At 70.1% G+C, this 115,343-nt stretch carries 91 protein-coding genes and 9 pseudogenes (1 of these 100 cut by a window edge); 44 read left to right on the top strand and 56 right to left on the bottom strand.

The genetic code is table 11. The features are described from left to right. Positions 1–264: 264 nt before the first annotated feature. The 3 genes from ACH4SP_RS05265 to ACH4SP_RS05255 all read right to left on the bottom strand — a co-directional run bounded on the left by ACH4SP_RS05265 (position 265) and on the right by ACH4SP_RS05255 (position 2,796). Positions 265–1,014, bottom strand: a complete 750-nt coding sequence (locus ACH4SP_RS05265; RefSeq protein ID WP_398409399.1) for a class I SAM-dependent DNA methyltransferase — start codon at positions 1,012–1,014, stop codon at positions 265–267. 115 nt (positions 1,015–1,129) lie between these two features. Continuing rightward, positions 1,130–2,041 (bottom strand): DMT family transporter, encoded by a 912-nt coding sequence (locus tag ACH4SP_RS05260; RefSeq protein ID WP_398409397.1) that lies wholly within the window; start codon positions 2,039–2,041, stop codon positions 1,130–1,132. Further along, on the bottom strand, positions 2,038–2,796 hold the full coding sequence (locus ACH4SP_RS05255) for a DUF998 domain-containing protein (RefSeq protein WP_398409549.1): 759 nt from the start codon (positions 2,794–2,796) through the stop codon (positions 2,038–2,040). The genes ACH4SP_RS05260 and ACH4SP_RS05255 overlap by 4 nt, the downstream gene beginning before the upstream one ends. A gap of 1,564 nt (positions 2,797–4,360) precedes the next feature. Between ACH4SP_RS05255 and ACH4SP_RS05250 the strand changes: the two genes are divergently transcribed. Then, positions 4,361–5,845 carry an aminotransferase class I/II-fold pyridoxal phosphate-dependent enzyme gene (locus ACH4SP_RS05250; RefSeq protein ID WP_398409395.1) on the top strand — a complete coding sequence of 495 codons (1,485 nt, stop codon included), beginning with the start codon at positions 4,361–4,363 and terminating at the stop codon, positions 5,843–5,845. An 893-nt stretch (positions 5,846–6,738) separates the two neighbouring features. Here the strand turns inward: ACH4SP_RS05250 and ACH4SP_RS05245 are convergent. Beyond that, the gene (locus ACH4SP_RS05245; RefSeq protein WP_398409393.1) at positions 6,739–7,104 is read right to left on the bottom strand and encodes a nuclear transport factor 2 family protein; all 366 of its coding nucleotides are present in this window, start codon (positions 7,102–7,104) and stop codon (positions 6,739–6,741) included. A 253-nt stretch (positions 7,105–7,357) separates the two neighbouring features. On the opposite strand from ACH4SP_RS05245, the pseudogene ACH4SP_RS05240 reads away from it, so the two are divergent. The 5 genes and pseudogenes from ACH4SP_RS05240 to mgtA all read left to right on the top strand — a co-directional run. Continuing rightward, positions 7,358–8,587: pseudogene (locus tag ACH4SP_RS05240) on the top strand (DPP IV N-terminal domain-containing protein); the annotation flags it as partial. Between the two features lie 285 nt (positions 8,588–8,872). Next, positions 8,873–9,520, top strand: coding sequence for an alpha/beta hydrolase family protein (locus tag ACH4SP_RS05235; RefSeq protein WP_398409548.1), 648 nt, complete (start codon positions 8,873–8,875; stop codon positions 9,518–9,520). Positions 9,521–9,612: 92 nt separating this feature from the next. After that, positions 9,613–10,533, top strand: a complete 921-nt coding sequence (locus tag ACH4SP_RS05230; RefSeq protein ID WP_398409391.1) for a LysR family transcriptional regulator — start codon at positions 9,613–9,615, stop codon at positions 10,531–10,533. Positions 10,534–10,837: 304 nt separating this feature from the next. Further along, positions 10,838–11,212 (top strand): ArsR/SmtB family transcription factor, encoded by a 375-nt coding sequence (locus ACH4SP_RS05225; protein ID WP_398409389.1) that lies wholly within the window; start codon positions 10,838–10,840, stop codon positions 11,210–11,212. Beyond that, a complete protein-coding gene (gene mgtA / locus ACH4SP_RS05220) occupies positions 11,205–13,898 on the top strand; it encodes a magnesium-translocating P-type ATPase (protein WP_398409387.1) in 2,694 nt (897 codons plus the stop codon). Before ACH4SP_RS05225 ends, mgtA begins: the two co-directional genes overlap by 8 nt. Positions 13,899–13,953: 55 nt before the next feature. Here the strand turns inward: mgtA and ACH4SP_RS05215 are convergent, their stop codons facing one another. After that, positions 13,954–15,507: an LCP family protein gene (locus ACH4SP_RS05215; RefSeq protein WP_398409385.1), complete on the bottom strand. Its 1,554-nt coding sequence runs from the start codon at positions 15,505–15,507 to the stop codon at positions 13,954–13,956. Between the two features lie 166 nt (positions 15,508–15,673). On the opposite strand from ACH4SP_RS05215, the gene tatA reads away from it, so the two are divergent. The 3 genes from tatA to ACH4SP_RS05200 all read left to right on the top strand — a co-directional run bounded on the left by tatA (position 15,674) and on the right by ACH4SP_RS05200 (position 18,399). Next, positions 15,674–15,955, top strand: coding sequence for a Sec-independent protein translocase subunit TatA (tatA, locus tag ACH4SP_RS05210; RefSeq protein ID WP_398409546.1), 282 nt, complete (start codon positions 15,674–15,676; stop codon positions 15,953–15,955). A 661-nt stretch (positions 15,956–16,616) separates the two neighbouring features. After that, the gene (locus tag ACH4SP_RS05205; RefSeq protein WP_398409383.1) at positions 16,617–17,711 is read left to right on the top strand and encodes a DUF4037 domain-containing protein; all 1,095 of its coding nucleotides are present in this window, start codon (positions 16,617–16,619) and stop codon (positions 17,709–17,711) included. 73 nt (positions 17,712–17,784) lie between these two features. Further along, positions 17,785–18,399 carry a hypothetical protein gene (locus ACH4SP_RS05200; protein WP_398409381.1) on the top strand — a complete coding sequence of 205 codons (615 nt, stop codon included), beginning with the start codon at positions 17,785–17,787 and terminating at the stop codon, positions 18,397–18,399. Positions 18,400–18,430: 31 nt separating this feature from the next. Here ACH4SP_RS05200 and ACH4SP_RS05195 read toward each other — a convergent pair whose 3' ends face one another. The 4 genes from ACH4SP_RS05195 to ACH4SP_RS05180 all read right to left on the bottom strand — a co-directional run bounded on the left by ACH4SP_RS05195 (position 18,431) and on the right by ACH4SP_RS05180 (position 22,551). Next, the gene (locus ACH4SP_RS05195) at positions 18,431–18,793 is read right to left on the bottom strand and encodes a transposase (RefSeq protein ID WP_398409379.1); all 363 of its coding nucleotides are present in this window, start codon (positions 18,791–18,793) and stop codon (positions 18,431–18,433) included. Between the two features lie 326 nt (positions 18,794–19,119). Further along, the gene (locus ACH4SP_RS05190; protein WP_398409377.1) at positions 19,120–20,469 is read right to left on the bottom strand and encodes an erythromycin esterase family protein; all 1,350 of its coding nucleotides are present in this window, start codon (positions 20,467–20,469) and stop codon (positions 19,120–19,122) included. 1,126 nt (positions 20,470–21,595) lie between these two features. Continuing rightward, the gene (locus tag ACH4SP_RS05185; protein WP_398409375.1) at positions 21,596–22,330 is read right to left on the bottom strand and encodes an SDR family oxidoreductase; all 735 of its coding nucleotides are present in this window, start codon (positions 22,328–22,330) and stop codon (positions 21,596–21,598) included. Then, positions 22,327–22,551 (bottom strand): Atu4866 domain-containing protein, encoded by a 225-nt coding sequence (locus ACH4SP_RS05180; protein ID WP_398409544.1) that lies wholly within the window; start codon positions 22,549–22,551, stop codon positions 22,327–22,329. Before ACH4SP_RS05180 ends, ACH4SP_RS05185 begins: the two co-directional genes overlap by 4 nt. A gap of 214 nt (positions 22,552–22,765) precedes the next feature. Here ACH4SP_RS05180 and ACH4SP_RS05175 point away from each other — a divergent pair, with 214 nt between their 5' ends. Further along, on the top strand, positions 22,766–23,599 hold the full coding sequence (locus ACH4SP_RS05175) for a helix-turn-helix transcriptional regulator (protein ID WP_398409373.1): 834 nt from the start codon (positions 22,766–22,768) through the stop codon (positions 23,597–23,599). A 472-nt stretch (positions 23,600–24,071) separates the two neighbouring features. Here ACH4SP_RS05175 and ACH4SP_RS05170 read toward each other — a convergent pair. Together ACH4SP_RS05170 and ACH4SP_RS05165 are read right to left on the bottom strand one after the other, a co-directional pair. Next, positions 24,072–24,332, bottom strand: a pseudogene (locus ACH4SP_RS05170) (ATP-dependent DNA ligase); the annotation flags it as partial. A 173-nt stretch (positions 24,333–24,505) separates the two neighbouring features. Next, the gene (locus tag ACH4SP_RS05165) at positions 24,506–25,054 is read right to left on the bottom strand and encodes a hypothetical protein (RefSeq protein ID WP_398409371.1); all 549 of its coding nucleotides are present in this window, start codon (positions 25,052–25,054) and stop codon (positions 24,506–24,508) included. Positions 25,055–25,685: 631 nt separating this feature from the next. Here ACH4SP_RS05165 and ACH4SP_RS05160 point away from each other — a divergent pair. From ACH4SP_RS05160 to ACH4SP_RS05110, 11 genes and pseudogenes are all read left to right on the top strand, one after another. Further along, positions 25,686–27,035 carry a cytochrome P450 gene (locus ACH4SP_RS05160; RefSeq protein ID WP_398409369.1) on the top strand — a complete coding sequence of 450 codons (1,350 nt, stop codon included), beginning with the start codon at positions 25,686–25,688 and terminating at the stop codon, positions 27,033–27,035. 690 nt (positions 27,036–27,725) lie between these two features. After that, on the top strand, positions 27,726–28,058 hold the full coding sequence (locus ACH4SP_RS05155; RefSeq protein ID WP_398409367.1) for a hypothetical protein: 333 nt from the start codon (positions 27,726–27,728) through the stop codon (positions 28,056–28,058). Between the two features lie 265 nt (positions 28,059–28,323). After that, a complete protein-coding gene (locus ACH4SP_RS05150) occupies positions 28,324–29,097 on the top strand; it encodes an AfsA-related hotdog domain-containing protein (RefSeq protein ID WP_398409365.1) in 774 nt (257 codons plus the stop codon). Beyond that, positions 29,094–29,804, top strand: coding sequence for an HAD family hydrolase (locus ACH4SP_RS05145; protein WP_398409363.1), 711 nt, complete (start codon positions 29,094–29,096; stop codon positions 29,802–29,804). The genes ACH4SP_RS05150 and ACH4SP_RS05145 overlap by 4 nt, the downstream gene beginning before the upstream one ends. Positions 29,805–29,867: 63 nt before the next feature. Further along, positions 29,868–30,965 (top strand): 3-oxoacyl-ACP synthase III family protein, encoded by a 1,098-nt coding sequence (locus tag ACH4SP_RS05140; RefSeq protein ID WP_398409361.1) that lies wholly within the window; start codon positions 29,868–29,870, stop codon positions 30,963–30,965. A gap of 77 nt (positions 30,966–31,042) precedes the next feature. Continuing rightward, entirely contained in the window at positions 31,043–32,674 is a 1,632-nt protein-coding gene (locus ACH4SP_RS05135; RefSeq protein WP_398409359.1) for an FAD-dependent monooxygenase, read from the top strand. Positions 32,675–32,676: 2 nt separating this feature from the next. Then, positions 32,677–33,705, top strand: a complete 1,029-nt coding sequence (locus ACH4SP_RS05130) for a ketoacyl-ACP synthase III family protein (protein ID WP_398409357.1) — start codon at positions 32,677–32,679, stop codon at positions 33,703–33,705. 218 nt (positions 33,706–33,923) lie between these two features. Then, positions 33,924–34,844: a zinc-binding dehydrogenase gene (locus tag ACH4SP_RS05125; RefSeq protein WP_398409355.1), complete on the top strand. Its 921-nt coding sequence runs from the start codon at positions 33,924–33,926 to the stop codon at positions 34,842–34,844. A gap of 392 nt (positions 34,845–35,236) precedes the next feature. Further along, on the top strand, positions 35,237–35,587 hold the full coding sequence (locus tag ACH4SP_RS05120) for a helix-turn-helix domain-containing protein (protein ID WP_398409353.1): 351 nt from the start codon (positions 35,237–35,239) through the stop codon (positions 35,585–35,587). Continuing rightward, positions 35,578–36,024 (top strand): hypothetical protein, encoded by a 447-nt coding sequence (locus tag ACH4SP_RS05115; protein ID WP_398409351.1) that lies wholly within the window; start codon positions 35,578–35,580, stop codon positions 36,022–36,024. Before ACH4SP_RS05120 ends, ACH4SP_RS05115 begins: the two co-directional genes overlap by 10 nt. Positions 36,025–36,036: 12 nt before the next feature. After that, positions 36,037–36,261, top strand: a pseudogene (locus ACH4SP_RS05110) (BlaI/MecI/CopY family transcriptional regulator); the annotation flags it as partial. A 45-nt stretch (positions 36,262–36,306) separates the two neighbouring features. On the opposite strand, the gene ACH4SP_RS05105 reads toward ACH4SP_RS05110, so the two are convergent. After that, entirely contained in the window at positions 36,307–39,012 is a 2,706-nt protein-coding gene (locus tag ACH4SP_RS05105) for a M12 family metallopeptidase (protein ID WP_398409349.1), read from the bottom strand. 555 nt (positions 39,013–39,567) lie between these two features. On the opposite strand from ACH4SP_RS05105, the gene ACH4SP_RS05100 reads away from it, so the two are divergent. Continuing rightward, the gene (locus tag ACH4SP_RS05100; RefSeq protein WP_398409347.1) at positions 39,568–40,881 is read left to right on the top strand and encodes a M20 family metallopeptidase; all 1,314 of its coding nucleotides are present in this window, start codon (positions 39,568–39,570) and stop codon (positions 40,879–40,881) included. A gap of 894 nt (positions 40,882–41,775) precedes the next feature. Then, a complete protein-coding gene (locus ACH4SP_RS05095) occupies positions 41,776–42,582 on the top strand; it encodes a transposase family protein (protein WP_398409345.1) in 807 nt (268 codons plus the stop codon). Between the two features lie 14 nt (positions 42,583–42,596). On the opposite strand, the gene ACH4SP_RS05090 is transcribed toward ACH4SP_RS05095, so the two are convergent. Beyond that, complete coding sequence (locus ACH4SP_RS05090) at positions 42,597–42,863, bottom strand: hypothetical protein (protein ID WP_398409343.1); 267 nt, start codon at positions 42,861–42,863, stop codon at positions 42,597–42,599. Positions 42,864–43,052: 189 nt separating this feature from the next. On the opposite strand from ACH4SP_RS05090, the pseudogene ACH4SP_RS05085 reads away from it, so the two are divergent. Both ACH4SP_RS05085 and ACH4SP_RS05080 read left to right on the top strand, forming a co-directional pair. Then, a pseudogene (locus ACH4SP_RS05085) lies at positions 43,053–43,398 on the top strand (transposase); the annotation flags it as partial. Beyond that, a pseudogene (locus tag ACH4SP_RS05080) lies at positions 43,368–43,661 on the top strand (HAD hydrolase-like protein); the annotation flags it as partial. The pseudogenes ACH4SP_RS05085 and ACH4SP_RS05080, both read left to right, overlap by 31 nt. 200 nt (positions 43,662–43,861) lie before the next feature. Here the strand turns inward: ACH4SP_RS05080 and ACH4SP_RS05075 are convergent. The 4 genes and pseudogenes from ACH4SP_RS05075 to ACH4SP_RS05060 form a co-directional block, all read right to left on the bottom strand. Further along, positions 43,862–44,407: a hypothetical protein gene (locus ACH4SP_RS05075; RefSeq protein ID WP_398409341.1), complete on the bottom strand. Its 546-nt coding sequence runs from the start codon at positions 44,405–44,407 to the stop codon at positions 43,862–43,864. 4 nt (positions 44,408–44,411) lie between these two features. Next, positions 44,412–44,771, bottom strand: coding sequence for a hypothetical protein (locus tag ACH4SP_RS05070; protein ID WP_398409339.1), 360 nt, complete (start codon positions 44,769–44,771; stop codon positions 44,412–44,414). A gap of 132 nt (positions 44,772–44,903) precedes the next feature. Continuing rightward, positions 44,904–45,179 (bottom strand): annotated as a pseudogene (locus tag ACH4SP_RS05065) (transposase); the annotation flags it as partial. Between the two features lie 403 nt (positions 45,180–45,582). Beyond that, a complete protein-coding gene (locus ACH4SP_RS05060) occupies positions 45,583–46,326 on the bottom strand; it encodes a S1 family peptidase (protein ID WP_398409337.1) in 744 nt (247 codons plus the stop codon). Positions 46,327–46,533: 207 nt separating this feature from the next. On the opposite strand from ACH4SP_RS05060, the gene ACH4SP_RS05055 reads away from it, so the two are divergent. Then, positions 46,534–47,376 (top strand): alpha/beta fold hydrolase, encoded by an 843-nt coding sequence (locus ACH4SP_RS05055; protein ID WP_398409335.1) that lies wholly within the window; start codon positions 46,534–46,536, stop codon positions 47,374–47,376. 651 nt (positions 47,377–48,027) lie between these two features. Here ACH4SP_RS05055 and ACH4SP_RS05050 read toward each other — a convergent pair. From ACH4SP_RS05050 to ACH4SP_RS05030, 5 genes are all read right to left on the bottom strand, one after another. Next, entirely contained in the window at positions 48,028–48,528 is a 501-nt protein-coding gene (locus ACH4SP_RS05050) for an NUDIX hydrolase (protein ID WP_398409333.1), read from the bottom strand. A 635-nt stretch (positions 48,529–49,163) separates the two neighbouring features. After that, positions 49,164–49,613, bottom strand: a complete 450-nt coding sequence (locus tag ACH4SP_RS05045; protein WP_398409331.1) for a hypothetical protein — start codon at positions 49,611–49,613, stop codon at positions 49,164–49,166. Between the two features lie 712 nt (positions 49,614–50,325). Continuing rightward, on the bottom strand, positions 50,326–51,279 hold the full coding sequence (locus tag ACH4SP_RS05040; RefSeq protein WP_398409329.1) for a bacteriocin fulvocin C-related protein: 954 nt from the start codon (positions 51,277–51,279) through the stop codon (positions 50,326–50,328). A 491-nt stretch (positions 51,280–51,770) separates the two neighbouring features. Then, positions 51,771–52,391 carry a hypothetical protein gene (locus ACH4SP_RS05035; RefSeq protein ID WP_398409327.1) on the bottom strand — a complete coding sequence of 207 codons (621 nt, stop codon included), beginning with the start codon at positions 52,389–52,391 and terminating at the stop codon, positions 51,771–51,773. Between the two features lie 240 nt (positions 52,392–52,631). Beyond that, positions 52,632–53,636, bottom strand: coding sequence for a helix-turn-helix transcriptional regulator (locus ACH4SP_RS05030; protein WP_398409325.1), 1,005 nt, complete (start codon positions 53,634–53,636; stop codon positions 52,632–52,634). Positions 53,637–53,692: 56 nt separating this feature from the next. On the opposite strand from ACH4SP_RS05030, the gene ACH4SP_RS05025 reads away from it, so the two are divergent. The 3 genes from ACH4SP_RS05025 (at position 53,693) to ACH4SP_RS05015 (ending at position 55,419) form a co-directional block, all read left to right on the top strand. Beyond that, a complete protein-coding gene (locus ACH4SP_RS05025; protein WP_398409323.1) occupies positions 53,693–54,160 on the top strand; it encodes a hypothetical protein in 468 nt (155 codons plus the stop codon). After that, a complete protein-coding gene (locus ACH4SP_RS05020; protein ID WP_398409321.1) occupies positions 54,157–54,705 on the top strand; it encodes an NIPSNAP family protein in 549 nt (182 codons plus the stop codon). Before ACH4SP_RS05025 ends, ACH4SP_RS05020 begins: the two co-directional genes overlap by 4 nt. 111 nt (positions 54,706–54,816) lie before the next feature. After that, positions 54,817–55,419 carry a hypothetical protein gene (locus tag ACH4SP_RS05015; protein WP_398409319.1) on the top strand — a complete coding sequence of 201 codons (603 nt, stop codon included), beginning with the start codon at positions 54,817–54,819 and terminating at the stop codon, positions 55,417–55,419. Positions 55,420–55,922: 503 nt separating this feature from the next. Here ACH4SP_RS05015 and ACH4SP_RS05010 read toward each other — a convergent pair. The 5 genes from ACH4SP_RS05010 to ACH4SP_RS04990 all read right to left on the bottom strand — a co-directional run bounded on the left by ACH4SP_RS05010 (position 55,923) and on the right by ACH4SP_RS04990 (position 59,752). Then, entirely contained in the window at positions 55,923–56,189 is a 267-nt protein-coding gene (locus ACH4SP_RS05010; protein WP_398409317.1) for a hypothetical protein, read from the bottom strand. Continuing rightward, positions 56,186–56,473, bottom strand: coding sequence for a hypothetical protein (locus ACH4SP_RS05005; RefSeq protein WP_398409315.1), 288 nt, complete (start codon positions 56,471–56,473; stop codon positions 56,186–56,188). Before ACH4SP_RS05005 ends, ACH4SP_RS05010 begins: the two co-directional genes overlap by 4 nt. 476 nt (positions 56,474–56,949) lie before the next feature. Next, a complete protein-coding gene (locus ACH4SP_RS05000; RefSeq protein ID WP_398409312.1) occupies positions 56,950–58,173 on the bottom strand; it encodes an FAD-dependent monooxygenase in 1,224 nt (407 codons plus the stop codon). After that, positions 58,170–59,567, bottom strand: coding sequence for an MFS transporter (locus ACH4SP_RS04995; RefSeq protein ID WP_398409310.1), 1,398 nt, complete (start codon positions 59,565–59,567; stop codon positions 58,170–58,172). Before ACH4SP_RS04995 ends, ACH4SP_RS05000 begins: the two co-directional genes overlap by 4 nt. Positions 59,568–59,581: 14 nt before the next feature. Continuing rightward, the gene (locus ACH4SP_RS04990; RefSeq protein WP_398409307.1) at positions 59,582–59,752 is read right to left on the bottom strand and encodes a hypothetical protein; all 171 of its coding nucleotides are present in this window, start codon (positions 59,750–59,752) and stop codon (positions 59,582–59,584) included. 96 nt (positions 59,753–59,848) lie between these two features. Here ACH4SP_RS04990 and ACH4SP_RS04985 point away from each other — a divergent pair, with 96 nt between their 5' ends. After that, a complete protein-coding gene (locus tag ACH4SP_RS04985; RefSeq protein ID WP_398409305.1) occupies positions 59,849–60,514 on the top strand; it encodes a TetR/AcrR family transcriptional regulator in 666 nt (221 codons plus the stop codon). A gap of 59 nt (positions 60,515–60,573) precedes the next feature. Here the strand turns inward: ACH4SP_RS04985 and ACH4SP_RS04980 are convergent, their stop codons facing one another. Beyond that, positions 60,574–60,849 carry a DciA family protein gene (locus ACH4SP_RS04980; RefSeq protein WP_398409302.1) on the bottom strand — a complete coding sequence of 92 codons (276 nt, stop codon included), beginning with the start codon at positions 60,847–60,849 and terminating at the stop codon, positions 60,574–60,576. A 125-nt stretch (positions 60,850–60,974) separates the two neighbouring features. Between ACH4SP_RS04980 and ACH4SP_RS04975 the strand changes: the two are divergent. Beyond that, positions 60,975–61,253: pseudogene (locus tag ACH4SP_RS04975) on the top strand (isochorismatase family protein); the annotation flags it as partial. A gap of 150 nt (positions 61,254–61,403) precedes the next feature. Here ACH4SP_RS04975 and ACH4SP_RS04970 read toward each other — a convergent pair. After that, positions 61,404–62,267 carry a LysR family transcriptional regulator gene (locus ACH4SP_RS04970; RefSeq protein ID WP_398409300.1) on the bottom strand — a complete coding sequence of 288 codons (864 nt, stop codon included), beginning with the start codon at positions 62,265–62,267 and terminating at the stop codon, positions 61,404–61,406. Between the two features lie 165 nt (positions 62,268–62,432). Between ACH4SP_RS04970 and ACH4SP_RS04965 the strand changes: the two genes are divergently transcribed. The 3 genes from ACH4SP_RS04965 to ACH4SP_RS04955 all read left to right on the top strand — a co-directional run bounded on the left by ACH4SP_RS04965 (position 62,433) and on the right by ACH4SP_RS04955 (position 66,040). Then, positions 62,433–63,035, top strand: coding sequence for a short chain dehydrogenase (locus ACH4SP_RS04965; RefSeq protein ID WP_398409297.1), 603 nt, complete (start codon positions 62,433–62,435; stop codon positions 63,033–63,035). A gap of 1,029 nt (positions 63,036–64,064) precedes the next feature. Continuing rightward, a complete protein-coding gene (locus ACH4SP_RS04960) occupies positions 64,065–64,457 on the top strand; it encodes a hypothetical protein (protein ID WP_398409295.1) in 393 nt (130 codons plus the stop codon). A 59-nt stretch (positions 64,458–64,516) separates the two neighbouring features. Continuing rightward, positions 64,517–66,040 (top strand): M48 family metalloprotease, encoded by a 1,524-nt coding sequence (locus ACH4SP_RS04955; protein ID WP_398409293.1) that lies wholly within the window; start codon positions 64,517–64,519, stop codon positions 66,038–66,040. 354 nt (positions 66,041–66,394) lie between these two features. On the opposite strand, the pseudogene ACH4SP_RS04950 reads toward ACH4SP_RS04955, so the two are convergent. Further along, positions 66,395–67,326: pseudogene (locus ACH4SP_RS04950) on the bottom strand (IS5 family transposase). Positions 67,327–67,878: 552 nt separating this feature from the next. Here ACH4SP_RS04950 and ACH4SP_RS04945 point away from each other — a divergent pair. Continuing rightward, positions 67,879–69,063 carry a serine hydrolase domain-containing protein gene (locus ACH4SP_RS04945; protein ID WP_398409291.1) on the top strand — a complete coding sequence of 395 codons (1,185 nt, stop codon included), beginning with the start codon at positions 67,879–67,881 and terminating at the stop codon, positions 69,061–69,063. Between the two features lie 459 nt (positions 69,064–69,522). Here the strand turns inward: ACH4SP_RS04945 and ACH4SP_RS04940 are convergent, their stop codons facing one another. From ACH4SP_RS04940 to ACH4SP_RS04905, 8 genes and pseudogenes are all read right to left on the bottom strand, one after another. Further along, positions 69,523–70,686, bottom strand: a complete 1,164-nt coding sequence (locus ACH4SP_RS04940) for a CynX/NimT family MFS transporter (protein ID WP_398409289.1) — start codon at positions 70,684–70,686, stop codon at positions 69,523–69,525. Positions 70,687–70,811: 125 nt separating this feature from the next. Beyond that, positions 70,812–71,522 carry a FadR/GntR family transcriptional regulator gene (locus ACH4SP_RS04935; RefSeq protein WP_398409287.1) on the bottom strand — a complete coding sequence of 237 codons (711 nt, stop codon included), beginning with the start codon at positions 71,520–71,522 and terminating at the stop codon, positions 70,812–70,814. A 163-nt stretch (positions 71,523–71,685) separates the two neighbouring features. Then, entirely contained in the window at positions 71,686–71,982 is a 297-nt protein-coding gene (locus ACH4SP_RS04930; RefSeq protein WP_398409284.1) for a hypothetical protein, read from the bottom strand. A gap of 670 nt (positions 71,983–72,652) precedes the next feature. Continuing rightward, positions 72,653–72,934: a hypothetical protein gene (locus ACH4SP_RS04925; RefSeq protein ID WP_398409281.1), complete on the bottom strand. Its 282-nt coding sequence runs from the start codon at positions 72,932–72,934 to the stop codon at positions 72,653–72,655. A gap of 256 nt (positions 72,935–73,190) precedes the next feature. Further along, the gene (locus tag ACH4SP_RS04920) at positions 73,191–73,568 is read right to left on the bottom strand and encodes a MerR family transcriptional regulator (protein ID WP_398409278.1); all 378 of its coding nucleotides are present in this window, start codon (positions 73,566–73,568) and stop codon (positions 73,191–73,193) included. A 22-nt stretch (positions 73,569–73,590) separates the two neighbouring features. Then, positions 73,591–74,610, bottom strand: coding sequence for an MDR family NADP-dependent oxidoreductase (locus ACH4SP_RS04915; RefSeq protein ID WP_398409275.1), 1,020 nt, complete (start codon positions 74,608–74,610; stop codon positions 73,591–73,593). 246 nt (positions 74,611–74,856) lie between these two features. Next, positions 74,857–75,111: pseudogene (locus ACH4SP_RS04910) on the bottom strand (transposase); the annotation flags it as partial. A gap of 220 nt (positions 75,112–75,331) precedes the next feature. Further along, a complete protein-coding gene (locus ACH4SP_RS04905) occupies positions 75,332–75,763 on the bottom strand; it encodes a hypothetical protein (protein ID WP_398409272.1) in 432 nt (143 codons plus the stop codon). Between the two features lie 875 nt (positions 75,764–76,638). On the opposite strand from ACH4SP_RS04905, the gene ACH4SP_RS04900 reads away from it, so the two are divergent. The 3 genes from ACH4SP_RS04900 to ACH4SP_RS04890 all read left to right on the top strand — a co-directional run bounded on the left by ACH4SP_RS04900 (position 76,639) and on the right by ACH4SP_RS04890 (position 78,744). After that, the gene (locus ACH4SP_RS04900; RefSeq protein ID WP_398409269.1) at positions 76,639–77,178 is read left to right on the top strand and encodes a hypothetical protein; all 540 of its coding nucleotides are present in this window, start codon (positions 76,639–76,641) and stop codon (positions 77,176–77,178) included. 214 nt (positions 77,179–77,392) lie between these two features. Beyond that, entirely contained in the window at positions 77,393–78,340 is a 948-nt protein-coding gene (locus ACH4SP_RS04895) for a hypothetical protein (protein ID WP_398409266.1), read from the top strand. A gap of 116 nt (positions 78,341–78,456) precedes the next feature. Further along, complete coding sequence (locus tag ACH4SP_RS04890) at positions 78,457–78,744, top strand: WhiB family transcriptional regulator (protein WP_398409542.1); 288 nt, start codon at positions 78,457–78,459, stop codon at positions 78,742–78,744. 159 nt (positions 78,745–78,903) lie between these two features. On the opposite strand, the gene ACH4SP_RS04885 is transcribed toward ACH4SP_RS04890, so the two are convergent. After that, positions 78,904–79,209, bottom strand: a complete 306-nt coding sequence (locus ACH4SP_RS04885; RefSeq protein ID WP_398409263.1) for a hypothetical protein — start codon at positions 79,207–79,209, stop codon at positions 78,904–78,906. Positions 79,210–79,968: 759 nt separating this feature from the next. On the opposite strand from ACH4SP_RS04885, the gene ACH4SP_RS04880 reads away from it, so the two are divergent. From ACH4SP_RS04880 to ACH4SP_RS04865, 4 genes are all read left to right on the top strand, one after another. Beyond that, complete coding sequence (locus ACH4SP_RS04880; RefSeq protein WP_398409261.1) at positions 79,969–80,337, top strand: peptidase inhibitor family I36 protein; 369 nt, start codon at positions 79,969–79,971, stop codon at positions 80,335–80,337. Positions 80,338–80,682: 345 nt separating this feature from the next. Further along, a complete protein-coding gene (locus ACH4SP_RS04875) occupies positions 80,683–81,126 on the top strand; it encodes a hypothetical protein (protein WP_398409259.1) in 444 nt (147 codons plus the stop codon). A gap of 302 nt (positions 81,127–81,428) precedes the next feature. After that, entirely contained in the window at positions 81,429–82,730 is a 1,302-nt protein-coding gene (locus ACH4SP_RS04870; RefSeq protein WP_398409257.1) for a PucR family transcriptional regulator, read from the top strand. Between the two features lie 208 nt (positions 82,731–82,938). Continuing rightward, positions 82,939–83,505, top strand: a complete 567-nt coding sequence (locus ACH4SP_RS04865; RefSeq protein ID WP_398409256.1) for a DUF4291 domain-containing protein — start codon at positions 82,939–82,941, stop codon at positions 83,503–83,505. Between the two features lie 240 nt (positions 83,506–83,745). Here ACH4SP_RS04865 and ACH4SP_RS04860 read toward each other — a convergent pair whose 3' ends face one another. After that, a complete protein-coding gene (locus ACH4SP_RS04860; protein WP_398409253.1) occupies positions 83,746–84,069 on the bottom strand; it encodes a hypothetical protein in 324 nt (107 codons plus the stop codon). Positions 84,070–84,602: 533 nt separating this feature from the next. Further along, positions 84,603–85,523, bottom strand: coding sequence for an LLM class flavin-dependent oxidoreductase (locus tag ACH4SP_RS04855; protein WP_398409250.1), 921 nt, complete (start codon positions 85,521–85,523; stop codon positions 84,603–84,605). Between the two features lie 120 nt (positions 85,524–85,643). On the opposite strand from ACH4SP_RS04855, the gene ACH4SP_RS04850 reads away from it, so the two are divergent. Further along, positions 85,644–86,063: a MerR family transcriptional regulator gene (locus ACH4SP_RS04850; protein ID WP_398409247.1), complete on the top strand. Its 420-nt coding sequence runs from the start codon at positions 85,644–85,646 to the stop codon at positions 86,061–86,063. A gap of 196 nt (positions 86,064–86,259) precedes the next feature. On the opposite strand, the gene ACH4SP_RS04845 is transcribed toward ACH4SP_RS04850, so the two are convergent. The 6 genes from ACH4SP_RS04845 to ACH4SP_RS04820 form a co-directional block, all read right to left on the bottom strand. Then, positions 86,260–86,862, bottom strand: coding sequence for a hypothetical protein (locus ACH4SP_RS04845; protein WP_398409245.1), 603 nt, complete (start codon positions 86,860–86,862; stop codon positions 86,260–86,262). Positions 86,863–87,470: 608 nt separating this feature from the next. Then, a complete protein-coding gene (locus tag ACH4SP_RS04840) occupies positions 87,471–87,812 on the bottom strand; it encodes a hypothetical protein (RefSeq protein WP_398409242.1) in 342 nt (113 codons plus the stop codon). Positions 87,813–87,828: 16 nt separating this feature from the next. Continuing rightward, on the bottom strand, positions 87,829–89,196 hold the full coding sequence (locus tag ACH4SP_RS04835; protein WP_398409240.1) for a hypothetical protein: 1,368 nt from the start codon (positions 89,194–89,196) through the stop codon (positions 87,829–87,831). Then, complete coding sequence (locus tag ACH4SP_RS04830; RefSeq protein WP_398409238.1) at positions 89,193–91,019, bottom strand: peroxidase family protein; 1,827 nt, start codon at positions 91,017–91,019, stop codon at positions 89,193–89,195. The genes ACH4SP_RS04835 and ACH4SP_RS04830 overlap by 4 nt, the downstream gene beginning before the upstream one ends. 213 nt (positions 91,020–91,232) lie before the next feature. After that, complete coding sequence (locus ACH4SP_RS04825) at positions 91,233–92,174, bottom strand: acyl-CoA desaturase (RefSeq protein ID WP_398409237.1); 942 nt, start codon at positions 92,172–92,174, stop codon at positions 91,233–91,235. Next, positions 92,171–93,229, bottom strand: a complete 1,059-nt coding sequence (locus tag ACH4SP_RS04820) for a fatty acid desaturase family protein (RefSeq protein WP_398409235.1) — start codon at positions 93,227–93,229, stop codon at positions 92,171–92,173. The genes ACH4SP_RS04825 and ACH4SP_RS04820 overlap by 4 nt, the downstream gene beginning before the upstream one ends. 52 nt (positions 93,230–93,281) lie before the next feature. On the opposite strand from ACH4SP_RS04820, the gene ACH4SP_RS04815 reads away from it, so the two are divergent. After that, positions 93,282–94,079 (top strand): universal stress protein, encoded by a 798-nt coding sequence (locus ACH4SP_RS04815; protein WP_398409233.1) that lies wholly within the window; start codon positions 93,282–93,284, stop codon positions 94,077–94,079. 62 nt (positions 94,080–94,141) lie between these two features. Here the strand turns inward: ACH4SP_RS04815 and ACH4SP_RS04810 are convergent, their stop codons facing one another. From ACH4SP_RS04810 to ACH4SP_RS04770, 9 genes are all read right to left on the bottom strand, one after another. Next, positions 94,142–94,939: a DUF4389 domain-containing protein gene (locus tag ACH4SP_RS04810; protein ID WP_398409231.1), complete on the bottom strand. Its 798-nt coding sequence runs from the start codon at positions 94,937–94,939 to the stop codon at positions 94,142–94,144. Between the two features lie 188 nt (positions 94,940–95,127). Further along, on the bottom strand, positions 95,128–95,388 hold the full coding sequence (locus tag ACH4SP_RS04805) for a hypothetical protein (RefSeq protein ID WP_398409228.1): 261 nt from the start codon (positions 95,386–95,388) through the stop codon (positions 95,128–95,130). An 11-nt stretch (positions 95,389–95,399) separates the two neighbouring features. After that, on the bottom strand, positions 95,400–95,675 hold the full coding sequence (locus ACH4SP_RS04800) for a hypothetical protein (RefSeq protein ID WP_398409226.1): 276 nt from the start codon (positions 95,673–95,675) through the stop codon (positions 95,400–95,402). A 74-nt stretch (positions 95,676–95,749) separates the two neighbouring features. Further along, positions 95,750–97,576 carry a hypothetical protein gene (locus tag ACH4SP_RS04795; RefSeq protein ID WP_398409223.1) on the bottom strand — a complete coding sequence of 609 codons (1,827 nt, stop codon included), beginning with the start codon at positions 97,574–97,576 and terminating at the stop codon, positions 95,750–95,752. After that, a complete protein-coding gene (locus tag ACH4SP_RS04790; protein WP_398409221.1) occupies positions 97,569–103,073 on the bottom strand; it encodes a hypothetical protein in 5,505 nt (1,834 codons plus the stop codon). The genes ACH4SP_RS04795 and ACH4SP_RS04790 overlap by 8 nt, the downstream gene beginning before the upstream one ends. Before the next feature lie 407 nt (positions 103,074–103,480). Further along, the gene (locus ACH4SP_RS04785; protein WP_398409219.1) at positions 103,481–106,768 is read right to left on the bottom strand and encodes a hypothetical protein; all 3,288 of its coding nucleotides are present in this window, start codon (positions 106,766–106,768) and stop codon (positions 103,481–103,483) included. A 67-nt stretch (positions 106,769–106,835) separates the two neighbouring features. Beyond that, positions 106,836–108,005: a Kelch repeat-containing protein gene (locus tag ACH4SP_RS04780; protein ID WP_398409218.1), complete on the bottom strand. Its 1,170-nt coding sequence runs from the start codon at positions 108,003–108,005 to the stop codon at positions 106,836–106,838. 52 nt (positions 108,006–108,057) lie between these two features. Continuing rightward, positions 108,058–112,887, bottom strand: coding sequence for a DUF6603 domain-containing protein (locus tag ACH4SP_RS04775; RefSeq protein ID WP_398409216.1), 4,830 nt, complete (start codon positions 112,885–112,887; stop codon positions 108,058–108,060). 1 nt (position 112,888) lies between these two features. After that, positions 112,889–115,343: the 3' portion of a hypothetical protein gene (locus ACH4SP_RS04770; protein ID WP_398409214.1), read on the bottom strand. It continues 182 nt past the right edge of the window; 2,455 of the gene's 2,637 nt are visible here — the last part of the coding sequence; its start codon lies beyond the right edge, outside the window — the gene reads right to left on this strand; the stop codon is at positions 112,889–112,891.

Raw genomic sequence — 115,343 nt, 5'->3', positions numbered from 1 at the left:
GAGCGGCTGTCGTCCGTCCGCTCCCGTTTCGCCCTGAGCGCGCAGCACACCGACTACCCGCCCTACGGGACGGAGGACGGCCGGGGCGCTGCGCGAGGCCGCGGTCTCGGTGCTGAGGCGACCGGGGCGAGGACGCCCCGGCTTGGTCTCACATTCGCTTCGTCGCGCCCGGTGGATACACCGTGCGCGACGGCTCAAGCCCCACCCGGCCTTGGAGAAGTCTCGGACAGACGGCTGCGCGAGCGTCCCGAGGAGCGGCTTCCCTCACCGGGTGGCTTCCAGCAGCAGCATCGGGGGCATGTCGGTGAAAGGCTTCCAGTAGGCGGCGCCGTACTGGGCCACGCCCTCGTCAGTGATCTGCCAGGGGTGCCACGCCACGGTAGAGAAGCCGGCGTCGGTCAGGGCGCGTTCGTAGGTGGAGGGCTTCCACAAGAAGCACTGCAGGCTGAGCTGCCGGCCGCCCAGCCTGATGCTGAGCGGTATCGCGGCGCCTTCGGTGCGCGGGGTGGGTACCTCCACGTGGATCCCGTACGGCTCGTAGTAGGCGGGGCCCTGGCCCATGTCCCAGTTGGCACAAGTCGCCACCAGCCGACCGCCGGGGCGCAGCGCGTGGGCGGCGGTGGCACACATGCCGGCCAGCTCTTCGGGGGTGGAGCTGTAGTGCAGGACGTTGATGCCGGTCACGACATCGAACTGGCCCGTCCACTCCGCGCGGCCGCCCGACGCGGCATCCGCGACGTGGTAGCGGATGCCCAGGGGTTCGGCGTCCTCCTTCTCCTGGGCCACGGCGACCATGGCCGCGGAGATCTCCAGTCCTTCGACCCGGTCGGCACCGGACTGCTTGATCCGCCGGGTCCAGATCCCTGTGCCCGCACCGAGGTCGAGCACGCTGCGTCCCGTCACGTCACCGATGACGGAGCGGTAGGTGGGGTCCTCCGCGTGCCGTGCGTAGGTCAGGACGTTCAGGCTGTCGTCGTACACGGTCGCGCTCTGGTCGTACTGCTTGCTGGACATGGAAATCCCCCGTTCCCAAGGCTGGCGTTGCACAGTGCAGCGCGCTGTGCCTGGTGTACCACCACCACCATCGCTTCGCATCGAGTCGGCGGGACAACCGCCGGGCGGGCACGGGCTAGGGTCCGGGATCCTCACGTGACCGGCCCTCCGTCTCCCGGGCCTTCTCGGGTTGCGCACGGGTGAGCAGCAGGACGCCGTACACCGTCAGTGCCGCTCCGACGCTTTGAGGTCCCAGCCACCATCCCGTACGGACCTGGTCGCCGTAGAGCACGGCACCGAGCAGGAGACTGGCGGCCGCTTCGCCAAGGGTGAGAGCGGGCTGTGAGACGAACAGCGGCCCCGACCCCATGGCGTTGGTGAGCAGGAAGAGGGCGGCCGCGCCCGCAGCAACACAGCCGTATGTCTGCCAGGTGGTGGCAAGCCCCGGTACGCCGCCCTGTTCGAGGTGCTCCATGGCGCTCTTCATCAGCGCCGCCGTCAGCCCGTAGGCGATCGCACTGCCCAGCCCGAACAGCACAGCCCGTGCTTTGCCGTACGGCCGCCGCGAGGCCCAGCCCGCGCACAGGACCACCGAGGCCGCGGTGACAGCGAGAACCATGACCCACCGGCCGTCGTCGACCGGCCGGTGGCCCTCTGCAGGCGCGGCAGCGCCCAGCGCCAGAGCGAGCCCGCAGGAAGTGAGCAGGCACGCCGTCCAGCCTCCCGGCGGCATGGGAGTACGGGTGAACACGTAAGCGAAGAGGAGGGCAAGGGGCAACTCGGCGACCAGAATCGGCTGGACGAGGGTCAGCGAGCCCCACGCCAGCGCGGCGGCCTGGACCACAGCCGCGAAGACGATCACGGCGATACCCGCGAACCACGCCCGGTTGCGCATCAGATGACCCACGAGCCGGATGCTGAAGGCGTCGTTCTCGGGCACCGAGCGGGCTGCGACTCGTTGGAGCACGGTGCCCGCGGCGTTCGCCGCCGCGGTCAGCACGGCGAACACCACACCGAGCGCCGGGCCTCCCCCGTCCGTGAAGCTCACCCCGGCCCGCCGGACGAGGGCATCGTGCCCGATCCGCCGCGTGCGGCCCGGCTTCCACCCCGCGTCAGAAGGGCTGTGGCAGCCCGCCTCCGGTGTGGGGTCGGGACACTCGCCGCGTCCTTCGTGCTTCCGGGGACCTCCGTCGCCGCAGTGACCGGGCGGGCGCTCCCTCCTGCCCGAACGCCGCACGCCAACATCAGCAGCCACGTACCGACCAGCACGACGTGCAGCCGCTGCGGGATCCCGTGCCAGCCCGGATGCCCCAGCAGAGGGCCTACGGTCGCAACGGCCGACAGCATCGCCGCGCCCATCAGCGGCGGGCCCCAGCGACCCACCGTGCCCCACCCGCCCAGCCCCGGGTTCCGTCTCGCCCACCACGCCAGTGACACCATCGAAGCGAAGAGGAAGAAGTGCGCAAGGGCGCTCGTCACCGTGTGCAGTGGATGAACCGCACTGCAGCCGGGCTCCAGGGACGGGGCGCAGTCCAGAGGGGACAGCACGTCGGCGACGGAACTTGCACCGAACCCGATCAGCGCCCACCAGCCCGGGCCCCCACCCTCCCGCCGCCACGCCACAGCCCCCACCACGATGAGTACCGCGCTGCTCAGCTCCAGGGCTGAGAACAGGAGGCGCGATCCCTGGTCGGCGGCGTACAGCTCACTGACATAGGAGTGCCGGGGATCCAGCAGGGTCGGGACAGCGGACTCGATGAGCCAGGCGTTGTACAGCAGAGCCGCACCGACGAGGCTCCACATCACCAGACGACTTCGGCGATGCCCGTGTGTCCCGCCCCGCTGTGCCGCTGACGAGTCACTGCCCATGGCCAGTCCCCTCCGCACATCCGAGGCGGGCAGTCACGTACAAGTCACGTCCCGAGGTGCCGTGCGATTCTGAGCCCTGTCCCCAGAGGCAGGGCGGCAAACGCCGTAAGGGTCCTGCAGTTCCGAGGCACTCCGCACGGAACGACAATCCTGAACCGGTGGGGAGAAGCGTGAGCAACAAGCTCCGTCCCCCTCCGAAGACCGGACAAGGACCGTCCGCATCCACCGCCGGGATTTCGTCCGGCGAGGGGCCCGTCTCGTTCAACAGGCCAAAGACGTCGGTGCGCTGGTCGACCGGCCACGACAGCGCCCAGCCGGAAAGATCCTGGCCGAAGGTCCGCGGGCCGGGGTCCGCGCCGACGACGTCGGGGTGGTGAGGGGCGCGGTCGAACGTGCTCGGGGCGGCGTTCGCGTCCTGCAGGAGACCCGGGCGCCACAGCGGGCGACCTGTCGGGAGAGTCTCGTCCTCGGCCGTCCGCGGTTCCGTTTGCCGACTCCGACCGACCGCAGGCTTCACCACGGCATCCTCCACCGCCTTCACACGCGCGACGGTGCCACCGTCCGGCCAACCACCGGCGCCACCGGGAGCACGTCGCCGCCGAGCAGCCGGCAGCGGGCAGCGGGCCGGGCCGGACCGCCAGTGCTCGCGCACGGCGTGCACGCCGTAGCGGGTGGAGCCGCCGGCCACGCAGATCAGCCCGGGTGCGTGACGCAGGGCCCCCAACGGGCCGTCCCGCGATCGCCCTTGGGGCGTGCCGGTCCGAGGGTTCGGCGCGCTGGTGGTTCAGCAGGCGCAGGTAGGCCCGTTACTCGTACCGGTACTTCAGCGAGTCCGCTTCCGCCTGCTCGATGTCGGCGAGCCTGGCGCGTGAAGATCAAACAGGTTCGCGCGGCCATGTCCCGTCCTGCCTTCTGCGGGCGACAGCTGTACGGAGCTCAACAGGCAGGGGATGTGGTGGGTGGCGGGGACGGCCAGGACGGCGGCGTTGCCGTACGCGGGCGGCCAGGTTGACGGCGTTGCGTACGCGGGCGGCCAGCGGCTGGGTGGGCGACACCTGGGTTCGCCGCTTGCCGGCCTTCCCGAAGGTACGCCTGAGCCCCTCAACCACCGTACCGAAGTGCAACAAGCAGCTCGATGTGCGGACTTCCGTCACAGCTGCGGTCCCAGCGAAGGCCCGCGATCCGGCGGTTGAGCCCGTGGCAGCCCAGCCCCGCCACTCTTGCCCGGCGCGTCTCGGGCAAGGGCGGCGCACACGGCGTCACCGCCCACCCTGAGCGCACGTCCAAGCTGCCCCGGTAGGCGTGGCCCTGCGGGTCGTCTTCCCGGGTGCGGCCTCTCGGCCCGGCGGAGTGCCTGGGGCATCAGTCGTCCCGCTCTGGCTGCGCCCACAACCGCCGCCGCACCACGTGGCCGGTTCGCGTCCTGTTCATCCTCCGTGATCCTCCCGAAAGATGGTGTCTTGCCAGGAAAGCGCACCTGCCGAGTGAGGAATCCGCGATGCCCAGGAACACGAATGGCACCACGACACCACAGCAGGGGTCCGGGGACCGGAGCCCCGAGGAGATCACGGCGCTGCTCGCCGGAGCCGCCGACCCGGAACAGCGGCTGGCCGTCCACCAGGAGCTCTACCCGGACGTGACCAACCTTGCCACGGCGGAGAACGTGCTGGTCTATCCATCGCTGCGGGACAACGTCTTCGACGGACTCGGCGTCCTTGAGCAGAAGGACACCAAGTACGCCCCTTCGTACGGCAGCCCGGAGATCCGCCACAACATCGCGGAAATGCTCCGCCCGACGCTCTCCCCGGACCTGCAGAGCGAAGACATCTTCGGCACAGCAGGTGTGTCGGCCGCCCTGGAGTGCCTGGCGTTCGCGCTCAAGGGCGGCGGGATCCTGCAGAGCGGCGACCGGGTGCTGCTGCCCGCACCCTACTGGCAGGGCTTCAACTGGTCTTTCGAGCAGCGGCCCGAACTGGTCACCGTTCCCGTTCATCTCCGGGAGAGGGGCAAGGAGAACTTCGAGCTCACCCTGGCAGATCTGCAACACACCTACCGGACCCAGCCGGAGCCGCCGAAGCTGCTCGTCCTCACCAACCCCAACAACCCGCTGGGCGACAACTACGGCAAGGATCTACTGGAGAGCATCTACCGGTGGGTGCTCAACGAGACGGGCATGCACATCATCTCCGACGAGATCTACGCCCACTCCCAACTCACGGGGGCCCAGCCGGAGTTCGTCAGCGCTCTGGCACTGGATGCCTACCGGAACAACCCGGAGGCGCAGAACCGGGTCCACGCCGTATGGGGATTCGCCAAGGACCTCGGGATGTCGGGCTTCAAGGCCGGAGTCGTGATTTCCAGGTCGCCGGTGGTCCATCGGGCCATGCAGGGCATCAAGGACAAGCAGAACTCCCTCTCCTGGTTCAGCCCCTTCGACTCACTCAAGCACTTCGTCATCGGGAAGATGCTGAAGACCACCAGCAACGGCAAGAGCTATCCGATCGAGCTGATGAAGCAGTACCGGGGCTGGCTGACGGACGCGTTCCAGGAAACCCGCCGTGCTCTCGACGACGGCGGGATCCCGTACCGCCACCGCGAAGGGCAGAACGCGGCGCAGTTCTTCTGGCTCGACCTGCGCGCCTGTCTGCCGCCGGCGGGCGCGGTGATCCCGCCGGAGATCGGGCCGCACTTCCCGCAACTCGACCGCGTACCGGAGCGGTTCGCCGAGAAGAGCGCACAGGCCGAGAAGAAGGGGACGCTCGCCCTGCCGATCCTCTTCCCGGACATCTCCAGCGAGGAGGAGTGGCTGCGCTGGTACGTCGCCACGTACGCCCAGGTACAGCTGCTTCCGGGGCAACTCCTGTCGTGCGCCGAGCCGGGCTACTTCCGGCTGTGTTACACAGCCGTCGACACCGCCGAAGTCATCGCGTCGGTACGGAGGATCGCTGACCTCCTGGCTCCATGGGGGAACGGCGGCCGCTGACGCGCCCGGGGCTGGAAGTCTCCGGACAACGGGGGAATCAGCGGCACTTCTGACAAGGGTCCGAACGCCGCCCTCGACAGCACCAACGTCGTGGGGGTCCGCTTTGGGGCCGTCCAAAGCTCCGTGCCGGCTCTCGGGCAGGCCGCCCTGAGCAATTCCGCTCGGATTCGTCTCAACGAGGAACAGCTCGACAAGGTCGTCCACATAGTCCGCAGCCACGGCTACGGTGTCACGGGCCCCCAGGGCGTTCTTCGCCGCTCGGCTGGGTTCTGATGGCTCTGGGCCTTGTCTCCACGAAAGCGGTCCGGGCGGATGCGTGGACACCCTGGTCCGCCCCGCGAGCGCCCCAACGCCTCACGCCCATCGGCATCCACACACGTACCGCCTCCTTTTACGGGCAGTCCCGGTCGCTGACAAGATCACTCCGCCCGCCGGGCTTCCCGGTCAAGAACCTGAACCAGCCGGCCGGATCCTTCTGCCCTCCCGCCGCCCTTGACGAGTCCTGCCGCCCGTACCAGGCACGGCGGATCCGTGCGGCGCTCGCTGCTCTGGCCGACTCCTCGCAGCGTGGGCACCGATTCCCGCCGTCCGCATGCACGGACGGTCCACAGCACATTTCGGAGGTTCCGACCATGGCTGCACCGACCGTCCCGGTGCCGCTCAGTGAGGTCGAGACCGGCGCTTCCAACTCCGCGACGAGGGTGGGCAGGACAGAGCCGCCGTGCTCGATCGTCGGACTGACGCCCACTCGTGGCAGCGGCCATCCACGAACGATCAGGCGGCCCGCCGGTCGGTAGCTTCCCCGCCGATGAATGGTCGGGAGCGGTTGCGGTTGGACTGGGGTCGCTGTTCGGAGCGGCGGTCGGTCAGCCGCTCCGAACAGCGAGGTGTGATCAGGCTCCGGGCACCTTGTCGAGGAATCCGTGCACGGTGCGGATCTGCTGGGCGTCGTCGGTGAGTACGGCTACGTCGAAGCCGACCGCCAGTGCCTCGCCGGCATGCGGGCCCAGGTCCCAGCTGAAGCGGGCGAGGTGGTGGGCGTCCACCTCGCCGGAGAGCGTGAAGAGCAGTCCGGGGAACTGCTCCTGCACACCCTGGACGGCTGCGTCGATCGCCGGCCTGCCCTCGGCGGCCACCAGCGGATCGACATAGACCGCGTCCTCGGTCCACACTTCCTCGATCGCCGCCCGCCGGGCGACCGGGTCGGTCTCGTTCCAGATTTCCAAGTAACGCTCGATCAGCTTGCGGGTGTCACTCATCACTAATCCTTCTTCCCGTCGAATTTCTCGCGGCAAATCCCTGGCCGCACTCCCTCAGCTTTCGCCATTGCCCGAGCGAGAACAACGGTCCATCGAGAACGGAAAGTTAACCTGCCGATTAATGAAGGTCGACCCGGCCTTCTTCATTAACCCGCACGTTAACAGTCGTTGCGTGCTTCGCCGTTGAACCTCCACCTGATCAGGGTGAACGCTGGTCAGGTCAGATGTCTCAGTGTTGCGGAGGGATGTATCGATGACCATGATGGATGCCAAGCCGGATGGTCCGGAAAGCGTTTCTGCCGCCGCATATCAGGCGGCGGAGAAGCTCCTGCGGCATAACCGTTCCGCGTTGGTGCGCGGCGGCCGGATCCGGCCGAACTGGATCGACGGCGGTCCCCGTTTCTGGTACTCGGTGGATACGGCCGAGGGATGCCGGTTCTTTCTGGTCGACCCGGCAGCGGGAGTCCGGCAGGAGATGGACCCGGCAGACCTGCCGGGCACCGCGGCCGGCGTGGCGGCGGCCGCCTCCCCGGGCTTTCTTGAGGTGCCGTCGCCAGACGGCAGTCAGGTGGTGTTCCGGCGCGCCCACGATCTGTGGGTGCGGTCACTCGCCGACGGCCGCGAGTGGCCGCTGACCCAGGACGGGGAGCCGGACCTCGCCTACGGGGCGGCCCCGTTCGCCCCTTCGGTGCTGCCGAACAAGCTAGGACTCGATTCCCACTTGCCGCCCGCCGTGGCATGGTCACCCGACTCCACCCGGGTGCTCACCCACCTGACCGATCAGCGCCGGGTGCGCCGCACTCATCTGGTGGAGACCGCCCCGGCCGACGGCGGCGTCCCTGGGGTGATCACTCAGCGATACGCCTATCCCGGCGACCTCGCCGTGCCGCAGGGCACCTACGTCATCCTCGACGCCGGCACCGGGCAGGCCGTGCAGGCACGCTCCGGGGCGGAGCTGATGCCGCTGCAGTCGCCCATCGCCGCCGGTTGGGCCTGGTGGGCGGATGACGGTTCGGCCGTGTACTACCTCAGCCAACCCCGCGACCTGCGCACGCTGCGACTGAACCGCCTCGACCCCGCCACGGGCGAAGTGCAGGAGATCCTCACCGAGAGCGGCCCGACCCGCATCGAGCCGCACCCGGCAGCGCAACGGCCCCTCGTCAGGGTGCTGCTGCGAAGTGCTCTGGTATTCCCAGCGTGACGGCTGGGGCATCTGTATCTCCACCACGCGGGCTCCGACCGGCCCCTCGTGCAGGTCACCTCGGGGCAGTGGGCGGTACAGGAGATCCTGCACGTCGATGAGAACGAGCGGACGGTCTGCTTCACCGCGGACGGTCTGGTCGCCGCCGATCCCTACCGCCGGTCGGTGTGCCGTGCAGACCTGGACGGCACCGGCTTCGCGATCCTCACCCGCGACGACCTCGACCACGTCGTCACCCTCGCCCCGGACAGGAGTTGCTTCCTCGACGCGGCCTCCGCCGTCGACACCCCGCCCACCACCACCGTCCGCGGCCTGGACGGAAAGGTCCTCGTCGGCCTGGAGCGCGCCGACATCGGCCCGCTGCTGGCGGCCGGCTGGACCCCGCCCGAACGCTTCCGGGTCAAGGCCGCCGACGGCGTCACCGACGTCCATGGGGTGCTCTACCGCCCGCACCACTTCCACTTCGACCGCAACTACCCGGTCCTCGACAGCCTCTACCCCGGACCACAGAGCACCCGGGTGTCACCCGCGTTCGACCCCGGGATCCTCGGCTGCGACGCCGAAGCGATGGCCGCGCTCGGTTTCGTGATCGTCGCCATGGACGGGCGCGGCACACCGGGGCGGGACAAGCTCTTCCACGACGCGTCCTACGGAAACTACGCAGCGGCCGGCGCGCTGGACGACCATGTCGCGGCACTGCGCCAACTGGCCGCCAAGCGGCCCTGGATGGACCTCGACCGAGTGGGGGCCTTCGGCCATTCCGGCGGCGGCTTCGCGACCGTACGCGCCCTGCTCGACCATCCCGACGTCTACCGGGTGGGCGTCGCCGAATCGGGGAACCACGACAACCGCCTCTTCCACCTGCAAGTCGCCGAGGCGTACGACGGTCTTGACCCCGCCGCCTGGGCCCGCTCCTCGAACGTGGAGCGCGCTGCCGAGCTACAGGGCAAGCTGCTCCTGATCCACGGTGCGGTGGACGATGTCGTCCACGTCCACCACACAATGCGGCTGGCCGAACGCCTGATCATTGCGGACAAGGACTTCGAGCTCCTCGTCGTCCCCGGCGCCGAGCACTTCTTCATCGGCTACGAGCACCACGTCAACCGCCGTAAATGGGATTTCCTGCTCCGCAATCTCATGGGCGTCGAGCCGCCGGAACACTCCCTGACCCCCGTAACTCCCTCTCTGGAGCTCATCAGCAGGCTCTTCGACTGAGGCCGATGACCTGCTGGGTAATCGACGCATGCCACCTGGTGCCGAGATGATGTCCGATCGTTAGCATGAAGCCTCTTGGGGGGGAGGGTGAGGTGGAGCTTCGGGACATCGAGATCTTCCTGACGCTGGTCGAGGAACTGCACTTCGGCCGGACCGCGGAGCGGCTGCACGTATCGCCGGCGCGGGTGAGTCAGGCGATCAAGAAGCAGGAGCGGCGCATCGGCGGCGACCTGTTCGAGCGCGACAGCCGCAATGTGCGCCTCACCCCCCTCGGTGAGCAACTGCGAGACGACCTCGGCGCCGGCTACCGGCAGATCATCGACGGGATCAAGGCCGCGACGGCCACCGCGGCCTCGGGTTTCGGGCGGCTCGTCCTGGGCCTGTTCGGCCCGCATGCCCACGAACTGGCCCCGGCCATCGCGCTCTTCCGGGACCGGTACCCGGCATGCGACCTCACCTTTCGTGAGATCCATTTCAGCGATCCGTTCGGGCCGCTGCGCAGCGGCGACATCGATCTGCAGACGTGCTGGCTGCCGGTGCGGGAACCGGATCTGACCGTCGGCCCGGTGGTGCTGACCGAGCCGGTGGTACTGATGACCGCGGCATCGCACCCGCTGGCCGGACGCGAATCCGTCAGCCTTGAGGACCTCGGCGACTGGGCGGTGCCCGAAGCCCTGCCACCGGTCCCCGAATACTGGGAGGGGGCACTCAACCCGTTCCACACGCCCAGCGGCCGACCCGTCCCGCGTGGTCCCAAGGTGACCACCTTCCAGGAGACCCTGGCCGTCGTCGCCGCCGAGCAGGCGGTGTGCGTGGTGCACGGTGAGACAGTGCGCTACTACGAGCGACCAGGGATCAGCTTCGTGCCGGTGCGTGACGCGCCGCCCGGAAAGTGGGGCCTGATCTGGCGGTCGGCTCGCCAGGACCCTCTCGTACGCGGCTTCGCACGGGCCGCCCAGGACACCGGCGCGCCTCACCTCAACTCCGGTACAGGGTCAGCGGCGTCACTGTAGGAGTGTGGCGCCGAGCGCGATGCGGGTGGATGTGGTGAGAGGCGTGATCTCCACCGCCGGGCCGATGAGATCTGGCGGAGGCCTCAAGGCGGGTCACGCGGGGCGCGGCAGTCAGTGGCAGCAGTACCGTGGGGCGCGGGTCGGGAGCACGGTGACAGTGACGGTCGCACGCCACGGTGCACACCGGAAGGCGCAGGACGCGGGCAATCCCGTACGGAGACACCTGCCGCGGCCCGCCTAGACTGGGAGCACGGATTTCGGCAGATCACCGGCAGCGGGCCGGCGGGTACGGGGAGAAGCGACGGTGACGGCAGGTTCAGGTGGTTCCGGCAGGTTCGAGGATCCCGCCCCAGAAGTCCTGGTCCAGGTTGCCGAAGCCTTCGCACTGCTCGCCGCGCCCGCCCGTCTGCACCTCGTTTGGGCGCTCGCGCACGGCGAGAGCGACGTGACCGGTCTCGCGGAGAGGGTCGGCGGCGCGCTGCCCGCCGTCAGCCAGCACCTGTCCAAGCTCAAGCTCGCCGGGCTCGTGCGGGCTCGGCGCGAGGGCCGCAGACAGGTGTACTACGTCGACGACAGCGATGTGGTCGAGGTGGTCCGGCTGATGGTCGAGCGCCTCGCGGAGCGTGACGGCCGCCGGTCCCACGCCCCGGTACGTCGCCTGCGGTCGGCCGGTGACTGATCGCACCGCAGCGTCCCGCACCACCACCGCAGGACCCCACGCCCCGGTCGACCGCACAGCCGCCCCGACCACGTTCGCGACGCTGCGCGCCCTCGACAGCAGCCCCCGGGGGCTGACCGAGGAGGCGGCCGCCGCGCGGCTGGTACGGCACGGCCCGAACACTCCGCCCGCGCGGCGGGCCGGCTCCTGGCCGAGGCGGCTGGCCCGCAGTCTGCGCGACCCCTTCACCATGGTGCTGTTCTTCCTGGGTCTGGTCTCGGCAACGGTCGCGTCCTGGGGCACGGCCTGTGTGATCCTCGTCCTGGTGGCGGTGAGCTGCGTGCTGCGGTCACTGGGTGAGCACCGCGCCGACCGGGCCCTGGACCTGCTGCGCGGCCGCACCGCCGACACCGTCAGCACCCGGCGGCGCGACGACGAGGCGTGCGAGGGGCGAGTACGGGAGGTGCCCGTCGACGACCTCGTTCCCGGCGACGTGATCCTGCTGGGCCCCGGCGACCTGGTCCCCGCCGACGTACGGCTGCTGCGCAGCCAGGGGCTGAGCGTGCACCAGGCCGCTCTGACCGGCGAGAGCGCCCCGGTCGACAAGTCGGCCAACGACCTCCCTACCTCGGGCGACAACCTCCCGGCCTCGGGCAACGGGCTCCCCGCCCGGGCCGACGGCCTTCCCGCTGCACCCGGCACCGGCGTGTTCGTGCAGCCTCGGTTGTGCTTCCAGGGCAGCGGTGTCGCCTCGGGCAGCGGCACGGCCGTCGTGCTCGCCACCGGCGCCGACACCCACTTCGCCGCCGTGCACCGCGCGACCGGACGCCCGTCGACGAGTGCCTTCGACCGTTCCGTGCACGGGCTCTCCTGGACCCTGATCCGCTTCCTGCTGATCACCCCGCCACTGGTGCTGCTGGCGAACGCGGCACTGTACGGGCGCGGTCTGGAGACGCTCCCCTTCGCGGTGGCGGTCGCGGTCGGGCTGACCCCGGAGATGCTTCCCGTCGTCGTCACGAACTGTCTGGCCAGGGGCGCCGCCCGCCTCGCCCGTACGCACGGCGTCATCGTCAAGCGGCTTCCCGCGCTGCACGACCTCGGCGCGGCCGACGTCCTGTGCCTGGACAAGACCGGCACCCTCACCCAGGACCGCCCGGTGCTCGCCCGAGCCCTGGACGCCTGCGGCCGGGAGGACCCCGGGGTCCTGCACTGGGCCGCCGTCAACTCCTGGTGGACCCTCCAGCTCGCCGAAATACCCGCGCCGGACGCCCTCGACGAAGCACTCCTGGACGTCGCCGACCCCGACGAACTGATGGCGTACGACGGTGTGTCCGCCCTGCCCCGCGACCCCGGGCGCCGCCTGTCCACCGCCGTCCTGCGCACGCCCGGCGCCCTCGGCTCGCACACCCTCGTCGTCAAGGGCGCCCCCGAAGCGGTTCTGGAACGCTGTGCCCTGCCCGCCGGGCAGCGCGCTGCGCTGCTGGCCGACGCCGCCCGCGAGGCCGCGTCCGGGTTGCGCGTGCTCGCCGTCGCCACCGCCGAACGCCGGGCCGGTGCCCGGCCCGTGGCCCCCGCCGACGAACGCGGCCTGACCTTCCGGGGCTTCGTCACCTTCACCGACGCCGTCCAGCCCAGCGCGGGCCCGGCACTGGCCCGGCTCGCCGAACGCGGCGTCACCTTCAAGGTCCTCACCGGCGACCACCCGGGAACGGCCGTCCGGGCCTGCCGCGACCTCGGCGTCGAGCCCGGCGTTGTACGCACCGGGGCGGAGATCGATGCCACGGCCGACGACGCGGAACTGGCCGCGCTCGCCCGCGACACCATCGTCTTCGCCCGCTGCACTCCCCTGCACAAGGCGCGGGTCGTCACCGCGCTGCGCTCCGCCGGGCACACCACGGGATTCCTCGGCGACGGCGTCAACGACCTGCCGGCCCTGTACGCCGCAGACGTCGGCTGCTGCCCCCAGGGCGCCGCGGACGTGGCCCGCGAGAGCGCCGACGTGGTGCTCGCGACAAAGGATCTGGCCTCCCTGGAGCATGCCGTCACGGCCGGCCGGGCGAGCAGCGCCAACATCGCCTCCTACCTGCGCGTCACGCTTTCATCGAACCTCGGCAACGTGATCGCGATGCTGGTCGCGGGCCTGCTGCTGCCCTTCCTGCCGATGCTTCCCGCTCAGGTCCTCGTGCAGAACCTGTGCTTCGACGCGGCCCAGCTCTCCTTCGCCCACGACCACCCCGACCCGGCCGCCCTGCGCCGGCCCGCCGTGCTGCGCCCGCGCGCGCTCCTTCGGTTCGTCACCGGCTTCGGCCTCCTGGGCGCGGTGGCCGACTTCGCGACGTTCGCCGTGCTCGCCGTGTGCCTGCCCGGCTCGTTCGGCCTCGGCGACGAGGTCACGTTCCACTCGGGCTGGTTCACGGAGAACCTCCTCACTCAGGCACTGGTGATGGTGATGCTGCGCACCGGGAGGCGGGCGGTGGAGAGCCGCACACCCGGTGTGGTGCCCTGGGCCGCCACGGCGCTGGCGGCGACGGGGGTGCTGCTCCCCCTGTCACCGGTGGGGCCGCTGCTGGGAATGAGCGGGATGCCTGCCGTGTACTACCCGCTCGTCGGCGCCGTCCTCGTGGGGTATGCGGCGGCTCTCTTCGCCCTGCGCGGGCTCGTACGGCGGCGCGCCGACCTTCCCGACGCCGCAGCCGCCCGTGGCTGAGAGCCGGAGCCACCCGTGGCTGAGAGCCGGGATCACCCGTAGCTGAGAGCCGGGATCACCCGTAGCTGAGATCGGAGCAGACGTCCTCGTCGGCGGCCCTGGCCTCCCGCGCGGCCCGCGACGGAGCGGCCTGCGGCTCCGGTGCCTCCTTGGCCTTCGCCTCCGACTCCGCGAAGTCCGCCCCGAGGACGACGTCGACACCCTGCTCCGACACTGCGGCCTTCGTGGCCCCCGGCAGGAGTCGTACGAGCTTGTCGGCATCGGCCTCGCGCCCCGGGCCGTAGCGAACAGTGGTCGTGGCGGAGTTGCGGAAGGTGGCGTTCGCGGTACGGGAGACGGTGAAGCCGTGCCCGGAGAGCAGCCCGGCGGCGCGTGCGGCCAGGCCGTCGGCGGTGGTGCCGTTGAGCACGGAGACCGCGGCACCCGCTCCGGAGACGGGTGCGGGAGTGGGGCTGGGGGCCGGTGTCGGTTCGTCCTCGCTCTTCTTCCCGGTGGCCCGGCCGTCGAGGGTGCGGTCGTCGCGGAGCGCGGCCCACAGGGCGGACGCGTCGGGTTCGACGAGGGCGACGCGGTTGCCCTGGTACCGCCAGGGCACGGTGACGAACTTGGTGTCGCCGAGGTCGATGTCCTTCAAGGACATGGCGAACGAGAGCAGTTTGTCGGCGGAGCCCAACCCGGGGTCCACGGTCAGCGACTTGGTGGCGGCGTCGGCGAGCGGCAGCAGCCTGGTGGGGGTGAACCCTTCTTCCTTCACTTTCTTCAACAGACTCGACACGAAGGCCTGCTGGCGCTTGATGCGGCCGATGTCGGACCCGTCGCCGATGCCGTGCCGCAGGCGTACGTAGTCGAGCGCCTGCTGCCCCTTCACCTCCTGCACGCCCTTGCCGAAGACCCGGTTCCCGCGCGTGGGACGGTGGGGGTTCAGGTCGCGCTCGTACACGTCGTTCGGCATGCACACCCGCACCCCGCCGACGACGTCGGTCAGGGCCGCGAAGCCCTGGAAGTCGACGACGACCGTGTGGTCGACGCGCAGTCCGCTCAGCTCCTCCACCGTGTTCTGGGCACAGGCGGGATTGCCCTCGGGGGTCTGCCCGACGGAGTAGGCGCTGTTGAACATCACGCCCCGCTTCTCCTTGGTCCACGTGCCGTCGGGGAGTCGGCACGACGGCACGGTGACGAGGGTGTCGCGCGGGATGGAGACGGCGACGGCATGCCGGTGGTCGGCGTAGACGTGCAGGAGGAAGGCAGTGTCGGAGCGGCCGATGTCGTCCTTGTCGCCGCCGCCCAGCGCGCTGTTGCTGCCCGTGCGCGCGTCAGAACCGATGACCAGGACGTTCTTGCTCCCGGACGAGGCGGCGTCGGGCCTCTCCCGGGCGATGCCGTCCGGGCCGAAGGTGTCGATGTTGCCGTTCAGCCTGAGGTACAGCCAGGCCGCACCGGCCGTGCCGAGGACGATCACGGACAGCACCAGGGCCAGCAGGAGCCGTATCCGGCCGCGCCCGCGCCGCCTGCGCCCGCCCTTGGTGCGGCTCCTGCCCGCCCGGCGTTCTGCGGGATGTTTCGCCCGGCGCGCATCGCGTCCGCGCGTCGCGTGCTGGCTGCTGGTCATCTCGGCACCTTCACCCTCGTGGCCGCGCACCCCTGCCCGGGGTACGTGGCCACTCACTGAACAGTTGCTACAGTTGCGCAATGTAGCAACTATTTTGACCGCAGAGACATTCGAGGCGAAACGGCCTCCTGCGGCCTTCACGGCGATCACGAAGGGCGGCGGCGACATGCTCCGTAACGCACTGGAGCCCTGGCACCTGCTGGTACTGGCAGGGGCGTTCATCCTCATCTTCGGGTCCAAGAAGCTGCCCGACACCGCCCGTGCGCTGGGCAAGTCGCTGCGCATCCTGAAGAGCGAGACGAAAGCCTTGAAGGAGGAGAGCCAGCAGGACCGGGCCACCAACCCGGCTCCGGACCAGCAGGACCGGGCCACCAACCCGGCTCCGGACCAGCAGGAGCCGGCCACCTCCCCCACTCCGCTGGACCGCACCACTGCCCCCACACCTTGACCCTGCGCGCCCCGCACGGTCGGCACCCGAGGAGGCCGCGCACAGAACCGGCCCGTGACAGGCATGGGCGTCGCAGGCCGGTCGACAAGGAGCCGGCAGAGCCGGCCGCAGAGATTGGGGCAGGAGTTCCACCGGGTTCAGTTCCGGTGCGCAGGCGGCAGTCGTTCCAGGGTCTGCCAGTGCTGCTCGTTCGGCCCCTGCCACGCATCGTGCGGCTCCGGTGAGCAGACAGGCCGTCCCAGACCAGTACCACCCGGTCACCGCCGTAGCACTTCTTGACCTGCTCAAGGACCTTCGGTCAGGTCAAGTGGTGTCGTAGCTGCCGGACTTGAGGTGGAATCACAGACGGGGCCACGATGGGGGTCGGGTCGGTAGTGTGAAAGCCGAGGGCCACGGCCGTCGAGGCGCGTTTCCGGTTCAGCCGGTGCCGCAGGAGCGGGGGCGACAGAGACCAGAAATCTTTCAAGATCCGATGACTGCGGACAGCTCTTGGATGCGCTGACGGGTGTTGTCCGGCCGCCTACGGCCGGCCGATGACTGGCGGCGGCCGACCACGGACGCAGGCGGCGGGTCGGACCGGCCGTAACCGCAGTCAGGCGTAACCTGCCGGACGGCGAAATACCTTCGACCGGTCAGGGGTCGATCCGGCACTCTCTCCAGCATGACCACGCCGTCCTTCATCCCCGGACTGGAACTCTCCCACCACTTCTACTGCGAAGCCGTACGGCCTTTGCTGGACGAAGCCGCCCCCGGGGTTACGCACTCCGCCGCACGCCTCGGCAGCGGCTCGGAAGTCCTCGGATTCGACACCGCCCGCTCCGCCGACCACGAGTGGGGACCCCGCCTGCAGATCTTCCTGCACCCGAAGGACGTCACCCGCCACGGTGCGAGGATCACGGCACTGCTCTCCGAACGCCTGCCGAAGACCTTCCGCGGCTACCCGACGCACTTCGCCCCCACCGGTGAGGCGGACATCCGGGTCATGCGGACCACTGAAGGGCCAGTCCACCACCGGGTCGAAGTCACGGACCCAGAGGCCTGGTTCCCCGCGCAACTGGGCTTCGACCCGCGTACCGGCATCACCCTGCCGGACTGGCTGGCCACCCCCACTCAGCTCCTCGCCGAGGTCACCGCCGGTGCCGTCTTTCACGACGGACTCGGCCAACTCGCACCAATCCGCGCCAACCTCGACTGGTACCCCCACGACCTCTGGCTCCACCTGCTCGCCTGCCAGTGGCAGCGCGTCTCCCAGGAGGAAGCCTTCATCGGCCGCTGCGGCGAAGTGGGCGACGAACTCGGCTCCGCCGTCGTCGCCGCCCGCCTGGTACGCGATCTGATGCGGCTCTGCCTGCTCATGGAGCGCCGCTACCCGCCCTACAGCAAATGGCTCGGCAGCGCCTTCGCCCGCACCGCCCAGGCACCCGCCCTCACCCCGATCCTCACCGCCGCCCTCGCCGCCACCGACTGGCACACCCGCGAGCACCACCTGGCCCACGCCTACAAGGCCGTCGCGGCCGCACACAACCAGCTCGGCCTCACCGACCCTGTCGACCCCACCACGCGGCCCTACCACACCAGACCCTTCCAAGTCCTGCACGCTGAACGCTTCACCGCGGCGCTGAGAGCCCGCATCACCGACCCGAACATCAGCTCCCTGCCCACCATCGGCACCGTCGACCAGTTCATCGACAGCACGGACGTCCTCAGCCGCCCGGAGCTGACCCACGCCACCACCAACGGTCTGCTCGTCCCCTGAGCCCCTGTCTCAAGTCCGGGCCCGGACGAGGGCGCGCGCTCCCGCGGGCTGTACGGGATGCGGGGCGCTGAGTGTGTGGGTCCACAGCCGTTACGAGCGGCAGCTCGCGGACGCTGCCGTGGGTGGCCGAGAGGTCCGGACCGACCTGAGCGTGCGGCGTCTGTACTGCGAGAATCCGGCCTGCCCGAAGCAGACGTCCGCCGAGCAGGTTCCGGGTCTGACGGTCCGCTACCAGCGGCGCACACCGTTGCTCCAGCAGGTGGTCGAGGCGGTCGACTTCGCGCTCTACGGCGATACCTACGGCACCCTCCTGGTCGAGGCCACCCCCCGTCTCCCGCTCACGCTCTGGGAAACGCCGGGACGCCGACCAGCTCGGCCGATGGCTGCGCGGGCATCCCGGCGTCGAGGTCGTCTGCCGCAACGGATCCCTCGCCTACCGGCAGGGCATCGCCTCCGTGCACCTGACGCCCTGCAAAGGGACTGTCCCGTCAGGTCCAGAAGGTCGCCTCCGCCCACCACAGCTGCCTGCCCGCCGCACTCCCGGATCCGGAACCGGTGTTCGCCGGGGTGCCAACGGCACCCGCAGAAACAGAGGCTCCTGCCGACCGGCACGCACGGCGGTTGTTCGAGGCCGTGCACGCCCTCGCCGACACGGGCCGCTCCGTCAGCAGCATGTCCCGCGAACTAGTTGGACGTTGTCAGGTGGTGTCGTAGGGCTGCTAGGGGGCGAGTTGGCGGCAGGTCGGGCAGCGGCCCGTCCAGATGGCCAGCAGGTGCTGGAGGAGGTCGAGAGCCTGGTAGACGGTCAAGCCCCCGGCAGGGCCCTTGGGGTCGGTGCACTGTTCGGTCAGGAACAAGTGGGCGACGGTCACGAGGGTGACGTGCCGGTGCCAGCCGTCCCAGGAACGGCCCTCGAAGTGGTCCGGGCCGAGCGCGGTCTCCAGTTCGCGGCACTCGTGCTCGATGCGCCAGCGGGCCTTGGCGAGGCGGACCAGGACCCGGGGCGGGAGATCGGCGGGCAGGGTCGACCGTGCCGAAGACGGCGGCCGCCTCCTCGGCGGCCACCTCCTCGACGTCCACATCGTCGATCCCGTCGAACACCAGCAAGTCCCGCAACGATGAGTCGGCTGCACAACCAGCACCGTCACCGGGCACAGCCGACAACCACGGACCTCGGCCGTGACCTGATGGAGCGTTACTACCGCTGTCCGGCGGCGCGGCGTGCGCGGCCTCACGAAAGACCGTCCCCACGCAATCGAACACCGTGGTGTCCCGTCGTGACTGATCCGGCTCCGAGCCGGGTCCCACGTTGACGGTGTCCAGCTTCATCAGCTGGTACCCGTCCACCGCCCGCACAACGGCGTCACGTGCAGCCGGCGTGCTGTCGCCGGCCGGGGCGGCCGGGGCGCTACAGCTTGCCCGCCTCCCGAACGGTGTGGAGGTGGACCAGGACGTCGTAGCTCCTGCCGATGGCGATCTCAGGCGTCTTGTCGTTCGGGTACTGCGTGCCGACGCTGTATGTCGGGCGTGAGATGTCCAGCCAATTGCGGGCGGCGGCAGGGGCCTTGCGCAGGTCGGCGTAGTAGTCGCGGTACCGGACCTGATCGAGCGTGTTCTCGTTCGTGCCGGGCCCGGCCGGGCCGACGGTGAACTTCTTCCACTCGCCGCCGAGCGCATCGTCCTTGGAGAGGAAGGAGCCCTGGTCGAAGGTGGTGCCGACGGCGAGGTAGTCCGTACCCAGGGTGTCGCGGAGGAACGAGCCCTGGGTCTTCGGGTACGTCGTGGGATCGGACGCCGCGTAGCCTGCGTGGCCGTTGTGGGCCGACAGCAGGATCCTGCCGCCGGTGCGTCGCTGCCACCATGCCGTGGTCTCGGCCATCACCTGGTCGCGGTAGCGCTGCATGGCGGTCGACGATGCCTGGTCGCCTGGGTTGAGGGTCAAGAAGGTGTAGGTCTGGGCGATGTTGCGGGCGTTCTGCAGAGCGAACTCGAAGTCCTCGCCGCCCCCCGACCCCTGACGTTGTACAAATTCCAGCATGTGCTGCGCCTTGGCCGCATTCTGCCGCCGCTCCGCGAGCGGCCGCTTCAGGTAGCCGATGGCGTCGTCGAGCGGGCGCAGTCCTGTAAGGAGCTCGTTCAGGCGCGGCAGGGACTCCGGATGGATCCGGCGGACGTAGTCAGTGACGCTGTCGAAGACCCGCTCGTCGAGCCTGGGCGCGCCGATGTCGTCGCCCAAGAAGTGGACCGGGCGGTCGGGGTGCTGGCGGTTGTAGTCGCGCATCCACCGGACGAGGTTCACGAACTCCTCGCGGTCCCAGGGGGATCCGGCCATCACCTCGTGCACGACCTGCCGCGCGTCGCGGTCGCCGTCGCCGTCGCCGCGCTGGAGGTAGTCGTCGATCTTCAGGCCCGCCGACCAGCTGATCTCCAGGGCGAAGGTGGTGAATCCCTTCTGCTCGACGAGGTAACGGAAGATCCGGTCCTTCAGGGCGAAGAACTCGTGCGAGCCGTGAGTGGCCTCGCCCACGCCGACCACCTTGGCGTCACCGACCATCACCCCCAGGGCGTGCAGATCGGCCGTGCCGGTGCCCGGCTCCATCGACCGCAGCGGATGGGCGATCCGGTCCAGCGCGCGGACGGGGGCCGGCACGCCGGCCGACGCGGTCGTCCCCGGTGCTGCGTACGCGGCCGCCGCGGGGGCCAGCGTCGCGGCCAGGGCGAGAGCCGCTGCCGCGAACCACTTCCCGTTGCCGATCATGTGTGATCACTCCTCAACATACTTGGTGTCAAGTGCTGCTGAGAAGATCGTCACGCGCACGGCGGCCCGGGCGCGCTGGGGCCTGCCCTACACCTTCCCGGGGGACAACCCCATGCCCCGGGTTCAGTAGGACTCTGTTGGGTGGCTGGTCACAGCTCGGTTCTGGTAGTTCGCTTGGGATATGACTCCGGAGGAGCCTGCCGGGTGCCGTGACCGGCTGGAGGACTTCGCGGCGGAAGTGTTCGTACCGCCGGCTCGGATCGAAATCCAGGGCCATGGCCGCGTCCCGCTCGACCCACGATTCGTACCCGACCTGGGAACACGAGGTGGCAGCCCAGTAGTCACCCGTGAAGTTCTTCTGCCCCTTGAACGCGAGGAACTGCCTTACGGGAAAGGCCAGTTCAAAGGACTCACCCCAATGCCGACCCAGCGAGCCCAGACGTCCAATGCCGTCCGCGTCGACGAACTCCCCTCGACATCCGACGCGAAGTCCCAGACGGAAGCCGACGCCGCTGCCTTGCTCACGAGCACCTCCGCCAGCCCGACCCGGCCCTGTACGTACGAGCCTGGAGCATTCCGTACAGCCCTACAGCCCGGACCCCGGCGACGCCACCCAAAAGAGCGACACACCACCCCGAACAAGCGGGCGGACCAGATCGTCTGAGACGACGAGCGAATCGGACCCGTTCAACTGAGACAGGGACCAGATCGGCAGAGACGGGACACACCGGTTCAGCGGCCGACCTGAGCTTCAGTGGCTCGGTGGTCACGCTGCTTGTCACCAGATGGTCGGCCTTGTTGTCACCTGCCTCGACTTTTCGGCCCGGTTGTCGCCCAAGCAAACGGTGATTCCACTGTCCGGAGAGGTTGTGCCGGACGGTCAACTCCAGCTGCAGAGGCCGCCACCCGTGCTCACCGCAGACGCCGCGAGCCGGGCCACCCCCGGCAGGGCCGTCAGCAGATATTCGTCGGCCGTATCGTCCCCGTCGGCAGACCCGGGCCTCGTGGTCCAGCGACCTGCCGGCTCGCCTGGAGACCGGTGGCGTCGGCGGTCACCAGCCGGGCGGGTCGGCCACCTGATCAGGGGGCAAGCGGGGTACTGCGACCGACGGGAAGCCGTGGGCGGTCACTGGGCGCTCGCCGCGGGCCGGACGACGAGCTCGTTGACGTCGACCTGCCGGGGCTGGGACACGGCGTAGGCGATGGCCTCCGCGACGGCGGAGGCGGGCAGTGCCACTGCGCGGTACGCCCTCATGGCCTCCCTCGCGGTGGGGTCGGAGATGCCTTCGGCGAGTTCGGACTCGGTCACACCGGGAGAGACGAGGGTGACCCGGATGTCTCCGGTGGACTCCTGGCGCAGCCCTTCGGAGATCGCGCGGACGGCGAACTTGGTGGCGCAGTAGACGGCGGCGGTGGGAGAGACCTCGTACGCGCCGACGGACGCGATGTTCACGACGTGCCCGCCGCCCTGGGCCCGCATCACGGGCAGCGCGGCGGCTATGCCGTGCAGGACTCCCCGCAGGTTCACGTCGATCATGCGGTCCCACTCGTCCGTCCGCAGGGCCTCCAGCGGCGAGAGTGGCATCACTCCGGCGTTGTTGACCAGGACGTCGACCCGGCCGTAGCGCTCACAGGCGGCGGACACGAAGGCCTGGACGTCGGCGGCGTCCGTGACGTCGAGGCGCCGGAACGCCGCGGTGCCGCCTGCGTCGGTGAGCTCACCGGTGAGCGCGTCGAGGCGGTCGGTGCGCCGAGCCCCGAGGAACAGGCGGTGGCCGTCGGCGGCGAGCCGGCGGGCGGTGGCCTCCCCGATCCCGCTGCTCGCTCCGGTGACCAGTACGACCTTGGATGTCTGCGTCATGCCTGCTTCTCCTCTCGGTGGAGCACGAGGTGTTCGTGGAACAGGACCCCGTCCCGGATGTCGCCCGTGGCGGTGAACCCGGTGTCATCGACGTAGTCGATGTGACTGCCCGTCACCGTGTAGCGGCCTGTGAAGGCGCTGCGGCGGGTGCCGCGGGCCTCGTCGTACCGTCCGTCCGCCTGCAGCTCCTGGCGGATGTGACCGTCCGCCGTCACCCACATGCCGACCACATCGGCACGGCCCTTCTCGGCACGGCCCTTCTCGGCATTGCCCTTCTCGGCATTGCCCGTCAAGGACGGACTCCCTTCGTCGATGGATGCGGATCAGTTCCGCCCGACCGAGTCTGGGCGGGACGCGGGTGACCGACCAGGACGTGCCTTGCCTGGGTGCGGTGCACCCAGGCAGGGCTCCGCCGGCGCGGCCTAGGGTGAGGGCGTGACCGACAACCACCTGGGAGAGTTCCTGCGCGCACGCCGTGCGGCCCTGCTGCCGCAGGACGCCGGCGTGGCGAGCCACGGGGTACGCAGGGTCGCCGGACTGCGCCGGGAGGAGGTCGCCGTCCTGGCCGGAGTGAGCGCGGACTACTACACCCGCCTGGAACAGGGGCGAGAACGCCACCCATCGGCCCAGGTCCTCGACGCGCTCGGCCGCGCCCTGCGGCTTGACCCGAACGGGCACGCGCACCTGCACCAGCTGGCGGGGACGGTGCCGAGCAGCCGGTTCGCCCACACCACGGACCGGGTCGGCCCCGCCCTGCGCCAGTTGCTGGACGGCTACCCGGCCGCCCCTGCGTTCGTCATCAACCGGACTTTGGACGTCCTGGCGGTCAACGCCCTGGCCGAGGCCCTGCACTCACCCTTCGAGCGGATGGACAACCTCGCCCGGATGGCCTTCCTCGACCCGGCGGGCCGACAGTTCTACGAACGGTGGGGCCACACGGCCCAGGCCGTCGTGGGCCACCTGCGGCAGGCGGCCGGGCTCGACCCGGACAGCCCCCGGCTGCGGGAGCTCGTCCGCACCCTCACCGGCCACAGCACGGACTTCACCCGCCTGTGGAACGCCCACGCGGTACGCGGCAAGACCCAGGAGGCCAAGCACCTCCTCCACCCGGACGTCGGCCGGCTGACCCTCACCTACCAGGCCTTCGACGTGTGCGACGCTCCCGGCCAGCAGCTGGTCATCTACCAGGCGGGGCCCGGAAGTTCCAGCGCGCAGGCCCTCAACCTGCTCGGGTCCCTGCGCGCCACCTTGAACCGGGGCGCTGGGTGAGCCGGAAGCCGGCGACCGACTCTTCCGCACCTACCGGGCCCTGCTCCCCCGCACCCGGAGGCGCGGGGTCGCGACACCCGGCCTCGCCGGGACCGTCGCGATCCTCGAACACTCAGAATGACGAGGCCTTGTGAATCGGCCTGATCAAGTCTGCGGTTCAAGTCTGGACGTTCATTCTCTTCCTCAACGCCGCAGCCACGACGGAGCCGGCCTGTGCCCGCGGCGCCTGCGTCCAGCCCGAGAGTTGCCACCGGCGGCGACTTGCCACGCTCGCCGGAACCGGTCTGGTCGACGTTCGCTGGGTCCGAGTTGGGCCGGAAGAGCCCGTCCGGGGTCGACCTCGCCGGGGACTTGACGGTGGTTCCACGCCCCGTGGCCAGGTCCCAACCACCGTGTCCCGGCTCGATGATGGCAGCCGCCGAACTGGCTCCGGTGACAGACATCGTGACCAGGTGACATCTATCTCGACCAGTCACGTGTTCTCGGGTGCCAGGTCGGGGCGCAGTCGATGGAAGGAGGGATGGCGCAGGAGCCCGGCCCTGGTGCGGGTGACGTAGCGGACTTCGGCGACCAGGCGGGGCAGGACCCAGGGGGCGCCGGACACGGCCGGGGCAGCGGTGAAGGGGCAGTCGGCGACGGCGGCCGCCGCCCAGAGACGGGCGAGGTCGCTGCGGTCGCGGTCGGAGAAGCCGGTACCGACACTGCCGACGTAGCGCAGACCGCCGTGCTCCTGGAGCTCACCGTGCCCGTGCGCCGGTCGCGGCCACTGCCGACACCGCGAACGCGCAGGTCGACCCCTTGCCGCCGCGATTCCCCGGCGAGCTTGTCAAGGCGGGCGGCGACCGCGTCACCGCCTGTGGTGCCGGGCGCGCCGAACAGACCGAAGCTGATGCTCTTCTCAGGCGTCTACTCCCCCTCCTGCGCTGGCGGCGTGTGCCGGGCGAAGCGCTCATGGGCCGACTGCCGGGTGCACCCCAGAGCCGCCCCGATCCCCTCCCACGACACCATGGCCGCGCGCGCCGTACGCACCGTGTCGACCGCCAACACGGGCTCCAGGGTCTGGACGCGGGCAACCGCGCGCAGGGCGGTGAGCGGCCGCGTCCGTGACAGCTCGGCAATCCGGTCTTCGAGGGCGGTGAGCATCTGCTCGACGTCGCGGGGAATCACGCCCTCGACGGTGAGGACGTGGTACTCCCAGTCGGCAAACGGCCCGGTCTTGGCTCCATGACCTTCGGTCGCTTCCGGATCACCCCAGATCACCGGGTGCGTAGTCGCACCCCGCCACCCGCAGTCGCACGCACCCCGCACACCAACAGCCCGTTCGGACACCGCGCCGTCGCTGTCCCACCAAGCGGTACTCCCGCCCAGCGCCTCCACCGGAGGAGCTTCCTGCCCGTCCGACAGCACCGCGACCACAGTGCCCTCGTGCCGGCCGGTCTCATCAACCCAGCCCATGTTCCACACTCCTCACCCACGTCAGGGAGTCCTGACACGATGGTGTCAGGAACCCCTGACACACGAGAGGTGTTTGAGCGGACTGCACCTCAGCCTCGGGCCCAGTGCCCGGACTCGGGAGTACCGAGCCACCGGGGGTGTTCACGGGAGGCGCTGAACTGCCCGCACGCAGGTGCCTCGGTGATCGTTCCCCGCGGCCTTGATGATCGTTCCCCGGGCCTCGGAGCTGGGGCAGTCCCACCAGAACTCCCCGTGGGCATGAAGTGAACCGGTGTCTCTCCGTCCCCGCTCTGGTGGGCACGTTCCGCTCTCGACTGCGGGGGGGCGCGTGCTGGTAATCCCCGGGGTACGGCCGCGATGTGGGTACGCGACCGGCTGGACGGTCTGTGGCACGACGAAGGCTTCGATTCCTGGTATCCACGGGACGGGCGGCCCGGCCCGGCCTGTCCTCGGCCCAGCTCGCCACGGATCGCGAACCAAGCGATCGCGAACTGACCGATCGCGAACTGACCGAATTCCGCATAGACGATGTTGATACGCATCGTATGAGCTGGAACCGGTCAGTTCAGACGGGTTCAGAGGTTCTCATGTGAACCCGTGTGAGCTCGTGCGAACTCGTGAGAGGTGCGCTGTGAGCGACGTCGCCGCATACCCGTCCTATCCCCAGAACCGTTCCTGCCCCTATCACCCTCCCGCCGCCTACCAACCCCTGCGCGAGCAACGCCCCCTGGCCCGGGTCACGTTCTACGACGGGAGCACGGTGTGGGCAGTGACGGGCCACGCCGAGGCCCGCCGACTACTCGCCGACCCCCGCCTCTCCTCCGACTCCCGCCACCCGTCCTTCCCCATACCGACCGCCCGCTTCGAGAAGTTCCGGAACATCGTCACGCCCCTGCTCGGCGTCGACAACCCCCAGCACCACCGCCAGCGCCGCATGCTGATCCCCAGCTTCAGTGTGCGGCGCATCGCGGCGCTGCGGCAGCCCGTCCAGGCCATCGTGGACCGGCAGTTGAACACCGTCCTCCAGCAGGGCCCACCGGCCGATCTCGTCTCGTCCTACGCCCTGTCCATACCGTCCAGGGTCATCTGCGCACTGCTGGGGGTTCCGTACGAGGACCACGCGTACTTCGAGGAGAACTCGCGCCTCATGCTGCGCGGGTGTACGCCCGACAAGGCGGCGACCGCCCGGAGCAACCTGGAGTCCTATCTGGCCGACCTCATCGCTCGCAAGCAGTCCCGTCAGGCCCGTCGGTCCCGCATGGCGCGCGCAGCCACATCCGTATCCAACGAATCCCATGAATGCAGCGCATCCAGGTCCGCATCCAGGTCCGCTTCCAGACCTGCCTCCGAAACCGGTCACATCGACGGGTTGTTGGACCAGTTGCTCGTCCGACACATCAGAGCCGACGACGACGTGAGCGGGCCGCACCGCCCCGCCGTCGAAGTCATCGATCCCGACGAACTGGTGCCCCTTGCCATGGTCCTGCTGGTCGCCGGTCACGAGACCACCGCGAACCTGATCTCGCTCGGGATCTACACGCTCCTGGAACACCCCGACCGGCTCGCCGCCCTGCGCGCCGCCCCCTCCCGCTACCCCTCCGCCGTCGAGGAGTTGCTGCGGTTCCTGACCGTCGTGGACGGCATCTACCGCGTGGCCGTCGAGGACATCGACATAGCGGGCCGCACCATCCGCGCCGGGGACCCTGTGGTGCTCGCCTCGTCCCTGATCAACCGCGACCCCACCGTCTACTCCTCCCCCGACGCCCTGGATCTGGACCGTCCCGCCCGCCACCACCTCGCCTTCGGCTACGGCATCCACCAGTGTCTGGGCAAGAGCCTCGCCCGCGCCGAGGCCGAGATCGCCCTGCGGTCCCTCTTCACCCGCATCCCGGGCCTGCGCCTAGCCGTCCCGCCCGACGAGATCCCGTTCAAGCCCGGCGACTCCTTCCAGGGCGCCATCGAACTCCCCGTCACCTGGTAGGTCACCTGGCAGCCGCGGCCCACCGCCGTCCACCGCCATCCACCGCCCCGAACAACCTCGAACAGTCCTCAGAAATGTCCTGTGTTACTGAAGGTCGAGCGCGTGCCATCAAACCTTGAGTGCCGTCGGCTCGATCAGCCGCGTTTCCGCCATCGGCGTACTAGGCGACGCAGGTTCATGCCTGCTCGGCGGGGTCCAGCCGCAGAGGGCCGCCGGTTTCTCGCGCTTGCTGTCCCCTCGTGTTGGCCGCGCGACCAGTGGCCGTCCGGCGACAACACGGCGGACTGGCGTTCCGCCTGCGCCTTGATCTCCCAGTGAGCCTCGTGAGCGGTCACGCGATACGCCTCCTCCCACGAGGCCAGCGCCGCGCCGACTGCCGCGCCTGCTGTGCCGCGGCGACGAACGTGGCGCGCAAGCCACGCGAGGGCAGCAAGGACTGTGGCCAAGCCGCCAAAGATCACTATCAGCGGTAGGAAATCACCCATGGCACTGAGGGTAGGTGTGCCCGACCGCCCGGGTCGCTCAATGTACGAATCGAGCGACGGGCTGACGGGCTGACGGGCTGACGGGCTGACGGGCTGACGGGCTGACGGGCTGACGGGCGAGCCAACCGGCCAGGATAATGGAGACGACGGTGCAGGTGGCCGTGTCGGAGTCGTTGGCCGCGTTGTTGTCGGTGGGCGCGGAGGCGTGCGTACGCCGGTGACCGTCAGGTGGCAGATCGACAGCAGGTGCGGCGGGACGCGGAAGGATGTCGCGCTGTCGACGCCGCTGGCGATGCTGCCGTACGCGCAGATCACGCTGCCGCTGCCGGTGGTGCAGCCGGACGACAGGTTCGTGGCACTCGTGCCCGCGGGCCACGCCGTGATGCGCCTGGCCCGGGTGCTGCGCGACCTTCCCGTCGAGCTGATCGGGCAGCTGTCGGCCAGGCCGAAGCGCTGCTGTCCGTGGCCCCTTTTCGGCTCTCTTTTGCTTCCGTGTGAAGTCCGCATGAAGGGGGATCCACGACATCTTCGGGCGTAGCACCCGCTTCCCTACGGTCATTGCCTCAGGCAACTCTGTATACATCGCAGGGGAGTTGGGATTCGAGTGAGAATTCCAACCATGGTCGAATCGGCGAGTCGAAACCCCTGTCGGCCAATCAGGGTTGAGTGTCACTCCTTGCCCTCACGGAAAGGTCCGGACTAAGTTCGGCACCCTGATCGCGGACGGGAGGTTCTTTGAACTCCCTTCCTGGGCTGCTTAGTTCGTGATAGTCGTGAGGATGGTTACAGTGACAGATGCAGGCATGGAGATTCTCTATCTGGTCGGGGACCGCTTCGCCTCCCTGGCTGCGAACGAGGGCGTGATGACGGCCGGCGGTTTCCTCGCGGAACTGCGCACGGGTCGCTACAGCGCCCCGGAATGCCGCTTGGTTCTCCTCAACGGCCAGGGCATGGGCGTGTACGAATGGGCACACATATCCCGGCAGATCGCGCTGCTGGACGCCGCGGACCGAATATCCGTACCCGATCAACTCCCCACACCCGCCCAGCGGGGCGAGGCGCACAAGCATCGCGAGGAGAACGTCCTGGTGGCGGGCGTGCGGCAGGTCGACTCGCTGCACTATCGGGCAGATTTGCGGCTGCACGACAACAACGAGCTGCTCCTGGACCACACCACGGGACAGCACGTTCAGGGCATGGTGATCATTGAGGCCTGTCGGCAGATGTTTCTGGCCGTCACTGAGCGGTTCTACGCATCGGCGTGGCCGCAGAGGCGCTACTACTACGTCATCAAAAGCTTCGACACACAGTTCGAGAACTTCCTTTTCCCGCTGGACGCCGTGATCGATTACGAAATCACCGGCTCCCATACCGAAGACCCCGGGAAGCTCGCTTTCAGCACGGACATCCGGGTGAGCCAGGCGGGTCGGCAAGCCGCCCTGTGCCGGGTCGAATTCACCGCCTTCGAGCACCAATTGATCGCAGAGAAGGAGGGAAGACGCGCCTCGCGCACGGTCCGGGAACTCCTTGCTTCCAGTACCGCCGAGCCCCGGTCTCTGGCAGGTGTCGGCCGGTGAATTCCGAACCCTTCCGCGCGGAGCGGAGCCCGGCCCGGTCCGCCGCCTTCTTCGACGTCGACGAGACGCTGATCACGACCAAGAGCATGTTCGACTTCCTGGAGTTCCACTGCGCGCTGCGGGGAATGCCCGAGGCGTACGGACAAGCCATGGACAGCCTGCGAAACTTCGCCGCGGCGGGCGGCCCGCGCGAGGAAGTGAACCGCCGCTACTACCGCCACTACGCGGGTGTGGCCGCAGCCGAACTGGCCGATCAGGGCGTCCTCTGGTTCCGCCGGCGCCTCCGGGAGGCCGGTCTGTTCCACCCCCCGGTGCTCAGCGCGTTCCGCCGCCACGCGCAGGAAGGGCTGGACACCGTCCTGGTCTCCGGTTCCTTCTTCGCCTGTCTGGATCCGGTCGCCGCCCACATCGGGGCCACCACAGTGCTGGCCACTCGTCCGGTGGTGGCGGACGGGATTCTCACCGGCGAGGTGGAACGGCCGATGATCGGCGGAGCCAAGGCGGAAGCCGCCCGCGCGCTGGCCGGAGACCTGGGGTACGACCTTGCGGCGAGCCACGCCTACGGGGACCACGCCACCGATCTGGGCCTGCTCGAACTCGTAGGCCGTCCCACGGCAGTGGGGGACGACCCGGTGCTTGCCGAGCGCGTGCGAGAGCGCGGCTGGTCCCGGCTGCCGGGCATTTCCGGGCCCGTACCCCTGATCTGAAGCGGTTCCGTTCCTGCGGATTCCCGCCCGGACAGTTCACCTCCAGCAGAAAGCACTCCAGTCATGTCGCTCTCGCAGCCCACGAGCCGCTTCCAAGGCCCGACCGCCGACTCAGCAGAACCGGGCACCGGTCTGTGGTACACCCTGGGCGGGCTTCTGGAGCCCCCCGAGCCGGCCGCCCCGAGCGCCGTCGGAATCCTGGGCACCGGTTCCTACCTGCCCGCGCGAGTCGTGAGCAATGACGAGGTCGCCGCTCCCGCAGGCGTCGACGACGCGTGGATCGTGCGCAAGACCGGCATCCGTTCCCGCCGCTACGCCGCACCGGACGAGGCGACATCGGACCTGGCAGCGCATGCCGCACGCGCCGCTCTCACGAACGCCGGAATAGGCCCCGGTGACCTCGACTTCATCGTCGTGGCGACCTCCACGCCCGACCATCCGCAGCCCGCGACCGCCGCCATCGTCCAGCATGCGATCGGCTCCGAAAACGCCGCGTCCTTCGACCTCAACGCCGTGTGCAGCAGCTTCCTCTTCGCCCTGAACGCCACGGCCGGACTGCTGCCGGAAGGAGGCCACGGCCTCGTCATCGGCGCCGACGTCTACTCGCGCATCATCAACCCCGCCGACCGGCGTTCGGCACCGCTGTTCGGCGACGGCGCGGGAGCCGTGGTCCTGGGGCCGGTGCCCGCGGAATACGGCCTGGGCGCGTCCGTCATGGAGACCTTCGGCGACCTGCACCGCACCATCCGGGTTCCGGCAGGCGGCAGCCGGTTGCCCGCGCGCCGGCTGTCCGACGAGGACGCCGCGCACTTCTTCGCGATGGAAGGCCGGGCCGTACGCGACTTCGTCACCGCCAGGCTGCCCCTGTCCACCAGAGAAGTGCTGCGCAGGAGCGGTCTCCCGCCCGAGACGATCGACCACTTCATCCCCCACCAGGCGAACGGGCAGATGCTGCAGGACATCCTGCCTTCCCTGGACCTGCCGCGGGCCCGCGTCCACCTCACGGTCGCCGACTACGCCAACACCGGCGCCGCGTCCGTGCCCGTCACCCTCGACGCCGCGCACCGCTCCGGCGCCCTGGCAGAGGGCGACCGTCTGCTGCTGTCCGCCTTCGGCGGCGGCATGTCCATCGCCAGCACGGTGCTGCGCTGGGGCCGCTGACGCCGCGCCACCGCACCCCGTACTCCCTTCTTCTCTTCCCTTCCCGAAGAACCCTTCCGCTGAGGCAAAGAACTTTCATGACACGTGCCACCGCCATTCCATTCCGCGATCCCCGTCCCGTCCTCGTGGTCGGAGCCGGGCCGGTGGGCCTGACCAGTGCCGCCGAGTTGCGACGCCGCGGCGTCGACACGCACATCATCGACCACGCCCCCGCCCCCTCCCCGCTCACCAAGGCCCTCCAGGTGTGGCCGCGCACTCTTGAGGTGCTGCGCCGCAACGCCGATCCCGAGGACGTGACCCGCCGCAGCCGCCCCATCGACACCTTCCACTACTACTCCGACGGTCGGCAGATCGCCCGGACCGGCTTCACCGCACGCACCCAGCCGGTCATCCTGACCCAGCCGGACGTCGAAGAGCTCCTGGACGACGGCCTCGGCCGGCTCGGCGGCAAGGTCGAGCGAGGCACCTCGCTGGTCCGTTTCGAACAGTACGAGGACCACGTGGCCGCCGTCCTGCGCGATCCGGAGGGCAACGAGCGCAGCGAGGAGTACGCCTACGTGCTGGGCTGCGACGGCGCCAGCAGCACGGTGCGCGGAACGCTGGGCCGCACCTTTGAGGGAACCACCTACCCGCACACCTTCATGCTCGTCGACGCCTACGTGGACGGACCGCTCAAGCACGACGCGTACCACTTCTTCATGGCCCCCGACGGCATCGTGGTCATCACGGGCCTGCCCGGCGGACGCTCCCGGGTCTTCGCCTCGGCGCCGCTCGGTGTCAAACCGGAGGACGTGCGGGGCGACCGGGCCGCGGTCGACCTGATGCAGCGGCTGGTCGACGAGCGCGGCAGCGGCGGCCTGAAACTGCGCGACGCGGACTGGACCAGCGTTTTCGCCGTGCACTCCCGGCACGTCGACCGGTACCGGACGGGGCGGGTCTTCCTCCTCGGCGACGCCGCCCACATCCACAGCCCGGCGGGCGGCCAGGCGTTGAACACCGGAGTCACCGACGCCCACAACCTGGCCTGGAAGCTCGCCATGGTCTGGCACGGCGAGGCCAGGGACACGCTGCTGGACACCTACGAGGAGGAGCGCACCCAGGTCGCACGGGCCGTGGTCCGCCAGGCCGACCTGCAGACCTCCGGCTGGATGCTGCGCGACGCGAAGCACAAGGCGGCCCGCAACCTCACCGGCCGGCTGGCCTCGCGGCTGAACCTCTTCAACCACGACTTCATCCCCTGGCTGGCCGGCCTGCGCAACGTCTACGGCGACGGCCGGGAGATCCGCAGGAGCAGCTGGCGCTTCTGGCGGAGCCGTTACGTGACGGGCGCGCTCGCCCCCGACACGTCCGTATGGGACGTGCGAAGCGCCTCCCGGCTGCCGTTGCGCACCGCCTTGTCCGACCTGCGGCACACCCTGCTGGTCCAGGTGCCGGGCACCGCTGTGCCGACCCAAGTGGCGGACACCGTCACCAGGATCGTGCGCGACCACCCGGAGCAGGTCGACGTACGGGTCCTGGACGCAGGAGGCAGCCTCCACGAAGGGCTGGACACGCTGCCGTCCGGTCCGCGTCCCGACCGGGAGGCGCAGGGCACCCGCCTGGCCCTCGTCCGGCCCGACCAGTACGTCTGGGCACACGGCGGCCTGGACGCGGCGAGCCGTCTCAAGGACGTGCTCGACCGGACGCTGTACCCCGGTCGGGAGGCCTGAGCATGCGCTACAGCCCGGCGCCCTACGTCCGGGCCGCGACGACCTGGCTGCCGCCCGGGGCGGACACGGCGGAGAACGCCGTCGCCGAGAGCCGTGCCGATGCCCGGCGCGCCGCTGCGGACGGCTATGCGCAACTGCCCGTCAGCCAGGACCTGTCCGGCCCTGAAATGGCCGTACTGGCCGCGGAGAAGGCGCTGGCGGATGCGGGGCTCGACGGAGCGGAGGTCGGCGTGGCCTTGCACGCCTGGATCTACCACCAGGGCCACGACTTCTGGTCCCCGGCGCACTACGTGGCCCAGCGGGCGGGCGCCGACAACGCCCTCCCGCTGGGTATCCAGCAGATGTGCAACGGCGGAGCGGCCGCGATCGACACGGCGGCCGTCCGGTTCGCCGCCGACCCCGGGCTGCGGTCCGCGCTGGTCACGACCGGCGACCGGTTCGCCTCTCCCGGGTTCGACCGCTGGAGCGGCGACTTCGGGGTCGCCTACGGCGACGGCGCCACGGCCTGGATCCTGGACCGCTCCTCCGGCCCCTACCGCCTGAGAGCCCTGCACACGGTCCCGGCGCCGGCACTGGAGGCGATGCACCGCGGGCACGACGCCTTCTCCCCTGCCCCGCGCGCCCACGGGAGCCGCGTCGACGTCCGCCGCACCAAGAAGGCGTTCCTGGCGGACGGTGGAGGGACGGTCTTCGAGACCGTCGCGGCGGACAGCGTGCGACGGGCTCTGCTCGGAGCCCTCGACGACGCACGGCTCGGCGCCGACGACCCGCGGATCAGTCACCTCGTGCTGCCCAGGCTGGGCCGCACCGTGCTGGACCGGGCCTATCTGCCCGGCGTCGCCGCGACCGGGCTGGCGCACCTCGATGTCCTGACCCCGGGCAGCCGGACCGGCCATCTGGGAGCCGGTGATGCGGCGGCGTCGCTGGCCGAACTGCACGAAGACCGGCGACTGGAGCCGGGGCGCGTCGCCCTTCTGCTCAGCGCGGGCGCCGGGTTCACCTGGAGCGTCCTGGTGATCGAGGCGGTCTGAACATCCCTCGCCACAGCACCGCACACCCGCGGACCTCCCGGGGGCCGCCCGGGGACCGCCCGGGGACCGCCCGGGGACCGCCCGGGGACCGCCCGGGGACCTCCCGGGGACCTCCCGGGGACCTCCCGCGGGCCCCCACCGGGCCGCAACGTCCGAGTCCACCGAACGCCGATTTCGCCACCACCGTTGTCAAAGACCACGCCCCAGAAAGAGAACCGATGAAAGCGCTGATCCCCTCCGGCCGTACCGACATCCCCGTGACCTTCGACGAGGTCGACCCTCCCCAGCCTCAGCCCCACGAGGCGCTGGTCGAAGTCCAGGCCATCTCGGTGAACCGGGGCGAGACCTTCCAGCTCGAAGCTCCCCAGCCCGGCTGGCGGCCGGGCAAGGACGTCGCCGGCGTGGTCGTCCGGGCAGCCGCCGACGGTTCCGGGCCGAGTGCCGGAACCCGTGTCGTGGGCCACCCGCTGTCCGCCGGCTGGGCGCAGCACGTGGCCGTTCCGACCGACGCCCTGGCCGAACTCCCCGACACCGTCTCGGCCGTGACCGCCGCCGCCCTTCCGCTCGCGGGCCTGACCGCCCTGAGGCTGCTGAGGGCCGCCGGCCCCGTCATCGGCACCCGCATCCTGCTCACCGGCGCCTCCGGCGGAGTCGGGCACTACCTCACCGAGCTGCTCACCGCGTCCGGTGCCGAGGTGACCGCGGTCACCGCCTCCCCGGAACGCGGCGCCCGGCTGGCCGAGTTGGGCGCGGCCCAGGTCGTCCACGAGGCGGCGGCGGCCACGGGACCGTACGACATCGTCCTGGAGTCCACGGGCGGCACCGAACTGCCCGTCGCGCTCGCCAGACTGGCCCGGCGCGGCCGGCTGATCTGGTTCGGACAGGCCAGCCGCACCCCGGTGACCCTGAACTTCTTCGACTTCTTCGCGGGTCCCGAGTCCGCCACCCTGCGGCACTTCCACTACATGGACGACGACACGCCCTACGGCACCGACCTGGCCGTCCTGGTCCGGCTCGTCGCCGAAGGCCGCCTGCACCCCGAGATCGGCAGGGTCGCCGACTGGGCCGAGGCCGCTCGTACCCTCACCGACCTGCGTGATCGCCGCATCCGCGGCAAGGCCGTCCTCACCGTGGCGTAAGAAGAGTGGCCCTGGCCAACGGAACCCCCTGGTCAGGGCCGCAGCGGCTGCGAATGCAGCTGTGGCTGTGCTGCAGGGCCGTCAACCGACCGTCCGACAGGCCCTGCACCGTACCCGGTACCGCACGCGCCACCTCGCGTGGTGCCGGGCACAGCCACCTCGGCGAAGCCGGAGGCCAGATGCCTCGCCATGCGCGTGGTGCCCCGTACGACAGGGTGCGCGCACTCCGCGACTGGCCTCGGCATCCGCGAATCCGCACCGAGAAGTAGGGGGGTGCCTCACGTGGTGACCAAGCGGTCTTGGTACCCACCGAGCGGATGCGGCTGGACTGTGTGCGGCTCGCGGCCCAGGGCCGCACCGCGCCCGAGATCGCGTCGATCCTCGACTGACACGTGGTCACGGTGCGCAAAGCCCTGCACCGTTTCCTCGACGGAGGGTTCGAGGCTCTGGCGGACGCCGCGCGGCCGGGGCGTCCGCCGCGCTGGGGGCGCGAGGACCTTGACGCCCCGGAGGACATGCTGGATGGGGCCGCGGCGCGAGGTGAGATCTGGACGCTGCCGACACTGGCCGAGTGGTTGCACCGCGAACGCGGTGTCGTCCTCGACTCGTCGTGGCTGTCGGTGCTGCTGCACCAGGACGGCTTCCGCTGGAAACGTACCCGCGACAGCATCCGGCACCAGGCCGACCCGTCCCTCCAGGCCGCCGCATGGGCACGACTGGAGGGTCTGCGGCTGTGCGGCTGAGGTCCGAGGTCGGCGTCGAGGACCTGTACTGCCTCGACGAATTCGGATTCTCCCCGACCCTGCCGACCGGTTGCACCTCGGCCCGCACCGGAACACGAGTCGTGGGCAAACGCGAGGACACCAAGAACCGCCGGGTCGACGTGCTCGGCGCGCTCAACGGCACCGGCCCCGGGCCTGAACTGCTGTGGACCACGGTCGAGCACCGGATCGACGCGGCGATGGCGCTCGACTTCGTCTGCACCCACATCGCCCGCCTGCCCGGCGGCGCGGACCGACTCAGTGAGCCGCCGCCCGGCTTCAAGCGCCCTCGGCCCTGCACCATCGTGCTGGACAACGCGCACCTGTCAGCGTCCACCGGTCGACGCGGCCCTGGAGAACTGGAAGTCCACGTACTGGCGGCCGTGTGCTCTGTTCCTGGCCCCGTGACGGCGGCTTGATGGCGTCAGCAGGTGGGTGGTGCGCTCGCCCGCACCACCGTGATGACGGCCCTGACCCGGCTGCGCGCCAAGTGCGTGGTGACCCGGGAGCGGACAGGCCGGGTGGTCCGCTGGACGGCGACAACGGGCGCGGCGGGACTCGCCGCGCACCGTATGCGCCGGATGCTGGACCGCGAGGCCGACCGCCAAGCGGTCCTGGCGAGCTTCGTGTCCAACCTGCCTGCCCCGGACGAGGAACTGCTGCGCCAGGTTCCTTTCTGCGCTCGTGACAGCGGGGGTGGTTCAGACGGGTGCCGGGCCCTGCCAGCCGTCGGTGCCCACCACCCAGGCCACGTTGAGGCGGCCCGCGCCGTCCACCGTCGCCGCGGTGAGCACGTCGGCGGTCTGCCGTGTCAGCGCCACTCCGGCCGGTGGCACCCCCACTGCGCCGCCGAACGCCGTCGGGCCCTGCCAGCCGCCGGTGCCCGCCACCCAGGCCACCCGCATCCGCCGGTCGGCGCCGACGAAGACAGCGGTGAGCAGGTCGTCGGTCTGCTTGGCCAGGGCGATGCCGCCGCCGGGCGAGCCGGCCGACTCGCCGCCGATGGGTACCGGGCCCTGCCAGCCGCCGGTGCCCACTACCCAGGCGACGTGAACGGCGCCGCTCGTGCCGATGAACGCAGTGGTCAATTGGTTGTCCGACTGCTTGGCCAGCGCGATGGGTGCTCCCGCGGGGGCTAGTTGGGCCGGTGAGACCGGCTCCGGGCGGTGCCAGGAGCCGGTTCCGACCACCCAGGTCACATACAGTTTCTGGTCGGCGCCGATGAAGACCGCCGTGAGCTGATCGTCGGTCTGCTTGGCCAGCGCGATCGAACCACCCGGCTGGCCCAGGGCCGGCATGTCGATGGCCACCGGGGCCGACCACTGGTCGCGCCCGGTCACCCAGGCGACATGGATACGCTGGTCCAGGCCGATGAACGCGGCGGTGAGCTGATTGGGAGTCTGCTGTGCCAGAGCGACCGGTGCCCCGGCGGGGGCGCTGACCTCGCCGATGGGGACCGGTGGGGCCCAGCTCCCCTTGCCTTCCACCCAACTGACGTGGAAACGCTGGTCGTTGCCGATGAACGCGGCGACCAGCAGTGGTAGGGACGTAGAGCTGTAGTTCTGCTGGGCCAGGGCCAATTGCCCGCCGGGCGGGGCGACCGGGCCGCTGACCGGGATGGGCGGATTCCAGCGGCCGCTGCCCACCACCCAACCGATGCACAGCGCTCCCTGGGCGTCGAACATCGCGGCGTCCAGTTGCTCGCCCGGAATCTGCTGCGCCAGTGCGACGCCCGCACCGCCCGGTGTCGGGCTGCCCTGGTAGAGCAGCCGAATGGCGGCGAGATCGCCGACGGAAAGGCCCTGCCGCTGTCCCATGTTCGGACAGGGGTGACCTGGTTTTGGGGTGATCGTGTCGATCTGGGGGTTGATGGCGAAGCCGGACGGCCCGTAGTGCATGATCGATTGGCAGTCGTAGGCGCCGAGCGTCAATTCGCCCTTGACGATGTCGAAGTTGACCGCCTTCGCGGCCGGCTGGATGTTGCCCTCGTTGACCGTGACATGGCTGTCCCGGTCGGGGCGCTGGTGCTCGTGGAAGAGCCCGACCGAGTGGCCGAGTTCGTGGATGATGCTGCCGGCGCCGAAGTCCCCGCCGATCTGGTCGGGCCCTTTCCAGGTCCCCTGGTTGACGACGGAGGCCACGGACAGCGCACCCACGGTGTCCAGGAAGAGGGCGGTCGTGACCCACCTGCCGGGCAGCGGGCTGGTGGTGGCCGCGGTCACCCCGCCGCCGGACCTGCCCTGGTGGCTGCCGATATCGCCGCCCGGATTCCACTGCCCGGTGCCCAGCACCCAGGAGGCGTGCAGTCGGCCGTTCGGGCCGGTGTACAGGGCGGTGAGCTGCCCGGGGTACTGGGGGGTCAGGGCAATCGCGCCGCCCGGCGCCACCTGGGTTCCCTGGACGGGAACCGGGTCGTGCCACGTCCCGCGCCCCACGACCCAGGCCACGTTGAGGGCCGAGTCCGCGCCCGCGAAGGCGGCGGTGATGATGTTCCCGGTCTGGCGCTGCAGTGCCACATGCGCCCCGGCCGGTGCCATCGCGGTCCCGCCGACCCGGACCGTGCCCTGCCAGCCGCCCGTGCCCTCGACCCAGGCGACCCGTAACGCGCCGTTCGTGTCGACGTAGACCGTGGTCAGCAGGTTCCTGTCCTGGCGGCACAGAGCCACCTGGGCCCCGGGGGCGGCCCCCGAGGGCAGCGCGGCCACCGCCGGGTGCCATGCCTGCGTGCCTTCCACCCAGGCCACGCTCAACGCGCCGTCGTCACCGATGAAGAGCGCGGTGAGCTGGTTGCCGGTCTGCTTCTCCAGGGCGACCCCGGCCCCCGGCGGGGCGGTGACCCCACCGACGGAGACCGGCTCGTGCCACGGGCCGGTCCCCTCCACCCAAGCCACATGCAGGGTCCGGTCCCTGCCGATGAACACCGCGGTCAGGAGGTTGTCGGTCTGATGGCGCAGCACCACTGGCGAGCCGGGCTGAGCCACTGGCCTGCCCACCGAGGCAGGCGGATGCCAGCGGCCGTCCGAACCGGCCCAGGAGACGCAGAAGACACCGCGGTTGTCGATGAACGCGCCCGCGACCAACTGCGGCGTCTGGAACGCAACGGCGATGTGCCCGCCGGCAACGCCGGTCGCGTCGATGGGCAACGCGCACACGATCTGCTGCCGGCCGCCCTTCCGGCCGATCTGTGAGGCGCACTGGCCCACGGCCGCCTCGAACTCCACGAAATCCTGGTCACCTTCGGCGCGCGGCACACACGAGATCACCCCGGTGGCGTTCCACGCCTGGAGCGCGGTGTTGATCGCGGTACGAGCGGCGGAGCCGTTGGGGAACGCCTCGCTGTCGACCGTGTACGGTAATCGGCCGCCGGGCCACAGATAGCGGGCCCTGTCGAATCGCCCTAACCCCATGTCGCCTTCTCCTCTCAGGCCGGAACTTTCACTGTGGCGCTGACCGAGGCGGGCGTATACCCCCGAAACCGGTGACGCTGCAAGGAGCCACTGGCAGGCTTTGGCCAGAACTTGCCGGATGATGCCGCAGGGACTGCTGAGCGATCTCGCCTGTGTGGGCTGTGGCTGGCGTCATCGCGGCAGCGCGCCGGGTGAGTGCCTGGTCGACGGTGGCGTGAAGCCCCTTCCCAACTGCCGGGGCACCCGCCCAATCCGCACCACAGATCACCAGGGCCGCTTAGACGGTGCTCAGTGGGCTTGATCTGTCGCGTCGGTCGGTTCCGGACGAACTGTGGGCGCTTACGGCTCCGTTGTAGAACAGCTCCGGGCCGACGTGGGGCGCGTCGCCGATGCGATCGCCGCTGCTACCGGCGGGGCGATACGGAGTGCTATCCCTCAGTTCCCTTTACGGCGGGGGCAGTTGGGCTCAGAGAAGCGCCTCTTGATTGACTACGGCGAGCTTCACGTGGGCCGGTGATTCAGCTGCGCCCTCGGACCACTGCCCTGGGGGGAAGAATGACCCGTCCGAACAAGCCCGTCCTCAGCCGCCGCACCCTGCTCGGCGGTACCGCCGCAGCCGGTGTCGGTGTCGTCGTGCCCGCCGGGACCGCCGCCGCAGAGGGCGTGGGCCAACAGCGCGGGCCCCTTGACCAGGGTGCGATCGACGCCGTCGTCCGGCGCGTCGAGGGCAGCCTCGTTGAACTGCGGCGCGATCTGCACGCCTATCCGGAGACGGCGAAGAGCGAGACCTCCGAGGGCGAGGTCGCCACGTCCCGGATCGTCGCGCATCTGCTGCGCGCCGCCGGGCTCGAAGTGACCACCGGGGTCGGCGGATTCGGCGTCGTCGGCGTACTGAAGGGCGCACGGCCCGGGCGTACCGTCGCCTACCGCGCCGACATGGACGCCGTACCGAAGGAGGGGATCTTCCCCGAGGCCACCCGGCCCGCCCATGCCTGTGGGCATGACATCCACACCGCCGTCGGTGTCGGCGTCGCGCAGACCCTCGCGCAGTTGCGGCACCGCCTCAGCGGCACCGTCGTCTTCTTCTTCCAGCCGGGAGAGGAGGCCCTCCAGGGGGCTCGCGCGATGATCGATGCCGGTGTGCTGCGAGATTACGCGCCCGAGGAGATCCACGCCCTGCACTGCGGGCCCTTCCCCGTGGGGCAGTTCGCCGTGACCCCCGGCAGTGGGCTGCCCGGCCAGGACGGGACCGTCATCAAGGTGAACGGAGCCGACGCGCTCGCTCGGGCCGAGCGGCTCGCCGCCGAGATCACGGGGCTCAGCACCGTCGCACCCCCGGAGACGTCCGCCGGTCTGGAGAAGATGGTCGCTGACGTACAGATCAAGGACGGGCCGCTGGCCAGGTTCGTCACCGTCTCGGCCGGGGCGGCGAAGGCCAAGGACACGGGGCAGGTCACGGTCTCCGTGTGGTTCCGCTGCTGGCCCGAGGAGCGTTACGTCGAGGTGCGCGAGGCCGTTCGGGGGTTGGCCAAGAAGTACGAGGGTGCCGTGGTCGACTTCGACCGGGCCCCCTTCCCCGCCATGGTCTGCCCGGAGCGCGACGCACTCGCTCTGGGGCGGCACCTGCGCCGTGTCCTCGGCCCGGACGGCGTGACCGTCATGCACGCCGCGTTCCCGTTCAACGGCGAGGACTACGCGCTGTTCCTGGACCGGATCCCGGGCACGTACTCCTTCCTCGGCGTACGGCGGCCGGGGGCCGACATCACCGAGGGGGTCCCGCACTACGGTGCCTTCGACCCCGACACCAAGGCCATCGGCATCGGTGTCCGTGCGATGGCGGGGTGGCTCGCCACGCGGGCGAAGGCCTGAACGTCGGGGCGCACTCCGCGTCCGTACGCGTCCACGTCTCCTGCGTACCGAGCGGCACGAGCGCGCGGGCAAGCCCCTGGGGTACGAGCAGGCCCGTACCTCAGGGGCTTGCCGTGGCTTCAACGTGCGCGCAGTTGGACGGAAGCGCACGGGCAGCTGCTGCCGCCGGTGACGGCGGTCCGGGAAGGAAGGCCGCTGGGTAGCTGGTTGAAGAACATGCGGAAGGCCGCCAAGATCGCGGACACGATCGCAGAGCGCCGTGAGGCGGGCCTTCCCGTCTCGGGGAAGCTGCCCGCCAACGTCTCCCGCTTCAGTTGCAGCGCATCACCCGGCGCAGCTGCCAGCCGCTTGCCCGCTGTGCGAGACAGTGCCGGAACTGCGCTTGAGCAGATACGGCGCGAGAGGGCGGCGCAAGCCGTCCGCGCCCGGCGCGCTCACTGCGCGCTTCCCCTCCCACCGACGAGGTCAGCCGTTCCAGGCGAACGGCCACCTCCGAGCCACTGAGAACGAAGTCCACATCCCCCGGCGGGGTATCCACGTGCATGAGGCACAGCGGGATACGAATCTCGCCGGTCCTGCCGTCGCACAGCACCTCCGCATCTCGACGCGGGGACGCATATCAGCCCTGTATTGCCACCGTTGCAGCCTCCTCGGCTCGGTTCAATGGGGCCAGAGAGTAGGGCTGTTCAAATGACCGATCCCGCCCGCGCCACCCATCTCCTGCGCGCCCTGCTCATTCTGACGCACCTCGAAATCAACCGATGAGGTCAGTGAGGTTTTCTCAGCAAGCGAGTGAAGTGGTTCGGTTGGGTGGCCTGTACGCCCCTGAACAGCACGTGAAGCCCTGGTAGGACGGGACTTGCGACAGACCCTGCCCGTCTCAGGAGGCTTCACGTGGTCTCTCATCGTGCCATGCCCGACTTCCCGCGTCCCGTGGTCGAGTACCTTGCGCGTCTGCTCGCAGGGCACCGACGGATGATCGGCACCCGTGGCGGAACGCGAGCACTGGGTCCGTTCCGGCAGGCGGTGCTCGTGCTGCGCTGGTTCCGCGACCATGCATGTGTCCACTGCCTGGCCCGGGACGCGGACATCTCCCAGGCCACCGGCTACCGGTACCTTCACGAAGGCATCGATGTCCTGGCGGCGCAGGCACCGGAACTGACGCAAGTCCTCGAACGGTGCCGACAAGAGGGCCTGCCCTTCGTGGTCCTGGACGGCACCCTCGTCCGATGCGATCGCACAGCGGGAGAAACCGAACGCGGCACCGATCTCCGGTACGCGATCCGGATCAAACACTTCGCCGGCAACGTGCAGTTCCTGGCCGCACCCGACGGAACACCCCTGTGGGTCTCCGAGGTCGAGCCCGGCAACACCCACGACCTGGCGGCGGCCCGCATTCATGCACTGCCCGACCTCTACCGGGCGGCCCGCGACGGCCTGCCCACACTGGCCGACATCGGCTACCTCGGCGCGGGCGGCGGCATCCACGTACCCTTCCGCAAGCACCCCGACCTGCCCGGAGACATCGGCCTCGGCAACCAGACCTACAACAAACTCCTCCGCGGACTGCGCTTCCCCGGCGAACGCGCCATGGCCGTACTCAAACAACGCTGGCGCACCCTCCAGCACGTCACCCTCAGCCCCAGCCGGATCGGCGCCATCACCCAAGCCGCCCTCGTCCTCAACAATGCCTGGCGATGATCCCTGAGAAAACCTCAGTAAGTGTGCATGTACCAGATCGCGCCGCCGAGGAGAACCGGAAGGGTGAACGCCATCTGCAGCATCCAGGGAACACCTGGCCCCTCGTCATCAGGCTTGCCCGGGTTCTCCGCACGCCACGTCATGAAGCCGCGCATCGCCTTCCAGTGGCCCACGACCCCCAGGGCGATGCCCAGGATTACCCCACAGTAGGCGGGAATCATCTCGCGCAGAGACCAGTCACGGTTGGCGCTGAAAGCCATGATCGCGAGGAATCCTGCCACCGGACCGCATGACACCCAGATCTGCGTTTCTGGGCGGTCTCGGTGGACGGTACGGCCCAGCGCTCGGACCCCTGAGGAGCAGGTATCAGGCCCCGGCTCACTTGACGTTGTCCCTGGTGCACAGATCCGAGAACGTCTCATGAGACAGCGACAAGATCACATGCGACGGGACGCCAGGGGTGAGTCGGGGTGAGTCTGGTGCATCACGATGCCCGGCAGGAAGCGTTCGCGGAAGCGTCGCGCTTGCGGGGAGAGTTCTGTGAGTGCCTGGCTGCCCGACGGGATGAGTTGTTCGAGCTGACCGACGCGGTGTTGTGTGTCGACGGTCCGGTCACCTCGCCGGTGGAGTTGACGCTGGTACCCGAACACCGTTGTGGTCACGGCGCGTTGTACGAGCCCTCAACCGCGGCCGGATCGACGTCGTCAGGTTGCGGACCCTGCGGCCGGCATGCCCCTGCCGCGCTTCGAGGGCGGGCGCCTGATGCTCGCGGTCGACGCGTCACCGTGGCTGCGCTCGGACGCGCCGTGCTCGTCTTCGGGCTCGACACCCATATCCGCTTCCCGCTGGGCGGATACGGCGAGGACCACGATGACCGGCCCGTCCTCGTACGCACCGCACTGTCCCGCACCAGCCAGGCCCTGCACACCGCGGTCCGGCCCGAGGACGTGCTGCTGATCGGCGACACACCCGCCGACGTCGCGGCCGGCCTGGCCAACAACGTCTACGTTCTGGCCATGGCCTCGGGGCGCACGAACACCGCGGACCTTGCCCGGGCCGGGGCACACACGGTGATCAACGACCTCACCGATCCCCGGCTGTTGGATCACTTCTCCCGCATGACCTGCCCTCCAGAGGCCTCGCTCCGTCACGTCCGGCCGTACGGCTCCGTGCGGTCTTCGTCACTCCGGCCCTCACCGAACTTGCGCCCTCTTTCGACGCCACTGGTCAGGAGACTCTTCCGTGACGGGCGGAAATCAAGTGGGTGCTACGTCGGTGTTCAGTACAGAATCTTCAGGTCTGCGGGGAGGCCGGGAAAGACTCTACGAGCACTGTCGTCGATGCACTTCAGTACGGGCAGCGGCTCTTTCTGCGACCTGGCAACAAGTTCCGTGGCGTTGCGCTCCGTGCCGGTCGCACGAATGCCCTTGCTCGCAAGGCACTTCTGTACGGCCGTGCGCAGTGCGGGATCCAGTACGTGCTTGTGGGACTCCACGTACTGCTGCTCGATGTGCGACAGATGGGTCTCGCTGCACCTCTCCACCGCTCTGTTCCAGTCCTCGACGTTGACCGGACTCCTGCCCGGGAGGAGGTCGAACAGGAGCGTGCGCCCGTCGATGGGACTCTGCTTCCGCTGGCTCACCTGGAAGCCCGCGTCGGTGAAGCACTTGGCGAAGCGGTCCACCGCACGGTGGTACTCCGCTTGTGTCACCTCTCCGTCCCCCAGCGCCCACTTCTGGCTGGACGCCGGGGAACCGGAGGTTTCCTCCGCCGCGCAACCGGTCGCCAGGACGAGCAGGCAGACCAGGGGAGGCAGCCGTCTCATGCGATCAGGACTTCGTCACGTTGCAGTTGTCGCAGCCCCAGTGCAGCCCATGGCTGACCTTTCCGAAGGAGGGGCTGATCGCGCGGTACGCGGAGTGCGAGGTGTAGTACGTGCGTGTCATCCAACGCCCGTCGCTCATCTCGAAGTTGAGACTGAAGCGGCCCGAACAGTTCCCGCTTGCCCGCACGGTCTGGGCCCAGTAGTCGGTGCCGTCGAACCCGCTGGAGATGTAGTTGGAGCCGCAACTGCGCTGCACGGTGCGGTTGTTGCCCAGCGCCGCGGCAGAGCTGGCAGGCAGTAGGACCGACACGAGCCCCACGATCGCGGCGACCACGCCCATGTACATGGAAGTTCTACGCTGCAAGATATACCCCCTGTAATCGAGAAGTGACACACCGTAGGCTAGCGACGCGGAAATGGACACACAAGGGGCCGTACCTGACGGGCGATCCGGCCCGGGACGGGTACCTGCCCGCATACGAACCGGTGACCGGGCGGAGACATCGACCGCCAGGACCAGCACCCGTCGGCGGCCTTCGACTGCGGCAGCACCGCCTTGCGCAGCCTGTCCGCGTCGATGCGGCCAGCCCTGGGCGAGCGCGTCGTGCAACGCGCCGTGCCCACACCGGTGTTCAGCCAACAGCGTCAGGGCGACCGGCGAGGTCACCGGCCCGTACTCGCAGAGCATCGCGTCCGTGACTTCGAACAACGTGTCACCGCGCCGGGTCAGGCACCCGTAGGAGTCCTCCCGAAAGTGGACGTGAAGCCGAATGCCACGGGCCGGGCATCGTGGTGCAGCGGACTCACCCCCTGCGGCCTTCGTACGAGTGCGGTTCTGTGACGGAACGCATGCTCATACGGGGGCTGTCCGCCTGTCCGGCGAATGCCCGGGTGAGTGAGCCTGTGCGGCGCACTGTTCGACGCGCTGTTCGACGCCGGAGGATAAAGGGCAAGCTGGCTGAGTGTTTGGTGCTGTTTCACGGCAATCCATGGTGCTTTAGCACCCTCGGCTCGTGGTGATGAGAGGCGCCGTCGGGCGGGCCGGTGAGGATGCGGCGCCAGGGGTCTGATTCCGTCCGGCACCTCCCATCACGCAGTGCCGGGAATGCCAGTACACGATGTATCGCCGTGATACTGCCCCACACACTCAGTAGGAGTCTGTGTCCGAACCCCGGTCAGACGCCCGCGATCGACCGGATCCAGGAGCGGTACGCGGTTACGTTCGTGTAGGCCGTGGTGGTCTGCCGGTCGCTGGTGGAGGCGACACCGACCTGGACGCCGCCCGCCGTCATCGGGCCACCGGAGTCACCGCCCGCGGTGATGCCGTTGCCGCGCCGGGCGCAGATCGCCGAGCCGCCGTACGCGTCGGAGCAGCCGCCCGTCACCGTCACATTGGCCACCTTGAGATAGCGCGACTGGCAGTTGATCTCGGAGCCGCACTGCGAGGTGGCGCCCCAGCCGAAGACCTGGACGCTCTGCCCGACCTGCACCGAGCCGGGCTGGCCGAGCGGGGAATAGGTGCCCTGCACCGACCGGTCGAGGCGGACCAGCGCCAGGTCGGAGCTGTGGGTGTACGTCTGGACGCCGTTGGCCAGAGTGCCGCCGCTGTGCTGGTCGAGGCTGCCGATCCGGAAGGAGAGACCGCCGCCCGATACGCAGTGCTTGGCGGTGAGGATCCAGGTCGGGGCGATGATCGTCGCCGAACAGGTCTCTCTGCCGTTGGAGAGGAGGCGGGCGGCCCAGGGGGCGTTGGTGGCGTAACCCCCGCCGATGATGGGCTGGTTGTCCTGTGCGGACTGGGTGGTGGTGGGCGAAGGGGCGGGCGTGGCGGCGGCGGCTGCTGCTGCGGTCGGGAAGAGCAGGGCCACTACGGTCGCGGCGGTGGCGAGGAAGGCGGGGGCCGGTCTGGATATGCGCATGGGTCCTCGTTTCGTGGGGGCACGCCGAGAGGCGTGAGCCGGGTGGTACGGGGTGTCGGCCCCAGGGTCCCGAAGAGCGGAGGATCCGGGTACTAGTGAATGGTCATAACGCGGGCTTGTGACCTGGCCGTTCGGCATGGGGAAGATCGGCATGGGGATGGGGAAGATCGGCATACGGAAGGGGAAGGTCGGCATAGGGTCGGCGGCATGAATGCCATGGACCTGCGCGGTGCCACGATCCACTACGACGACCTCGGCCCCTCGACCGGACTGCCGGTCCTGCTCATCCACGGCCACCCCTTCAACCGCACCCTGTGGGAGCCCCAGGCCGCCGCACTGACCGGGGCCGGGTACCGGGTGATCACCCCCGACCTGCGCGGATACGGGGCCAGCAGCGTCACCCCTGGCAAGGTCCACCTCTCCGACTTCGCCGACGACCTCGTCGCTCTCCTCGACCACCTGGGCATCGAGGGGGCGGTGGTCGGCGGAGTCTCCATGGGCGGCCAGATCGCCATGGAACTCCAGCGCAGCCACCCCGGCCGGGTGCGTGCCCTGGTCCTGTCCGACTCCTCGTTCCCCGCCGAGACCGACGAGGGCAAGGCGTTCCGCAACGGCCTGGCCGACCGGGTCCTGGCCGATGGCATGGACGGCTACGCGGGCGAAGTGATCGACAAGATGCTCGCCGACTACAACGTCACCGCCCTGCCGGAGGTGGCCGCGAAGGTGCTGGGCATGATGCGGGCCACCGACCCCGAAGGTGCCGCCGCCGCACTGCGCGGGCGGGCCGAACGCCCCGACTACGGTGACACCTTGGCCGCCGTATGCAAGCCGGTACTGATCGTCGTCGGCCGGGACGACGTCTACACCCCCGTCGCCGCAGCCGAGGCGATCCACCGCCTCGTGCCCCACGCGACCCTGACCGTCATCGAGAAGGCGGGCCACCTGCCCGGCGCCGAACAGCCCGAACGCTTCAACACCGCCCTCCTGGACTTCCTCACCGCCCGAGTGGCGGGTGGCGCCGCGCCGGATTCTTCCGTGCCGCCACGATGACAAGCACCCCGGCGACGACCCCGACGAAGAACGGGGACGGTACGAGCAGGACCCCTCCCACCGTGCACCACTCCCACCGTGCGCCACGCGGCGAACACCCAGCCGACCGCAGCGGGCACCGGCACCCCGCGGCCCGCCGCTTGCCTGATCATGACGCCCAGCAGGATCTGGGGCACGGAGAAGCTGCCCACACCTCCCCAGAGCCCGGCGCCGAGCACGAACATGATCGTGCTCGCCCAGCGGGGCAGCCGTCGCGCGGAGGGCTCAGAGGTGTCCGGCAGCCAGGTGGCGTACTCGTCGAGGTCCACCTTCTCGACCGCCTCGGTAAAGGTCAGGCCTTGTCCGTACGCGGCGTCCGCCTGCTCCACCACGTGTGTGAGATAGCCCCGGACCGCGCGGATTCCGTCGGGGTCGGTGACCGGGCCGTGGCCGGGGACGACGGTGGCCGCACCGGTGGCGAGCGTCCGGTCGCAGGCGCTGATCCAACCCCGCTGCGGTCCTCACCCGTACCCTCTCCGGCACCTCGGCATCGACATCACCGTCGCCGTCACTGTCGCCGTCAAGTGGCAGCGAACCACCGCCGGAGACCGGGGTGCCTACGCAGCCGAGACCAGCCGAAGGTACGGAAGGCTCCTGAGATGCGCCTTACGGTCAGCTCTCGCCGACCGCCCCGTTGCGGACATGGCCAAAGTCGATGGGCGTCGCCGGGGCACCGTCTCTCCGCACGTCGGCGAGCAGCGCGGGCAACTGCGGCGGCCACAACGGCTCGGAGTCACCGGACAGGTCCTCGGGCGACCACCACCTCCATCGGAGGATCTTGTCTGCGGCGTGCGAAGCAGCCAGATCGCCGACCGGATCTCGGCGGGGACCATGCGCGAGGAAGATCTGCTCGTGCTGACGAACCGGCACCCCGGCCCTGGTGAAGTCGTGTTCCCACAGGCACAGCACGGTGCCGTCGACCTCGATGTCGGTCCACCCGGTCTCCTCGCGCAGCTCGCGCACAGCCGCCTGCAGCGGTGGCTCTCCCGGATCCAGCCCACCGCCGGGCATCGCCCAGTGGACGCCGACTTCCTCGTTGTCGTACCGGAACATGAAGATCGACCCTGCTGGGTCCAGGACCGCGACTCTGGCTGCTTGTCTGGGTATCCGCATCGCACCAGCCTGCCAGCGCCGAACAACGCTGTCGATCATGTAAGCGGCCGGGCATTCGGGCAGTTCCCCTACCCGACTCCACCGTGAGGGACGGCGCACCTGGCGTCCGGTCCAGTTGCAGCGAGCCTGCGGCAAGTCGCCGGAACCCTGCGGGTGTTGCTGTCCTGGGTCGGGGCTGCGGCTCCGATCGACGAACGGGACATCGCACCCTCACCCGACGCGCGGAGTGCGCCTGCGGCGCACGCACGGCCGCCTTCCTCGTCGCGTGCAGCCTGCTCATTCCACGCCCTGCCCCCGTAGTCGGTCCGCACGAAGCCGCTGTCCGACGTTTGGCCGGCGAGGCCCCGATGCCTTCCGGACGCAGGACCGCCACGTTGCCCTGCGACGCCTGTTCGGGGCTCTGCTCCAGGAACGGCTCATCCTCCGTGATCCGACGCGCGGTATCAGCCTGCCCGGCCCCGAGGAAGTTCGTGCGGACCACGCGGCCGGGACCCTCTCCCAGTGGCCGGCCATCTGCCGCGCAGCGCGGGAGACCGGGGAATTCAAGGGCTGCTCAATGCAACCGCCCTCGCTGCCGCGGGCGGGCTGCGCGTCCGGTTCCGTACACGCAGCCTGCTCATGGTGACGGACGTTCGTCAGCAGGTGACCGGAACGTCCAGAGTCACCGGGCTGGAGGGATAGCCGAAGGCGGAAGGGGTGAACTCGGCGTGGACGGTCGAGCCGCAGGTGACGGTGGCGCCGACGCCATGGACCTGGGTGGTCGTGGCTTGAAAACGGACCGGCTGCACCAGGTGGCCGAGGGAGGTGCCGCCGATGACGTTGCCCGTGAGGGTCGTGGTCAGGTCCTTGACCGGGAGCGTGGAGCCCGGGCTGGGCGGGCCCGCCAGGCTCAACTGGCCGTACAACTGCACACTGTTGCCGGTGACTTCGGCGCACACCTTCGTCGACAAGCCCACCCGGAGAGCGGACGGACCGCATGTCACGGTGGTGGCAGTAGTGGTGGGGGCGTGTGCGGCGGTGGCCGGGGCCGCGCCGAATAAGGCCAGGCCCACGGCCGCGGTGGCGAGCAGAGCAATACGGGACATGAGGGTAGTTCTCCCTGTTCAGAAGCGTCGTTCATAGGCATCGCTGACGCACTCAGGATGCAGTTGCAATGTGACATTGCACTGAACATCAGTATGTGTGGATGCAACGTGAAGGTCAACTCCCATATCTCCATGGTGACTTCGCACGATCACCTTCACCGCGTCCCGCCAAGTTACGGGTACGGCCACACCGAGCATGCCGCTCCCGGGACGGGCATCCCGGACAGCGCCCCCGGCCGGGCACTCACCCGCAGACCACCATGCCGGCGGTCCTCTTCACCTTGGTCCACGACTTCGAACGGACCCCCGGTTCGTACGGTGCCGCCGGGCAGGGCATCGAAGATGCACCAGGCGCACCGGAGCCGTCGCAACGGGCCGAGCCGCTTTCGCCGGGGAGGCGCCCATCCGCGGCTGAAGCCGCTCGAACTCGGGGCCGCCTTCCTCGTCGAGGGCGACGATCTCCCCGTCGAGCACGGCCGGCACCCCGGCGAGAACGTCGGCCGGGGCGTGGAGCCCGGGGTACACCGCCGCCACCGGAACATCAGCACCCCGAAGAGGTTCCCGGTGGCCGCAGCTGCCCGCTGCCCCGGACATGCGTCTGCTGTGGAACGGCGACGATCAGACGTCACTGGTCACTGAGGTCAGTGGGTCACGGGTGACGGGTCACTCATCACTCGTCACCCCTCACCCGTCACCCGTCACCCGTCACCCGTCACTTGGTACAGGTTCCGTTGCACTGGTACATGCCCAGGAAGCCGCAGCCCGAGGTCGTGGCGCAGAAGCAGCACTGACAGCGGGGGCCTTCCCACACGGTGCACCACTGGGAGGTCGTACTGCAGTTGCAGGTGGCCTGCGGGCCCGCCGCCGCTTTGCCTCGGGCTGCCGAAGCGGTGTCGGCGGGCCCGAGGGTCACCAGCAGCGCGGCGCTGTCGGCCATGCCGAACGCCTCCTTCGCCGCCAATTCCACGGCGGAGACGCGGCGTTGCAGCTGCGATCCCGGCTTCGGCTCGCCACCCGCGAAGGTGGCCTCGGAGTTCGCCAGAGCCAGTGCCTCCTGCACCACTCGGTCCTGCTGCGCGGTCAGCGTCCGGTGCGCGGCCCGGAACTGCGTCAGGTGCTCGGTCCACACCCGGCTGCGCTCGGCGGGGGCGAGCTCCACCAGTACCGCCTGACGGACAGCCGAAGGCAGCGGCGCGATCGAGGCGTAGGTGCGCGGCAACGCGTTGCGGTGTGCGGCCACCCAGGACCGGGCGTCCGTCTGCGCGGAGCGCGCGAAGGCCGGAGTCTGCCCCGCGATCGTCATCCCGACCGCCGTGCTCACGCCGCCCGCCAGCAGCAGGAAGCGCTTGCGGCTTACGCCTGAGCGCTCCTGTTCCGCAGTGTCCGCTGCGGTGGTCAGTGGCTGTCCGGTACGGGCCGAACGACGCAGCTCACCCAGGGCCACGAGTACGCGACCGGTCGCCCGCGGTCCGAGTTGCCGCACCAGCGGAGGGGTCATACGAGGCCCTGTCCAGGCGCGCGCCACACCGTCGGCCACTCGCAACAAGGTAGGCGCCCACACGGGATCGACCCCCATGGCCTCCTCGCGCCACCGCTGTACGTCCGCGTCGGTCAGCGGCAGCACTTCGAGCTTGCCTCCGCTGGCCCGGGCAACAGTGGATGACACCGTCGTACAGGTTCCGCAGGATGAGTCGAACGCCAGGATCCAACGTGTCGTGTCTTCCATTCCCTGTCCTCTTCCTGTCCTTCGTTGGCTGCGTCTAGGGCAGTTGCCGCCACGAGGGGACCAGGATGCCGCGCGGATGCCGACCATGCCGGTGGACACGCGGTCTCAGCAGCAGGGGCACTCGGCGGGAATGGTCATGCTGAGTCGGGCAGCAGCCACAAATCGGGCAATGGCTACTGTGTCGTACCTCCTCACCGTCAGGAAAGGGGGAATTCCAGTCATTCTTCCCTTGCTTTCCTCGGCTTGGCCGCCGCCCTGACCTGCTCTTGGAGTGGTGCTCGGATACGCGAGAGCCTTGCTGCGGTCCGCTGGCCCGCGCCCCGGAACGGGCCGTGCGGGACGGTGCTGGGCCGCTCGCCGTACGTGCGGCTGCTCAAGGACGGGGGTGAGGCGCCGGGTCCTTAGCGGCAGGGGTGAAGATCCTGCAGAGGTCAGTAGAGCTTGTTCACGGCCGTGACAGTGGTCGCCTTGAAGGCATCGACCGGCGGGTTGCCCCAGTTGCTCTCCCAGCTGACGACCGTCACGGTGTTGCCGTCGCGACCGACCGAGACGAGCTGGTTCTGGTAGCTCCAACCGCCCTGGAACCCAATGCCGTAGACGTGGGCGCCCTCTTCGACATTGAGCTGACCGTGGTCCCAGAAGGTGACGGGCCGGTTCGGCTGGTCCTGCTCCATGCGGGCCTCGCAGCCCGCGACGGCGGCTTCGACCTGCGCGCCGAAGGCGATGGCCTCGGCCTCGGTCAGCAGCACAACGGACACCTGCGAGCCCGCGGCCGTCTCCGGAGTGCTGTAGGTGGCGTTCCAGATGTTGTCCTGGGGCAGGGGGACCGTTTCCGCACAGAGCGGTGAGTACGGTCCGTCAGAGGGCCCGGACGACCCGTACCACGCGGAGAAGGGGTCCGGCGGCATGTCCGACGGCTCCAGGAAGCCCGGCATCTGGGCGGCGGCGCTCGGAACGCTCACCGCCCCAGCGGGTGTCGCTCCCAGTACCGCCGTGGCGACGGCGACGGCCCCCATCACGGCCGCTCCGGCCGGACGACGTCCACGTCTCATCGTGCTTCCCCCTGTACGTCGAATGTACGTCGAAGCGGCGCCCGCCGATCGGGCGCCACCGAATACCGGGAGCATCTGACGGCGCACCCGACAAGCTCTCCCCTCCGTACACGAAATGGCTTGATGTCCACGCAAGTTGAGCCGAATGTCACTGCTTCGCGTGCTTCATGAGAGTCGCGAAGTATCCCCCCACCTTCACGGGAACCCCGCACTTCCCCTGATGCAACGGCCCGCCGCCGCTCAGCTCCTTCCGGCGCCGGTCTTGCGCATGTCCAGGGCGACGGTGTCCCGGTCGGGAGCAGCCTCTGCCCGGGGCCACCCTTCGTATCGGGTGGCAAGGGTCCGTACCGTCTCGGCGATGCGGTTGCGGAGTTCGACCGGTGCCATGACCTCGACGTCGGTGCCCAGCCGCAGGAACTCGCCGTGGGCGTGATCGATCGACTCGATGGGCACCCGGGCCTCCATCCATCCCTCACCGGTGGATGTGACGCCGAGGCGGCGGGCGCCCTCCGGGGTGAGCCGTACCAGTGCCTCCCCGGCGTGCAGGCGCGCGCGGAAGTCGGCCAGATAGCTGTTCCAGTGCCTGGTCAGGTCGAACTCGTCCGGGACGGCGAACTCGTCTTCCAGCGGCTGGAGTTCGAGGATCTGGTCGACCCGGTAGGTGCGGATCCCGGATGGCCCGTCGGCGACCAGGTACCAGCGGCCGGCCTTGAGCACGAGCCCGTACGGCTCCACCCGCCGGCCGATCTCCTCCGGCGCCCGCCAGCGCCGGTACCGCAGTACCACCGCCCGCCGTGCCCACACCGCGGCGGCCGCCGCGGGCAGGTGAGGCGTACGGTCGGCGCCGCCGTACCAGCCGGGGGCGTCGAGCAGGAAGCGCTCCTGGATCCGCTCGGCGTGCTCGCGCAGCTCCGCCGGAAGGGCGGCCCGCAGCTTGAGCTGGGCGGTGGCGAGCGCCTCGCCGAGGCCGAGCTCGGCGGCGGCGCCGGGGAGTGCGGCAAGGAACGCGGCCTGCGCCTCGTCCGCGGTCAATCCGGTGAGCCGGGTCCGGTAGCCGTCGACCAGCCGGTAGCCGCCCCCGTGCCCGGCGTCACCGTACAGCGGGATCCCGGCGGCGCCGAGCGCCTCGACGTCCCGGTAGACGGTCCGGACGGAGACCTCCAACTCCTCGGCCAGCTGACGGGCCGTCATCCGGCCCCGGTTCTGGAGCAGCAGAAGCAGGGAGACCAGCCGACTCGCACGCATGGCGCTCAGTATCCACTGACAGGGGATGTCAGCAGATCGGCCCTAACCTGCGGCGCATGGACGACTTCGACTTCCTGCACGGCTCCTGGGACGTGGCCAACCGCCGTCTCACCGCACCACTCGACTCGGGTCCCGGCACCTGGGTGGAGTTTCCCGGTCACGCGGTGGTCCGGCCGCTTTTCGGGGGTGCCGGCAACATTGACGAGATCACCTTTCCCACCCTCGGCCGCCAGGGCGTGACCCTGCGGCTGTTCGACCGGGAGACGGAGCGCTGGTCGATCCACTGGTCCGACAGCCGGACGGGCCGACTGGATCCGCCGGTGGTCGGAGCCTTCACCGGTGACCGCGGCGATTTCCACGGAGAGGACACCTACAACGGCCGGCCGATCCGAGTGCACTTCGCCTGGTACCGCCTCGGCCCGGACACTGCCCGCTGGGAGCAGGAGTTCTCCGCCGACGACGGCCGCACCTGGGAGCTCAACTGGACCATGGACCTCACCCCCGCCGGGCGGGCCGGCGCATGAGCGTCGTCGAACTCCGGCAGTACACCCTGCATCCCGGAGCCCGGGAGACGCTGATCGAGCTGTTCGAGCGCGAGTTGGTGGTCGGGCAGCAGGCGGCCGGCATCACCGTGGGAGGCCGTTTCCGCGACCTGGACGACCCGGACCGCTTCGTCTGGCTGCGCGCGTTCCCCGACATGGCGCACCGCCGGCACGCGCTGGAGGCGTTCTACACCGGCCCGGTCTGGCGGCAGCACTGCGACGCGGCCAACGCCACCATGGTCGACAGCGACAACGTCCTGCTGCTGCGCGGCCCGGGCTTCACGCCTCCGCCCGGCGCAGGTGAGGTGTCCGCGTCCGTCTGCCGCCCCACGGACCCTGCCGCCTTCGATGCGTACGCCGCCCGGCACCTGGGTCAGGGCCATGCGCTGCACCGCACCGAGCACGCCGAGAACGATTTTCCCCGGCTGCCTGTCCGCACCGGGGAGGACTTCCGGGTCTGGTTCGGCCCGGCCGAGCCACCGCCCTGGCCGACCCGGCGGCTGCGGCTGGAACCCGTGACGTCTTAGCCTCGCGCTCACCGTCCGACAGGTGATCAGCTAAGCGAGAAGATGTGACCCTTGGCGGTTGCGGGTCACGTACGCCTTGCCATCGGGTGGGCTGAGCTCCAGCATCACAGAATGGCGATGACGGAAGCGATACTTGCGATGGCCAGTGGGCTGGGAGGCGCCGGAATCGGAGCCGGAGGGGCCTTATGGGTCCAACGGGCGAAGAGACGCGATGACGCCGCATCGGCTGCCGCGGCCCGAGCCGACACCGCTCTGGCCGTCGAGGTCGTTGCCACGACCCGCGCTGCGGCACGCGCCTGGTGGACCAACGTCCAGCGCGTCCTCGTAAGTCTGGAAGCAGAGCGCGCCGTGGATGCGCAGCAGTACGAGGAACAGGTCCGCGCAGAGCTGAGAGAGTTCACGACAGCGCTCTACCGGATCCCTGGGATCGCCCACCCCCACGACGGTGTTCCCGTCCTGCTCCAGCGTCCATGGGCGGACCTCATGACGCACGTTTCCCTCCGCCTCGTCGAGGCAGCTCATGGCCAGACCACCGGCATCGTGGAAACCGCCCGCCTGGGGGAACTGCGCGAGGAGGGGCAGGCGGTCCACAGCGCGATTGCTGCCTACCTGGTGAAGTGCACGGAAAGGCTCGGGCAGAACTCCGTGCCGGCCGTGCCGTACGGTCTGCCGTACGGGTATCCCGTGCCTGCGAACGACGGACGAAGCTCGTAGAAGGGGCTCTTCACCGACGTCGCCAGCAACAGCTGAACCAGCCCGCCGACAAGGCCACCCTGTCCAGCCAGTCGCCTACCGCCCGCCGCCCGCCGCCCGACGAGAGGCGGCTACCGCGTCGGCGGCCGGGCGCAGCCGGGGTAGATCGTACGGGCGCTCCGCTCCCCCGGCCGCCGTGCTCTGCCCTTCACGCCCCGACCGGGGAGCACATGTGGGATGTGCACCTCGACCCAACGACGTCCTCATGGAAACCTTCGCCGAGATCTTCGGCGAGCGCCCCGGCAACTGGCCGACCGGCGTCCTGCTGTCCGTCCCGTACTTCAGCATCGTCCCTGCAGTGCCTGGAGGACGAAGACTCGCTGGATCTGCCGCCTGTCACCCCGCACGAGCCCCACTCTTCGGCCCAACTCATCGAGCCATCACGGGCGTTGGATCCACCACAGTCCCGCACCATCGGACGCCCCGCTGCGAACTGCGCCACCGCGGCCACGTCGGCGCGAGGGTCAGGGGCCGGCGATCAGCCAGAGGATCAGAACGGCGTCGAGTTCCTCGCTGTGCCGGTAGACCACGGAGATCCCACGCCCGCCGGTCGCCTCGGGCAGCAGTTCGACGACGTACGACGCGGAGTCCGGCCCGGCATCGGGCAGCCGGCGCCCCTGAGCGGGGTCAACTTCCAGGGAGGCTCGAACCGTCTCGACAGCAGCCCGCTCACCGCGGGTCAGTTCGGTCCTGATCTTCTCGGCAGCGTCGGCGTAGAAGGCGTGCGTCACCGGGTGCCCATCTTGCGGTGCAGCTCGGCCAGTACATCGTCGGCAGGACGGGCCAACGCGGCCGCCGCCTGCGGGTCACAACGGAGCAGCACCCGGTGCCGGTACGCCTGGGTCAGCTCGCGGAACTGCGCAAGGTTGTCCAGGTCGGCCGCGTCCAGCTCCCCCTCGAAGGCCGCGAGGTCACCGGGGAATCCCCAGCTCGCGAGCGCGCTCCGGAGATCGGCCAGGGTCTTCATGGGCGGGATGCCGACAGGACAGTGATCGTGGTGGGGCTGTGCCGTCACGGAGTCCTCCATGGATCGATACCTCCGACGCTACCGGGAAAGCGGCCCGAGCCGCACCCGCTCGCAGCGAACCGCCGCTGCTGGCAACGGTGTTGACAACAGCGGCCCGCTGGACAGGGAGAAGCACCCGCGCGGCCTGACCACAGGTGGCGGGCCTTCTGAGCGCTCGTCAATCCTGCCCACGGACACGGCTGGTCCGGCACCTGACCCTATGCAATCGTCGGAGACCCCTGAACATGAGTACTCAGCGGCCGCAGTCGGCCGGGCCTCAGCACTGACCAACGACTGCCACAGCGATTCTCCCTGCGCAGAGGACCAGCGCCCGAACCCGCAGGCCCTGTCCCCCGGTGGCCCCGCGGACGCGCAGTCGACGGCTCGCCGGTCCATCAGCGCGCGCCCTTCTGCCTGTGGAACGATCGCACGGAAGGCCGAGGCCGCCGCCGAATGCTACGAAGTGCTGCATCTGTCCGCACACGTCATGGCGACACGGGCGTGGATTCGGGCAGGGTGAGGGCCGAATGGGCCGGTCTGCCCTCCGCGGCGGGCAGGGAAGTGAGCTTGCGCAGCATGTCGTTGCGCTGTTCCAGGGCTTGGGCGGTGCTCGGGAAGAGTGCGGCGTCGCCCTTGCCGACCTGGTCCTGATTCAGGGTCACGAACGCACGGGTGTGGTGTTCGTACGCGGCGAAGCCCGCGGCGTGGTCCTGTTCGGCCAGGGAGTGGGCGAGCATGTACGCGCCGACGAGCGCGAGGCTGGACCCCTGTCCGGTGAGGAACGAGGGTGCGTACGCGGCGTCGCCCACCAGCGCGCCCCTTCCGCTCGACCAGCGGGGCATGCGGATCTGGCTGACCACGTCGAAGAACAGGTCGTCCGCTTCGCGCATGGCGGCGAGCATGCCGGGGACCTCCCATCCCGCGTCGGCGAAGACCGAGGAGACCAGGTCCCGTTGGGCTTCCGGGTTCCGGAACGCGTGGAACGGCGGATCCGGGCGGGCGAAGTTCAAGAAGGCGTGCACTTCGTCGTTGTTCCCCACGGCGTAGAGGGCCGCGGCCCTGCCCGGGGTGTTCCACAGCACGACCTCGTGGGAGAGGCCGAAGGTGTTGCGCATGGTGAACCCGGCGAAGCAGTGGCCGAGGTAGTGGTGGAACCGCTCCTCGGGGCCGAACAGGAACTCCCGGGTGCGTGAGTGCAGCCCGTCCGCGCCGACGACCAGGTCGAACGTACGCCTGCTGCCCCCGCGGAAGGTGACGTCGACCCCGTGGCCGGACTGGTCGAGGGTTTCGACGCAGTCGCCGAACAAGAACTCCACGTCGTCACGGACCGCCGTGTAGAGAGCGTCGGTCAGATCCCCGCGCCGCACCTCCAGGTCCCGTCCCGCGACTCCGCCGGTGACGGCATGCGGGTTGAGCGAGGCGACCTCGCTGCCGTCCCCGTCGAGGAAGGTCAGCCGGTGCAGGTCGATGTGCGCGTCCCGCAGCCGCGGCAGGATTCCCATCCGCCGGACGACCTCAAGTGCGGTGCCGCGTACGTCGATGGGGTATCCGCCGCGACGGAGCGTGCCTGCCTTCTCGACCACCGTGACCTCGAATCCGTAGCGGTTCAGCCAGAACGCGAGGGCGGGCCCCGCGATGCTGGCCCCGGATATCAGGACCGTGCGCCCGCGGGTGGCGGGGGCGTCCGTCAGCAGATCGGTGCGGGTCATTCCTTGACTCCTTTGCTCAGGGTGCGCACGACAAGAAGGGACAGCGCCGTGACGGCGCCGGCGATGGCGAATCCGGTGATGAAGGCCGATTCGGCCGGGACGTCCGACCCGGCAGGGGTCCATGCGGTGAGCAGGGCGCCGCTGAGCTGCACGCCCACGGCGAAGCCGATCACGCGGGTCACCAGGACCAGGCTGGTGGCGATGCCGGTGTCGCTTCGATCGACGGACGTGGCGGTGCTGGTCACCATCGCGGTGACGCAGAGGCCGTTGGCGAGCGCGATCAGCAACTTGCCGACGACGAGGTGCCAGACCTCGGAGTGCACGGCCGCCAGGGCGAACAGAGCGGCGGCCATGAGGACGACTCCGGTGGTGACCACGGCGCGCGAGCCGAACCGCCGCGCCCCGATCCCGCTGATCGGCCCGGCCAGCGACGCGGCCACGGCGCCCGGCAGCAGGAAGAAGCCGATCTGGGTGGCACTGGCCCCGAATCCGTACCCCTCGGCGGAGAGTGCGAACAGCTGCGGGAGGAGGTGGATCGTCACAGCGGTACCGACGCAGATCATGAAGGTCAGCACGCACGACTTCCACACCGCGGGCCGGGCCAGCATGCGCAGATCGACCATCGGAGAGGCCGCACGGCGCTCCACGGCGATCCATCCGGACACGAAGGCGGCCAGCAGTACGAGGAGGGCGCCGAGTACGAGTGGCCGCGCGCCGAGGGCGGGCGCCAGCTTCAGTACGAGCATCAGCGTGATCAGCGTCCCGCTCAGGAGAACCAGGCCGGGCCAGTCGACCCCGGCGCCGTCCGACCGGCCCGGCGGATCCTGTGGCATCAGCCTGTTCACCAGCAGGGTGGCCCCGATGACCGCGATCGTCGGCAGCGCGAACATCCAGTGCCGGGACAGCCCTTCGGCCACGGGCCCGGCCGCCAGCGTGCCCGCCATCCCGCCCCCGACGAACAACCCGCTGACCACCCCGATGGCCACCTTCGACTCTCCTGCGGGGAGGTGGTTGCGCACCAGGATGAACGACAGGGGCAGCGCGCCCACCATCGCCCCCTGCAGTACCTGACCGAGCAGCAGGACCGGCAGGTTCGGCGCCAGGGCGGAAACCAGGCCACCGGCCGAGACCACCGCCATCAGCCGGACCAGGACCCGTTTCCCGCCGTACCGGTCGCCGAACCTGCCTGCCACCGGTGTGACGAGCGCGCCGGTGATGAGGAGCACGATGCTGAGTAACGCCCCTTCGGCGGGACTCATGTTCAGCTCGCGCTGCAGGAGCGGGAGCGTCGGCGTCACCACCGACTCCAGGGCGCCGGTGGCGACCGCCAGCATGCCGAGGGCCCCGACAGCGGCCTTTCCGATGCGGATGGGGGGAGCCAGAGTTGCGGTCATGGACGTCCTTTCCGTCAGTGCCGGGCGGGCAAGGGGTCGGTCGTACGCATGGCGCTGCCGCCTTGCCGGGCCCGGCGCGGACTCGGCGGCCGGTCGTGCGGGGCGAGGTGTGCACGGTGCTGGGGTACGGGTCCGAGGTCGTCCGCCGGGGTGAACCCGGGGAAGCGGTACCCGAGTTGGTGCATGCACGGCTCCGCCGGGCGGAGCGGGTGTACGAGTGCTCCGCGCACCGAGCCAGTATTACACTACACCGTGCAGTGTAGGAAGGTTACGATGTGCCCATGCCGACCACGAAGACACTGCGCGAGGGATCCACGCGGAAGCGGGCCGCCATCCTCTCTGCGGCCCGGGAACTCTTCCTCTCCGACGGCTTCGACCGGACCAGCGTCGACGCGATCGCTGCCCGGGCCGAAGTGTCCAAGCGGACGGTCTACGACTACTTCGGCGACAAGCAGACGCTGCTGCGCGCGGTCGTCGACGGCGTCGGCGAGTCACTGATCACCACGATCCGGCGCACTCTCGACGACACCCTCGCCGAACCCACTGGGTCCGCCGGACCCACCGGACCCACCGGACCCGTCGAGGCCGGTGACCTGGAGGACGCCCTGGTCGCATTCTCGATGCGCATCGCGACCGACATGCTCGACTCGGCGGAGTACGCGACGCTGCAACGACTGGTCAGGGCGCAGTCCGGCTACCCGCGTCCAGGCGAGAACCCCCTCGCCGACACCCCCGAGGAGGCGCTCGCCGAACGGTTGGCGGCCTTCGCCGCGGCCGGGCTGCTCGATGTCCCCGACGCACGGCTCGCGGCCGACCAGTTCCTCGCGCTGGCCTTCGGCGTCGCACTCAACAGGCTCGGTTCCGCGAACGCCGCGGAGGACGCCCGCGTCCGGCCACTCGTCGTCGAGGGAGTACGGACCTTCCTCCGGGCGTACCGAACCCGGTAGAGCCGGGTCCACGGGCATACCGAACCGAGCAGCGCCCGGCGGCCTCCGGGTCCTGCCCCTCACGAACTCCGGTGGAGGCGCTCTACGGACCTGCCCGGTGTCAGGACGCGAATCGTGCGCACGGCGTCAGCGCCCAGACGTGCGTTCAGGGAGCGCACCAGAGTGTCGAGCAGGGAACTGAGCTGCGTTGCCCGTGCTCCGGAACCGGCACGGACCACGAGGGTCCGGGCGGCGGCCTTCTCTTTCGGCTCGGGCTTGCGGCCTTGTCTTTCGGCCTGGGCTTGTTGTTCGGCCTGGGCTCGGGCCGAAGACGGCCCGGCGAGTCCTCCTGGCATGAGCCGACCTACAGCTCGTACGGCCGTGCCACTGTCAGTGGCCGGGCCTACTGTGTGGGCGACACAGGATCCGTGACGACAGACAGGAGTTCCCCTTGACGACCCTGCCCGATCGGCCGAATACCGCGCTGCTCGCCGAGCGCGGGGTGGGCCAGCTCGCCGTGACGGGCGCCCAGAGCGACGGGTGCGTCCGCTCGACTCTTCACGGGGCCTTCGTCCGCGGGTACGACGTGACGCTGGTCAGCGACGCACATACGACGCAGGACCTCAGCGAGTACGGCGCGCCAGCCCCGAACCAGGTGATCGCGCACACCAACCTCTACTGGCAGTGGCACGGCGCACCCGGACGCCGTGCAAGGACCACCGATACAACAGAGGTGACGTTCACGGCGGACGCTGACTGACCCGTACCTGATCAGAGCCTGGTGTGCACGCCGGTTCCTGGGCGAGCTTCCTCAGTTGTCACTCGGCGTACACCCTCCGGTCGAACTCCACGACGATCAGGGCCGCGGCGATGCCGAGGAGGCCGCCTCAAGGGCCTGCCAGGCAAGTCCCTACGTACTGACCACCTTCCGCACCGCGGCGAGGAACTCTTCCGTGTGCGGGTGCGTGGGGTGGGCCGGGTGGGCGAGGTAGACCGTGGCGGCCGGCGCGTCGTCGACCGGGACGAACCGTACCCCCGGGTGGTTGTGGCTCTCCGCCGTGCCCGCGGCGCCGACTCCGAACGCGTCGCCCGTGGCAATGAGGTTCAGCCACTCGTCGACGTTGCGCACCTCGATCGTTCGGTCCGGGCGTTGTGCCGGGGGCCAGAGGTTCACCGAGGCGGTGCCGGTGTCCGGCCAAAGGGCCAGTGGGAGCGCCCGGCTGGAGGTGAGCTCTGCCAGGCGCACCCGGACGCGGGCCGCGAGCGGGTGGTCGTCGGGCAGAGCGGCGACCCGGTCCTCGGTGTAGAGGGCCTCGGTGCGGATGCGCGGGTCGGCGGGGACGGTGCGCAGCACCGCCACGTCGGTGTCGCCGGTGGCCAGGCCCGCGGTGCTGTTGTCCTGCCGGATGACTTCGAGCGGCGCGTGCGGCTGTCCCCGTCGCCATGAGCGCAGCAGCGGTACGGTCTGCTGCCCGAGGACTGCGCACGTGTAGCCGAGCCGCAGCGGTCGATCGACGGCCCGGGTATCGGCGAGTGCCGCGTCGAGGTGGGAGAGGATGGCGCGCCCGTGCCCGAGGAGGGTCGCCCCGGCCTGGGTGAGGTCCAGGTGCCGGGAGGAGCGGTTGACCAGTCGGACCCCCACCCGCGCCTCCAGCTGGGCGAGCGTCCGGGACAGTGCGGGCTGTGTCATGTGCAGCCGGGCGGCGGCCGCCGTGACGGTGCCTGCCTCGGCGATGGCAGCCAGGGCCTTGAGGTGACGCAATTCCACATCCATGTGCGGGAAGCATAGTTGCTGCCCAGGTGGCATTTCCGGATGCGCAGCGGGATCCGTAGCGTCGGATGTGCCGGGTGGTTCGCCCGGTTTCTCTCTCCTGGGGTACTTCCAGGGATCGCCCGGTGCTGGCCGGGCGTTCGCATATCAGGCATGGAACGGTGGGCTATGAGGATTCTTCTGGTCGGCGCGGGCGGCACGCTGGGTTCCGCAGTGCGCAAGGCGTTTACGGAGCGCGGCCATGAGGTGGTCGGTGTGGGGCGTACGGGCGGGGACCTGATCTGTGACGTCACCGATACGGCGGCCGTGGCTCGGATGTACGCGCAGGTCGGCCCGTTGGACGCGGTGACCGTCGCGGCGGGTGACGCCGTGTTCAGGCCACTGGCCGACATGGCCGCGGACGACTTCGTAGCGACGTTCCGCGGCAAGGCCCTCGGGCAGCTGGAGCTGGTCCGCCAAGGTGTCCGGCACGTGGCCGCGACCGGCTCGTTCACACTCGTCAGCGGGATCCTGACGGAGGAGCCGATCGTGGCCGGGTCCGCCGCGTCCGCGGCCAACGGCGCGGTCGAGGCGTTCGTGCGGGCGGCCGCGATCGAGCTCCCGCCGCAGCGGATCAACGCGGTGAGCCCGACGGTGCTGGAGGAGTCCTTGCCGGCCTACGGGCCGTTCTTCACGGGCATGCAGTCCGTCCCGGCGGCACGCGCCGCCACCGCGTATGTCCGCTCGGTCGAAGGGGCGCAGACGGGGCAGGTGTACCAAGTCCACTGCTGAGGCGTTCAGTTCGGGGTGACCGGCTGCTCTCGATCGAGGTGGCTCGGGAGCGGTTGAGGGAATGAGAGCAGGCGGTCGGAGACCGTTGCTCGGGGCCGGCAGTGCATGCCGGGGGCGCCGGGCCGAGAGGCCGGGCTGGGAGGCCGGGCCGGGGATGGAGGGCGGGCGTTTCGGGCTGGCCGGCCGGGGGTGGCCGGTGTGGGCGTGCACCGGCCAGCCCCAGACCCGAGCCGTGGATGCCGACCGCGCTTCCCACAGGCTCTCTTACGGTGGCACGGCGCCTGCTCACGGACGAACAGATGATGCCGCGCAGTTGCCGGGCGGTCCGCCGCCCGTCCGGCGAACTCGCCCTTCCCCCTGCGCCCTTCGCTCGACGCTGTTGGTGACACACGTGTGAGAGCTGACGAGCCCCCGTCGGCCGGTGCCGACGGGGGTTCTCCGCGTGGCAACGGTTTCGATGCGGGGCGCTCGATGCGGTCTGGCGGGTTCCGGGGCGTCTACGTCGCTTCTGTTGATGGGCGGGCGGTGACGACGCTGCGGTGCGTTCAGGTTCAGTGAGGGTCCTACCTGGACCGGTCCCAGGGCTGCGGCATGAGGATGGATCGTGTGATCGGCCCGGCCCGGGGGGGGAGAGAGACGGGCCGGCACTTTCCCGCTCTCCGGCTCCGCGGTGTCCACCTCGTCACTGCTTGCCGTCCATGTACGCACTCACCAGCACCCTGACAAGGCCCGCACGGGTCACGGGTTCATCCTGTAATCCTCGACAGGACCAAAGAGGGATCTCGCTGAGCACTCCAGCTATTGGTGTCATGTGGATGACTAGAAGGAGCTGCACCCATACCATTCTCGGGAACGGGATCGTTTCCGATTGTGAAATCTCGTTCCCATGAGGTGCGCGGGGCCGGAAAAGGATCGAGAAATGTGGATCGGCCCGAGGGGAGAAAGTGAATGTCTGTGAGTGTAGGGCCGTTGTCGGCAAAGGAACTTGCCCAGCAGGTGGTTCATCGAATAGCTCCAGAGGAGGAGGCCATGTTCGAGGTCATCGCGGCACCATACTTGGAGCGCCCGAAGGAGGCCGAACGCCAATTCTTACGAGCGAAGGACGACGCGCTTGGCTTTGGCGCTGCAGGAGTGGTGGAACTGCTCACGCCCGTTGCGGCGTTGGTCTGCAGTGGTGTTGTGGGAGCCTTGGCGCAGGAGCTGTCTTCTGTGGCGGTCGGCCGGATGCGCGCCAGACTCCCCTGGCGACGTCGGAATATCGCAACTCCTCCACTTTCTTGGGACTCGCAGCGTCTGACCGCCATCCGTGCCACCGCGTGCGTACAGGCAGAGCGGCTCGGCAGAACACCGAGCCAGGCAGAAGAACTCGCCGATGCGGTCATCAGCACCCTGACCCGTGGAGAAGAAGTGCCACCCCGGTGACCACCCGGAATGCAACGCCATCTCCCTTCCCGTCACCGCTTTTCCCCTTGCTGGGACTTATGGCAGCTGCCATCACCTTGAACGCCGTGTTCTTCGCAGCCTTCATGAGTCGCGTCGAGGCACAGGACTGCACCGGCCTTCCAGGTTGCGACAATACGTCCGCTCTGTTCGTAGCAGCCGTTCGTAACCTCACCTGGCCTCTGCTCGCGGGAGTCGCTGTATACGGAGGAGTTGCTCGATGGCGGCGACGGCGGACCCGGAAATTATGGGGTACGCCATTCGCTGAACTGGACGGCGTGATCACCAGAATTGCTTTTCAGGTTCGGGTACCAAGGATCCCCGCGATACGCCTGGGCCCCAGGCTGGGCCCCAGGGCTTACGTAGTGGGTCCCCCGAAAGACCCTCAACTGGTGCTGGGGCCGGAGATTCTCGCACTGCACCACAAGGGCGAGGAGGCGCGGAGAGCATTCGCGGCCGTTATGCGTCACGAGCTCGCACATGTGAAGGCCAATGACCTGTGGTCGCACTACATCATGATGGTTCTGCGGGCACAGAACGTGGCCATCGGCGCCTTCTTCCTGGTCGCCCTGGCGGTGTCCGACAGTTCTGCCCACGAGTCGATGGTCGTCACGATCCGCATGGTCGCCCTGGTCCTGATCGCCGAACTCGTGAGTCGTGCGTTCCTGCGAGCCCGCGAACATGCGGCGGACGCCCGTTCAACGGCCTACGACGCAGCGGCAATGGGCGCCGCGCTCCGGGACGGCCCATGCACGCCCGGCCCCCCTGGCCGACACATGAAATGGCTTCTGCGTCACCCGTCGTCGAGCGAGCGTCGCGCAGCTCTGCTCGACCCCGATGTGTTGCTCAGCTCTTCGGCCGGACACGTGCTGCTGGCAGGAGCCCTCGCCGGGATCGCCCTCAGCACAATTCAGGATCTGCTGCTTCGCTGGGCAGACCCCCAAAGTTCGCCGGACACCCCGATTGCCGCCGGCCTGATCTTCGGCGTACCGCTGTCATTGTTCATGGCGTTTCAGGTCTGGCCGCTGAGCAAGCAGGGTGGGTGGTTCCCCCGGCGGCTGCTTCAGGTAGGTACTGCCCTCTTTACCGGTCTGGTCGGTGGCAGTTACGCGGCAGCGTCTACCCGGTTGGGTGGGGTCGAGGCCACCGGGATTCCCCTACGTGCCAGCACGCTGCTCGCCACGGCGGCAAGCGCCGTCCTGTTGTGCGGGTGGCTGCTGGTGGTGGCTGCTTCCTGGCGACGTTGGCACCCTGTGAGCGGAAACTTGCGTCCGGCGCTGTGGCTTGGGGCGCCCGCCGCTTGCATCGTCGGGTCCTGGTTGGTCGCCTTGTCATGGACCTGGGCCATGCGGCTGCGTGCGGTCGACTTGGGGTGCGTGGGTGACGCGGCGCGTGAGCATCCGGTGTGCCTGTCCTCCACCCCAGAGCTCGACGTGACTCGGTCCGTCGGTGAAACCTTCGGCCCAGGCCCGGCCCTCGTCATCGTGATCGTCGCGGCGGCCCTGCCCCTGTTGCTGGCTGCCACCGTGGCCGTGTTGCCGGCGCGAGCCCGTGTGCGGAAATGAGACGGAGTCCGGCCCGGCGCCAGGGACACCGCCATCAGCGCCAGGTAGTGCGCCTCGGGTGTCACCGAATCGATCGCAGTCGAACTGGGTTCCGGGGCGGGTGATCGCGACGGTGCCGATGTATGAAGGAAGGGCCCCTCGGTAGCTCGGAGTCGCGAAGCTCAAGCACCGAAGAGGCTCCGTTGCCACAGTCTTGCGTGACCGTACCTGTCGGGTTCAACTCCCTTACGTGGCAGCGTGATTGCCTCGCGCACCGGTTCGGCAACGCGGCGGACCGGCCGGACCGGACCCCGCGCTCCGGGACCGACATGAGCGAGGCGGAGTGGTGGGTCGTCCTAGGCACTGTTTCTCGGATCATGTTCTGAGCCAGATGACGAGGGCTGCGAGCATGACGGTTCCGAGGTAGATGTAAGCGCGCTTCTCGTAGCGGGTAGCGACGGCCCGGAAGCCCTTGAGGCGGTTGATGGTGCGTTCGACAGTGTTGCGTTTCTTGTAGCGCTCACTGTCGAAGCCGGTGGGCCGGCCGCCTCGGGAACCTCGGTTCCTGCGGTGTCTTTGCTGGTCGAGACGTTCGGGGATCGTGTGCGGGATGCCGCGTCGTCGCAGGTAACGGCGGTTCCTGCGGGACGTGCAGGTCTTGTCCGCCAGGACGCGGTCGGGCCGGGTGCGAGGCCGGCCGACTCCGGTCCGGGGCACCGATACCTGCTCCAGGACCCGCTCGAGCTGGGGTCCGTCGCCGTAGTGTCCGGGTGTCAGGACGAGGCCGAGGGGCCGGCATCGCCCGTCGGCCACGAGGTGGATCTTGGTGGTGAATCCGCCGCGGGAACGTCCCAGGCATTCGCCGATCTGACCACCTCCTCCAGACGGGCGGCCAGTTTCCGCAGTGCCGGATCGACCTGGTTCGTCCCCCGCCCGGCCCCCTTTTGAGGAACGGCGGCCGGGGACACCTTCCTCGCGCCGGCGGCGTGCTGGTGGGCTCGTACTGCTGTCGAGTCCACCGACACGTCCCAGTCGATCCCGCCTGCCGCGTCCGCGGCTGCCTGGATGCGGGACAGCAGCATCTGCCACGTTCCATCCGCCGACCAGCGACGATGCCGTTTGTAGACCGTCTCCCACGGCCCGAACCGCTCGGGCAGATCCCGCCACTGCACGCCGGTCCGCACCCGGTAGAGAACCCCGTTGATCACCCGACGGTGGTCACTCCACCGACCACCACGTGCACCACCAGAAGGTAAGAACGACTTCAGCCGATCCCACTCCGCATTCGTCAGATCCCCACGACCCATGAAGCCAGCCTGGCCCCAACATCCCACCCACGTCAGGAGATCCGAGAAACAGTGCCTAGAGGCCATGCCGGTTCCGGCCTGGTTTCAGGGCCGGGGCGACCGGCCGGAGGGCTCCGCCCAATTGCCGGAGGGATCCGCCCAAGTACCCGCCTGCGGCGGCCCACTGGCACCGCCGTCGCCCCGCTTCACGACCGGCACTCCACCGACCGGCACTCCACCGACGGGCTCAGTACGCCTTCTGGGCATCGGCGCGTACGGCCACGTGGAGCTCGCGGACGGCCACGGCGGATTCTGGGCCACCAGCTCAACGGGTGCATCGGGCACGGCGGCAATGCCCTGATGGCCCATCACAGGTACCTGGGCCGGATGCCCGGCGGCTGCGACTGACAGCGGACACCGACAGCACCGCCTCACAGCGTCCCCTCAGGGATTCCTCGGGGTTGGGGTCAGGGATTTCCCGGTTTCCCCGATGATCTTTACTGGGGACACTCGACGGCAGTTGCAGATGTTCCCGATGCTCCTGATGCCCGTTCGTTCCTGACTGGAGACCTCATGCGCCGTTCCTCGCCCCTGGCCCTGGCCGCTCTGACGACCGTCGCCGTGACCTTCGCGGTGGTCGCTCCGGCACAAGCGGCGAACGAGCCCGTGGGCCTGGACCGAACGGCACTGCGCGAGGCGATAGCGCTGCGCCCAGGCGATGACGTGGCCGGGGTCGTGGCCCGGGTGACCAAGTCCGGGCAGGCATGGCGTGGAGCATCCGGGGACCTCGTCACCGGCAAACGGGTCAAGGACCAGGCCCACTTCCGGATCGGCAGCATCGCCAAGCCGATGGAAGCGGTCGTGCTGTTGCAGCTCTCCGCCGAAGGCCGGGTGGACCTCGACGAGACGGTGCAGCACTACCTGCCGGGACTGCTGCCGGACACGTTCCAGCCCATCACCGTACGGCAGTTGCTCAACCACACCAGCGGGCTGCCCCAGGACTTCGAGGGCGCGCCCGCACCGTCGCAGGACGCGGTGATCGACAACCGCTTCGACTACTACACCTTCGACCAGGTGATCCAGCAGACGCTCCGGCCCGAGGGCAGGCCCTGGCCCGGCCCGCGGTTCGCACCGGGCGCCAAGCAGGAGTACAACTCCTTCGCCTACCGCGTCGCAGGCAAGCTCATCGAAGAGCTCACCGACCACTCCCTCCCGCACGAGATCACCACCCGCATCCTGGCCCCGCTCAGGATGAAGGACACCTCCGCTCCGGGCCGCAACACGCGAGTGCCCCGCCCCTACCTGCCGGGATACGTGCCGAACAGCAAGGGACAGTTGGTCGACGTCAACGAGCAGGGCGGCAACCCCTCCAGCATGATCTCCACTGCCGCCGACCTCGACCGCTTCATCACCGGCCTGTTCAACGGCCGCCTGCTGCGCCCCGCCCAGGCCGCCGAGCTGCGGACCCTGCCGCGCGGCGCCGACGGCAAGCCGCTCCCCTACTCGGACGGCTCGAACTGCAACACAGGGCCCGGCAAGGGGTCCGCCTGCTTCAGCATCGGCCTGATGTCCTTTCCCCTGCCAGACGGCTCGGTGATGTGGGGCAAGACCGGCAGCGACCTCGGATACAAGAGCGGGGTATTCGCCTCCCCCGACCTCAATTTGCGCGCTGTCTACGCGGTGGGCACGGCCTCGGCCGAGAACCACGCCGCCACCGCCATAGCCAACCGCCTGGCCCAGGCCGCGTTGAGCGGCTGAACCGTGCCAACCTGCCAGGGGCAAACTCCGTGTTATGCCTCGGACATGACGGAGACGGAATGGCAGGCAGTCCACGCTGCGCTGCCGGTGCCGGTGCCGGTGCCGGTGCCGGTCCCGGCCTGGCCGCAGGGCCGGGGCGGGCGGGCGGCCCGAAGGTGACTGGATGCGGTCCGCTGTGTCGTCGACAACGGGGTGAAGTGGGTCAACCTGTCGGCGGACTTCCCGCCGTTGCGGCCGGGTGCACGCCTTCGCCCGCCGCCGGCAGGCCACCGGACTGCTGGCCGAGTTCCATGACCGGCTGCGCGACCGCGACCGCGTGCGCGTGAAGGAGGGCCGCTCGGATCGCTTCGTACAGTCCGGTGGTGCTGGGGGTGGTCTCCAGGGGAGCAACCCGGCCTTGTTGCGGGCGTGTGCGGATCTGCCGTGTTTGCTGCGGCGGGCCAGGAAGTCGGTGCTGGTTCAACGCTCGGAGAAGCGCACGTGGCGGTTCTGGCCCGCTCCGTGTCCGGCAGCGGCCATGGCGAGGCTGAGGACGGCCAGAACTCCGAGGGGCAGCATCCAACTGTGCGTGGTGTCGCGCAGGATGCCCAGCAGGAGCGGGCCCGCAGCTGCCACGAGGTAGCCGACGGACTGCGCCATGCCTGCCAGCGCGGCGGCCTCGCCCGAGCTTCCCGCGCGTTCGCTCTGGAAGCTCAGCGCGAGGACGAGGCACACCCCGCCGCCCAGTCCCAGCAGGGTGCAGGCCGCGACGGCGGGCACGGACGGGAACACCAGCAGGGCGAAGCCGCCTGCCACGACGGCCGAGGCCCCTGCCGCAGTCCAACGCTGGTCGTGGCGGCCGCGCGTGAGCAGGGGCAGGACGCTGCCGGCCGCCAGGGCGATCACTTGGTAGGTGAAGAGCATCCAGCCGGCTGTCGTGCTGGTCATGCCACGGTTCAGCAGAATGCTGGGCAGCCATGCCACGACGGTGTAGAAGGCCAGGGACTGCAGGCCCATGAACATGCTGATCTGCCAGGCCAGCCGTGACCGCCAGGGAGCGGGGGCGCGTGACTCGCCGGTGGCGGCCTGGGGCTTGTCGCCGCGCAGTCGGGGCAGCCAGGCCAGGAGTGCTGCGACGGTGAGGGCGACTCCCCAGGCCAGGGCGGTGTGCCAGGAACCCGGCACGGAGTGGGAGAGCGGTGCCGAGATGCCGGAGGAGACGGCTGCCGTGAGGCCCATGACCGTCACGTACAGCGCGCTGATGCCCTGGATACGGTGTGCGGGCACGCTCCGTCTGATCAGAGCGGGCAGCAGGACGTTGCCGAACGCGATGGCGGCGGAGAGAATCACGGTCCCGGCGAACAGGCAGGCCACCGAGGGCAGCGAGCGGATCAGGGTGCCGACGGCCAGCGTGCCGAGGGCGGCCACCAGCAGGCGGGCGCTGCCGAAACGGTGGGAGGCCCGCGCCACCAGGGGCGACGTCGCGGCGAACGTCAGCAGCGGCAGGGTGCTCAGCAGCCCGCCCCAGCTCGACGTCAGACCGCTCCCCCGCTCTATCGCCGGCAGCAGTGTGCCGACGCCGGTGAGACTGGTGCGCAGGTTCGCCGCTACGAGACAGATCGCGATGACAAGCCCGAGCGACACGGCGGGCCCGGTACTGCCGAGGGCCGGCACTGCGGAGGCGGACGGTCCGGAGGATGCGGACGGCCTGGAGGATGCGGACGGCCTGGAGGATATGGAAGATAACGGCGTTGGCTTCGGGTTCACGCTCACTGTCCCCCCTCCGAACGCGGCGCCCGGGCCTCGTGGGCACCGGTGAGCCGGACGATCGCCGCCGCCGCTTCGCGCGCGCCGTGCTCGTCCCGGTCCTCGATCGCGTCGACGAGTTGTCTGTGCAGGTCGGCATGTTCGTCGGCGACGGCCGCGTCCCAGGTCAGGCCGCCCGAGGAGGAGGTGAGTGCCGTACCGAGGTAGTCGTACACCTCGACCAGCAGGTCGTTCTTGCTCGCCCGCACGACGGCCCGGTGGAACAGCGCGTCGACGCTCCCGAGCAGCGACGTGTCCTCACCGGCAGCAGCCGCATCGGCGTCGGCCAGCAACTCCCGCAGCTGGTGCAGCTGTTCGTCGTCACGGCGCAGGGCCGCGGCTCCCGAGGCGTACTCCTCAAGAACGGTACGCAGCTCCAGTACGTTCTCCCGCTGCGTGGAGTTCGCCCGGCGCACCAGGACCGACTGGAGCTCGCTCGACGAGCGGACGTAGGTACCGTCGCCAACCCTGGCTTCCAGCAGTCCCAGGTGCACGAGCGCCCCGAGCGCCTCCCGCAGGGTGCTGCGACCCACCCCGAGTTCCTCGATGAGGGCCTGCTCCGACGGGATGCGCGTTCCTACCGGCCATCCGCCCGCCTCGATGTGCGAACGGAGGCTGTCCACGAGCTGCGCGGAGAGGCTGGCCGCCCTGCGCGGTGTACTGATCCTTTTCATGAGAGCACCGTATACAAACATCAGACATTTGAATAGCAGAGGGTTTTGAGGGTTCGTCAAAGCCGTCCTGCAGCCGGAGGATTCCACTCGCTGCAGCTTCGATCGCCGCCCACCGGCACGGCGCACTCACCGCCGGGCCCGGCCGCCTCCACCGCCAGGGCCCTCACCCCGGGCGCAGCTTGGAAGCGCTCCTGAAGTGGAGCGACGACTCCCGCTTCCACAGCAGCACCGCAGCCGCCAGCCCGCTCACGCACGGCAGCACGCCTGCCACCGTGATCAGGGGCGGGTGCGGCTGGCTGAAGCTGCAGACGGCCGCAACGCTGCCGAGCACGACGACGGCAGTACCCGCGCCACGCACCCATGCTCGACCTCGCAGGCCGGCCCTCGCCATCCGTACGAACAGGGCAGCGCCGATCGCTGCGAGCGTGAACAGGTACGTGAGAAGCCTCGATTCGGCCATCCCGACCTCACTGGTGCTGCGCTGCGGACACACCTGGTGGAGCTCCTGCGCAAGGCCGCTGCCTGCGGTCCATCGCCCTGCACGCAACGCTCCTCGGCCTGGCCGACGGCACGTTGCGCAGCGAGGTCCAGGCCGGCTTCGGGGAGTTGGCCACCTGTCCGAGCGCGACCACGCGCGGCTTCGTACTCACGGCGCTGTCCCGCCCGGACCTTGCCGAACGCGATGTCAGGCAGGGAGCTTTCGGCGCCGCCCACGCGGCCGAATGGTCGCAACCGGCTCTGGGGATCGCCGCTGCCGCCCTGGCGTTCCTCGAACCTGACCCGCAAGTGTAGTGGTCCGAGGGGCGCCTTGCGCAGATGGCACGGGCGTTGGAGTCCTGACCCCACAGCTCTCCCCGCGGCCGGACGTGCGACCAAGATCATTCACCCAGTGCGGCATTTGCCCTGGCCTGCGGGTGTGTCGGGGTCGAGGTCATCGAGGTGATCGAGGTGATCGAGCATCCGCCGCTGCCCGAACGCTGGGGGCGGTGTCTACACCTCGCCTGGGCGTGCGCCGTTGACGGGAGGGAGGGTGTGAAAAGCCCCGACCGGCGAGGGTGCTGCCGGTCGGGGGCTCGTTCATCTCCGGGGCCCTCTGCGGGACCGCCCCGAAGTGGTCAAGCGGTCGAGCCTCAGCCGCCGATCGGGCCGGGGTCGTTGGTGTCGGCGTCCTGGCACCGCTCGATCCGCTTCTGGAGCGCCCGCGCCTTCTCGCGCTCCTTCTCGGCCGACTTGTGCTGGCCGAGCTTGTCCAGCTTGGCGGCCTTGGACTTCAGGCTGTCGACCTGCTGCCGCATCTTGGGGATGTTGCAGGTGATCGGGCCACGGGCCGACACACTGCCCTGGTCGGCAGCGGGGGCGGCCTGCGCGGGAACGGCCGAGAACAGGACGCCGCCCGCTATGGCTGCGGACACGGCGAGTGTGGTGAAGCGTCGAGGCAAGGGTCTCCCTCTCCAAATGACGGGTCGCACAGACCCGTTGGGGTGTCGATAGCAGTCGATCACTGTATAGGAAGAGAGATCCACTTTCCCGCCAGCACCGCGACCGCCTCCACTACGCGGTCCAGGCCGTCGCCCCACATGTGCCTGCCCGGAGGCGTCCTCGCGCAGGCTGGGCACATCCGCGATCAAGTCCTGCCGCCCTGAAGGCGTCCCGCCGCTGAGTCGAACTTCAAACGAAGCCGAAGCGGTCGGCGATCCGGGACGCCAGTTTCTCGCGGAGACGTGTCAGCCGCTCGATGCGTTCGTCGAGTTCCGCGAGCCGCCGCATGCTCACCTCCCCGATCTCGCAGTGCTCCGCTTCACCTTCATCCTCATGACCGTCGGTGGAGAGCGCCCCCTCCAGCACGTGGGCGAGGCTTCTGACGTCCGCGATGGTGAGGCCCGCCTCCAGCAGTTCGCGTACGGTTCGCAGCCGGCGGACGTCCTGGGACTCGTACTCCCGGTGCCCGGACGGCGCGCGCCCGGGCATGAGCAGGCCCTGCTGCTCGTAGTAGCGCAGCGCCCTCGGTGTGAGGCCCGCCGCCGCTGCCGCATCGCCGATCCGCATACGCAGCCCTCCTGATCCGAGGTCAGAGCTCGACAAGGACAGCACCGATGTGCCGGCCTTCGAGAAGCTCGCAGAGTGCCTGTGGGGCCCGGTCGATGCCCCGTAGGCGTGCGTGCGGGACGGTCAGGGTGCCGTCCCGGAGCCCTCGGCCGAACTCATCCTGCCACTGCGGGAGCGCGTCCAGATGGTCGGCCCCCGCGATCCCCCGCAGAGTGATCCCCCGCGAGACCAGGTCGAACGTGTCGATCTCGATGAGGGTTCCGGCTCCCCCGGCCACCTGCCCCGACAGGCCCCCCACCAGGGCGATCCTCGCCTCCCTGCGGGCCAGCGCCACCGAGGCGCGCAGCTGCTCGCCGCCCACGTTGTCGAAGACCGCGTCGAGGCCGTCCGGCGCCGCTTCGCGCAGTTGCTCCTCCATGGTGCCTTCGCCTTCCGTGCGCAACACGACGGCGTCGTAACCCAGCTCCTCCCTCAGGTACGCGCCCTTGCGCCGCGTACTCGTACTGCCGATGAGCCGCCCTGCGCCGCGCAGTCGGGCGAACTGGCCCGCCAGCGAGCCGACACCGCCCGCCGCGCCGCTCACGAATACCGTGTCTCCCGGCCGTACCTGAGCCGCGCGCACCACTCCGAGCCAGGCGGTGAACCCCTGGGAGAGATACGCGGCAGGGTCGGGCAGCACGTCCAGGTCCAGGAGTTGTGCGTCCTCCGGGGGCAGGGCGGCGTACTCTCGCCAGCCCAGTCGGTGTTCGACGAGGTCGCCAGGGTGCAGGCCGGAGCCCGGCGGCGCGGTGACCACCTCGGCGACGGCCGGGCCCCACAGGACCGCGCCCGGCACGTATCCGGGCATCGGCAGCTCGACGTCGCTCCGCATGAGGGTGCGCATCACGGCGGTGACGCTCATGAGGCGGTTGCGTACGAGCAGTTGGCCAGGGGCGGGGGTGGGGACCGGTACCTCGACCACCTCGAAGTGATCGCGGGTGAGGGGTCCTTGCGGGCAGACGGACAGGCGTACTTCGCGATGGGTGGCGCTGCTGTGACTCATGCTGCGCACCGTAAAACTTGACGTGCACGTCAAGTGCAAGCGGCGCTGTGCGGGGGGGGGACACGGAGAACGGCCGGGGTGCCTTCGAGGCATTTCACTCCCGGTTCAGTTCCTGCCGCCGGCGCTGCCAGGGCGCGGACACCTCGCCCGTGACCGGGACAGGTTCCGGCATCAGCGGCCGGGCCACCGCCCATGCCTCCGCGCTGCGGGATGATCAGGTCCTCGTCGCCGATCTCAACTGCGGGGCGCAGCCGCCGTCGTGGCCACCGAACGTGCGAACGTGCGGTGGCCGCGACACTGGGCGGGCAGCCGGGTCGTGTGGCCATGACCCAACGCCCTCAGAACCGGGCATGCCTGTTTCCAGGCCTGGTCGGGCAAGTCCTGCCAGGGTGAGTCGGTGCGGTACTTCCAGTCGATGGCCTCAAGCGTGCTGCGGTGATCGGCCCACCGCCTGCCGCGGACCGGATCGGCCAGCATCAGCGGCTCGATCCGGTCCCGCATCGCATCAGCGATCAGTGGTCAGTTGATCGGACAGACACTCCGATCACTGACCGCCCCATCAAGGAGACAGGCGCGAGGAGTCGTCCCCTTGAACTGACAGGGTCGTCACCGGCGACAACACCCGGGCTCCTCGGTGAAAGCCTCGATGAACCGGTCAGCGTGGGTGGGTGGGCACGGCGGGCGGGCAGAATCCGCTCACCGTCGCCGGCAGGCAACGAGATTACGCGTGCGCACTGGTAGTGCCCCCGCAGGTGATGATGCGCAGATCGTCCCAGTCACCGGTGCAGATCTCCCACTCGACGAAGTCGCCTTCGGGGAGGTTCTTGTTCTGGTAGCGGCTCGTGCCCTTCCCGGACGAGTTCCAGATGGTGCCCTGACGGTGCAGGGCGTTGGTCCTGGGGTCGAAGCTCTTCCAGCGGACCAGGACGGAGTGCTTGTCGGCCTTGAAGTCGGACACGGCGAACCAGTCACCGTCGGGGCGGAAGCAGCCGCCTCCCTCGGGGATGGTGCTGCACTGGAAGCCGTTGAGGCCCGGCCCGGAGGTAGCGGTGGCGTGGTCGACCTCCCAACTGACAGCGGAGGACGGGGTGATGGCGAGGAGGGTCGAGGCGATCGCGCCGACGAGGACGGTGCCCAGTCTGGATATGCGCATAGCACATTCTTTCCATAGCTCCATGGCCATGCCAACCATTCGGGTGCGACGTGGGCACTGCGGAGAGCGCTGTGCCCTGGACGTGTGTATCGCCTGGGAGGTCGTGGTTCCCGGTGCACGGGAGATCACGCAGCCCGGCGAGTGCCCTGTCCACCCTGCCCGGCCCCAAGTACGCGACCGAAGATCCCTGCTGTCTCCTGCGGTTGCCGTCGCAAACCGCTCAAGGCTGGGCATCGCTCGGGCCGCGATCGCCTCAATGACCGCCAACCCGCTGCCCTTGAAAGGGGTGTACGGCGGCGGCACCCGAGGATGCAGCATTCCAAGAAGCCGGCTGAGGACACGAAGGACGGCTGTACGGGACCCCGGACAGGCCGCCGCGGCGGCTCCTCATCTGCCCATTTCTGAGGTTGGCGTACGGCCCGGCTGACGGTCTTCCGCCTCCCTCCGTGCTCGCCGGATCTCAGCCCGGCGGAGGGCACGGGGCCCACACCCTGCTCGGGCGCATGCAGTACCGCCCCGGCCTGCTCGACGGGTTCATCGCCGGGACCGGGCTCACCCCGGCCCCGCCGTCACGTCGCCCCGGGCCGAGAACCTCAGGTGCGGTCTCCCGACAGGTGCGGTATCCCGACCAGGTGCGGTATCCCGACAGAGGCAGTCCACCGTGAAGCAGCGGGCTCAGGAGCGGACCGGGCTCGTCCCGCTGCCCTGACGTCGTCCCGAACCGACGGTCTCCAGCAGTCGGGGCGCCCGGTCCTGGGGATGAGGGTGGCTCCGCCGCGCGGCGGAGCGAGCGGCGAGGTTCTCCTTCCAGTGGGCGTCCGGGGCCGCCGTTCAGGCTGACGGAACGGGCCGGGGGCCGCCCGATGATGAATCTCATGAGCATGCACACGGCATTCCCCGTCACTTCCGTTGCACCGCCGCCCCGTTGGGCGGTCCGGGCCGCGCACCTGACCGCGCTGGTGGTCCTGCCGAGCGGACTCCTGCGCCTTGTCTGGGTGCTCGGGTTCCCGGCCGGCTACACGCAGGCGGGCTTCGTGGAGTTCGAGACTCCCTCTGCCAAGGTGTGGATGCTGACGCTCAGCGTGGTCTCGGAACTGGTCGCCGTCCTGACGATCGGCCTGGTACGACCCTGGGGCGACGTCGTACCGCACTGGATACCGCTTCTCGGCGGGAAACGGGTCCGTCCCCTGGCCGCCGTCGTCCCCGCCCTCCTCGGCTCGGCGGCCCTGACGGTGCTCTGGGGCACCATGCCCCTGTGGTGGACACACCCGCACAGTGACATGACTCCCACCGGAAGCATCCTCATCGGGATCATCTACCAGCCACTGGTCATCTGGGGCCCGCTCACCGCGGCCGTCACCCTCTCCTACCACCACCGCCACCGTGCCGCACGGCGTCCGGCAACGGCCGGTTGAGGACCCGGCCCCGCCCCACCGGGAAACACCCACCACTGGGAAACACCCACCGTTGGGACACCCACCAAGATCACCACCACCCCGAACCGAAGACCTCAGTAGTGAGAATGAGGCTGCGTGACACCGGCGACGCAGCGGTACCTGGCCCTGGACACCTCTTGAGCGGAGCACGGATCCTGGTGTCCCGCCGGAAGCCGTGAAGGACGTACCGCGCATGGATCCGATTTCCCATCCGCACCTTCTGCATATTGCCGTCGCCGGAGCCAAGTTCGGCCGACTCAGCGGGCTGCTTGCCGCCGCTCGGCGGCAGAACCGCGAGGACCTGGCCGCTCAAGTCGTCGCGCTGGGGGAAGAACATCCCCCGCTGCACCGCACCACAGGTCTCCCCGGCGGCTGGACCGATCCCGTAATGAGGGAGTTCAACCGCCTTGCGACCAGATATCAGAGGGTGCCCTGTCACGCTGTCTACTGCTCGGATCCGGACGATGCGTACAGCCGGGACGTCCCCTTCCTGGGCTACGCCTTTCGTGCCCTGGACCGATACAGCGGCGACACGCTCGACATCCACTTCCGTTCCGGCGAGTTGCGGCCCTTCTCTCGACGCAACGGTGGTGCCTGGTCACTGCACCAACTCCTCGGCCTGGACCTCGGGATCGGCGAGAGGGCGGAAGGTGATGCGCTGTATGTCTGGAAGCGGCCGAGCACGGTCACCAGCGCGCCTCGGGCCGTTCCACTGCGCTTGGGCAACCTCCACTCGGAGGCACGGATCGGCGCCGTGGCTCGCCTGGCTGCGGAACTGGCCGCCGGATGTGAACTACCTGTGGCCGTCCGACGTGCTGAGCGGCAGCCGGCCCGCCTGGATCCAGAAGAGATCAAACAACTGCTACCCGGTTCCACTCGGCGAGAACGCAAGGCGATCAAGCAGTGGACCGAGGGCTACCGAGTGAGGCACGGAGCAAACCCCGACGCCGATATTGCGGCGCAGATCGTCGCAGGACTCGGCTCGCCCAATTCCCTTGAGCGCAAGACCGCCCGCGCCATGATCACCGCGGTCCTCACGGTGTCCGGAGTGCTCGGTGCACCCCATGTGCTGGTCAACGACATCCCGGATACCTTCGAGAGGATCCAGCAGATCTACGAGCAGCTAGTCGACGACGGCTAAAGGCCGGCCCGTCAACTGGCGTATGTTCTTGGGCACTTGTCGCGCGCATGGAGTGGGCGGGGCAGGCCGGATCGGGGAGGTACAGCGCTGTGTCGGAAACTTTGGGTGAGCAGTGGATGGTGGGGGCGAAGTGCCGGACCACTGATCCGGACGTGCTCTTCGTCGAGGGCGCCGCCCAGAATCAGGCGAAGGCACTCTGTACCGGCTGCCACGTGCGCACGGTGTGCCTCGCTCACGCGTTGGACAACCGGGTCGAGCACGGTATCTGGGGTGGCATGACAGAGCGCGAGAGACGGGCACTTCTGCGCCGTCGTCCCCAGGTGACGTCCTGGCGGCGCCTGCTCGAAACCGCACAGGCCGAGTACGAGCGAAGCACCGACGACGGACAGGCCGAGGCCGGCTGACCGCGCCAACTCGCGTGATGCCGGGACGGTGGGCCCCGGGCTCCCTCTGCGCCCGCCCTCGGGGCCGAACCGGGAGCTCGGGAGGCTGTCTCTGCTCTCGGCGTACGAAGTCGCCCTGTACGCGGACCCTGCCGGACGGGGGCACGGCCCGTTGTGCGGTCAGGTGGTTGTGGCGGTGTCGAGGAGAGTGAGGCCCGGGAGGGTTGTGGTGTGGAGGACGGTCTTGTGGTGGCGGGTGAGGGCGGTGAGGCCCGCGTTGCGGAGGATCGTGGCGTGTTCGCTTGCGCTGGCGAGGGAGATGCGGGCGTGGTGGGCGAGCTGGGTGGTGGTGCAGTGAGGGTGGTCGGCGATGACACACAGATCCCCGCCCAGACCTGGCACGGAGTCCGCGACCCGGTAGGCCACCACCTCGTCCCGCACCAGTTCCGTGACCGCCTCGGTCTTCTCCTCCACCGTCACCGGCACCGACGCCTTCCACCCACCGCCCGTTTCGCCGCACGCCCGGCTCACTGGTGACGCCGAGAACGACAGCATCACGGGTCCCCACGGCGGAACAGTGAGCATCGACCTCACGAGCGACGTCGACGGCGGGACCGGCGCCGGCACCTGCCGCACCGACCCGCCCGAGCACAACACCAACTGCGAGAATCACTGACCCCGTCAACCCGGCCCCCACCCGCAACCGCAGCCCGGGCCGGACGGTGCCGCGATGCCCTGGCCCGGGAGAACGTGGTCGCCACCCCGGTCAGCAGCCGGAGTCCGTGGTCGGGGCTCCGAGCGAGAGCGGTGCATCGAGCGCAATCAACGTGGAGCGGGTCAGCGCGCAGACGCCAGTCAGCCCCGGGCTCCACCCCAACAACCGACCTCCTTCCAGAAGTTCCCGGACAAGCAACGCATACTGCGGCCCCGCAGATGGCGCGCTACCGGCTGACCCCGCCATCAAGTTCCGTACAGAGTCAGCTCGCTACGGTGCCGAACCGCCCGGTGCGGCCGGAGGCCGCGTCTGCCGACGGCTGTGACCAGCGACATTCCGGTTCGCTCTGCCGCGCCTTGTCCGGAGTTGTTTGTCCGGCCGCAGCGTGCCGACACCGAACAACCTCATCGGGCTAGACAACTCTCAGGGCCGGACGGCGAAGGCGACACGGAGAAGGGAGGACGGCAGCGCGGCCACCGGCGACGGCCGTTGCTCGTGCTTGATCGCACACATCGAGAAAGGCTTTCTGAATGCTGAGAATCAAGAACACGGTGGCAGCGGTAGTCGCCACAGCGGGACTCTCCCTCACCGGTCTGCTTGCCACCGCCAGCTCTGCCAGCGCCGCCGTCGAGGACAACGGATACGGCCGATGCCCTTCCGGTCGTGCCTGCTTCTTCTCGGACTGGAACGGTACGGGTTCCTTCGGCTACGCCCCAGGTTGCGGCACGTACTACCTCGGGCAGTGGGCGGGCACCGTGTCGTCGATCAAGACGCACGGCAATGCCATCCGGCTCCTGGACAGCAAGCAGAACTCCGTGGGCTACGTCCCCGCGTGGACCTCTACCAACCTCTCCGCAGCCGAGAACGACAAAGCTCATTGGATCTGGGTGATCTGTTGAGGACGGGCAGGGGGACGGGCCTCCTCGACGATCCCTGACCTACCCTCCCCCGGTGCCCACCGCGCCGTTGGGCACTCCGCAGGACACCACGCACCTCGCGGACCGGCCGCTGATGAGCAACGGTCGCCCGGCATGGGCGCCGACGGCTGGCCGGCCCGGCGGCTCCCGCTGGGTCTCCTGCCGGGTCTCCTGCTTCGGTAGGAGCCGGAGCTGTCGTGTCCTCCTCAGGACTCAGTCCGGGGCCCGCCCTCCAGAGAGTGCCCACACGATCCGTCAGTGGATGTTCAGTACCCGGAAGCAGCCACCACTCATGGTGCGCGCTTCCCTTCACCAAGGAGTGACGTTATGGCACAGACAGTTATGGCACAGACGAAGGAACGACACAGCATCAGGGCAGTAGCAGTCATCCTGGGAGCACTGACGCTTGCGGGAACGGCGGTGGTGCCGGCGCAGGCGACGGAGCAGGCAGGCGGTCCCTCGGTCCGAACGGTCACTCGCTGCTCGGACTTCGGCGGCATGGGCGACATGAAGGTGTGCGTCAGCACTGGGCCCCGTGAGCCCACGATCGCCTGGTTCGACAATATGAGCGGCGTCACCCACTTCGGGGCCATCCTCCAGATCACCAACACCAGCGGGAGTTACCGTTCGCAAGACCCTCCCTACACCGCACATGCGCACAGCATCAAGGGTATGCAGCGTTTCGGCCTGGCGAACGACTGCTACTACGGCTCCGTGAGCCTGAACGGCGGACACGGCTTCTACCGGACCCGCGAAGCGGCGTGCGTCTGAGAAGCCGCGCATGAGACCCGCACGACAGGGGCGACTGGCCGTTCTGCACGGGCCAGCGCCCCTATGCGCGTCAGACTCATGTCTCCATGGTCACAGCGGTACTGACGCGGCGTACCCCGGACGGCAAGCCAGCCGTCCGGGGTGGTGCTGGGCGACTCTCTGTGTGAGCAGGAACGGCTTCGGCTCCGCGATGACCCGCCCCTACGACACCGTCCGGAACGACCCGGCCGCCAACCCCTGGGCCGGACAAGGGAATCGGCATTGTGCGCTGGCCGTACCCCGTGCTGCCGTAGGCTCTGGCCGTGCCCGAGGATGCCGCGAACGCCACCATCGCCGACCTTGCCAAGGCCCTGAACGCCAGGCTGGACGGCATCGTCGCCGGCATGGCCGAACTGGTCGTCAGGGAGATCGAGTTCTACCGCAGCACGGTGGTGAGCCCGAAGGAACTGCAGGAGGCCCTGCGCCGCAGCGTCGACTTCCTCCTCACCCATCTCGCCGACCCCGGACTGGCGTCGGTGGATGTGTCCGCACCCCACGCCAACGGCCGCAAGCGGGCCCTGCAGGGTGCGCCACTGCCTGAGGTGCTCCGTGTCTACCGGTTGAGCTTCGCCTACTTCTGGAGTCAACTCCTCGCCGAGGCACAGGATTTCGGGGAGAGCGCGACGCGCGCGCTGCTCATGTCGGCGACCCGGGTCTGGGCCCTGTCGGACATCTACTCCTCGGCACTCACGGACTCCTACCGAGAAGCCGTTGCCGAACGGATGGTCGAGACCGACCGCAGGCGCTCGGCCCTTGTCGCCGCACTGCTCGACGGGCAGGCCGCCGGCGGCGACACCGGCTGGGAACTCGCCCGTACACTCGGCTTCCCCTATCAGGGCCGCTTCGTCGTCCTGATGGCCGAGGCCGCCGTGGCAGCCGAGTCGCCCCTGCCCGGCCTGGAGGCAAGGCTGCGGGCGCTCGACGTCGCATCGGCCTGGCGGGCGCAGTCAGGACACGAGATCGCGGTCCTCTCCCTGGCCCGCAAGCAGCCCCCGGCCACGGTCGTCGCCGCTGTTCGCGACTGCGCAACCGGACGCGTCGGAGTGAGCCCCGTCTACCACCAGCTCGACCACACGGAGAGCGCCCTGCGGTACGCCCAGGTCGCACTGGAGTCGTTGACCCCAGGGGTGGCCGAGGTGCGGCAGCTGGACGACACTCCGTTGACAGAGCTGGTGATGAGCAACCTGGACACCACTCGCCGGGCCGTCAACCGCGTGCTCGGCGGGTTGCTGTCCCTGCCCGAAGGCGAACGCACCACGCTCCTGGCCACGGCGCGGGCCTGGCTCAAGGCACATGGCTCCGCAGCCGAGGCGGCCCAAGTCCTGTACTGCCACGAGAACACGGTGCGCTATCGCATCCGCCGCCTGGAGGAGTACCTGCGCGGCCCGCTGGACGACCCGACGATCATCGCGGAGCTGGCCCTGGCGCTCAACGCCGTCGGTACGTTCCCCACGCTCCTGGAGCAACGCTCCCTCAGGCAGCCCGCCGGGCCTCGTCCGGTGGTCCAGCAGGTCCAAGCACCGGGAACCCGGGGCGCTGCCGCCGTCCGGACCGAGGGCGTCTGAACCGCTGGCCGAGGTCCGTGTTCCGTGTCGTTGGGCCGGGCAGGCCGTGCCCACGCGCTACGGCAAGCCCGCGGTCCGCTACGGGGCGACCGCCCTTGTCGCGGCCGTCAACGACCGGCTCTGAGCAGCGCATTCGAACCGTCCCCCGGGGGGCGGCAGGGCAAAATCGCTCGCCCCGCCACCGGACCAGATGGCAGGGTACGGGCGCATGACGCCCCCTTATCAGATTCGTGCCGACTACGACGCCCGCACGATCGTGGTCTACCAGGCGTACTCGCCTGCCATCGCTGACGCGGCACTGCGGGCGGGCCGCTTCGTTGCGCCGTTCTCGTTCCGCCGGATGACGTGGATCAAGCCGTCGTTCACGTGGCTGATGCACCGCAGCAACTGGGCCCGCAAACCCGGCCAGGAACGTGTACTCGCTGTACGGATTACCCGGGAAGGCTGGGAGGAGGCCCTGTCCCAGGCCGTGCTGACGACCGCCGACCCGGCAGCGGTGGCCCAGGCAGCCGTACATGTCCAGTGGGACCCGGAGCGCTCGCCGCGCGGAGCGGCCCTGAACCACTACAGCATCCAGGTAGGCATCAGCCGCCACTTGATCCACACGTTCACCGACGAATGGATCGTCAGTCTCACCGACCTCACCCCCCAGATCCGCAAAGCCTCAACACTCATACAGACCGGACACGCCACCAAAGCACAGCGGCTGTTCCCCACGGAACGCACCTACCCCATGCCCCGGACTCTGGAGGACATCATTTCCCCAAGCAGATGACCACGACTCGTAAGGATCAGCCACCGCACTACGAACACTTCTGACACACGCCCTGGAAGGCCCGACCTCCGAGAGCGGCGTGCGGGGAGGACTCGGAGTACGGCAGGACAAGCGGCAAATCCCGGGGATCACTTTCCCTGAACGCAGAAGGCACCCTGGGCCGGATTGGCTCAGGGTGCCGCTCATCACAAGTTTCCGCCAGGGAGGATTCCCATTCAGCGGGTCACTCGAAGAACTCCGCTACCTCGGGCTGATGTAGCCGTGCAGGGCAGGCGAGATGTTGCTGTCCTTGCCCTTGGCGCCATTGCGCGTCATGGCTTGGAACCGCACGTAGTTGTTCTTTCCCTCGCGGAAGTTGTAATTGCACACCGTCGCCCCGTTACTGGCTCCGTCCGAGTCGTGGCATTCACCGGAGCGCCCCGATCCGTCGAAAGCCGTCCAGCGCACCACCAGCCTCTCGCCGTCCGCTCGATTGTCGCTGAGGATGAACTTGTCACCATCCGCGTCGAAACAGGCGGTACCCAGCGGGAAAGTGAAGTACGGGACGCAGGTCTGCGTCTCCACACTGGCCTGAGCGGGAACGCTCGCCAGTGCGGAACAAGCCAGAGTAACTCCGGCCACCACCAATGATCTTGTACGAAGTCCCATATCGTTTACCCCCTTATATTGGCAGGCCGCTTTCATGAGGACGTCATGAGCTCGGGCCCGCCTCTCTCGCCCGAGCCTCTCACTTCGCGCCCGCCTCTCGCAATAGATCAAGTCCCAGTGACAGGCCCGTTACAAGCCTTGCCGCACTAGTGACGCGCTATGTCCTTGTGAGGTACCGGGCGAATTATTCACAACAGCAGAACATTGCCCTCATTGTCACCGGTGGGGAATTTCACGCGCCTTGTCCGACGAAATCCTCGAAGGCCTGTTGCCGACGGCACACCAGCGGGCCTTCGACGGGGACGACGAGGCGACCGGCCTTCCCTCTTGGTGCGGGGCGGAGCAGCGACTCCTGGCGGTGGCCCGGCCGGCCGGGCCCCGCGCATGCTGGAAGACGTGCGCGCCGAGCCAACGGTCCCGTGTCAGCCGGTGCGGCATCGAGATCAGCCTCAGCCGAGCAGTAGCTCCCGGGAACGAGCGAGCAGGTCGTACTGCCGACGCAGGTTGTTGCCCGACAGGTTGATCACGAATGTCTGTGCGCCCGCGCGACGGTACTGGTCAAGTCGTTCGGCCAGCTTCTCGGGAGGTCCGCTGACCACCAGGCGGGTAGCCTGCCACTCGGACAGCCCCTGTTCGCCGGTCAGCGAGCGCAGAAAGCGAACCAGGCGTGGGTGACTCCGGCGGTTCTCCTCGGGATCGGTACTCAGCGCGGCGAACACCGTGGTGCCGACCTCCGGTGTCCGCGTGCCCGCCTCGGCTGCCATCGCCGTCAGTTTGGCGGCCCGCTCCCCCAGTTGCGCGGGGTCGAGCAACGAGGCGAGCCATCCGACGCCGTGATCGAGGACGCGTCGCAACGCACGGTCAGACATGCCACCCACCCACACCGGTGGCGCGGGAACAGCGGGCTCAAGCGTCATCACCGGCTCACCCGGCACCGTCAGCAAGTACGTCGGCCGGCCCGCGAACAGATCGGGCAACGCCCGCAGCATCACATCGGTCCGGCTGCCCCGCCCGGCGAACGCGACCCCGCCGACCGGCCAGTCCTGCGGGTGGATGCCCGCGCCGACCCCCAGGACCACACGGTTGCCGGACAGGTACTGCAACGACGACAGCTGCTTTGCCGCCCAGGCCTGCTGCCGCAGCGCCAGCAGCATGACCCCGAAGCCGATCCGTACCCGCTCGGTGACCGCGGCGGCCGCGCTGAGCGCGACCACGCTCTCCACGAACGGGACACGCGCGCACAGATGGTCACCCGCCCACACCATGTCCAGGCCGACCTGCTCGATGTGCCGGGCCAACGAGGGGATCTCTCTCATTCCCCCATCGCCACGCTCGAAGGTCGGAAGACAGACACCAAGATTCACCGGCATGGCGGTCCTTTCCCCTGGGGGCGGCCGCACTTTCCAGCGCCCTGCGTGGGCGCGGCGGCCTGAGACGGTTCGGTGAGGCCGACCTTGCACGCTCAACCGGGGTTGAGTTCAACTGGCCCGATGGACGATCTGGCTTCGATCAGGCGCGTTGCCGACCACTTCCATCTGCCCGTCTCGACGCTCCACTACTGGGAGCGCCGCGGACTCGTCTCGCCCCACCGACGCTTCGGCCATCGCTACTACAACACCGATCAGATCTACCGGATCGCGCTGATCCGTCTGTGGCGGACCACCGGACAGATGTCCCTCAACGAGATCGCCGCGGTCCTTGCCGAGCCCGCGGACACTCCCGACTGGCGCGACACCGTCACCGCTCGAATCGCCGCCATCGACGCTCAGCTGACGCAGCTGGACAGCGCCCGCAACTACCTGCGCGACCTGCTCTCATGCCCCCACGACGCTGCGCTCGAACACTGCGAGGGCTTCCGCGCCCAGATCGCTCTTCCAGCTAATGAACACCCAGCAAATGAACACCAGTGACGCACCGCATTCGGACAACACCAACACCGCCCCCGCCGACCCAGCCACCTGCGGCATCGTCCAGGCCCGCCGCCCACTGTTGCCCCGTCGAGGGACGACCGTCCGTCCGTCCGGCCTTCACGGCCATGCCGGCGCGTCCGGTCCGGTCAGCAGGGCTGGGCGTCCGTGGCAGAGGCCTCCACCGGCGTCGTCCCGTTCAGTGCGAGGTCGTCGAAGGCAGCAGGTGGGTGAGCAGTTCGGGAAGCTCCGGCAGTCCGGGGGCGCAACTGTCGTGCACACCGACGAAGTTGATCGTATCGGCGCGGTCGCTTTCCCTGAGGCTGCTTCGGATCCTCCAGTCCCCCTTCTTGAGCGAGACCAGGACGAGCTGTCCGCGTTCGGTGCGGCTCTCGCGCTGCCATCCGCGCTTCTCCAGCTCCGCCACGGCGGCCGCGTACGGACCGGCGCCGGTCGTTCCCTTGCCCGCCGGGGCGTCGGGGAAGCCGGTCCACTGCGTTGTGCACGGGGCCAGCCGTTTGCCCGAGGGGGCGGTGGCGGCGGGGTCCACCGACGGAGACAGCCCCGTGAGCTTCGCTTGCGCGGTGGCTTCCTCGACCTCGCGGTCCACCGCGTCGCGGCCGGGGGCGAGCGGCTCCGACGTCTCCACGTGCGTACGGGAAGGGGACGAGGAGGGGGCGGAGTTCCCTCTTTCGGACTCCCCGCCGCCGCATCCCGTCAGGGCCGTCAGGGCCGTCAGGGCTGCCAATGCGACGACCGCCGGCATCCTGCCGGCCGCCTTCTCCGCCGTTCTCCCCCGCACAGACGTTCCGCTCCTTTGATCTCGCGCACGCGGATACCCACGTGTGAGCCGCGATTTTCGCACGAGCGCCCCAGGACCGACCGGACAGGGCCGCGGTGTTCCGACTTCACGCTTGGGGCGAGGAAATGACGTCCCTTGCCACCGAATTCGTGGACGGATTCGAGTCCGGGGCCTGCGTCCATGGATGTCAGACGGAGGCGACCGTGGCACCGGACTCCCCGAGCAGCCGCACGATGCCGTAGTCGTGCCGGAGCCCCGTCTTCAGGAGCGGCCCGGGACGGGCGCGCTCTGAAAGTTGTGCGTGTCGGCGTCCGTCAGTTCAGCACTCGTTGCTGGGGTCCACGGAGCCGCCGTCGCCTTCGGTACTGGTTCGGAACCTCGCCCGCGCTCCTGTTCATGCGCTTGGCGTCCCCCTACGGGTGGGACCACGGGCGGGATGCTTTGGCCGAATCAGGGAAGGCGGTGACATTGCCGGATGCTGAACACGGAGTGCCGGATGCACGGTCGGGCCGACGGGCTGGGGCGGAGTGACGAACCGTCCTCCCGCCGCCCGGGAACCGGGCGATCCGCACGTCGTGCTGCTGGGTTCTCGCTCTACGAAGTCGGTGTCATGCTGCCCAGCGGCGAGAGGGCGCGCCGCGCCGGTGGACCAGCACGACCGGTACCAGGGCCGCTGCCAGCAGCCCCGCGGCCCCTCTCAGCGCTGCGCGTCGGCGTGGTCGAATCGCGCTCAGGGCAGCAAGTCGGCGTGCAGCCTCGTGGAGGTCGGAAGCGGCTTGCCGGGAGCGGGCGGCCTGGGTGCGCAACTGCGCCTGCAGGCCCTCCGCGTCCGGGTCTCCGGGCGCTGTCGCAGCGGCGATCCGGTCCAGTTCCGTCGCTGCGGCATGGAGGCGTTCGGCGTCGGAGCGCAGGACGTTCGTACGGTCGTGCAGCGAACGGTGCGGGTGCACAGCGGTCTCCGTCCGGTCAGCGGTCGTAGAGGCGGAAGACGTACGTGGCGGTGACGGGCCCGCGGTACGGGGCCAGGACGGCATCGATACGGTCGCGCGCCTCGGGGACCTGGTGGTCGAGGTTCTCGGCGTAGCGCTCGGCGGCGTGGCACAGCGGGAAGGCGTGGCTGGTGTCGAGCCAGGTGATCTCCTGCCAGCCGTCCGGGAGTTGGTAGGGGGACACGGCACTGCGGCCGTCGAGGGCGGGCACGATGTCGTGCTCGTTGACCAGGCTGATGACCCGGGTGCGGGGGTCGGCGGGCTTCTTGTAGTCGATGGGTGAGCCGACGGCGACGACGTGGGTCACCTCGTAGGTGTCGGTGAACTCGGGGAGCGAGGCGAGGTTCATGGCGGCTGCGCCGCCCTGGCTGTGTCCGACGATCGCCAGCCTCGCTCCGGCGGGCACGCACGCGGCGACGGCCTTGCGGGCCGCGCGGGTGTAGGGGGTGTCGGTGCGTCCGACGTTGGTGAAGCCGCCCACGAGGTCCATGGGGCTGTCGTTGCGGGGAGCGCCGCCGCCCATGCCGGACATCTGGAGGACGTAACGGCCGGATCCGTCGGGCGCGGTGACGGCGTGGACCATGACGCGGCCGACGTTGCCGAGGGCGGCGATGTTGCGCACCCACTGGGTGATGCCCCCGCCTGCTCCCAGCCGGGGGTGCAGGTCGTCGTCCGGGGGGAGGAGTTCGGCTCGGCCCGCCCCGCGGTCCCAGAATGCCCAGAAGCTGATGGGGATACCCAACAGCGGTTCCGCGTCCGGGACTTCACCGGTGGCGATCGCCCAGGCGCTGCGGTCGTTGAAGGGGTTCTCGTCGATCAGCGCGTTCCAGGCGAGCAGGTCGGCGAAGACGGGTGCGACGGAGGACAGGGAGTGGGCGGTGCCGTCCGCGGCGGACATCCGCCGGAAGATCTTCACGGCTTCGGCCTGCTGGTCGCCTTCGATCGCGTCGACGAGGCGGGCGAGTTCGCCGTGCTGGAGCTCCGGGTGGCGCAGTGCGGCAGCCCGTACGCGCAGCCGCAGGCCCATGACGGCGAGGTCGCGTGCGAGGCCGGTTCGGTTGAGGAGGAGACCGGCGTACTCGGCCGCCGTACCGCGGCGGCCGCCGGCGAAGCCGTGCCCGAGCCCGGTTCGGTGGGTGAGTGCGTGCAGCAGTGCGCGTACGGCCGCGATTCCGTTGCGCGGGTGGCACAGCACAGCGGTGAGGAGTTCCGTGGAACACAGTGCCGCGGTGGCGTTCCTGCCCGCTCGCCGGGTGTCGGCCGCGGCGGTGGCGAGCAGGCGGGACACGGCGTGCAGCTCCTCGGTGCCCGGGCCGGGGTGCTGGGCGCGCGGGGGTGCGTTCACCGGGGGGTCCGCCAGGTGTGGAAGGGATTGCGGGTGCCTTCGAGTCCGGCGGCGAGTTCGGGGTGGTGGCGCAGGAGAAGCTGGTGCATGCCGGTGCGTTCGATCCACTCCATGCCCTCGGGGGTGTAGACCTCGGGCCGGTAGTCGTCGGTGAAGAAGCGGTCACTGGTCATGCGGCGCACCGCCATGAGGACGAAGATGCGGTACGCGGTCTCGCTGAAGCCGAATCCGGGTTTGCGCGGTTCGGCGAGCATGCCGACCATGGCGTCGACCTGGTCGAGGTCGCCTTCGTAGACCTCACGGATCTGCTGTGCCCACTGGGGGTTGTTGCTGAGCTGGGAGAAGTCGGTGAGGCGGGGCTTGCGGACCTGGGCGCGGAAGTCGTTGTAGCGCGGAATGCCGCGTTCCCTGCCGCGCAGGATGTCCAGGGTGCCGACGTCGAGCGTCTCGCCGTCCAGGCGGGTGAGTCGGGACAGGGCGCGGGGGTGGTTGTACAGGGAGTTGTCGCCGCAGGGCATGGTGCCGAAGGAGTACGTGAGGTCGGTGAGCCCGTACTGGTCGACCGCTGTGCGTGTCCTGAGTCCCTGGAGGGTGTCGAAGTCGACGGTGTCGATGGGACGGCCGTCCTGGTGGGCGCGCAGAGGGTACGAGTCGCGCAGCATGGGGTGCAGGCGGTAGCAGTAGGCGAATTCCTCGGTGAGGGAGAACGGCACGCCCTCGTGGTCGATGGTCGAGCCGAGGGCTCCGGTCAGTTCCACGCTGCGGGACAGGAAGCCGCCGTGGCGGGCCCGGGAGGCGAGCCAGCGGGGCAGGCCACCCCGGCCGACGACCGAGGAGGCGAGGTGCTGGGCCGGGCAGTCGATGATTCCCGGGGTCCATTCCAGCAGGTGGATACGGGCCATCACGGCCGTGTTGACGAGACGGGCGGTGTGGAAGAGCCGTTCGTCGTCCCAGGTCGGGTAGGACGCCTTGAGGCGGTCGCAGATGCTGTTGTGCTCCTTGGCGAACAGGGTGTGCAGCAGCGACAGGCCGAGCCAGTAGTTGTCGTTGAAGCCGGTGCTGTCGATGCCTGCCATGCCCGGGTCGCTCTCGTCGGGCAGCCGTCCTTCGGTCATGGCGAGCCTGCCGCCCTCGCCGGTCCGCAGTTGGCGGCAGCGCGCTTCGTCGGCGCCGTAGATCTGGGAGCCGTCCCACCAGTGGCTGATGTGGTTGGCGAAGCCGGGTCTCGATCCGGCCTCCGTCGAGGGGCGGGGGTCCTTCGGAGTGCGGCGCACCCGCATCGGGCAGGACGGCCACGGGTCGTCGTCGGCGAGGTCGACCTCGATCGGGTCGTCCCTGACGGCGTCGCCGTGGCTGACCCAGCCGTGCACCTGGAACTGCAGCCAGGCCGCCGCGAGCATGTTCAGCCGGTCGCTGGGCCGGAAGGTGTCCCGGGTGAGCAGCAGCCGGCTGACGTCGCGAGGGCTGGGAGTCAGGAGCTGGGGCATGGTCTCGGGGGCGCCCGCGTCCGGCGGCATGTTGCGGCCGAAGCGGGTTCCGGAGCGGCCCATCTCGGTGTCGTGCGGGTCGTATCCCGACCCGTCGTAGCTGCGGTACGGGGCGAGACTGCCGGGTGCCCGCCCGGCGCGCTCGGCGGGGGTGTAGGCGTCGAAGAGGTTGTGCCGGACCATCTGGGTGCGCAGGTGGGTGACTTCCGCGAGCCCGAGGAAGCGCGTCCTGTCGTACCAGGCACGGTGCTGCTTGGCGTGCGGTCCGCCGCGGGGAGGCGTCTGGGAGGCACGGCGGGCGGAAGGTTCGCGGGGCGGGGCACTCACAGGGCTCACTCCAAGATGCTGGGGCACAGTGCGGTCGGCCGGCCACGGCGGGGCAAGGGCCCGGCTCGCGGCGCCGCCCGCGCGCCGGTGACCGAGATCGGCCCGGTACCTGGGCGAACTCCGCAGGCCGTACGCCGGCAGCGACGGTGGGCTTCTCCAGGTAACCCACAGCCACTGCCGCGTCGCACGCGCACTGACCCGAACGAGTGGGGCCGGGAGCAGTCAGTCGAGGCGGCGGGCAGCGATCCGTTCGGCAGTGGGCCAGCGGACGTCGCGGACCAGGCCCGTCCGCTCCAGCAGCCTGATGAGCCGGGCGGTCGGGTCGAGCTGGCCGGGCAGTACGCCGTGCCGGGCGCTGGTCGGGTCGGCGTGGTGGTAGTTGTGCCAGCCTTCGCCGAGCGTGATCAGGGCGACCCAGGGGACATTGCGCGACCGGTCACGGGTGGCGAACGCGGCGGTGCCGAAGGTGTGCGCGACGGAGTTGACCGACCAGGTCGCATGGTGGACCAGGGCGTACCGCACGAGGGAAGCCCAGAAGAACGCGGTGAGCGCCCCCGTCCACGACCCCGCCCACACTCCCCCGGCCACTGCGGGCAGCGTCCACGACGCGAGTGCGACGAGCGGGTAGCAGCGGCAGAGCAGCCGCAGGTCCGGGTCGTCCAGCACGTCGGGGGCCCAGTGCCGGAAGTCGGAGCGTTCGCGGTTCGACCAGAACCAGCCGACCTGCGCGTGCCAGAGGCCTTTGAGCAGCGCCCGCCCGCTGTCACCGAAGCGCCAGGGCGAATGCGGGTCTCCGGGGCCGTCGGCGTACCGGTGGTGCCTGCGGTGCTCCGCCACCCAGTGGACGACGGACCCCTCCAGGGCGAACCCTCCGGCCAGCGCCAGCACGATCCGCAGCGGTCGGCCCGCCCTGAACGACCTGTGGGTGAACAGCCGGTGGTAGCCCAGAGTGATCCCGCAGATCCCGATGACGTACATCAGAGCGGTCAGCACCAGGTCCCGGTACGTGATGCCCCACCCCCATGCCGCCGGCACCACCGCGACGAGGGCGGCGAGCGGGACGACGATCACGCCCATCAGCAGCGCGGAGCGCTTGGCCGTGCCCACCGGACGCAGCTCGCAGTCCTTCGGGTCCGCGCGGGGGCGGCCGGTCGGCCCGGTCACCGGGTGCGGGCGCGCAGCTGGGCGCCCGCGCCGTGCAGATGCCGCAGCACCTTCACATAGGTTCCCGTCAGCGTCTCGGTGACATAGGGAATGTCACGGCTGTGGCAGAACTCCTCGACCAGCGGGGCCGCTTGCCGCAGGGCCGGGCGGGGCATCGTCGGGAACAGGTGGTGCTCGATCTGGTGGTTGAGGCCGCCGTACAGGAACCCGACGAGCCGCCCGCCTGCGATGTTGCGGGCCGTGACCGCCTGGCGGCGGACGGGATCACGGGCGTCCTCGGGCGTCAGGGCCGGCATGCCCTTGTGGTTGGGGGCGAAGGTGGCACCGAGGTAGAGGCCCCACAAGGCATGGTGGAGGACCGCGAACACGACGGCGTGGCCGAGGGACATCGCAGCCAGCAGCAGTCCGGTGTAGCCGAGTGCGTGCACGAGCAGACCGGCGACTTCGGCACGTCGGGGGATGGTACGGCAGCGCAGGTCCGTACGGCGCAGCGCCCGGATGCTCACGTGGTGGAGGTTGGCGCCCTGGAGCAGGCTCGCGGGAAAGTACAGCCAGGCCTGGTGCCTGGCCAGCACCCTTTTCACCCCCTGCCGCTGGGCTGCGCGTTCGGGGCTCAGGCTCAGGACGACGTCGGCGACGTTGGGGTCGCGGCCGGGGTCGTTGGGGTAGCGGTGGTGCCGGTTGTGTTCGTCCCTCCACCACGCGTAGCTCGTACCGGTCAGCACGTTCCCGAGGAGGAACGCCGTCCAGGCATTGGCCCGGTGGGAAGCGAAAGCCTGCTCGTGCGCCGCGTCATGTCCCAGAAAGCCCGCCTGGGCGGACAGGAAGGCGAGCGCCACGGCACCGCCCAGGGCCCACCAGCTGTCTCCGACCCCCCGCACGATCCACCACAGCACCGCCACTGACGCCACGAGTGCGCCGATCCGCAGGAGGTACCAGCAGGGCCGACGCCGCAGCAGGCCGTGCGACCGCATCTGGGCCAGGAGCAGGGCGTAGTCGTTCTGAGCTGGCCCCGGGCTGGGGTGGGGGCCGGCGGCAGGTTCTGCGGTCGTCAACGGAAGCGCTCCGTCCGAAGGTGCGGGCATCCACCCGGCGGGCGGACCCGTTGTGGGGCACAAAGGGTCCTACCAGGCAGGGAGGGGATGGCACCGTCCGCGCAGGGGGTTCACCCGATCGGCATGCACGTCGGTCGGGCAGGAGTCCGCACCGCTCGCTCCACGAGGAAGCAGCGCCGGGTGGGAAGCAACAACCGCAGCAAGCGGTACGCCGGGGAGCTGGCCGAGGAGCTGGCAGCACCGTCAGCGTCACCAACCGGGTCCACGCCCCGACGACGTCGCAGGGCCGGCGCAGCGGACTGCGCCGTCGTCCCGGCGGAACGACAACATCGCCGTCCGGCGCGAGATCGTCGAGGGTCCCGCACGGTCCGCGCTGCTGAACGCCTCCCTCACCGCGGACCTGCTGGTGGTCGGCGCACGACGCCGCAAGGGACACCCAGGCATGCAGCTCGGCCCCGTCGACCACGGCGTCCTGCACCACGCCGCCTGCCCGGTCGCTCTCGTACCGGGAGGGGAACAGCCGCAGGACGAGCGTCAGGGCGCACACGACGCCCCGTACCGTCCCGTCCTCCTGGGCCTGGATCCGGAACGCCCCTGCGACGAGCTGCTGGAGTACGCCTTCGACGCGGCCGGCGACCCGCCGGACGTCCCTCCACGTGGTGCACTCCTGGGTGCTTCCCCTGGTGCCCTCCGCGGCCACGGTGGACCCGGTGCAGGAGGAGATGCGCAGGCTCTCGGCGGTGCTCGGTTCCTGGGAGCACAAGTTCCCCGGCACCCAGGTCGTGCCGCGGGTGGTCCACGGCCGGGCCGGACACCACCTGCTGGAGGCGTCGCGCGGAACGTACCGTGACCGCTGCCGCGGACCGCGCCGCGGAACGGCAGGGCAGCCTCAAGGTGTCCACCGCGGTGGTGTCAGGGTGTGGCCGTGGGGACGTTGGCGGTTGCGTCGCTGTTGTCGGCCCCGTAGGCGGTGGTGGCGTTGACGGTCTGGCCGGCCGCACCGAGCAGCAGGAACAGCACGACGAGAACCTTCGCCGCGGTGTCGAGGAGCAGAGGACGTGTGCCGGACGGGGCTGCTTCCTTGGTGGGGGTGGGGGCATCGCCGAACAGTCGCTTGGGGTAGGCCGGGGTGAGCAGCGACGTGTAGGCGTTCAGCCGCAGCGTGTACCGGGCGACAGCAGCCGTTGCGGCGTACAGCGGGGCGGGCAGACGTCCCAGGACGAGGGTGATGAGCCAGAAGACCCAGCCGAGGGCGAGCCAGCCGCTCTGGAGGAGACTGCCGACAATCGCCACGGGGATCATCAGGATCAGCCGGAAGAGCACCGCGAGACGGTTCAGCGGGGTAGGACGTACCTCGATCTGCACCGGGTACTCGGGGGCCGCGAACGAGAACGGCGGGTAGTGGTCGACAAGGAGCGCCGCACTCGCGTGGACCCGGGTCGTATAGGCGAGTACGGAACCGAGGAACTGGAAGATTCCGTCGGGCAGCCGCCCGGTGAACAAGGCGGCGAACCAGCCCACGATCGTGACGAAGAACGCCGCGATGCCCAGCGCCCAGACCACGACGAACTGGGGAATCAGCAGCAGCCAGCGCAGCAGCACGGTCCAGCGCCTCTGCTGCCCCGGAGCGGGAACGTCCAGGACCGGCAGCCACTCACCGCCGTCGTCGTCGGAGCCGGTTACGGGTCGCTGGTTCCACTGTGTCGTCATGAGCACTCCCGAACGAGGTACGGCTGACCCGCCCGTGCTGCTTCCTTTCCTTCCAGCCGTGTCCGCGCGGCCGAAGAACCCAGGGGGAGGAAGCGGTGGGCGGAGGCTGAATGAGAGGGAGGGGAGGCCTCCTTTCGAGGCCGTCGCTGTCCGGTTCCCCTCGCCGAGGGGGCCGGCGTTCGACGTCGCTACTTGCGGACGAGCGAAGGCCCGTGTCCCGATACCTCGATTCGGTACTCCGCCATCACCTGGGTGAGCCGGTCGGCAAGGTCTGCTCCGGCGTCCTGGCCCGTCGTGGCGGTGCCCGGTGCGCCCGGGTCCGGGAGGTCGACCTCGGCGACGGCCTGCTCGGGCTGGCTCAGCAGGGCCTGCCTACCGGTGTCCGCAGCCGCCGGAATGCCGGCCGAGGTGATGGTGCCGTCCTTGTCGTACAGCACGAAAGCACGCATGCCGGTTCTCCTCAGACTGTCTGTGCGACGAAGATGCCGTAGTTCGCCGTTGTCGAGCCGACGTTCCTGACGACGACGTTGATGGTGCGCACCCCCGAGGCGCTGACCCACTCGCCCACGTGCGTGACCTCCAGCCGGCGTTCCGTCCCCGGCAGCGCGAGCGGATGGGCGACGAACCAGCGGACCTGGCCGTAGTTCTGGTCGGCCTGGATCCACGAGTGTTCCTGGCCGGGAGCGAGCCCGAGGCCGGTGGCCCAGAGGCCGGTGTCGACTTTCGCGACGGTCATGACGCGCCCCTCACTCTCGCGGCGCCGCAGGCTTGCACGGCATGGGGGCACCGTCCTGCCGTGGAGGACGCCTGTCAATTGCCACGACCCCCTGCGCTCGTCAGCAGGTCGAAGGCGAGACCGCTGGAGCGCTCGCCGTGGCCGGTGCTGCGGTGGGCCGAGAGCCAGACGACGACGCGGCCGTCCCGCCACCTGGTCCGGTTGAAGGCGACGGTGACCCGGGTGCCGGTGCGCGCGACCTCCTCCTCGTTGATGAAGTACGGGCGTCCCGCGTCCAGGCCCTCGCGCACCAGGGCCGTGCGCGGCCGGACCGGGGTGCCGTCCACCTCGCTGGGCATCGAGGCGCGCTGGAGCTGCACGCTGCGGCTGTCGCCCGGTACGTGTACAGGGATGAAGGGGATCCAGTTCTCGGGGACCGGGCTCGCGATCCGGTAGGCGACGTCGGCGCGCGGGTCGTCGGCCGGGGACGGCGGGTGGAGCCTGCGCCGCTGGGCGAGGTGCTCGGCGGCGGCCTCGTCGCCGTTGCGCCCGCCGCCGTTGGCCAGTTGGACGGTCTGCTCGATGGCCCAGACGAGGTTGGCGTTCTCGTCCCGTACGAGCGCCACGTCCTCCAGCGGGGGGCCGGTGGCGACCTTCGGGGTGCCGGGCGGCAGGAGCAGGCCGGACTTGCCATCGGTGCCGAGGGTGAACATCGACCAGTGTTGCCAGTCCTGTTGCTCGCCGGTGCCCGCAGGGGTGATCCACCGGCGCTGCCCGAAGACGTCGGTGACCGCGAGCCCTTGAACGGTGGCGAGCGTCCCCGCGGGCACGTCGCAGGGGAGCTGGTACCAGTCGTTGCTGAAGACGAGTGCGAACTCCAGGAAGATGAGCCGGGCCAGGTCGGTGCTGTCGGGGGTGACGGCGGCGAAGTTGGTGTTTCCGTCCTCCACCGCCCACCAGCGCGGCAGGGGCATCCCGGCGAAGGTGACCGGGGAGGGGAAGACGGTGCGTCCTACGGGGGTGGGGGTCGGGTCCGCTCCGCCGAGGGAGCCGCCGGGGGTGGTGGAGAAGGCGTACCAGTCGAGGGAGCCGCCTGGGTACTCGGCGGCGGTGAGGACCTGCTCCCCGCCCTCGGGGGCGGGTGCGGAGACCGCGAAGGAGTGTTCCAGGCGCCTGGCGTTCCAGGTGGTGTCGCCGTCGGGGCGTTCCGGGGACACCCCGGTCGGGTGGTCGATCAACTGGTCGAACCAGACGGTCAGTCGGGGTGCGAGCGCATCGAGGGTCGCCCGGTGCGGGCGCGGCAGGTCGATGCCGTCCGACGGCAGTCCGCCCTCCGCCGTGAGGTGCTGGAGGAGGAGGTGGCCGTCCATGCTCCGGCCGGCGAGCGCCTGCATCGTGGCCCAGACCTCCGGGTGCGCGACCAGCGCGCTGTCCGCCTCGTCCGTGGGGTCGGGCAGGGCGACGGGGTAGCGCGCGATGAACTGCTCGGGCACGTCGTGCGCACGGAACACCGGCACGTCGGAGACCAGTTTCAGCCAGCGGCGGCCGAGCGCGAGGCGCAGGTCGAAGGAGATCAGCTCGGCGCCGAGGGCGAAGGGCAGTGGCCGACGTTCGGCGACCGTCTCCAGCGGCCGGTCGGCGGGCAGCGGTTCGGGCGGCCCGCCCTCGGGGCGGAACCGGCTCGGCGTGCTGGTGGTCACGGCGTACCTGGCGGTCACGGGCGAGCCCGCGTCTGTGCCCTGGAACTCGCCCAGCTGCCACTGCCGGGTCAGCAGCCAGAGCGCGTCCCGTACCTCCGCGCGCAGCGCCCGGTCGAAGTCGGTGGTGCGCGGCCTGCCTTCGAGCCGGTTCCACACGCCGACGGCCGGGTGCGCGCGGCCTTGGAGCGCTCCGGCGAGGTCCACGATGCGTGGCTCAGTCATGGTCGGCCTTCCAGCGCGCGTTGGCGGTCGCGAGATCGGTGCTGATGGTGATCGGCTCGGTGGTCGCCGACATGAGGGTGGCGGGCAGCAGGTGCGCGTACGGGCTGTCCTCCAGATGTACGGGCTCCACGGCGCGGGTCCTGGCCATCGCGAAGGTCTCATGGATCGCGGCCACCAGATCGGAGGTGTCCCAGGCGCCGGTGCGTACGGGCGGTACGACCAGCAGCATCGCCTGGGGCGGTTCGGAGTCGGGGCGGTCCACGTCGGCGGTGATCCCGGTGGTCTCCCGCTCGGCGGGGATCACCTCGGTCCACTCGTCGAGCAGCAGTCCGCAGTGCGGCTCGTCCTCGTCCGCACCGTCGGCGTAGTGCGCGGTGAACAGCAGCCGGTCCTCGGTGAACGCGGCCCCGGTGGCTCCGGTGGCTCCGTCGGCGAACTCCATGCCGAGCCAGTGGTCGTTCGGGCGATACGGGAGTTGTACGGGTTCCAGCGCGGGCTCCGCGTCGTCGTCGCGGCTGCCCAGGTTGCCGCGCAGCGCGGAGCCGAGCAGCACCGCGCGCTCCCACAGCCGGGGCATCTCGCGGACCCGGGCGAGCCCGTGGATCCAGTCGTCGAGCGGGAAGTCCCGGTTCACCGGCGCCCGGGTCAGGTGCTCCACGAGCTTGCCGCTGTCCCGGCGCGCCTTGGTCCACTCGGCGGTGAGCGCTGCGGGCGGCTCGAACTCGGGGACGACGAGGGTTTCGGGGCCGAGCATCGCCCTGAGTGCCTCGGTGCCCGCCGCGACCCGGTCGGGCCCGGTCACCGCCTGGTCGTACTCGGTGAGCGCGGCGTTGGCGGCCGTCAGCCGGACGGCGATGTCGGTGCGCAACGCCCTTGCCCTGCCCAGGAGTTCACGGCCGAAGGCGACGGCCCGGTCCTCGATGGGTGTCAGGTCGAGCCCGGCGGGGTCGATGTCGGTGAGGGGCAGCAGCCCGGAGACCTCGGCGAGCAGTCCACTGAGGGTGTTCTTGGTCGTACGTGACTGTTGGTTCAGGGCTTGGAGGCGGTTGCGGAAGGCGGTGCGGCGGTTGCCGACAGTGTTGCGGAATTGGGCGGGGCGGCCGGGGAGAGAAGTGGTCGGGCGGGTGGTGAGGAGGCGCTCGGCCTGCTGGAGCACGCGGAAGCGTTCACTGTCGGGGGTGACGGGCGGCAGCGCGTCGTACTGGGCGAGCAACGCGTCGGCCTCGGCCAGTGCCCGTGCCATGCGCGCCGCGGTGGTGGCGACGGCGGCGAGCACCTCGGCGTACGCGCTCCTGCGCCACTGGACGAGTTCGCCCCAGCCGCTGCGTACCATCCCGAACCCGGCCGCGGTGGTGGCGAGTTGGGCGTACCGGGTGAGGAATCCGTCGAGGGCGGCGAGCACTGCGGCTCGCGACGACGCCGTGGGCGGGTCCGGGTAGAGGGGTGCGAGGTCGTGGACGAAGTCGGCGGCCTCCTCGTCGAGTTCGGTGAGGGAGTCGCGTACGGCGGCGGGGCGTGCGCGGGACAGGGACACCGCGTCGTCGGCGCTGCGGTCGACGGTCGCGGTGCCCGCGGCGGGCACCAGGTCGCTGGTGCGCAGGGGGCGGGAGGTGGTCAGCAGGGTGCGCAACGCGCCGATGAGCGGCGAGAGTTCGAAGAAGGTGACCTTGCCGGGGACCCGTACGGTGTGACGGATCGTCAGGACCGTGTCCGGGCGCGGGTGTTCCCGGTCGACCACCGCGCCGATGATCCGGTCCTCCAGGTCGGTCATCGCCTCCGCGCCCGCCGAACGGACCGTCCACAGCAGGTCGATCGGGTCGAGGCCGAGGTCGTCGAGGGCGATGTCACGGCTTCGGCCCTGGGCGCTCACCGGGTCGGTCCAGGTGACGTGCGCGACGGTGTCGTCGGCGTCGGGCAGCAGTGACTCCAGCCAGTCGTTGACGGCGGGTTCGGCCTGTGCCCTGGGAGTGGCGCGACTGCCTGGGCGCAGGCCGGGACGGAGCCTCAGGCCGAAGCGGTGGGTGAGAGTGGTGCCGCTGCGCGGGGTCTCGACCACGGTGGGCTGGGGCGGGAAGCCCGCCTTCGCGTAGGCGTCGAGGGTCGCGGAGGCGCGCTCGGTGTTCCCGGCCAGCGCCTGGTGGGCGCTCTCCGCCACGGCAAGGTCGGCGAGTGCGTCGTGCACGTCGAGGAGTGCGCGGACCTCGGCGGTGAGGGCGGCGGCCTGGCCCGGGTCCGCGGGCGGCAGCACGCCTTCCAGTCCGAACGGGTAGGTGTCCGGCACTCCGGTACGGGTCACGTGCCGGGCCAGGGCGAGGCCGTCCACGACGTTGCGCGCCTCGACCTGCTCGATCGGGACGGGCCTGTCGGGGTCGGGCGCCGTCTGCGGGATCTTCCCGGCGCGCAGCGGGAAGCGTTCACGCAGTGCGGTGATGAAGCGGTCGATCTCCGCTTCTTCGTGCCGGTCGTGCAGGCCGCGCTCCAGCCGGTAGCCGAGCAGCGCGCCCAGCGGCTGGCCCTGCCGCAGCCCGTCGAGCAGGCCGAGCGCGATCCGCACCCGTGCCGAGCTGAGGTCCACGGCGAAGGTGTCGGGGTTGTCGCGGGCGGCGTTGGCCGTGTACCCGGCGCGCAGGACGGCGGCGGTCCTGGCGTGGCCCGGCGAGGGGGCGTGGATGAAGCCCGCGTTCTGGGGGTCGTGCAGGAGTGGGGCGCCGTCGGCGAAGATCTCCGCGAGCTTGCCGGTGAGGGTGACCGGGGTGAGTGGGGCCGAGCTGGGCCGGACGTCCTCCAGCCAGCCGTACGAGCCGAGATGCAGTCCGGGGCGAGCCGCCGTGCCGCCGTCCGTGCCGAACCGCAGTTCCTCCAGGCGTGCGGTGGCCAGGCCGAGGCGCCAGGCGTCGAGCCGGTAGGTGGCGAGGTCGAGGTGTTCGGCGAGCAGTCGTTCCAGCCGGGCCGTGGGGAGGTCGGCGAGGATGCCGAGTGCCTTGATCTGTTCGGCGAGTTCGGCGGTGGCGGGGGTCTTGCCGATCGTGCCCGGGATGAAGTCGACGAGGAGCTGGTCGGGGCTTCCCGTCACGGCGCGCTCCGGCGAGTACAGCCGCCGGAAGCGGCTCTCGCTGGGCAGTGTCTGGCCGGGGTCAGGTATCCGTATGTGCACGAACGGCGGGTCGGCCGCGAGTTCGTCGGGCGTGGCCACCCCGGCGGCGACGGCGAGGTTGCGGGCCGAGTCGGCCCAGCCGAGCAGCACCGCGTGCCGCAGCAGCAGGTGGAGCAGGGCGGCGGGCGGTGCGTCGTCGGTGAAGCCGAGTTCGAGCCGGACCGCGTCGAGGCTGACGGCCGCCTGGTCGGCGAGGTGGCGCAGGTAGTTGCGGCCGTCGGGGGTGTAGGCGCGTACGGGGTCGGTCTCGGAGAGCGGGCGGTCGTCGATCAGGGGCGCGAGCAGTGGCTGCTGGAAGTCGGTGAACAGCTTGCGCAGCAGGTCGGGGTCGTGGTCCGGGCTGCCGTTCGGGTGCCCGAGCCGGGCGAGGAGTGCGCGCAGCGGTCCTGGCATGTTCAGCCGGTCGAGTGCGGGCAGTACGGCGGCGCCCCGGCCGCCGAGGTTCTCGCGGTTGAAGAAGTCCTCGACGCTCTGGGCGTACCGCTGGTGGTACTCGGCGGAGGTGGGGTGCAGCGCGAGGATGTCGAGGAGGAGCTGGTGGGGGTCGTCGGCGCCCTGGGCGCCCTGAGTGTCCAGGCCGCCCTGAGTGTCCAGGGCGCCCTGAGTGTCCTGAGTGTCCTTGCCGAGGTGGGCGACCTTGCCCGCGGCGGCCTGCCAGTCCTGCGCCGCCGCGCTCAACAGCCGGTCGAGGCCGCGCAGATGGACTGCCGATTCGGGCCAGACGAGGCGGGAGTACGCGGTGGTGGGCAGGATGCCGTACGGCTGGCTGCCCACCCGGACGGCCGGAAGGGGGCCCCGCCCGGAGACGTACCGCAGGAAGAAGTCCCGGGTCCTGCGGACGGTCTCGGCGTCCAGTACGGGGTGCATGGCGGTCTGGAGGAAGGAACCCCAAGTGACCGGCCACAGTGCGGTGTTGGCGGCGCGGGCCTCGCGCTGGTCGGTGGTGTCGGCGTGCGGCATTCCGTCGAGGAGGGCGGGCGGGAGGCCGAGGAGTTCGGTGAGGCGTCGGCCGTCGGTCCTGGTGGTCCAGTCAGAGGCCGCGGAGACCGCTGTGGCTGCTGTGGCTGCTGTGGCTGCTGTGGACTCTGTAGTCGCCGTCGGGCGCAGGGCCGACTCGGCTTCGGCTGCATCGCTCTGTCCTGCGGGCAACCGTTCGGTGTTGTTGGTCGGGGTGCCCTGCGGCAGCAGCGCGTAGCCGTCGGGGCCGCGCAGTTGCTGGGTGATCAGGTCGGAGAGCTGCTGTGCGGACTTGACCGGGTCGGTCTCTTTGCGCAGGCCGAACACGAGCAGCCGGTCGAGGCCGCCGCGCGTGCGGTCGTCCAGCGGGACGCGCAGTCCCATGCCGAGGGCGACGGCGCGGTCGAAGTCGGTGAGCCAGCGCAGTTCGTCGGGGATGTGCAGGGCTCCGGTCGCCGGGTCCACGGAGATCTGGTCGACGGCGGTGGGGTCGGGGCTCACGGGCAGCGTGTCGGGCACGGGCGCGCCGGTCGCGGACAGCACCTGCGCTCCGCCGACGTAACCCAGCGCCTGGAAGCGTTCGGGCAGCAGCCGGGCGCGCGCGGCGCGGGTCCAGGACTCGGGTTCCGTGGAGCCGGGCGCGGGCGGCGGCAGCACCAGGAAGGCCACCTGTACGGCGTCGCCCGTGCTGACGGGCGCCCCTTCGACTCCGGCGGGGCGCAGCGCCCTGATGGCGGCGGCCCGGGTGGCGCCGACCGCGGTGAGCAGCACGGAGTCGGCCTGCCGCAGCAGGCGGCGGTCGCCGTGTGCACGCCAGATCGCGGTCCAGTACGCGGTCGTCGGCGGCCGGTCTGAGGCGGCCACCGGCTTGGGGCCGACGACCACGAGCACCGTCGTGCCCGGAGGGACGGCTGCCGGTTCCTCTCCAGGGTTGCCCGGCACCCGCTGCCCCAGCAGCCAGGCGGCCCGTCCGGGGGCGATCCGCCCGGCCAGCTCACGCTCGGCGGCCCGGAGCGCGGCGCTCTCGCGCGCGGCGGCCCAGCGCGCGGTCCAGTACGCGTCGAGCGCGGCGATCTCGGCCGGTGTGGGCCGGGGCTCGAACTTGTCGACCGCCCAGTCGTCGGGGAACACCCGGATCAGCAGCTCGGTCGTCGTGAAACGGGTCTCGATCCGTACGGGGCCGAGGAGGACGGGGAAGTCGTCGCTGAGCGGGGTCTTGGTCGGCGGGGTGGCTAGGGGTGCGGCAGCCGGGGCGGTCGGAGGCGTGACCGGGGGCGTGCCGGGAGTCGTGGCCCCGGGCGTGCCCGAAGGCGTGGCCCCGGGCGTGCCGGGAAGCGTGGCCCCGGGTGTGCCCGAAGACGTAGCCCTGGGCGTACCGGGAGGCATGGTCGGCGGGGCGGCCCCGGGCCTGCCCGAAGGCGTGCCTGCCGAGGTGGCTCGGGGCGTCGACAAGGGCGTCGGCGGCGGGGTGGCCGAGGGCGTACCGAAGGGCGCGGCCCCAGGTGTAACCGAAGGCCTGCTCGGCCGGGCGGCCCCGGGCCTGCCCGAAGGCGTGCCTGCCGAGGCGGCTCGGGGCGTCAACAAAGGCGTCGGCGGCGGGGTGGCCGAGGGCGTACCAAAGGGCGCGGCCCCAGGCGTAACCGAAGGCCTGCTCGGCCGGGCGGCCCCGGGCCTGCCCAAAGGCATGCCTGCCGAGGCGGCTCGGGGCGTCAACAAGGGCGTCGTCGATTGCGTCGCCGAGGGCGTCGTCGGTTGCGTCGCCGACGGTGTCGTCGAATGCGTCGTCGGTTGCGTCATCGCGGCAGCATTTCCTGTGCGTGGACGGCCACCAGGACCGGAACCTGGAAGAGGATGTAGGCGAGGTCGGCGGAGCTGAGGCCCGCGTGCCAGAGCGGCAGGTTCTCGTCCTCTGCGCGCTGTGCGCGCTTCTCCTGGTCGTCCTCGGAACCGTCGAAGCCGGCCAGCGGGACGCTGACTTGGCCGTCGAGTTCGAGGAAGCCGCGCCCGCTCGGGTCGACGTCCGTCCATGACAGGTCGTTCCAGACCTCCACCCGGGTCGGCGCGGCGTCGTCGACCCCGAACCTCGGGTCCCCCGGGCGCTCCTTGAGTACGAAGAACCAGCCCGCGTCGGTGGGCGGCGCGCCGCGTGCCTCGTCGGCGTCCAGGTCGAAGCCGAGGAGCGTGAGGTCGGGCTCGACCTTCGCCTCGTACAGCGGAAGCCTGACGAGTGAGGGCGGCGGCCGGTCCTCGTCGGGCAGGGTGACGGGCACCCGTTCCTGGGTGAGGTCGGGGAGGCCGTCCTTGCCTGGTGGCCATTCGGCGCGCTGGGCGTAGACGGCGGCTGTCGGGTACCGCTTGAGCAGTTCGCCCCGTACGACCAGGACGAGGTCCTCCTTGCGGGGGCCGCCGCCGGGGGGAGGATTGGGGTTCCGGCCGAGGCGTCCGGTGGTCGGCCAGGTGTGGACCGGCGGGATGTCGTAGCACCGCTCTCGTCGCAGAGCAGTGCTCTCCCCCGGCCTCAGCTGTGCGGTGCGGGGGTCCCAGAACTGCCGGAAGGGGGTGCCCCGTTGGTCGGTGGGGTACTCGCGCCAGAGCAGTTCGCGGGCCATCTCGTGGTTGAGGCCCGCGAGGTAGGACTCGATGAATTCGCGGTTGTTGGCGAGCAGGGTGATCGAGTTCTGCGGGAGGAGGCCCAGGTGCGGGACGAACGCGTCGACCGACTGGTCGAGCAGCGCCCGGTAGGTGGGCAGGTCGAAGACCGGGTACGCCATCGCCTCGATGAAGTCGTCGGCGAACGGGCGCAGCCGCTCGGGCAGTTCGACCGACCCCAGGAGCGTCCTGGGCACCGTCGTGTCGGCGCGCAGCCCGGACAGCACCGCGCCGGTGGCGGCGGCGACTTCGAGCCGTGCGCGCGGGACGGCCCTGCCGACCGAGGTGGCGACGTTCCGGGCTTGGTACAGCTCGCGCAGTGCGCCCTTGAAGCGGGCCGCCTCCGGGCTGTCGGTGGCGCCCGGCCTCGGCACCACCGGGTCGCCGATCTCCCGCAGCCGGAAGTCGGGGCTGTGCGGCAGGCTCTCGACCGGATCCGCCGGAGGGGGCCCGGGGTGCAGTTCGGCAGCGAGCCGTTCGGCCGTGACGAGGCCGGGCGGGGTGGTCTTGGCGGGTACGGCCGTCACCGGCGACGAGGCGGCGTCCATCCGGGGTACGAGCGCGTCCGGCGGACGCTCCGGGGTGAACGGCAGCGCCCGCATCAGGCGCGATCGGGGCCGGGTGATCCGCCGCATCGCCGGGGACAGCGGCGCGCCCGCGACCTGGCTGGCGGCCACCCGGAAGCCGACGGCGACCTTCTCCGCCCGGCCGTTGAGCGCGGCGGCGGCTGGGGAGGGGGTTCCGGGGGTCGCCGCCGAGGGGGTCCCGGTGGCCGCCGCCGAGGGGGTCCCGGCGGTCGCCGCCGAGGGGGTTCCGGTGGCGGACGTCACCCGTGAGTGCGCGGGCGCGGTCAGCCGCAGCGAGCGCCCGGAGGGGGCGGCGGCGAGCGCCGCCGCGCTGGTGCCTGTTGCCGGGTCCAGATGTTTCGTCTGGAGTACGTGCCCGACCTCGCGCGCCAACTGCGCCGCACGTATCCGGGCGTTGGCCGCCAGCACGTCGCCGACCTGCGCCCAGGCTCCGGCCATCAGCTCTTCCTGGCGCGCCTGGACGACCTTGGTGCCCAGCTGCGCCGCGACGCGGAAACGCGGGTCGAGGTTGAGCCGGTGGACCCAGTTGCGGTTCTCGGGCGAGGGGACGGGGGTGCCGTCCTGGCGGGTCAGCAGCCGCGGGGTGAGCGCGTGCCACCTGCCGTAGAGCGAGGGCGTGAGGAGGGGGTCGGCGGCCGTCGCGGGCGGCGGCCCCTCCAGCGGCACCTCTTCGAGCGCGGCGTGCGCCGCCGCCGGTGCGTGGCGCTGGTACTCGTCGGCGAGGTTGAGCAGCGCGGCCAGGGCCTGTTGGAAGGGGTGGGGGTACGTGGCTGCGGGCGGCGGCCGGTCGTGGAAGTTGTCCCAGTTCTCCGCGTCGTCGGGCGGGGTGCCGGCCGGCTGCGGCACTTTGAGTGCGCCGCCCATCGGCAGTACGCCGCCGAGCGCAGCCGGTGTCTGGATGCCGGGCAGGCCCAGGCCCGGCGAGCGGTGGACGTCGATGTCCCGGCGCCCCACCCGCGGGTCGGGCCGCTGCGGACGCAGCAGCCGGACGAGGGACTCGAAGTCGCCGGTGCTGCCCGTGGTGAACTGCCAGCGGTGGTAGTACGGCAGCTGTCCCGAGGCGGGCCTTCCCGCGTACGGCGGCCCCCACGCCAGGTACACGGCGCCGGGCGAACCCGCCGGGTCGAGCCCGAGCCCGGCCAGCCGCCCGGTCTCGAACGCCGGTACCAGGAACGCCTCGTACGCCGTGTCGGGGCGCAGCCTGCGCGGGCACATCAGCCGCGAGCAGGCGTCGTCGGGACGGGTGCGCAGCACCTCACCGAGCGCGGCCAGTGCCGCCGGTGTGCCGTCGGAGGTGACCGGACCGGTCAGCGAGCCATTGACGTGCACGTGGGCCCAGGCGCCGAGTTGGTCGGGCCGGGGCAGGGTGGCGGCGGTGTCCCGTACGGCGATCACGGGCAGCGGCCCGCTCCCCTGCGGGCTCTCGGTGAACTCCGGTGCCGTGCCGTTCGCCGACGCGGTCGGGGTGGCGAGGACGACGAGGGCGAGCCAGGGGGCCAGCCGCTTGGTGGTGTCGTCGGGCGGGGCCGGGCTGTAGCGCCAGGGGAAGTCCTCGTCGCAGAACTCGATGTGGGCGAGGTAGTTCGGCTCGTAGTTGGTGGTGCCGGGCCGGGGTTCGGCACGGGAGATCGCGCGGGTGTCGATGCCGGTGACGTCCCCCGGGCCGTAGAGCTGGACGCTTCGCTCGATCTCCTGCACCAGCGGTCCGCCGCCCTTGAGGGGTTCGCCGGAGATCCGGAGCCGGACCGGGATGCGGGCGCGCGCCGAGGTGCCGGGGTCGCCCGTGATGCGGGTGGCGATTCCGGCGCGCAGCCAGGGCAGGAAGGAGTACGCGTTGGTGGTCACGCGGCGCCTCCGGCGGTTCCGGCGATGGCAGCGGTTCCGGCGCTTCCGGCGGTGTACGCATTCGTGGTCATGCGGCGCCTCCGGCGGTGAAGATCTCCGTGCTCGCGGTCAGTTCGGGTACGGCGGGGTCGGCGGCGGCCGTCCCGGTGCGGGCGGTGCCGCCGGTGACAAGGACCTTGCCGCCCGGCAGTGGCGCGGCGGCGAACGCCCAACGGCCGCCCGCCAGTCCCGCGGCCGGGGCCCAGGAGTCCGTGGCGGAGTCGTAGAGGACGGCGCTGCGGTAGCCGGCCTCGTCCTTGTCGTCGGCGGCGCCCCCGATGACCAGGACCCCGCTCGGGCCGAACGGGATCGCACGGTGCAGTGCACGCCCCGACGGCATGTCGGCCGCGGGCTTCCAGGTCCCGGTGGCCAAGTCGTAGAGCTCGGCGGTGCGTTGGCTGAACGGGTCGAACGGGCCGCCGCCGGGCGCCCCCGGTGCGCTGCCGCCGGTGACCAGGACCTTGCTGTCCGAGAGCCGGGTTGCCTGATGGTGGCTGCGGGCCGCACGCAGGCTGCCGGTCGGCGCCCACTTCTTCGTACCTGAGTCGTACAACTCGCAGAAGGCGAGGGCGGGGTCCTCGGTGCCGCCGACCGGCGCGGTGCCGCCGCAGACCAGGACGGCTCCGGCCGCGAGCGGGACGGCGGTGTGTCCGGTACGGGCCTCCGTCATGTCGCCCGCGGCCGACCAGGTGCCCGCTGCGGGGTCGTAGAGCTCGGCCGTGTGCAGGGCTTTGACGTTCTGGGCCGACCGGAGGGCGGTGCCTCCGGCGACGAGCACCCTGCCGTCGGCGAGCAGGACCGCGCTGTGACCCGCGCGGGGGCCCGCCATGGCGCCGCTGACGGTCCAGGCGCGCGTCGCCGGGTCGTACAGCTCGGTCGTCGCGAGCGCGGGAGCACCCGGCGTCGAGCCGCTGGTGCCACCGACGGCGAGGACCTTCCCGCCTGTGAGGAGGGTGAGGGTGTGCAGCCGCCGGGGGGTGTTCAGGGCACCGACCGCTTGCCAGGTACCAGCCGCTGCGGTGAAGACGGCGGCATGGCTGACGGCTGCCGAGGCGCTGTCGGCGCCGCCCGCGACCAGTACGGCGCCGCCGCCCGCGATCGGCACGGCGTTGTCGTGCTGCCCGTACCAGGTGGCGGCCAGCGGAAGGGCGGGAGCGGACGCCCAAGTCCCGTTGGGCTGGGCGGAGTTGACGGTCATCGAAGCTCCTCGGGTGCGCCGCACGTACGGGGGGTGGGGTGGGTCCCGGCGGTCATGGGATCAGCGCCTCCGAAGTCGCGGCGAGATCGAGCGGTTCCGGTCCCGGTGCCCCGGCGCCCGCCGCCGCAATGCCTCCGGTCACCAGCACGCGGCCGTCGGCGAGTTCTGCCACGGCGGTTGACCACCGGCCCCGGGAGAGGCCCGCGAGCTGTGTCCAGGTGCCCGCTGCCGGGTCGTACGAGAGCACGTTCCTGAAGCCCGCGGTGAAGCCGGGGCCCGTGGTGCCGCCGATGAGCAGGACGTCTCCCGCACGCGTGAGCAGCGCGAGGTGCCGGGCGCGGCCACCGGGCATGGGGACGCCGGGAGTCCAGGTGCCGGTGGCCGGGTCGTAGAGCTCGGCGGAGGCCAGGGCGCGCTGGCTGAAGGTGCCGGTGCCGCTACCGCTCCCCGCGACGACGGCGTCGCCGCCGGTGACCAGGACGCGGCCGTCGGGCAGCAGGGTCGCCCGGTGGCTCTTGCGGGCCGTGCGCAGACTGCCGGTCGGGGTCCAGGTGCCGGCGGCCGGGTCGTACAGCTCGCAGTACGCGAGTGCGGCGTCGCCCGCACCACCCGTATCAGCCCCACCACTCGCCTCGCCCGTGGGCAGCGCTCCGCCCACCACCAGCACCCGGCCGTCGCGCAGGAGTACCGCCTGGTGGCCGGTGCGGGCGTCGTTCATCGGCGCCGCGCCGGTCCACGCGCGGGTCGCGGGGTCGAACAGCTCGGCCGAGCGGAGCGCGCCGAATCCGTGCTCGCCCCGGGCCGCACTGCCTCCGGCCGCCAGCACCCGGCCACCCGGCAGCGGCGTCACCGAGTGTCCGAACCTGGCCGCGCCCATCGCCCCCGACGCCGACCAGGTCGCGGCGGCCGGGTCGAACACCTCGGCCGAGGCCAGCGGCGTACCGTCCGCGCCCCTCCCCCCTGCGGCCAGGACCCTGCCGTCGGGGAGCCGGGTGGTGGTGTGCAGTCGGCGGGCCGCCGCCAGCGGGGCCGACACCGACCAGACATTGGCGGTCGGATCGAAGAGCGCGGTCGCGGCCAGTGCGGTGCCCGTCGCCCCGGTCCCTCCGGCGATCAGCACCTTGCCGGTGGCGAGGACCACCGTGTCCACCTGGGCCACCGGGGCGGGCAGCGCTCCACCGTCGGCCCAGGTGCCGGGCACGAAGGCCGCGACCGCCGCCTCGGACGCGGGGATGACGTGCAGCAGGCCGTCCAGCGTCGGGTCGGCGGCGACGAAGTCGGCGAGCGCGTCGGCCGCCGTGGCCTGGTTACGGAAGTCCACCGGCCCGCCCCCGGACCTGCGGCCGAGCGTGCGCGGCGGCAGCGTGGGCACGTTGCTGCGTACGTACGCGACGACGAACCGCTGGTCGGCGACGCGCACGGTGTCGGCCGTCGCGAACGGCTGCCGCAGCAGCGCCTCACGCCGGGACAGCGGCGACCTGCTGGTGCTGCTCCCCTCCAGCAGCCCGTCGAAGACGGCCGGGCTGACACTGTGGAACCGCTTGGTGCGCGCGGCGGACAGCCGCGCGGGCGGCTCGGTTCCTTGACCGGCCACCGCAGCAACAGCACCCGCACCCTCCGCGAAGGGCGCGCTGTCCAGGATGTGCAACTCGTAGCGCGCGCTGCGCCGCACGACGCGGGCGGACGCCAACGCACCTGCTGCGGCGGTGAGTTCGAGGCCGGTGTCCTGGGTCTCGTACGCGGGACTCGACAGCTTCGCCGCGTCGCTCATGTCCTGGTACTGGGCCATGGCGAACTTGTCGCCGGTGTCCGAGACCCGCACCAGCCCGCTGCCCGCCGCGGGCGCGACGGTGAAGCGCCTGCCGTCCGCCGCACGCTGTTGGCCGACCTTGTCGAGGCGCACATTGAGCGGCAGCGCCCGCTGCTGCACGGACAGGGTGCCCAGCGGATGCAGCACCAGGTCGTCGGACGGCGGGAGTTGGCGAAGGCTGACCAGCGGCTTGCCGCTGCCGGTGGGCAGCCGGGTCTGCCAGCCCTCCGTCTTGCGCAGCTCGGCGGCGAGCAGCGGCAGCACCAGGAGGGGCGGGAGGGTGGTGACGGTGTTCTCGCCCCAAGTGATGTCGAAGTTGGCGGAGATGGAGAAGAACAGGAACCCGATGGATCCCTTCCCGTGCGCCCTCCAGGGTGCCGGGCCCTCCAGCTGGAAACGCAGGTCGATGCTGAACACACCGACCCCGAAGGCCTTGAGCGAGACCTCCGCGCTGATGGCGATGGCGAACCGGAACGGGTTGAACTGGAACAGCGCGTCGAGGCCGAGATGGCCCTCGATGCCGAACCCGCCGAAGCCGAGCCGGAGTTCGGCCGTCCCCCCGAACTGAACGGTGTTGCTGGTGATCGCGAAGTAACCGGAGACACGGATCAGTTGCTTGTCGCGGTGCAGGATGTCGAGGGACAGCCGCTCGGGCACGGCGAAGGGCAGCGGCGGCGCCTTGTACGAGGGGTGGAATCCGCCGACCGTGAGCACCAGATCGGGATTGTCGCCCCAGGCCACCAGGATGCCCATGCCGCCGTCGAGAGTCATCGTCAGCACGTGCGAGTCCACCAGCCGCGCCTCGAACCACAGCCGTTCTTTGCCGGGTTCCAGTGCGCCGAAGAAGTCGACGCGGAGGTCGAGGAGGGGAGCGTTCGGGTTCGGCAGGGTGGCGCGCAGGGTGCCGAGGACGGCGATGTTGCCGGGGATCTCGATGATCAGCCCGAGGGTGATGCTCACCAGGGTGGGGGTGGCCCAGCCGATCCTGGCCATCGGCCCGATGAGCAAGGTGCCCTGTTCTGACGGGAAGAACGCGTTCAGGTCGGACAGGATGCGCGGCGCGTTGGCGATCACGTCGCGCGGGAACATCACGGACTCGATCGAGCCGGTACGGATGCCCTCCGCGAGCGCCTGGAGGTTCATGCCGCGGTTCAGCCCGATCAGGCCGCCGACCGCGAGCAGCGTGAAGCCGTAACCGAGTTGGATGCCCTCGCCGAAGTCGGCGGTGAGCACGATCAGCAGCGAGAACCCCTTCGAGCCGTCCGGCATCCGGGTGCTGACCAGGCCGACGGCCTTGAGCGCCAGGAAGTCGGCGAACTCCAGCTCCATAGCGCCCGAGTACTCACCGCGCTCGGGGAAGAAGCCGAGGAATCCTCCCCCGCGCACCACACCCGCGTCGATCGAGAGCCCCGCACCACGGGGCGGCTTGAAGTCGAGGGAGACGTCGAGCGGGCCGAGGTTCCCGTCAAGACCGGGGCGGGCGTCGAACAGCGCGGTGAGCCCGACCTCGTCCACCACCACGGATACGGGCCCCAGTTGGGCCTTGAAGGTCGCACCGAGACTGACCGGAACGGCCCCACCGGAAGGCGTCACGGACACGGTCAGGCTCTGGATCTCGACCGGTCCAACCCTCCGCCCCACCGGAATCCGGAGATCCAGGTTCGAGGTCCCCCGGAAGTACAGGCCGTCGCGGTGCGACACCCCGAGCGTCAGATCGCCCCCGACACTGAACCCGTCCGCAGGCAGCACGGCCGCCAGGAATCCGTCACTGTCCTCCCCCGGCCGGAGGACGAACTCCAGCCCCGTGAGGTCGAATTCGGCGAAGACGTCCACGTCGTCGCCGTCGATCCGGACACCGCCGGTACCCGCCAGCGCCCGGAACTGGAGCCGGGTGCCGTCCGGCGCACCCAGCAGCAGCACCGGCACCCGGTCGGCGGCGGCGACCATGCTCTCCGCCGTCACCTCGATCGCACCCCGCGCACGCACGGGAGCGCCGCCCGACTCGAACCCGGTGATCACGTCCACGCCCTCACCGGGCCTGGCCAGCAGCGCCACCCCGCCCTGGAGGTCGAGCCCGCTGCGCACCGTGATCGCGATGCCGCACGCCAGCTCGAACCGGATCCCGAGCGAACCGATCAGTGCGGGCAGCAGCGCCAGCCCCGGCGCTCCGCCCGCCACCGCCGGAGGCACCCGTACGAGCCGCACCGAGCCCCGCGCCCGCCCCTCCCCCTCCTCCCCCACGCCCACGGCCTGGTCGAAGGCCACGAAGGTGACCGCGGTCTCCGTCGGCCCCAACGGGTCCTGGCGCGGGCCCTGTAGGGCACTCTCCGCCCCCTCCGACAGCTGCGCGATGCGCACGTCGAAGCCCATGCCCAGGAAGAGGTTGTCGAGCTGGGAGGCCAGCTCCGCGAAGTCGAGGTCGGGTCCGCCCCAGCCGTACGCGTTCTTCAGCACGAGCGACGGATCGTCGAGCACCTTTGGCACATCGGTCACGTCGAGCGTCATACGGGTGTGGGAGGGACGGCCGCCCGTGGGCGGCACGTACGCCGCCTTGATGACGCCGACCGCGCGCAGTGCGAACCCCACGGACGGGTGGAAGCGCTGGAGGTAGGTGATGACCAGGTGGTCGAGGAGCTGCCGGGGGAACTTCTCCCGGAAGCCGTCGGCCCGCAGCTGTGGCGGGATGGCCGAGTCGGGTGCCTGGGCGAGGGCGCGGATCGCCGTCACCAGGCCCTGTACGGCGGCGAGTACGCGGGCCGCGTCGTCCGCGGACGCGGCGGCGGCGTCGGTCGCCGCCTCCGGCTTCGCGGGCTCAGGGGTACGGAGTCCGGGCGCGCCCTCGTTGAGTCCGCCGTCGCCCAGGAGCCGGCGCAGGCTGTCGTACAGCGTGTCCACCTGGGTGCCGAGCGCGAGCAGCGGGGCCGGAGGGGCGGCGACCGTCCAGCCGAGTTGGTGGAGGAGGCCGATGAAGGCCTGGGGGGAGGCGACGGCCTCCCGCAGGGGCAGCAGAGCCTGCCCGATCTCGGCGAGGAGCTTGTCGAAGGTGCCGCCGGAGGTGCCCTGTTCAGCCATGTCACGCCCTCGGGTACTGGTGCACATCGAGCGAGCCGTGCTGGGCCGGATCGACGAGATTGACGATCAGCCACTTGCAGAGGAAGCAGAACATGCCCCGGAGGTCTGCGTCATTGGTCGTACCCTTGTCCTGGCCGCGCATTTTGCATTCGCCCGACGCCCGGTAGAAGCCGCCCGCGAAGCGGTTTCCCCCTTCGAATATCCCCACCATCTGGTAGGAGAACTTCGGCGGTACGAACCCCGGCACGTTGATGGGGAGGTCCGTTTCCTCTTCCTTCTGCCCGAAGATTTTTGTGGTGTCCCGGTTGCGGTTCAGCGGGCCATGGCTGCGCTGGTTCGCGGGATTGGGGTCGGCGACGAAATCCCGTACCGCCTTGTCCACCACGGAGAGTGGAAGTCCCGCGATGTCCGTCCGCTGGACGAATACCACCGAACCCTTCTTGAAGACCGGTATCGCCCCGACCTGTCCATGGGTCTGGAGAAACATGGTGCCCAGCTTCTCGTCGGGCCTGGTCGCGATGGTCAGATTGGTCAGTACGTCTGCGGGTGTCGCCGTCAGCGGCAGCTGCCGATTGTCCGCGCCGGTCACGAAGTTGCGTACGGTCACCTTGGCGTTGTCCGTGAACGCCTGGACCCATTTCCCGATGTCGGCGGTACCGACCGTGACTTCGAATGTGTCGGACAGCAATGTCTGAGAAGGAACCAGCAGCTTTCCGGACACCCGTATCCGCGGAACCTCGAACCACTTGATCTTTCCGGGGTTGAGTTTCCGCGGCTGCGGCGGCGCCCCCTGATGCAGGAAACTGAGCTTCGCCAGATTGTCGAATATCACGTCACGGGTGGGGCCGTTGTCCCTCGGGTTGTCGCCCCCCGATTCCTCGTACTCGTCACCCAGGTTGAAGGAGTGCGCGAACTCGTGAGCCACCTTGTTGACGAAGTGGTCGATATCGGTGATCCCCAGCGATTCCTCCGGCGCGACGGGCGGCGGAGTCCTGGTCAGCACCGGCCTGGCCCCCGGCGTCCTGGTGAACCCGACCCGCCCCTGCCTGCCCACCGTCGAGGCCGTCATCGTGCCCTTGTTGAAAGCCTGGCCGCCCAGCAGCGGTTCGTACGCGATGATCGCGACCATTCCCCGGCTCTTGCGGAAACGAGTGTCGTCGGGAACCCAGTTCTGCCCGATGGGGAGGTTCGGCGGCTCCGACAGCCGGAGCCCGGCCAGATAGCCGAGAATCGAGTTTCCCGGGTTGGTCGCACTGCTGTGCGCGTACACCTGGGGGGCGTGCCGCCGTGGGTCGAGTTCCAGCGTCTGATGCCCTTCGGTCCGGTAGAACTCGTAGAGCCGGTCGATGAATGCCTTCAGCCCCGGGGAGTTCTGCACGTCGGCGGCGGGCGGGATCGCGCCCTCCCCATCGCCATGGAACCTGCCTTCTTCGGCCCACCGGCGGCCGACATACAGGCCGTAGTACGTGTCCGACGCCTGGAGGAATCCCTCCGACTGGTGCGCCTTCCACGCCTCGATCACCTCATCGCTCGCGCTGCCCTCGATGAAGTCCGTCAGGGTCTGGCCCGTCCACAGTTTCCTCAAGTCCTTCGGGGACCGGCTCTCGCCCCACATGGGCAGGCCCACGCGCTCGACCAACTGCCGCACGCTGTAACTGCTTCCAGGGAACGGACGCAGGTCCGCCTCGGGAATGCGGCGGCCGGTGAAATCAACTCCCCCGCCCGGCTTGTCGACGATGCGGGGGCCGCAGGTGACGAGTTGTTGCTCGGACGGCTCAAATGCGGAGAAGACGTTGAAGCTTTTGCTCAGCAGCTCGTACGGCTGATGCCGTGGCTTCTCGAACATGTCCCGCACGGCCCGCTGGACGATACGGTCGAACAATGGGGCGTCCTCGGCCCGGAATCCCTCCGCGACGAAGACCATGTTGCACCGGTCCTCGTGGTTCGCCACATCGGCGGCCCGGACCCGGGTGAGCGTCGTCCGTGACTTCGCATGGTCGACCACCCGCACCGGAAGGGTATTGACGATCTCTGTCCCTGCCACTCTCCCTTTGAGCTTTCCCGAGATGACCACCGGAGCCGTCGTCTCATTCACGCCCCGCAGCCTTCCGCACGGCGCGATCACCACGTCCGGACTCGGCGAGGTCAGCTCGATGTACTCATGTCCCGTGATATCGCCGACCGCGTCCGTCCCGGCCGCCGGGTGTTCGCTGAACCTGGCGTAGATCGACGGCTGCGCGTGTGCGTGCAGGCTGTCCTTCGTGGTGGCGATGGATTTGTTTCCGAACCACCAGTCCTCAATTTTCTCGTGCACCTGGAGCCGGCCCACCACCACCCCGAACCCACCACCGACCGTGAGCTGGAAGAGATAGACCCCGGGTTCCGAGGCCGTCACGATTCCCTGACTGTTCACCTTGGGGAGCCTGCTGCGCCTGTCGCCCGGGGCATGGTGCGGG

The sequence above is a fragment of the Streptomyces sp. NPDC021093 genome (assembly GCF_044333135.1).
GTDB lineage: Bacteria > Actinomycetota > Actinomycetes > Streptomycetales > Streptomycetaceae > Streptomyces.
This window is presented reverse-complemented; position numbering and strand designations above follow the sequence as displayed.

Bases quoted from the DNA above. Each gene is read 5' to 3' on its own strand.
- ACH4SP_RS05030 (WP_398409325.1), bottom strand. From the start codon at position 53,636: ATGCGTGCGAGTCGGCTGGTCTCCCTGCTTCTGCTGCTCCAGAACCGG.
- ACH4SP_RS05045 (WP_398409331.1), bottom strand. From the start codon at position 49,613: ATGTCCCGTATTGCTCTGCTCGCCACCGCGGCCGTGGGCCTGGCCTTA.
- ACH4SP_RS04990 (WP_398409307.1), bottom strand. From the start codon at position 59,752: ATGCACCAACTCGGGTACCGCTTCCCCGGGTTCACCCCGGCGGACGAC.
- tatA (WP_398409546.1), top strand. From the start codon at position 15,674: ATGCTCCGTAACGCACTGGAGCCCTGGCACCTGCTGGTACTGGCAGGG.
- ACH4SP_RS04800 (WP_398409226.1), bottom strand. From the start codon at position 95,675: ATGACCGTCGCGAAAGTCGACACCGGCCTCTGGGCCACCGGCCTCGGG.
- ACH4SP_RS05245 (WP_398409393.1), bottom strand. From the start codon at position 7,104: ATGAGTGACACCCGCAAGCTGATCGAGCGTTACTTGGAAATCTGGAAC.
- ACH4SP_RS04810 (WP_398409231.1), bottom strand. From the start codon at position 94,939: ATGACGACACAGTGGAACCAGCGACCCGTAACCGGCTCCGACGACGAC.
- ACH4SP_RS04930 (WP_398409284.1), bottom strand. From the start codon at position 71,982: ATGGCCGAATCGAGGCTTCTCACGTACCTGTTCACGCTCGCAGCGATC.
- ACH4SP_RS05125 (WP_398409355.1), top strand. From the start codon at position 33,924: ATGAAAGCGCTGATCCCCTCCGGCCGTACCGACATCCCCGTGACCTTC.
- ACH4SP_RS04935 (WP_398409287.1), bottom strand. From the start codon at position 71,522: ATGAAAAGGATCAGTACACCGCGCAGGGCGGCCAGCCTCTCCGCGCAG.
- ACH4SP_RS04875 (WP_398409259.1), top strand. From the start codon at position 80,683: ATGGCACAGACAGTTATGGCACAGACGAAGGAACGACACAGCATCAGG.
- ACH4SP_RS05165 (WP_398409371.1), bottom strand. From the start codon at position 25,054: ATGGGCTGGGTTGATGAGACCGGCCGGCACGAGGGCACTGTGGTCGCG.
- ACH4SP_RS04985 (WP_398409305.1), top strand. From the start codon at position 59,849: ATGCCGACCACGAAGACACTGCGCGAGGGATCCACGCGGAAGCGGGCC.
- ACH4SP_RS05055 (WP_398409335.1), top strand. From the start codon at position 46,534: ATGAATGCCATGGACCTGCGCGGTGCCACGATCCACTACGACGACCTC.
- ACH4SP_RS05000 (WP_398409312.1), bottom strand. From the start codon at position 58,173: ATGACCCGCACCGATCTGCTGACGGACGCCCCCGCCACCCGCGGGCGC.
- ACH4SP_RS04805 (WP_398409228.1), bottom strand. From the start codon at position 95,388: ATGCGTGCTTTCGTGCTGTACGACAAGGACGGCACCATCACCTCGGCC.
- ACH4SP_RS05205 (WP_398409383.1), top strand. From the start codon at position 16,617: ATGACCACGCCGTCCTTCATCCCCGGACTGGAACTCTCCCACCACTTC.
- ACH4SP_RS05265 (WP_398409399.1), bottom strand. From the start codon at position 1,014: ATGTCCAGCAAGCAGTACGACCAGAGCGCGACCGTGTACGACGACAGC.
- ACH4SP_RS05035 (WP_398409327.1), bottom strand. From the start codon at position 52,391: ATGAGACGTGGACGTCGTCCGGCCGGAGCGGCCGTGATGGGGGCCGTC.
- ACH4SP_RS05015 (WP_398409319.1), top strand. From the start codon at position 54,817: ATGGCGATGACGGAAGCGATACTTGCGATGGCCAGTGGGCTGGGAGGC.
- ACH4SP_RS04895 (WP_398409266.1), top strand. From the start codon at position 77,393: ATGGATCCGATTTCCCATCCGCACCTTCTGCATATTGCCGTCGCCGGA.
- ACH4SP_RS04790 (WP_398409221.1), bottom strand. From the start codon at position 103,073: ATGCCTCCCGGTACGCCCAGGGCTACGTCTTCGGGCACACCCGGGGCC.
- ACH4SP_RS05050 (WP_398409333.1), bottom strand. From the start codon at position 48,528: ATGCGGATACCCAGACAAGCAGCCAGAGTCGCGGTCCTGGACCCAGCA.
- ACH4SP_RS04960 (WP_398409295.1), top strand. From the start codon at position 64,065: ATGTTCGAGGTCATCGCGGCACCATACTTGGAGCGCCCGAAGGAGGCC.
- ACH4SP_RS04880 (WP_398409261.1), top strand. From the start codon at position 79,969: ATGCTGAGAATCAAGAACACGGTGGCAGCGGTAGTCGCCACAGCGGGA.
- ACH4SP_RS04890 (WP_398409542.1), top strand. From the start codon at position 78,457: ATGGTGGGGGCGAAGTGCCGGACCACTGATCCGGACGTGCTCTTCGTC.
- ACH4SP_RS05195 (WP_398409379.1), bottom strand. From the start codon at position 18,793: ATGTGGACGTCGAGGAGGTGGCCGCCGAGGAGGCGGCCGCCGTCTTCG.
- ACH4SP_RS05105 (WP_398409349.1), bottom strand. From the start codon at position 39,012: ATGGGGTTAGGGCGATTCGACAGGGCCCGCTATCTGTGGCCCGGCGGC.
- ACH4SP_RS04995 (WP_398409310.1), bottom strand. From the start codon at position 59,567: ATGACCGCAACTCTGGCTCCCCCCATCCGCATCGGAAAGGCCGCTGTC.
- ACH4SP_RS04980 (WP_398409302.1), bottom strand. From the start codon at position 60,849: ATGCCAGGAGGACTCGCCGGGCCGTCTTCGGCCCGAGCCCAGGCCGAA.
- ACH4SP_RS05255 (WP_398409549.1), bottom strand. From the start codon at position 2,796: ATGTGGAGCCTCGTCGGTGCGGCTCTGCTGTACAACGCCTGGCTCATC.
- ACH4SP_RS05075 (WP_398409341.1), bottom strand. From the start codon at position 44,407: ATGAGACGGCTGCCTCCCCTGGTCTGCCTGCTCGTCCTGGCGACCGGT.
- ACH4SP_RS05185 (WP_398409375.1), bottom strand. From the start codon at position 22,330: ATGACGCAGACATCCAAGGTCGTACTGGTCACCGGAGCGAGCAGCGGG.
- ACH4SP_RS05100 (WP_398409347.1), top strand. From the start codon at position 39,568: ATGACCCGTCCGAACAAGCCCGTCCTCAGCCGCCGCACCCTGCTCGGC.
- ACH4SP_RS05140 (WP_398409361.1), top strand. From the start codon at position 29,868: ATGTCGCTCTCGCAGCCCACGAGCCGCTTCCAAGGCCCGACCGCCGAC.
- ACH4SP_RS04915 (WP_398409275.1), bottom strand. From the start codon at position 74,610: ATGAGTCACAGCAGCGCCACCCATCGCGAAGTACGCCTGTCCGTCTGC.
- ACH4SP_RS05250 (WP_398409395.1), top strand. From the start codon at position 4,361: ATGCCCAGGAACACGAATGGCACCACGACACCACAGCAGGGGTCCGGG.
- ACH4SP_RS04795 (WP_398409223.1), bottom strand. From the start codon at position 97,576: ATGACTGAGCCACGCATCGTGGACCTCGCCGGAGCGCTCCAAGGCCGC.
- ACH4SP_RS05180 (WP_398409544.1), bottom strand. From the start codon at position 22,551: ATGTGGGTGACGGCGGACGGTCACATCCGCCAGGAGCTGCAGGCGGAC.
- ACH4SP_RS04900 (WP_398409269.1), top strand. From the start codon at position 76,639: ATGAGCATGCACACGGCATTCCCCGTCACTTCCGTTGCACCGCCGCCC.
- ACH4SP_RS04775 (WP_398409216.1), bottom strand. From the start codon at position 112,887: ATGGCTGAACAGGGCACCTCCGGCGGCACCTTCGACAAGCTCCTCGCC.
- ACH4SP_RS04780 (WP_398409218.1), bottom strand. From the start codon at position 108,005: ATGACCGTCAACTCCGCCCAGCCCAACGGGACTTGGGCGTCCGCTCCC.
- ACH4SP_RS04905 (WP_398409272.1), bottom strand. From the start codon at position 75,763: ATGCGCATATCCAGACTGGGCACCGTCCTCGTCGGCGCGATCGCCTCG.
- ACH4SP_RS05025 (WP_398409323.1), top strand. From the start codon at position 53,693: ATGGACGACTTCGACTTCCTGCACGGCTCCTGGGACGTGGCCAACCGC.
- ACH4SP_RS05020 (WP_398409321.1), top strand. From the start codon at position 54,157: ATGAGCGTCGTCGAACTCCGGCAGTACACCCTGCATCCCGGAGCCCGG.
- ACH4SP_RS04945 (WP_398409291.1), top strand. From the start codon at position 67,879: ATGCGCCGTTCCTCGCCCCTGGCCCTGGCCGCTCTGACGACCGTCGCC.
- ACH4SP_RS04965 (WP_398409297.1), top strand. From the start codon at position 62,433: ATGAGGATTCTTCTGGTCGGCGCGGGCGGCACGCTGGGTTCCGCAGTG.
- ACH4SP_RS05190 (WP_398409377.1), bottom strand. From the start codon at position 20,469: ATGATCGGCAACGGGAAGTGGTTCGCGGCAGCGGCTCTCGCCCTGGCC.
- ACH4SP_RS05235 (WP_398409548.1), top strand. From the start codon at position 8,873: ATGGCCGCGCTCGGTTTCGTGATCGTCGCCATGGACGGGCGCGGCACA.
- ACH4SP_RS04955 (WP_398409293.1), top strand. From the start codon at position 64,517: ATGGCAGCTGCCATCACCTTGAACGCCGTGTTCTTCGCAGCCTTCATG.
- ACH4SP_RS04855 (WP_398409250.1), bottom strand. From the start codon at position 85,523: ATGCCGGTGAATCTTGGTGTCTGTCTTCCGACCTTCGAGCGTGGCGAT.
- ACH4SP_RS05135 (WP_398409359.1), top strand. From the start codon at position 31,043: ATGACACGTGCCACCGCCATTCCATTCCGCGATCCCCGTCCCGTCCTC.
- ACH4SP_RS04865 (WP_398409256.1), top strand. From the start codon at position 82,939: ATGACGCCCCCTTATCAGATTCGTGCCGACTACGACGCCCGCACGATC.
- ACH4SP_RS05150 (WP_398409365.1), top strand. From the start codon at position 28,324: ATGGAGATTCTCTATCTGGTCGGGGACCGCTTCGCCTCCCTGGCTGCG.
- ACH4SP_RS05060 (WP_398409337.1), bottom strand. From the start codon at position 46,326: ATGCGCATATCCAGACCGGCCCCCGCCTTCCTCGCCACCGCCGCGACC.
- ACH4SP_RS04970 (WP_398409300.1), bottom strand. From the start codon at position 62,267: ATGGATGTGGAATTGCGTCACCTCAAGGCCCTGGCTGCCATCGCCGAG.
- ACH4SP_RS04920 (WP_398409278.1), bottom strand. From the start codon at position 73,568: ATGCGGATCGGCGATGCGGCAGCGGCGGCGGGCCTCACACCGAGGGCG.
- ACH4SP_RS05215 (WP_398409385.1), bottom strand. From the start codon at position 15,507: ATGACCAGCAGCCAGCACGCGACGCGCGGACGCGATGCGCGCCGGGCG.
- ACH4SP_RS04850 (WP_398409247.1), top strand. From the start codon at position 85,644: ATGGACGATCTGGCTTCGATCAGGCGCGTTGCCGACCACTTCCATCTG.
- ACH4SP_RS05130 (WP_398409357.1), top strand. From the start codon at position 32,677: ATGCGCTACAGCCCGGCGCCCTACGTCCGGGCCGCGACGACCTGGCTG.